Raw genomic sequence first — 113,837 nt, forward strand, 5'->3', positions numbered from 1 at the left:
TACCGGGTCTCCTTCGCGAAGGCCGACGTGATGCGCAGGTCGAGGAACGGGCTGCCGGACAGCAGCGTCAACGTCCGGGCCAAGGCGCCGGTGGTGGTGGTGTGGCCACTGAGGTAGTCGGGGTGCGAGGGGGTCTCCAGGAGCGGCTCCCACGCCGGGTCGGCCTGGGTGCGGGGGTTGTTGTCGCGGTCGGCCTCGCGGATCGCGGTGATGGGCCGCCAGGTGCCGTAGTGCAGCTTGGCGTCCCACGCGGCGATCGTCGCGTCGATCTGGACGGTGTTGACGGCGGCGAACAGGCGTGCCGTGTCGACCAGGTCGAGGCCGTTCCGCGCGGCGCGGTCGGCCAGGGCGCCCTGCAGGTCGAGGTCGACGAAGAACCGCGCGGTGTCGGTCTGCCACCGGCTCCGCACCGGGCTGTCCTTCGCGCCGTACGCCTTCACCTCGTTCAGGTCGGCGGCGTAGCGGGCGGACGGCAGCGCGGGCGGCGGCCCGGGACGGAACCGGTCGGGCCGGTCCATGAGCAGTGGGCGCAGCCGTGCCAGCCACGCGGTGGCGAAGGGGCGGTACGCCGTCGGTGTGGGGCGCCACACCCCGGGGGCGGGGGAGGCCGGGAAGGCGACCCGGGCGCCGTGGCCGTCGTTCTTCCGCAACGCGATGACGTGGGTGGCCGCGCGGTGGCCGAACGCCACCCCCGCCTTCTCCGCCCACCCGTCCGGCACCGCGGCGAGCGAGGCGGCGTGGGCGGCCCTCAGTCGGGCCGCCGCCTGCGGGAAGTAGTGCCGCAGCACGTCGTGGGCGGCGGTCGCGGCGGCGGCCACGGACGACGCCGTACGAGGCGCCCGTCCGTTCCAGCGGTACGGCTCGTACCGGCCCTCGATCCCGACCACCGCGTTGTACATGCCCGCCGAGACGAGGGCGTGCCACAGGGCCTTCTCCGGCGAGATCAGACGGTTCTCGGGGTCCACGACCTCCGCCGTCAGTCGCGCCCAGTCGGCGATGACGGAGCCGGGGGCGGAGGCGGAGGACGCGCCCTGCGGCGCCGGTGCCGCAGGCGCGGGGACCGGCGCCGCGACCGCCGTCAGACCCAACAGCACGGCCGCGGCCGCCAGGGTCCGACGCGGTGACGTCCTCATCGATCTCTTATGCACTTTTACCCCTTTTCAGTCGATATCTGCCACTCACACCTTCGGCGTTCGGATGGGAAGCGCAATCGCACTCGCCGTTCCAGGTGCTCCAAGCACCCGTACGGAGCCGATCCGGGGTACATGTCCGGCTTATTACCATTTGAGGGTATTAATTTAATATGGACTACTTACCTCCTTTTTGTGGTGGGGTGGTAGGGGGTGGGCGGGAGGCGAAAACCGTGATGTCGGTCACGGCGGGCGGACGGCGGAATTCCCCGGACGCCGCGCGGGGGCACGGAATTCACCGCCGAACGGGGCTGCAATGGATCATCGGCCGGAATTCCCGCCCTTGTTCCTCCCGGCGGATTTCGTTTACGGTCACCGTCATTCCGGAGGGAACGCCGAATCCTGCCGCCTTCCGGATTCCAGCACCCACACACGCGCGCTCGGCAGGAGCGGGGGAACCAGGTAAGTCGCCGGTCCGGTGTCCGGAGCGGCTAGGGGTGAAGTCGCGGGAGACTGCGGCCGGGCATCTCCCGCCCGAACCCGACAGCTCACCTCGCAGGCGTCGGAGAGGAAAATCCCCATGCCCGCACAGGGTAAGCACCGTCGCCCCAAGAACAGCCGCCTCAGCCGCGGGCTCGTCGTCGCGAGTACCGGCGGGGCCGCCCTCGCCCTGCCCCTGACCGGCGCCGCCACCGCCTCCGCCGCACCGGTCGCGGCGCCCGCCGTGGCCGTCGTCGCGCCGGCCGCCGCCGTCCAGGCCGCCAAGCCCGTGACGTACACCGTGACCGTCGGCGACACCCTTTCCGGTATCGCCGGCGAGCATTCCGTGAGCGGCGGCTGGAAGAAGCTGTACGAGGACAACAAGAAGGCCATCGGTGACGACCCGTCACACATCCGGCCCGGTCTGAAGCTCACCGTCGGCGCCGCGGCGGCGGCTTCGGCGGAGCGTTCCGAACCGGCCCGCGCCGACCGCTCCGAGGCCCGCGCCGTCGTCACCCCCGTCGCGGTGAAGACGTACGCCGACAACCTCGACGGCTGGATCAAGGAATCGCTGGACATCATGGCCCAGCACGGAATTCCGGGAACCTACGACGGAATTCACCGCAACGTCATGCGCGAGTCCTCCGGCAATCCGCTCGCCATCAACAACTGGGACTCCAACGCCGCCGCCGGGACGCCCTCCAAGGGGCTCCTCCAGGTCATCGACCCCACGTTCAGCGCCTACCACGTGCCCGGCACGTCCCTGGACCCGTTCGACCCGGTCGCCAACATCACCGCCGCGTGCAACTACGCCGCCGACCGGTACGGATCCATCGACAACGTCAACGGCCCGTACTGACCCGCCCTCCGGGCACCCGACGCGCCGGACCCCGGCCCGCCGGGTGCCCGGTCGCGCACGTCAGCGGTAGAGGGCCGGCCGCTCCACCAGGCCGACCTCCACCCGGCGGCCCTCGGCCCGCGCCCGGAGGGCCGCCTCGCAGACGGCCGCCGCCGCGTACCCGTCCCAGCAGCTCGGGCCGGTGGCCCCACCGCGCAGGGCGGCGTCCACCCAGGCCCGCACCTGCCGGTCGTACGCCTCCTCGAACCGCTCCACGAACCCCGGCGCGATCGAACCGCCCCACCGGCCGCCCGCGGCGACGAGCATCCCGTGCGCGTCGCCGATCCGCGCGGTGCCGTTCTCGCACACCGCCTCGGCCTGCACCTGGTACCCGAAGCGGCAGTTGACGTAGACCTCCACGTCGGCGAGCGCCCCGCCGTCCGTCTCGAAGACCGCGAACTGCGGGTCGTCGACGCCCTCGGGGGCGTTCCCCGACGGCCGCGGCCGCATCACCGTCACCGCCGTGATCTCCTGGCCCAGCAGCCACCGCGTGACGTCCACCTCGTGGACCGCCGAGTCGCCGAGGAGCATCTCGCCGGTGAACCAGGGCGGCGACGAGGCGTTGCGGTGCCGGTGGTGCAGCATCAGCGGCCGACCCAGCCCGCCGCCGTCCAGCAGCGCCTTCAGCCGCAGGTACTCGGCGTCGTACCGCCGCATGAAACCCACCTGGACCAGCCGCCTGCCCAGCCGCTCCTCCGCCCGCAGCACCCGCAGCGCGGACGCCGCGTCCGGGGTGAGCGGCTTCTCGCACAGCACCGGGAGCCCGCGCCGGAGCGCCGCCATCAGCGCCGCCTCGTGCGCCGGACCGGGGGAGGCGACGAGCACGGCGTCCACGCCGGGCGCGGCGATCGCGGCGGCCGGGTCGGTGTACGCCGCGCAGCCGTCGACACCGTCCGCGACGGCCTTCGCCCGCTCGGCGTCCACGTCCGCGACGGCGGCCACCCGCGCCCCGCTGATCACCCGGTCGATGCGGCGCACGTGGTCGGCGCCCATCCGGCCGGCGCCGACGACGGCCACGCCGAGCGTTCCGCGCTGGGTCATGGTCGAAGGTCTCCTTCCCCGAGGTCCGGGAGGTCGGAAGGTCCGGCAGGTCACAGGGACCGGGGGCCCTGGATCCGGAGGGACCGGGAGGCCCTGGGGGCTGGAGGGCCCGGAGGGACCGGGAGCCCCGGGGTCCGGCAGGTCCGGAGGGACCGGGAAGCCCCGGAGGCCCGCCGGTCAGGCACCGCAGGAGCGGAGGAACCGGCGCGTGCGCACCGCGATCGGCAGCGGCCGGTCCGGCGGGCACGGGTACATGTCCTGCTCCACGATGGCGAACAGGTCCACGCCGAGCCGCTGCGCCGCCGCGAGCACCGGTTCGAGCGCGGGGACGCCGGACGGCGGCTCGCACATCACCCCGCGCCGCACGGCCTGCCCGAACGGGACGCCGTTCTCGACGACCTCCGCCAGGACGGCCGGGTCGACCTGCTTGAGGTGCAGGTAGCCGACGCGCTCCCCGTACGTCTCGATCAGCTTGACGCTGTCGCCGCCGCAGTACGCGTAGTGCCCCGTGTCCAGGCACAGCGAGACCAGGTCGGGATCGGTCGCGTCGAGGAACCGCTCCACGTGCTCCTCCGTGTCGAGGTGCGTGTCGGCGTGCGGGTGGACGACGATGCCGAGGCCGTACCGCTCCCGCACCTCGCGGCCCAGCCGCTCCGTGCCGCGGGCGAGGTCCGCCCACTGCCCGGCGGTCAGCTCGGGCGGTTCGACGACCTCGGCGGTCCTGTCGTCCCGCCAGAACGAGGGGATGACCACCAGGTGCCGCGCGCCCATGGCGCGGGTCAGCTCCGCGACCCGGCTCACCCGCTCCCAGGTCGCGTCCCAGACGGCGGGGCCCCGGTGCAGGGAGGTGAAGACCGTGCCGGCGGAGACCTTCAGGCCGCGCCGGGCGGTCTCGTCGGAGAGCCGGGCCGGGTCGGTCGGGAGGTAGCCGTACGGGCCGAGCTCGATCCACTCGTACCCGGCCCCGGCCACCTCGTCCAGGAACCTCTCCCAGGGCACCTGCCGCGGGTCGTCGGGGAACCACACCCCCCACGAGTCCGGCGCGGAACCGATCCTGATGCGGTCGAGGGACGGGGTGCCGACGGTGTCCATACGCGGTCCTTTCACCCGGGCGCGGGCGGTGCTGGGCGGTCTGGTACGGGCGGGTTCGACGGTGGTCCGACCCTATCGGCACGATGCCGCGCCGCGGGCGGTGCCCGGTCCGCCCGTCCGGCGTACCGCCACCGCGCGCCGGGGGCGGAGCCACCATCTCCCTCGCCCGTACGGTGGCGTCGCGCACCGCCACCGCGCGCCGGGGGCCGGGGGCCCGCGGGAGGCCCGTCCTCGCGCGGACGGTCCCGCCGCGGCGTGTGAGATCGCTCTCCATGCGGGTCAATGGCGTCCCTGCGACTTTATCCCCCCGGAGGGGGAGGGCAGTAACGGCGTGAGTGAGCCGACGCCGACCACCGCCGCGCGGAAACCGTCCCGCCGTCACCAGGAGCGACACGCATGCCCGAACCCGCCGACACCGACCCCGAGCCCGCCGAGGCCGAGACCACCGAGACCACCGGGACCGCTGGGACCGCTGGGACCGCCGGGACCGACACCGGCGTCGAACCGGGCGCCGGCGCCGCGGGCCGGACCCGCGGCGAGCCCTTCGACCTGATCGCCATGGGGCGCGTCGGCGTCGACCTCTACCCCCTCCGGACCGGCGTGCCCCTGGCGCGGGTCGAGACGTTCGGCAGGTTCCTCGGCGGGTCCGCCGCCAACGTGGCCGTCGCCGCCGCCCGCCTCGGCCGGTCCGTCGCCCTCGTCACCCGCACCGGCGACGACCCCTTCGGCGCGTACGTGCGCCGGGCGCTCCGGGAGTTCGGCGTCGACGACCGCTGGGTCACCCCCGTCGACGCCCTCCCCACCCCCGTCACCTTCTGCGAGATCTTCCCGCCCGACCACTTCCCCCTCTACTTCTACCGCTACCCCAAGGCCCCCGACCTGGAGATCCACCCCGGCGAACTCGACCACGGCGCCCTGCGCGCCGCCCGCGTCCTGTGGACGACCGGCACGGGACTGAGCGCCGAACCCAGCCGCGCCGCCACCCTCGCCGCCCTGCGCGCCCGGGCGGGAACCGGCATCACCGTCCTCGACCTCGACTGGCGGCCCGCGCTCTGGGACGATCCCGCCGAAGCCCGCGCCCACTACGCCGAGGCCCTGCGACACGCCACGGTCGCCGTCGGCAACCTCGACGAGTGCGAGCTCGCCACCGGCGTCCGCGAACCCCGCGCCTGCGCCCGCGCCCTCCTCGGCACCGGCGTCGAACTCGCCGTCGTCAAACAGGGCCCCGCCGGCGTCCTCGCCGTCCACCGCGACGGCACCACCGCCGAAGTCCCGCCCGTCGAGGTCGAGGTGGTCAACGGACTCGGAGCGGGCGACGCGTTCGGCGGCGCCCTCTGCCACGGCCTGCTCGCCGGCTGGGACCTGGAGCGGACCACCCGGTACGCCAACGCCGCGGGCGCCCTCGTCGCCTCCCGGCTCGCCTGCTCCTCCGCCATGCCGACCGCCGCCGAGGTGGACGCCCTCCTGGACACCACCGGACCACTGTGAGGAGAACACCGTGACCAGCAGCCACCACCTGCCCGCCGGCACGGCCGCGAACGGCCCGTACACCGTCGACGTCGGCCCCGCCTCCGCCGGCTGGGACCACTCGGCGCTCCGCGTCCTGCGCCTGCCGCCCGGCGGCCGGCACGCGTACCACACCGGCGGCAGCGAGTGGATCGTCCTGCCGCTCTCCGGCGGCTGCGCCGTCACCGCCGACGGGCGGACCTTCCTCCTGACCGGCCGCCCCGACGTGTTCAGCGCCGTCACCGACTTCGCGTACGTCCCCCGCGACGCCCACGTCACGATCACCTCCCGCGACGGCGGCCGCTTCGCCCTCGCCGGAGCCCGCTGCGAGCGCCGCCTGCCGGCCCGCTACGGCCCCGCCCCCGCCGTCCCCGTCGAACTGCGCGGCACCGGCACCTGCTCACGCCAGGTCAACAACTTCGCCGCGGCCGACACGTTCGACTGCGACCGGCTCATCGCCGTCGAGGTCCTCACCCCCGGCGGCAACTGGTCCTCCTTCCCGCCGCACAAACACGACGAGCACCGCCCCGGCGAGGAGTCGCGGCTGGAGGAGATCTACTACTTCGAGATCGCCGCCCACGGCGGCACCCCCGGCCTCGGCTACCAGCGGGTCTCCCCGTCCGGCCGGGGACGGGGCACCGACCTCCTCGCCGAGGTCCGCGACGGCGACGCCGTCCTCGTCCCGGACGGCTGGCACGGCCCGTCCATCGCCGCGCCCGGACACGACATGTACTACCTCAACGTCATGGCCGGCCCCGACGGCGAACGCGCCTGGCTGGTCCGCGACCACCCCGACCACGCCTGGATCCGCGCCACCTGGCCCGGACAGCCCACCGACCCCCGCCTCCCCCTGTACACCGCCCCCTCGCAGTGAGGTGCCACCGATGAGACCGCCCACCCGCCGCCTCACCGTCGCCCAGGCGCTGGTGCGCTTCCTGACGACCCAGTACACCGAACGCGACGGCGTGCGCCGCCGGCTGGTCGCCGGCACCTGGGGCATCTTCGGCCACGGCAACGTCGCCGGCGTCGGCCAGGCGCTCCTGGAGGTCGGGGAGCGGGCCATGCCCTTCCACCAGGGCCGCAACGAACAGGCCATGGTGCACGCCGCGGTCGGCTACGCCCGGCAACTGAACCGGCTCTCCGCCCAGGCCGTCACCACCTCCATCGGCCCCGGCGCCACCAACCTCGTCACGGGCGCCGCCCTCGCCACCGTCAACCGGCTGCCCGTCCTCCTCCTCCCCGGCGACCACTTCGCCACCCGCACCGCCGACCCGCTGCTCCAGCAACTGGAGCACCCCGTCCACGCCGACGTGTCCGTCAACGACACGCTCCGCCCCGTCTCCCGCTACTTCGACCGGATCACCCGCCCCGAGGCGCTCGTCCCGTCCGCGCTCCACGCCATGCGGGTCCTCGCGGACCCCGCCGGGACCGGCGCCGTCACCCTCGCCCTGCCGCAGGACGTGCAGGCCGAGGCGTACGACTGGCCCGAGGAGTTCTTCGCCGAGCGGATCTGGACCGTGCGCCGCCCCGCCCCCGACCCCGGCGAACTCGCCGGGGCCGCCCGCGCGATCCGCGCCGCGAAACGCCCCCTCCTCGTCGCCGGCGGCGGCGTCCACCACAGCGAGGCCGAGGACGCCCTGAAGGCCCTCGTCGACGCCACCGGCATCCCCGTCGCCTCCACCCAGGCCGGCAAGGGCTCCCTGCGCCACGACCACCCCGCCGACCTCGGCGGCATCGGCCACACCGGCACCGCCGCCGCCGACGACATCGCCCGCACCGCCGACCTCGTGATCGGCGTCGGCACCCGCTGGACCGACTTCACCACCGCGTCGGGCACCCTCTTCGCCCGGCCCGACGTCCGGTTCGTCAACCTCGGCATCACCCCGTTCGACGCCCACAAGATGGCCGCCCGCCCCCTCGTCGCCGACGCCCGCGCCGGCCTCGCGGCACTCACCGAGGCCCTCGCCGGACACCGCGTCGCACCCGCGTACGAGGCCGAGTACCGCACCGGCAAAGAACGCTGGGAACGCGTCGTCTCCGCCGCCTTCCGGGCCGACGACGGCGCCGTACCGACCCAGACGCAGCTCCTCGGCGCCCTCGACGCCGTCGTCGGCGACCGGGACGTCGTCGTCAACGCCGCCGGCTCCCTCCCCGGCGACCTGCACAAGCTGTGGCGCGCCCGCTCCCCGCGCCAGTACCACGTGGAGTACGGCTACTCCTGCATGGGCTACGAGATCCCCGGCGCCATCGGCGTGCAGCTCGCCGCGCCCGACACGCCCGTCTGGGCCCTCGTCGGCGACGGCACGTACCTGATGATGCCCACCGAGATCGTCACCGCCGTGCAGGAACGGCTCCCGCTCAACCTGGTCCTCGTCCAGAACCACGGCTACGCCTCCATCGGCGGCCTCTCCGAGCGGACCGGCGGCGAACGGTTCGCCACCGCCTACCGCCACCGCGCCGCCGACGGCACCTTCACCGGCGACCCGCTCCCCGTCGACCTCGCCGCCAACGCCGCCAGCCTCGGCATGGACGTCCTGCGCCCCCGCACCGCGGGGGAGGTGCGGGCGGCGCTGGCCGAGGCCCGCGCCTCCGACCGGCCCACCTGCGTGTACGTCGAGACGGCCGCCCCCGGCCCGGCGGAGCCCGGCGCGTTCGCCTGGTGGGACGTGCCGGTCGCGGAGGTCGCCACCCGCGAGGCGGCCGTCGCGGCCCGCGAGGCGTACGCCCGCGAGGCGTCCGCCGTCCGCCGCCACCTGTGACCGGGGCCCCTCAGCCGCCGTACCGCCGTTCGAACACCGCGAACGCCGCCTCCAGGCGCCACTGCGCGGTCGCCTTCGGGTCGGCCGCCGGCAGCCGGCGGCAGGCGGCGCCGGGGGAGGCGTGGCCGGGGGGTACGGCGGCGCACTCGGGGACCGGGCGGTGGCCGTCCGCCGCCGGGGCGCCCCGCCACAGGCCGCGGCCGGGCAGGAACGCGTACTCCAGGGACGCGCGGGCCAGGTCTTTCACCTCCCGGTAGCCGAGGCCGTGGACGGTCGCGGCGCGCGCGTACTCGCGGCTGATGTCCGTCCTCGACACGTCGGGGTCGTCCGTGGCGAGCACCACCGGCACGCCGTGCGCCCGGTACACGGGGAGCGGATGGTCGCCGCCGGTGACGCCCAGGACCTGGGCGTTGCTGGTGAGCGGCGCCTCGACGGCCACCTCGCGACGGGCCATCGTACGGAGCGGCCCGCGCCACTCGTCCTCGTGGACCAGGCCCGCAGCAGCGCCGTGCGGAACACCGGGTCGGTACGGGCGTCGGCGGCGGGCCGCGCGCCCGGCCCGCACGGCGGGCGGACGGCGGTCAGGGTCCGCACCACGACGCACAGCCCGTCCTCGGCGGCGAACCGGATCAGGGACTCGGTCGGGACGGCACCGCCGAGGTGGTGGTGCGGGTCCCCGCCCTTGGGCAGGCGCAGGAAGAACTCCCGGAGCCGGTCCGGGTCGCGGCGGACCTGCTCCAGCCGGACGGCGGTCCGTGCCTCGGCGAGGGCGGCCCGCGCTCCGGGGTCCGCCCCGGCGTCCTCGGCGAGCGCGCGGGCGGGGCCCGGCCCCGACAGCGGGCCGAGCGCCCCGGCCAGGGCGAGGACGGACGGGAGGAGGGCGCGGCGGATGCGGTGGGCCCCCCGTGTGAGGGCGACGGCGGCCCGCCGGCGGGGCCTCACCACGCCGCGTCGTCGAAGAGCGCCGGCACCTCCAGCGGCGCGGCCCCGCCCGTCAGCGGCTGCTCCGTCCACATCACCTTGCCGTTCGGCGTGTACCGGGTGCCCCACCGGCCCGCCAGCTGCGACACGAGGAACAGGCCGCGTCCGCCCTCGTCCGTGGTGGCCGCCCGCCGCAGGTGCGGGGAGGTGCTGCTGCCGTCCGACACCTCGCAGATCAGGCTCCGGTCGCGCAGCATCCGCACGCGGATCGGCGCGGAGCCGTAGCGGATCGCGTTGGTGATCAGCTCGCTGAGCACCAGCTCCGTGGTGAACCCGATCTCGTCGAGCCCCCACTGCTCCAGTTGCCGCACGCACGCCGCCCGCACCGGCGCCACCGCCGCCGGGTCGGGCGGCACGTCCCAGTCCGCCACGCGGTCCCGCGGCAGCAGCCGGGTGCGGGCCACCAGCAGGGCGATGTCGTCGCCGCGGTGCGGCGGCAGCATGGCGTCGACCACGGCCCGGCAGGTCTCCTCCGGCGTCCGCCCCGGCCCCTCGGCGAGCGTGTCGCGCAGCAGCCGCAGACCCGTGTCGAGGTCCCGTTCCCGGTGCTCGACCAGCCCGTCCGTGTACAGCACCAGACGGCTGCCCTCCGGCAGCCGCACCTCGTACGTCTCGAACGGCCCCCCTCCCAGGCCCAGTGGCGGGAACACGGGCACGTCGGGGAAGTCCACCGTCCCGTCGGGGCGCACCACGGCCGGCGCGAAGTGGCCCGCCGACGCCATGCAGCAGTCGCCCGACACCGGGTCGTAGACGGCGTACAGGCAGGTCGCGCCGGAGATCCCGGCGCCGGTGTCCCCGGCCTCCTCCTCGTCGATCCGGGACACGAGGTCGTCGAGGTGGCCCAGCAGCTCGTCCGGCGGCAGGTCGAGCGCGGAGAAGTTGTGCACCGCCGTCCGGAGGCGGCCCATCGTCGCCGCCGCGTGCAGGCCGTGCCCGACCACGTCCCCGACGACGAGCGCGACCCGCGCGCCGGGCAGCGGGATCACGTCGAACCAGTCGCCGCCCACCCCGGCCTGCGCCGGCAGGTAGCGGTAGGCGGTCTCCAGCGCGTCCTGCTCGGGGAGCACCCGGGGCAGCAGGCTCCGCTGGAGCGTCACCGCCATGGCGTGCTCCCGCGTGTACCGGCGCGCGTTGTCGACGGCCACCGCCGCTCGCGCCGCCAGCTCCTCGGCGAAGGCCACGTCCTCGTCCCCGAACCGCCCGGACGGCGCCGAGCGCCAGAAGTTGGCCATGCCCAGGACGACCCCGCGCGCCTGGAGGGGGACGGTCACCAGTGAGCGGATGCCGTACGCGAGGGCCGCGTCGGCGCCCGCCGGGTCCTGCTCCCGCCAGCCGCGCGCCGCCGTCAGGTCCGCCTCCAGCACCGCCTCCCCCCGCTCCAGCGCCGCGGCCATCGGCGTCGTCGGCACGTCGAACCGGACGAGGTCCCCGGCCGGCTGGAGCGGGTGGTCGTCCCGCACGCCGCTGACGGCCGCGCGGCGCATCACGGTGCGGGACCGCGTCGGCTCCTCGCCCCGCAGCACCGGGTCCAGCAGCTCCACGGTCACGAAGTCCGCGAACCGGGGGACCGCGACCTCCGACAGCTCCTGCGCCGTCCGTACGACGTCCAGCGTCGTCCCGATCCGCACGCCCGCCTCGTACAGCAGCCTCAACCGCTCCCGCGCCACCGCCGCCACACCCGTCACGGCCCGCAGTTCGGTCGTGTCGCGGAGCGTCGCGACGGTGCCGGACGGGCCGCCGTGCGGGTCGGTCGGCCGGGTGTTGACCGCCAGCAGCCGGTCGCCGGCGAGGTGGACCTCGTCGGTGACCGGGCGGCCCGACACGAGCAGCTCGGCGGTGTCCCCGGCCAGACCCAGGTCGGTGACGTGACGGCCCTCGGCGTCGGCCGGCAGGTCCAGGAGGCGGCGGGCCTCGTCGTTGGCGAGGGTGAGCCGGCCGTCGTCCCCGACGATGAGCACCCCCTCCCGCACGGCGTGCAGCACCGCGTCGTGGTGCTCGTACATCCGGGTCATCTCGGCCGGGCCGAGGCCGTGCGTCTGGCGGCGCAACCGCCTGCTCACCAGGGCCGAACTGGCCGTCGCCAGGGCGAGCGCGACGGCGCCGGCGCCGAAGAACAGCGGAAGCTGCCGGTCGACGGCGTCACCGACGTTCTCGATGGACACCCCGGCGCTCACCAGGCCCACGACCGTGCCCCGGTCGTCCATCACGGGGACGACGGCCCGCGCGGCGTCGTGCGGGCTGCCTTCGAAGACGTCCGTGACCGTCCGGCCCCGGGCCGCCTCCTCCACGCCTTCCGCGCGCGTGCCCACGAGGTTCGGGTCGCTGTCCGCGATGCGGGTGCCGTCCGGGGAGATGACGGCGATGAAGTCCACGCCCGAGCCGTGCCAGGCGTCCACCGCGTGCGGCTGGAGCGTCTTCGCCGGGTCGGCCGACCGGAGCGCGGCGAGCGTGCCGGGGGCATCCGCGAAGGACTCGGCCGCCGCGCGCGAACGGTTGCGCGCGTCGCGCTCGCTGGCGTACCGCGCCTGGTACGACAGGGCCATCACCGCGGCGACGATCAGCACCAGGGCCACCGCGAATTGGAGGAGGAGCACCTGCCCTGCGGCGCTGCGCACGCCCAGGAGCCGCCCCCGGCGCCCGGTCCGCCCGAGACGTCCATTCTTGCCCCTCATGGACCCTTTCTAGCACCGGGCGTGTTCTCCCGGCGACCGCGCGCACACCGCCCGCGCACAGCGCCCGCGCACGCCCCCCTCGTCCACGCCCGCCCCCGTCCGCCCCCGTCCGTCGCGGGGCGGCCCCGCCGCGGACGCGCTCCCGCGGGCGGTTTCTGCGGGGAAGGTTGACAGCTCCTTTCGGGGCTGGCTTCATGAACGCTCGATGGGAGCGCTCCCATCGCGAGCCGCTTTGACATGTACTAGACAGTAGGGACGTGACGCAGTGGGACAGTCACCCACCACCCTGCCCTCCGGCCGCCACCGGCGGTTACGCGCTCTGGCCGCCGCCGTCCTCACCGGAGCGCTGCTGTGGGCCGCGGGACCGGCCGCCGACGCGGCCACCGCCCCCGAGCCCCGCCCGGCCGCGTCCGCCGGGGCGCGGACGGCCGCCGCCGCCCCGGGCGACGACTGGCTGCACACCCGCGGCAACCAGATCGTCGACGCCCAGGGCAACGAGGTCTGGCTCACCGGCGCCAACTGGTTCGGCTTCAACGCCACCGAGCGGGTCTTCCACGGCCTCTGGTCCGCCAACATCACCGAGATCACCCGCTCCATGGCGCAGCGCGGCATCAACATCGTCCGCGTGCCCATCTCCACCCAACTGCTCCTGGAGTGGAAGGAGGGCCGGGCCTCCGTACCGAGCGCCGTCAACGCGTACGCCAACCCGGAGATCGCCGGGAAGACCACCCTGGAGGTCTTCGACCACTGGCTGGCGCTGTGCAAGCAGTACGGCATCAAGGTCATGCTCGACGTGCACAGCGCCGAGGCCGACAACGCCGGCCACTTCTACCCCGTGTGGTGGAAGGGCACCATCACCACCGAGCAGTTCTACACGGCCTGGGAGTGGGTGACGGCCCGCTACCGCGGCGACGACACGCTCGTCGCGATGGACATCAAGAACGAGCCGCACGGCGGCGCCGGCGAGAGCCCGCGCGCCAAGTGGGACGGCTCCACCGACCAGGACAACTTCAAGCACGCCTGCGAGACGGCCGGCAAGCGCATCCTGGCGATCAACCCGCACCTGCTCATCCTCTGCGAGGGCATCCAGATCTACCCGAAGAACGGGAGCAACTGGTCCTCGACCAGCGCCGCCGACTACCACTCCACCTGGTGGGGCGGCAACCTCCGCGGCGTGCGCGACCACCCCGTCGACCTCGGCGCCGGCAACGACCAGGTCGTCTACTCGCCGCACGACTACGGCCCCCTCGTCGCGCCCCAGCCCTGGTTCACCGGCGACTGGAACCGCACCACCCTCGAACGGGACGTCTGGGACCCCAACTGGCTCTACCTGCACAAGGAGAACACCGCGCCCCTCCTGATCGGGGAGTGGGGCGGCTTCATGGACGGCGGCCCCAACCAGAAGTGGATGACCGCCCTGCGCGACCTCATCTCCGAGGAGCGCCTCCACCACACCTTCTGGTGCCTCAACCCCAACTCCGGCGACACGGGCGGCCTGCTCCTCAACGACTGGAAGACCTGGGACGAGGAGAAGTACGCCCTGCTCAAGCCGGCCCTCTGGCAGCACGGCGGCAAGTTCGTCAGCCTCGATCACCAGGTCCCGCTCGGCGGCACCGGCAGCACCACCGGCCTCAGCCTCGCCGACGTGTACGGGGGCGGGGGCGGCGACCCGGACGACACGACGCCGCCCGCCGCCCCCTCCGGCCTGACCGCCACCGCGACCGGCTCCGCCTCCGTCACGCTCCGCTGGGCGCCGTCCACCGACGACGTGGGCGTCACCGGCTACGACGTGTACCGGGACGGGGCTAAGGTCACCACCGCGCCGGTCACCGCCACCACGTACACCGACACGGGGCTGACCCCCTCCACCCGGTACACCTACGCCGTACGGGCGAGGGACGCCGCCGGCAACGTCTCCGTGCCCTCGGCCGCCCTCGCCGTCACCACCGCGCCCTCCGGCGGCGGCGACCCGGTGGGCGGGCTGAAGGTCCTGCACCGGACCACCGACGGCTCGCCGACCGACAACGCCATCCGCCCCGAGCTGCGCATCGCCAACACCGGTACCGCGCCCGTCGACCTGTCCACCGTGACCGCCCGCTACTACTTCACCCGCGACGGCGGCGCGCCCACCGTCAGCGCGTGGTGCGACTACGCGGCGGTCGGCTGCGCCCAGATGAGGCTGCGGGTCGTCCCGCTGTCCTCCCCGGTCGCGGGCGCCGACGCCTACCTGGAGGTCGGTTTCGCCGGCGGCACCCTGGCGGCGGGCCGCGACACCGGGGACATCCAGCTCCGGATGAGCAAGGCGGACTGGTCGGCGTTCGACGAGCGCGACGACCACAGCCGCGCCCCGTCCTCCGCCTACACCGAGGCCCGGTCCGTCCCCGCCTACACGGGCACGGCCCTCGCCTGGGGCGCCCCGCCCGCCTGACCCGCCCCGGCACCTCCGGCCCTTCCCCGGCCCGGCCCCGACCGCCCCGCGCGGCCGGGGCCGGGCCCTTCGTGCGTGACGGCCCGCCCGCCCGGCAGTTGATACGAGCGGAAGCGGATCTTCCGCTGTGGTACCGGAGGTGAGGGAGACGTCATGACGGATCGGGAACGGACCCTGACGGTGGGCGTGGTCGTGGCGCGCACGGGACGGCTGGCGAGTCTGGGCGACCCGCTCGCGTTCGCGCTGGACCTGCTGCGGCCGCGCCTGGACGCCGTACGCCGCGGGGGGCGCCGGTACCCGCTGCGGCTGGTGGCGCGCGACAGCCGCTCCACCGCCGAGGGGGCGCGGGAGGCGGTGCGGGAGCTGATCGCGGACGAGGACGCCCGGATCGTGCTGACGCTCGCCGGCACGCAGGTCCTGCCCGCCGTCGCCGACGCGTGCGAGGAGGCGGGGGTGCCGTGCCTGTCGTCGGCGTTCCCCTGGCAGGTGTACTACTTCGGGCGCGGCGCCGACGAGCGGCGCCCGTTCTCGTGGACGTACCACTTCTGCTGGGGGCTCGACGACATCGCCGAGACCTTCGCCGACCTGTGGGAGCACGCCGCCGGCCCGGGCCGGACGGTCGGCTGCCTGTGGAACGACGGCCCGCAGGGCACCTGGTCGCGCCACGCCGAGCGGGGCTTCGCCCCGGCGGCCCTGGCGCGCGGGCACCGGCTGGTGGACCCGGGCGGCTACCGGGAGCCGGCGGAGTCCCTCGACGACCACGTCACGGCGTTCGAAGCGGCCGGCGCCGACATCGTGACCAGCGCCGCGACCGCCCGCGACCTGGCGCTGTTCCGGGCGCGGGCGGCGGAGCGGGGGCACACGCCCCGGCTGATCACCTGCTCCCGGTGGCTCGCCTACCCGCCGACCACGACGGGCGGCGGCGACCGGCCGGCCCAGGACCGGGTGGCGACCCTCGTCTACTGGACGCCGTCGCACCCGTACCGCTCCTCGCTCGACGGCACGACCGCGGCGGACCTGGCGGAGGCGTACGAGCAGGCCACGGGCGGCCAGTGGCTCCAGCCGCTGGGCCTGGCGTACGCCCTGTTCGAGGTCGCCCACCACGCACTCGCCACGGCGGACGACCCCGCCGACCCGGCGTCCCTCGCGGCCGCCGTGTCCCGCACCCGCCTGGAGACGGTCGCGGGGCCCCTGGACTGGACGGCGGGCCCGGTGCCCAACATCGCCGCGATCCGCCTGGCGGGCGGCCAGTGGCAGCCGGGGGAGCGGCACCCCTACGAGCTGGCGGTCGTGACGGGGGGCCGGGTGGAGGGCCTGCGCCCGACGGCGGACCTGCTGCCCCCGACCCCCGCCTGACGGGCCGGCGGGAGGCCCCCACCGGAGTACCGGGCCGACGCGCCCCCGCCGGGCCGACGCGCCCGCGCGGTGCCGGGCCGCGGGGCGCGGCGGACGGGGGCGGCGGGCCACCCGGAACGCGCGGACCGGTGGCCCGCACGAGGCGGACCACCGGCCTGGGTGGGGGGACCTGATGATGATCAGATGATGCTGACGCCGTACGCGCTCAGCGCCTCGGTGACGGGCTGGAAGAACGTGGTGCCGCCCGAGGAGCAGTTGCCGCTGCCGCCGGAGGTCAGACCGAGGGCGGTGGAGCCGGAGAACAGGGGGCCGCCGCTGTCGCCGGGCTCGGCGCAGACGTTGGTCTGGATCAGGCCGGAGACGATGTCGCCGCCGCCGTAGTTGACCGTCGCGTTGAGGCCGGTGACGCTGCCGCTGCGCAGGCCGGTGGTGGAGCCGCTGCGCTGGACGCTCTGGCCGACGGTCGCGTTGCCGGCGGAGGTGATGTCGCGGTACGAGCCGTTGTACAGGTACACCCGGCCGTCCGCCGCCGACGCGTTGGAGTGGCGGATGAGGCCGTAGTCGTTGCCCGGGAAGCTCGTGCCGGCGCGGGTGCCGAGCAGGGTGGTCTGCCCCGAGTTGGTGTACCAGGTGCTGGTGATCTCGGTGCAGTGACCCGCCGTCAGGGCGTACGTCACGCCGCTGCTGTTGCGGACGTTGAAGCCGAGGGAGCAACGGCCGCCGCCGCCCGCGTAGATGGCCTGGCCGCCCGCGATGAGCTTGTTGAACTTGCCCGGCGTCCGCTTGATCTCCACGGCGCCGGCGCGGTCGCCCGCGGCCTTCTTCAGCTCGGCCAGCTCGGCCGCCGAGACGGTGGAGTCGGCGGTGACGACCAGCTTGCCGGACTTGGCGTCGGTGTACCAGGCGGTGCCCGGCACGTCGGCGTCGAGCACGGCCGCACTGACCTGGGACAGCTCGGCGGCGGTCGCCCGGGGGGCGGTGGTCTGCGCGCCGGCACTCGGGGCCGCAAGCGCGGTGGCGGTGACCAGAGCGGCGGCGACGGCGGTCAGCCGCGCGCCTCTCGCGAAACCGTCGCGGGGGGTGAAGCGCTTGAAGTTCACTGCGTCCTCCGGTGGGGGATCGTCGAAGGCCCGTTGGGTGCACGGGCCCGACAGGCCACTTCGACGGACCGGCGGTTTCCCGGCGTCGGCATGTGCCTGACAACTTGTGACGCTGGGAATCTTCGCGTCCGTTTCACCCCGGCGACAAGGCTGCCTTTCGGTCCCGCTACGCGCGTCCGGAGGGAGGAGGGTCGAATGGGCCGGTTTCTCCGGGACGCGCCGCGGGCCGCGGCGCTGCTGCAAAGTCGTGAAAGCGTTTGCTGACGGGAGGTTGGGCGCCCGCCGGCGCCTTCACCGGCGCGAGCCGGGCGGACGTGCGGACAGGGAAACGGACCGACCGTTCGGGCTGTTCAGCCTCGAACGGACGGTCCGTCGTCCCGCGGCGCCGCGGATCCCGCCCGTGGTCGCCGCCGGGGGCCGGGCCTCGCCCGGCGGAACGGTGGCGCTCGCAATCCGGGGTGACGGGCCTTCCGGAACGTTGCCGGCGGGCCCGTCGCCCCCTTATGCGTCAATCACTCCCCTTCGCCCCGCGCGGCACGTGTCCGGATTCCGCCCCTCCGTGTCCGGCGGGCGGAACCGGGCGGGCGGACACGCCGTCACCACGTGATGGGCAGTGCCTCCGGGCCCCGGATGAGCGCGCTGCGCCGCCAGGGGACATCCTCGGCGGGCACCGCGAGCCGCACCTCGGGCAGCCGGTCCAGGAACGTCTCGACCAGCAGCTCGATCTCCATCCGCGCGAGCAGCGCGCCCGTGCAGAAGTGCGGCCCGTGTCCGAACGACACATGGGGGTTGGGGGAGCGGTCGAAGTCGATCCGCTCCGGGTCGGGGAAGACCTCCGGGTCGCGGTTGGCCGCCAGGTACGACACGTACACGGCGTCGCCCGCCGCGATCCGCGCGCCCCCGATCTCCACGTCCTCCAGCGCGATCCGGGCCAGCCCCACCGACGAGCGGTGCGGGATGTACCGCAACAGCTCGTCCAGGGCGCGCGGCCGCGACTCCGGCTCCTCGCGCAGCCGCTCCCGCAGCCGCTCCCGGGTGAGCAGCAGGTACAGCATGTTGCCGCAGTTGTTGGTGACGGCCTCCCCGCCGATCTGCACCGGCCCCACGAGCCCGACGGCCTCCTCGGCGCTGATGTCGCCCGCCGCGACGGCCGCGCCCAGCAGCGACAGGATGTCCTCGCCGCCGCCGGGGTCCGCCGCGCGCGCGGCGATCTCCCGCGTGAACCACGCGTACATCGCGTCCTTGGCGCGGCCGGTCGCCGCCGCGCCGTTCGCCGGGAAGAGGATCTCGTGGACCCAACCGCTCATCCGCTCCCGGTCGGCGTCCGGAACACCCATCAGCTCGCAGATCACCGTGGTCGGGAACGGCCCCAGCACCCGTGCGACCAGGTCCGCCGGCGGCCCGTCCCGCAGCATCCCCGCCACCAGCCCGTCGAGCATCTCCCGCGCCCGCTCGCGCAGCCGCTCCACGCCGCGCGCCGAGAAGGCGGGCGCGATGGCGCGGCGCAACCGGTTGTGGTCCGGCGGTTCGGCGAACGCCAGCGACCCGGGCCTCGGCTTGAAGTGCGGGGCGAGGCGGGTGACGGCCAGACCGGGGACGGGGGCGCGGCTGAAGCGCGGGTCGTTGGTGACCGCCTTCACGTCCTCGTACCGGGTGACCAGCCACGCCCAGCCCTCCCCGTGCGGCAGTTGGATCCGGTTCACCGGCCCCTCCCGCATCAGCTCCTCCAGCACCGGGTCGAACTCGGTGGCCTTCAGGTCCAGCGCCGGCCAGAACCGTACGGGCGGCGGCCCCAGGGGCGGTCGTGCGACGGTGTCCTCGATCACGCGCGTGTCTCCGTTTCCTCGACGGGGTGCGGGGCTGCCCCCCTCCCTCACCATCCGTCCCGGGCGCGCGGTCCACCCGCTGGACTACTCCGGACGGTCCGCGCCCGCCACCGCGGGGAGCCCGCCCGGCGGACCCGGGCGGGAACCGCCGCGCGCCGGACGCCGTGAGAGCAGGGGAAGGCAGAACCAGCCACCCCGGGCCGGCCCGGGAGGAGAGGGGCGCGCGATGGCCGCGGCAGCCGTACGGCTCGACGGGAACACCCTGCTGCTCGGCGGAGGGGTGAGGGTCCGGTTCATCAGGACGCTGCGCCTCCCGGAGACCGGCACCTTCCCCCTGCCACCGGGGCTCGGGGAGTTCCCCGTCCGGCGCGTCGAGGACTTCGCGGCCACCGTGCCGCCCGAGTGGCGGGCGCGCGGTGGCGTCCTCGTCCCCCTGTACCTGCGCGAGGCGATGTGGCTGAGCTTCGCCGGCAGCCGGGAGCCCGCCGCCCTCCAGGTCGGCGTCGGCAAGGTGTGCGCCGTCTCCGGCCGTCCCTGGAGCGGCACCCTGGCCCGCACCCCGCAGAACTACGTCGTCCTGCCCCGCCAGCCCTGGCTCGACGGCATCAACTCCGGGCGCGGCACCGTCCGCCAGTTCGTCGCCGTGCCCCTCGGGCTGGGCGCCACGGTGGAGGGGCAGGTGACGGGCGAGGAGACCTGGGGCGGCGTACAGCTCCAGGCGTTCGGGTTGGACGGCCCGGCCCGCGACGCGTGGCGCGCCGAGCAGGAGGAGTCGGCCCGGCGGGCCGCGGCCGGGAGGGCCCGGGGCGGCCCCGCCCCGTACGCGCCCGGCGCGTCCGCCCCGTACGCGGCCGCCGCGCCGGGCGCCCCCGCCGCGCGCTCCGCCGCGCCGCGCCGCGCCGCCGCGATGGGGCTGGGCGCGGGCGGCACGATGCGCCAGGAGGTGTACCGGGACGACCGGCCGCTCTCCGACTGGGCGGCCGAGCCGTCGGGCCGCGTCTTCGTCCACCTCGTCACCCCGCCGGAGTGGCGCCGCGTCACCGGGGAGGAACCCCCGCCGTCCCCCGTCGACCGCGACGCCTACACCCGTGCCGGACTGCCCTGGTACGACTACGACGACGCGTCCGCCGCCGACCTGCCGCCCGCCGGGCCGCTGTCCGGCGTCCGGCCGGTCGGGGACTGGCTCGGCGACGACCACGCGCCCTGGACACCGCCGGGCCCGCACCAGGTTCGGCCGCTCGGCGACGCGGCGCCGCCCGGCGAACCCGTCGGAGACGGCGACTGGTGAGGCGCCGCCCCTCCCCGGCCCGGCCCGGAGGACCCCGGGCCCACCGCGTGCCGGTGCGCCCGCCCGCGCGGCGGGCCGGCCGGGCCCCCTCCGTCCGGTCCGCCGCCCCGGCGGGGGCGTGGGCGTCGCCCCCCGGAGGCCCGGAGGGGTGACGCGGCGACCGCGTCGGCGCACGAGCGAGGCCCGTCGCCCCCGGACATCCGGCGGGGTGCTCGGCCGGGCCTCCCCCCCGCGACCCTCCACCCGGGCCGGGAGCCCGACACCGCGTCCCCGCCCCGCCGAGGCGAACCGGACCGGGGACGTGACCGGTTCGGCCCCCTGCCGGCCGCTCCCTGGGCCGCCGTCGCGCACGTCCGCGCCGCCCACCCGTCCGGTGCGCCGTCGCCGCCTTCGCGAACGAGTACGGACCCCACGCACTCACCGAGCCCCGCGTCCACCGAGCCCCGCGCGCCCCGCGCCCACCGAGCCCCGCGCCCACCGAGCCCACCGAGCCCACCGCACCGCCCGGGAGGCGCGGGCCGCCGGGGCACCGCCCGCGCCCCGCTCACGGGACGGTCCGCCGCGCACGACCGGGCCCATGAGGGCGCACCCGCTCGGGGCGTGCCGCACCTCCTCGCCACCGCGGACGCCCGCGGTGACCGTCCCACCCCTGCCGGATCCGGAGGCCCGCGGCGACCGCCCCCGCCCGCCGGATCCGGAGGCCCGCGGCGATCCCCGTGAACAGGATCAAGTCCGCGCCACTGCCCCCGATCCACAGGAAGGGGAACCTTGCGCAAACATCGGGCCAAGGCGTGACCCTGCGTCAAACTCCCTTACCGGAAGGGACTATGCTCGGCGCTCGTCGTCATATGATCTTTCTCGTTCGATGGGTTTGAGGGTGCTGATGGTCCGTGAGGAATCGTCGCCCGGAAGTGGAAGCCCGCGGTCTGCGGCATCTTTCGTGTGGCTGCTGCCCGCCGCTCTGATCGCCGTCGCCACCGGGGTCGCCGTGGCCGTGGTGGAGGCTTCCGCACGGGGACCGGTCGCGGTCGCCGGAGGGGTGTCCGCTCTCGTCCTCGTCGCGCTGGGCGGCGAGGTCGCGCGCCGGGGCCGGGTGATCGACGAGCTGCGCCGTACCGTCGCCGCCCGTGACACGGCCCTGGCCCGCCGGTACGCGGAGACCGCCCACCTGGCGGGAACGCTGCTGCCGGACGCCGTCCAGCGGCTGCGGAGGGGGGAGTTCCCCGAGGACGTCCTCGGTTCGCTCACCGCACCCGAGGAGCACCAGGCCGTCGTCCGCGTGGTCGTCGACGCGGTCGTCGCCGAGGAGGACCTGCGCGAGTCCGCGCAGCGCGCCTTCGTGAACATCGCCCGCCGCGTACAGGCCATCGTCCACCAGCAGGCACAGGAACTGCGCGCGATGGAGGACCGGCACGGCCACCGCCCCGAGGTCTTCGGCGACCTGCTCCGCATCGACCACGGCACGGCCCTGATCGGCCGTCTCGCCGACTCCATCGCCGTCCTCGGCGGCGCCCGCCCGGGCCGCCAGTGGAGCAGGGCCGTCCCGCTGTACAGCGTGCTCCGCGGCGCCATGTCGCGGATCATCGACTACCAGCGCGTGGAACTGCACTCCGTCACCGAGGTCGCCGTCACCGGCCCCGCCGTCGAGCCGCTCATCCACGCCCTCGCCGAACTCCTCGACAACGCCACCCGCTACTCCCCGCCGCAGACGAAGGTCCACCTGACCGCCGTCGACGTGCAGTCCGGCATCGCCGTCGAGATCGAGGACGGCGGCGTGTCCATGAGCGAGGAGGCCCGCAAGCGGGCCGAGCGGGTGCTCCGTCAGGCCCAGCAGGGCATTGACCTCAACGACCTGGGGGAGACCCCGCGCCTGGGCCTCGCCGTCGTCGGCCGACTCGCGCAGGCGTACGGCTTCCAGGTCTCGCTGCGCTCCTCCGCGTACGGTGGCGTCCGCGCCGTCGTCGTCGTCCCGCAGGAGCTGATCACCACCGTCGCCACCGCCTCCGGCCTCGCCCACGGCATCGGCGCCTCCTCCGTGCCCCGCACCGCCGTCCCGGCCGCCCCGGCCTCGGTCCCGGCCCCCGTCCCGGCCCCCGCGGAGCGTCCCGCCAGGGGCCCGGTGGCGGCCGGCGGGGCCCCGACGGTGGTCGAGCGGACCGCGAACGGCCTGCCGCAACGACGCCGCAGGAAGCCGCTCGCCGAGCCGCCGCAGGCCGCAGCCGCCGCACCGGCCGCATCCTCGGGCCAGGCGTCGCCGGCGCCCGCGGCCCCGGCTCCCGGCCAGGAGCCGTCACCTCAGGTGCAGCCCGGAATGTGGCTGGCCGCCTTCCAGAGCGGCCTGTCCGGGGAGCCCAACGACGCAAGCAAGGGGAACTCTCAGCAATGATCAAGCAGCAGGCCAACATGGACTGGATGCTCAAGGACCTCGCGGAAGGCGTGCCGCAAACCCGACACGTGGTCGTGCTCTCCGCCGACGGCCTGCGCATGGCCCAGTACGGCACCGACCACGACACCGCCGACCGGCTCGCCGCGGCCTGCGCCGGACTCCAGTCGCTCGCCGGCGCCGTCGCCTCCGAACTCCCGCACGGCAACGGCCGGATGCGGCTCGTCGTGATCGAGATGGACGGCGGCTTCTTCTACCTGATGGCCGCGGGCACCGGCGCGTACCTGGCCGTGCTCGCCGACGAAGGCGTCGACGCCGGGCTGATGGGCCAGCGCATGCGGGACCTCGTCCTGCGCATCGGAGAACACCTGAGCAGCCCGCCGCGACAGGACGGGCAGGGCGTCAGGTGAGCGAAGCGGGCGGCGGTGACTGGGAGGACACCAGTCCCGAGCGGCTCTACGTGATCACGGGGGGACGCAGCGGCGGGTCGGCGCCCGCCGAACTCGACCTCGTCACGCTGATCGTGGCGAGGTCCGGTGCGAAGCCCGGGATGCAGCCGGAACACGCGGCGATCGTGCAGCTGTGCCAGTCACCGCTGTCCGTGGCCGAGATCTCCGCGTACCTGCGCTTCCCGGTCAGCGTCGTCACGGTGCTGCTCGGCGACCTCCTCGCCGACAACCGCATCGTCGCCCGCGCACCCGTCCCACCCGCACGACTCCCCGACCGCGCGTTGATTGAGGCAGTGATCGATGGACTTCAGAAGCTCTGAGCACAACGGCTCCGAGCAGTACGGCGGCGGCGCGGTTCGGGGACCGCGCAGCGAGGACGTGCTGCCGGAGACGGCCACGACGGCCGTCAAGGTGGTGATCGTGGGCGGGTTCGGCGTCGGCAAGACCACCTTCGTCGGCTCCGTCAGCGAGATCCGCCCGCTCACCACCGAGGAGACGATGACCCAGGCCGGGGTCGGCGTCGACGACACCTCCGGCGTGGACGGCAAGACGTCGACCACCGTCGCCATGGACTTCGGCCGGATCAGCATCAACCAGGAGCTGGTCCTGTACCTCTTCGGCACGCCCGGCCAGGAGCGCTTCTGGTTCCTGTGGCGCGGCCTGTTCGAGGGCGCCCTCGGCGCGGTCGTCCTCGTCGACACCCGCCGCCTGGAGGTGAGCTTCGACGTCCTCGGCCGGCTGGAGGAGCGCGGCGTGCCGTTCGTCGTCGCGGTCAACACCTTCCCGGACGCGCCCGCCTACCCGGTCGAGGAGCTCCGTGCCGCCCTCGACCTGCCGCTGTCCGTCCCGATCGTCCCCTGCGACGCCCGGGACCGCGGCTCCAGCCGGGACGTCCTGATGACGCTGATGCGCTACCTGCAGACCCTCGCCACGACCCAGGAGGCGTCATGACCGCCCCCCACACCGAGTCCGCCCCCGGCCTCACCCCGCCCCCGGGCTGCCCCGCCCACGGCATCGGCGCCGCCGCCGCCCTGCGCCGCATCTACGGCCCCGAGGCCGAACGCGACCCGAAGGCCCTCTACGAGGAGCTGCGCCGGCAGCACGGCCCGGTGGCGCCCGTCCTCCTCCACGGCGACCTGCCGGCGTGGATCGTCCTGGGCCACCGGGAGAACCTGGAGGTGATGCGGTCGCCGTCGCGGTTCTCCAACGACTCCCGCCTGTGGCGGATGTTCAAGGAGGGGCGCGTACCCGCCGACTCGCCGCTGCGCCCGATGGTCGAGTGGCAGCCCATGTGCATCTTCACCGACGGCGCCGAGCACGAGCGGCTCCGCGCGGCGGTGCGCGACGCCCTGGACCAGTTCGACCGGCGCGGCGTGCGCCGGTACGTCATCCGCTACACCGACCAGCTCGTGGACGCCTTCGCCGCCGAGGGCCGCGCCGACCTCATCGAGGACTTCGCCGAGAAGCTGCCGATGCTGGTGATGACCCAGCTCCTCGGGATGCCGGAGGAGTACGGCCCGCACCTCGTCGACGCCGCCCTGGACCTGATGAAGGGCACCGAGACGACCGTCTCCAGCAACGAGTTCGTCGTCCGCACGCTGCGTACGCTCACCGAGCGCAAGAAGGCCGAGCCGGGCCACGACCTGGCGAGCCGGCTCCTCGGGCACGAGGCGAACCTCAGCGACGACGAGGTGCTGGAGCACCTGCGGCTGGTGCTCGTCTCCGCCAACGAGACCACGGTCAACCTGATCGCCAACACGCTGCGCCTGGTCCTCACCGACCGCCGCTTCCGCGCCAACCTGGCCGGCGGCCACATGACGCTGCCGGACGCGCTGGAGCAGGTGCTGTGGGACGACCCGCCGCTGTCGGCGATCACCGGCCGCTGGGCGACCGGCGACACCGTCCTGGGCGGCCAGCAGATCAGGGCCGGCGACATGCTGCTGCTGGGGGTCGCCGCCGGCAACGTCGACCCGGAGATCCGCCCCGACCTGGACAAGCCGCTCCTGGGCAACCGGGCGCACCTGGCGTTCAGCAGCGGTCCGCACGAGTGCCCCGGCCAGGACATCGGCCGCGCCATCGCGGACACCGGCGTCGACACGCTGCTGGCCCGCCTCCCCGACTTGCGGCTCGCCGTTCCCGAGGGCGAACTGCGCTGGAACGCCGCGTGGCTGTCGAAGCGCCTGGAGGCCCTGCCCGTGGAGTTCACGCCGCCCGCCTCGGCGGCGCCGAGGGGTCCGGGCGCGCCGAAGGACTTCGCGTCGACCGTCCCGGGGCCGCTGCCCGAGCAGGTCCCGCCCCCCGCCCCGCGCCCGGAGCCCGCGGCGGGTTCCCCGGCGCCCGCCCGGAAGAGCTGGTGGAGCCTCTTCTTCCGTTCCGCCGGCTGAAATTCACGGAACTGCCCCTTCCGGGGGGCGTTCCGCCCATTGGATCAAGGTTATCGGGTGGCTACTATGCGCCGTAGTTGATCACTTCCATGGCGCACGTGGCGTCTACTGCCGCCTCTTCGCGCCATGCACACGCGACGCGACGCGACGAGAGGAGGCCGCAGTGGGGCCCGGTCTGATAGTGCCGCCGCTCTTCTCTCCCTTCCCGCCGGCGATCCACCCGTGCCACGCGGAGGCGGACGTCCAGACGGCGGCGTGGGCCGAGACGTTCCGCATCGGATCGGAGGAGTTGCGCGGGCGGCTCGTCTCCCAGGCCATCGGGACCTTCGCCGCGCGCATCCTCCCCGAGGGCCGCGAGGAGGTCGTCTCGCTCCTCGCGGACTTCGTCCTCTGGCTGTTCGGCGTCGACGACGGCCACTGCGAGGAGGGCGAGCTCGGCCGCCGCCCCGGCGACCTCGCCGCCGAGCTCCACCGCCTGCTGCGGGTCGCGCAGAACCCCGAGGTGCCGATCCTGCTGGACGACCCGCTCGCCGCGGGCCTGCGCGACCTGCGGCTGCGGGTGGACCGGTACGGCACGCCGGGCCAGGCGGCCCGCTGGGTGGACGCGCTGCGCGAGTACTTCTTCTCCGTCGTGTGGGAGGCGTCCCACCGCCGCGCCGGCACCGTGCCGGACCTCGCCGACTACACGCTGATGCGGCTCTACGACGGCGCCACGTCGGTCGTCCTGCCCCTGCTGGAGATCGGCCACGGCTACGAGCTCCAGCCCCACGAGCGGGACCGCACCGCCGTGCGCGCCGCGGCCGAGATGGCGTCCTTCGTCATCACCTGGGACAACGACATCTTCTCGTACCACAAGGAGAAGAAGGAGCGGACCGCCACCGGCTACTACCTCAACGTGCTGCGCGTCCTGGAGCAGCACGAAGGGCTGACGCCGGAGCAGGCGCTCGACGTGGCCGTCTCCCAGCGCGACCGCGTGATGCGCCTGTACGTGCGCCTCACCGAGGCCCTGGCCGGGCAGGGCAGCCCACAGCTGCGCCAGTACCTGCGGACGCTCGGCAGCTTCATCCGCGGCGCCCAGGACTGGGGCGTCAGTTCTGTCAGGTACACGACTCCCGATGACCCGGCGAGCATGCCCGCGCACTTCCGCGACACCCCCGTCGACGACAGCGACGAGCCGCTCGACATCCCCGCGGTCTCCTGGTGGTGGAACCTCCTCGCCCCCGGGGGCGACGCGTACACCGCCCCCGGACGCCCGGCGCACATGACCGCGCAGAACTAGAGCAGAGGACTCTTCCGTGTCAGTGGTGACAGTCGGCCTGGATTCCGTCCCCCGCGCCCCCGGGGCCGTGCCGCTCCTCGGGCACGCCTGGAGGTTGTGGCGGGACCCGCTCGGCTTCCTCAAGTCCCTGCGGCAGACCGGGGACATCGTGCAGGTCCGCCTGGGGACCATGCCCGTCTACGTGGTCACCTCCGCGGAGCTCATCCACGAGGTGACCGTCCGCCAGGCGCGCAGTTTCGAGAAGGGCCGGCTGTTCGACCGGCTGCGTCCCCTCGCGGGCAACGGCCTGGCGACCGCCAACGGCGAGGTGCACCGCCGGCACCGCCGGCTGATCCAGCCGATGTTCCACCCGCAGCGGATCCAGGCGTACGCGGCGGTGATGAGCGAGAACGCCCGCGAACTCGCCGACTCCTGGGAGCCCGGACAGGAGATCGAGCTGGAGCGGGAGATGGCGGGGTACGCCGTCGAGACCCTCGCCAAGAGCCTGTTCTCCACGGACATCGGCCTGCCGGCCGTCGAGGCGGTCCGCGAGAACCTCCCCGTGGTCCTGAAGAACATGCTGGTACGGGCGGCTTCCCCGAAGCTCCTCGACCGGCTGCCGATCCGCGCCAACCGCGACTTCGACGCCGCCGCGGCCCGGCTGCGGAAGGTCATCGACGAGGTCGTCGCCACCACGCGCCGCTCCGGGGAGACCGGCCGCGACGACCTGCTGTCGGTCCTGCTGGCCGCGCGCGACGAGGAGACCGGCGAGTCGCTCACCGACACCGAGGTCCGCGACGAGCTGAGCACCATCCTCTTCGCCGGCGCCGAGACCACCGCCTCCTCGCTGGCATGGGCCTTCCACGAGCTGGCCCGGCGCCCGGACGTGGAGGCCGAGCTGGTGGCCGAGATCGAGGAGGTCGTCGGCGACCGGCCCGTGGAGATCGGGGACGTGCCGAAGCTGACCGCCGTCCGCCGCGTGCTCGACGAGGTGATCCGCCTCCACGGCGTCACCCTGCTGATGCGCCGCGCCACCGCCCCCGTCGAACTGGGCGGCCACCGCATCCCGCAGGGCGCGGAGGTCGCCTTCAGCCTGTACGCCATGCACCGGGACCCCGACCTGTACCCCGACCCGGACCGGTTCGACCCGGACCGCTGGCTGCCAGAGCGCCGCGCCTCCGTCGAGCGGCACGCGTACGTCCCGTTCGGCGCCGGCAACCGCAAGTGCATCGGCGACGCGTTCGTCTGGACGGAGGCGACGATCGCCCTGGCGACCATCCTCGCCTCGTGGCGGCTGCGGCCCGTGCCCGGGCACACCCCCCGCGAGGTGCCCTCCGCGGTGGCCCACCCCGACCGCGTCCCGATGGTCGTCGAGCCGCGCCGCGGCTGAAGCGCCGCACGCGCCCCGCGCCCGGAGGCCCGGCCGCGTCCCCACGGGGAACGGCCGGGCCCCGCGGCGCCGATCGCGCCCGCCCCGCCGGACCGGACGGCCCGATCCCCCGCCGTCTCCGCCCCGCGGGCCGGTGACCCCGGCGGCGTTCCCGCGGGCGTGCGGGGCGGGCGCCACCACCGGCCGGGGGTGACCGGTCGTCAGGAACGCCCGTCCGCGGGCCGTTCGGCGGGCCGGGTGCCCAGGATCCACAGCCGGCCGCGTTCGACGGTGAACTCGACGGCGCCCACGTCGCCGCAGCGGTCGCCCAGCCGCCGCAGGTGCGCGCGCAGCTCCGCGTACGCGGCCGGGGCGAGCCGGCCCAGCTCCTCCAGCGGCAGCGGCTCCCGCACCCCCGCGGTGACGTCCTCGCCCTGCGCGTCCGGCAGGTAGGCGCCGTACGCGCCCGGCCCGCCGGTCGCCGGGTCGCGGGTGAAGACGACGCCGCTGCCGGAGTCGGCGCCCCGGTTGCCGAACACCATCGTCTGGACGGTCACGGCCGTGCCGAGGTCGTCGGGGACGCCCGCGCGGTGCCGCCGGGCCCGCGCCGGCCCGGAGTTCCACGAGGCGAACGCGGCCCGCACCGCCCGGTGCAACTGCTCCGCGGGGTCCTGCGGGAAGTCCTCACCGGTCCGCTCCTTGACGAGGTCCTTGTACGTCTCGACGACCCGGATCAGGTCGCAGGCGTCCAACCGCCCGTCCGCCACGTGGTGCTGGACCCCCACCCGCTGCCGGACCCCTTCGAACAGCTCCGGCTCCACGCCCATCACGGCCGTGCCGAACCGCTCGACGAGGCGGCGGTAGGAGTCCCACGCGAACCGCTCCCGCGCCGGAGTCCCGGCCAGCCCCAGGACCGCGTAGTCGTTCAGCCCCACGTCCAGGACGGTCTCCGGCGCCCCCGGCACCGGCGGTCGCACCCCGGGGCGGACCGACAGCAGCAGCGGGTCGTCCACCTGCCCCAGCCGCCGTCCCGCCGCGCGCTCCAGCCGCGCCAGGTGCTCCGACACCTCCCCCTCCAGCTCCGGCGGAGGGGCACCCGTCGCGGCGTGCACGCGGCACGCCTCGGCCGAGACCGTGAACCCCGCCGGCACGGGCAGGCCCATCCGCGCCAGCTCGGCCAGGGCGGCGCCCTTGGCGCCCAGCAGGCCGGCCCGGTCCCGGCCGCCCTCGGTGAAGTCGTACACGTAGCGGACCATGGCAGTGCGCCCTCCAGGATCGGCCGGACCGGTCGTGCCACCACGACCAGCGTGCCACCCCCGCCCCGGACCGGCCCGGGCGGAGCGGCTCACCCGTGCGGGACCACCGCCACCGGGGACGGCGCGTGGTGCAGCACCGCGTGCGCCACCGACCCGATCCGCGGCCCCACCGGCGCCTGTCGCACCCGGCGGCCGACCACCGTCAACCCCGCCCGCGACACGGCCGACAGCAGCACCTGTCCGCCGCTGCCCAGTTCGACGTGCTCGGTCACCGGCACGTCCGGATACCGCTCCCGCCACGGAGCCAGCGCGTCGGCCAGCGCCTTGCGCTCGAACGGCTCCAGGCCGCCCGCCTCGTCGGCCAGCGCCATCGAACCGGGGCTGTACGCGTACAGCGACGGCAGGCTCCACGCCCGCACCGCGCGCACGCCCACGCCCCGGGCCGCCGCCGCCGCGAACGCGAACCCGAGCACCGCCGCGCTCTCCTCGGGCCCGCCCTGCTGCCCGACGACGACCTCACCCCTCCCCGGACCCGCCGACGGCCCGGCCCCGTCGCCGCGCGGGGCGCGCACCGCCACCACCGGGCAGACCGACGCGGCGATCACCTGTTGCCCGTACGAACCGAGCAGGAACCCGAGGAGCGCCCCGCGCCCGCGCGAGCCGACCACCAGCATCTCCGCGGTCCCGCCGGCCTCCAGCAGCGCGGGCACCGGGGCGTCCGCCACCAGGTGGGAGGTCACCGGCACGTCCGGGTGGAGGCGGCGCACCTCCGCCTCCGCCTCGTCGAGGACCCCCTGCGCGCGCCGCGCCTCCGCCTCCCGGTCCTGATCCGGCGGTACGTCGAGGGGCTGCCACAGCCAGGCGTGCACGAGCCGCAGGGGCAGCCCGCGCAGCGCGGCCTCCCGCGCCGCCCAGGCGGCAGCGGCGAGGCTCTCGGGCGAGCCGTCCACCCCCGCCGTGATCGCTCGGGTCATCGGGGCCTGCGCCATGGGTCCTCCTCCGTACGTCGCGCCGCGGCGCCGGTCCTGCTCCCGCCCGGCGCGAACGGCTCCCGGGCCGCGGGCGTGACCGGGAGGCCCGACTTCCCCGCCGGACCGGCCCCAAACCGGCCCCCGCCCGGCCGGCCCCCGCCTCCCGGGTCGTCCCGGCGGCCGGGTCGGGTGGATCCTGGAGGCAGGACCGGCGCCCCACCGGTCCACGGCCGTCCGACGCGTCGAGGAGGCACATCATGACCCGGACGCTGGAGTGGAAGATCAACATGGATCTGCTGGAGGACGAGGGCACCACCGAGGCGCGTGCCGTCCTCGACACCGGCGAGTCGACGATCACCGGCCGCGGCTCCGCCCGGCGCAGCCCGGAGGACGAGGACGTCCCGCTGATCGGCGACGAGCTGGCCGCCAGCCGCGCGATGAGCGACCTCGCCCGGCAGTTGATGCGCCTGGCGTACAGGGACATCGGCGAGGCGGGCGCCGGGATGTCCGCCGAGGAGGACCGGGACGCCCCGTACGGCTGGACGACGCCGGCCCGCTGAGTCGCCGCGCCGCGCTGACCCACCGGTCCGGACGCGGCGCACGAGGGGCCGCCCGGCCGCTCCACGCGCCGCCGGGCGGCCCCTCACGCGCGTAGACGCCCGCCGGTGATGGAGGCCATCGCCGGGACCGGGTGCGGCGGCCCCACCACGCGCGTGGACGTCCGCGCGGAGGGGTGGCCCCGAGGGATGGGCGCTCGCGCGGAGGGGCGGCCCCGAGGGGACGGGCGCCCGAACGGACGGGCGGCCGCGTCCCGTCAGGTCGCCACGGCCTCCGTGTCGTCGGTCTCGTAGGCGAGCCGGTCGTCCACCGCCACGACCCCGTCGACCGTCTCGCACAGCCGCACCAGGATCGGGACGAGGCTCCTGCGTTCGAGGGTGCCGCTGAGCGTCACCGTCCCGTCGTTGACGTCGACCGTGACGGCGGACGGCGGCAGCCCCAGCGTGCGGGTGACCACGTCCTCCAGGATCTCCTCCTGGATCGCCCGGTCGCGCCGCAGGAACAGCTGGATCAGGTCGCTGCGGCTGAGCACCCCGATGAGCCGCCCCGGGGCGTCCACCACGGGCAGCCGCTTGATGTGGTGCCGCTCCATCACCCGGGCCGCCTCGACCGCGCTCCACTCCGGCCGCGCCACCACGGCCGGGCTGGTCATCAGTCCCTCGGCGGTGCTCGGCCCCTGCCCCCCGGAGGTGTGCCGGCGCAGCAGGTCCGCCTCCGACACGACACCGACCGGCCGCTCGTCCTCGTCGACCACGGGCACGGCCGTGATGCCGTATTCGTCGAGCAGCCGCGCGATCTCCTTGAAGGAGGTGCCGGGCTGCACGGCCACGGCCTCCGGTGTCATCAGATCGGCCACGCTGCGGTGCCTCATCGTTCGCCTTCCCCTTCCGTAGGCCCCCATCCGAGCATGCGGGACACCGGGCCCGGCGCCCGGCACGCCACGGCGCGCCCCGGGAAGGGGGAGGGCCGCGGACCGGCGCGCACCCTCCCCGCCCCTGGGGGCACGGCCCGCGCGGCGCCCGGAGGGGCCGCCGTCAGAGCACGCCGCTGCCGTGCGGCGCGTACATGTCGAGCAGCCGCACCCGCGTCGCCTGCAACCGGTGGGAGAGCACCTGCCCCACCCACTGCGTCAGGGCGTACCCGAACGCGGTCTCCGCCTCGCACAGGTCCCGCACCACCGCCGCGTCGAACTCGTGGGCGCGCACCAGGCTCATCGCCTCCGCGCCCAGCTCCCACTCGTACGGCGGGAACATCCACGACAGGCCGACCAGCTCACCGTGGCCGAGCATCTCGATCACGGCCGGGCGCGGACTGCCCGGCACCCGCGAGTCCAGGTTGACGGCGCCCGTCCGGACGATCCAGAACCGGTTCGCCGGCCGGTGCTCGTCGAAGAGCCGGTGCCCCGGCTCGAACGCCACCTCCCTGGAGAGGGCCATCAGCCGCTCGCGGTGCGGAGCCGGCAAGGTGTTGATCCTCGGCGCTCTGGTCATGTGAACCTCCTGGTGAACCCGCGCACCAAGCGTCGTCCGCCGAGCCGCCGGACGGCGGGGCCGACCGGGCGCCGGCGGAGGGCCGACGGGCCCCGTTCGAACCTCCGCCCGGTACGGCGGTGTCTTTCGAGCCTACTCACCACCGGCCCGCGGGGCTCCACCGTGCGGGTGCCGGACGCCGCGACTACCGTGATGCCATGCCCGGACCCGAGCGCCCCAGGGGCGGCATCGGCCTCCGCGTCGCCGCCCGCCGCGAACAGCTCGGGCTGTCCCGCGAGGAGGTCGCCCTGCGCACGGGGTCGGCACCCGGCTACGTCCAGTACCTGGAGGAGCAGCCCGCCGTCCCCGGCATGGGCTTCCTGCTGCGGCTCGCCGACGCCCTGGAGACCACCGTCGGCGCCCTCGTCGGGGGCGCCGACGGCCTGCCGCACGGCGCCGGCCACGCGGCCTACCGCCCCGAGCTGGTCGAGCTGGGCCCCGACGAGTGCTGGGAGCTGCTCGGCGCCCGCGGGGCGGGCCGCGTCGCCGTCACCACGCACGAGGGCCCGGCCATCCTGCCCGTCGACTACGTCGTCACCGGCGCCGAGGTCGCGTTCCGGACCTCCTCCGAACCGCTCCCGGGCCGGGCCGCGGGCGGCGAGGTCGCCTTCGAGGCGGACCGCGTCGACGAGGCGTTCGGCCAGGGCTGGAGCGTCCTCCTCGTCGGCGCGGCCCGCGCCGTCACCGAACCCGGCGCGGTCCGGGCGCTGGAGGAGCGGGCGCCCACCGCGCCGTGGGCCGGTGCCGGGCGGGACCTGTGGATCGCCCTCGCCCCGACCCGCGTCAGCGGCCGGCGCGTCCGCGTCCGCCGCGCCGGCCGGACGCCCGGCGCGCCCGGCACCTGACCGCCCCCGCGCGGACGGAGCCGGCCCCGACCGGAGGCCGGAGGGTTCCGGACCCGCGCGGACGAGGAACCCGCTCCCGCGGGACCGGTGCGCGGTCCGCGCGAGCCCCTCAGGAGGAGCCATGAACCACGACACGACCAGGGCGCCGGTCATCGCCGGTGTCGACGGTTCCCCCCGGGCCGGGGCCGCCGCCTTGTGGGCGGCCGCCGAGGCGTACCGGCGCCGGCAGCCGCTGCACCTCGTGCACGCCACCGGTACGGAGGGCCGCGCGGCCGGCGAGATTGCCGAGCGGGCCCGCGCGGTCGGCCACGAACTGCTCGCACGGGCGGCGGGCACGGTCGCGGGACGGTTCCCGGACGTGACCGTCGTGCGCCGCCTCGCCCCCGGCGACGCCGTCCGCGCGCTGCGCGACGAAGCCGGTGCGGAGGGCACCGTCGTCGTCGGCCACCGGGGCCGCGGCGGCTTCGGCGAGCTGCTGCTGGGCTCCGTCGGCCTCGGCGTCGCCTCGCACGCCGAGGTGCCCGTCGTCGTGGTGCGCGGCGAACGCGACCACGCCGCCACCGGGGTCGTCGTCGCCTGCGTACGCGACGAACGCGACCACGCGTGGGCGCGGCACGCCGCCCGCGAGGCCGAGCTGCGCCGCGCGGCCCTGCGCCTCGTCACCGTCTGGAACCCGCTCCTCCCCACGGAGCCCGCGCCGACCACGCTCGACGACATCGACGGCATCGCCCGGCAGCGGCTGCGCGCGGCGCAGGGCCTCGCCGACGCGATCCGCGGCGAGTTCGCCGGGCTGACCGTCACCGTCGAGGCGGAGGGGGGCCACTCCACCGCCGGTCTGCTCGTCCGGGCGTCGCGGGAGGCGGACCTGGTCGCCGTCGGCGCGCACCGCCCCCCGGCCGGCACCGGCGGGGGCACCGGACCCGTCGTCCACACGCTGCTGCACCACGCGCACTGCCCCGTCGAGATCGTTCCGCGCGAACCCCGTGCCGGGCGGGAGCACTGACGCGCCGGGCGGGTACACGGGGGAGGGCACCGGGTACCGGACGGCACGTCGCACCGGAGGTGGTCTCCATGGCATCCGGGAGGGACGAGGACCGCCTCCTCGCCGAGATCGAAAGGCTCCTCGCGCGGGAAGACCCCGGTCTGGACGCCCGCATGTCCGCGCTCACCCGACGGCTCGCCGGAGACCCGGCCGCCCCCGCCGCCGGTGCCGTGCGGCGGGAGGGGCCGGCCCGCGACGGTGAACGCGGCACCGGATGCGGCAGCGGACGCGACGGCGGGAAGCGCCGCGGGCGGCGGGACGGCCGCCGGGACCGGCGCAAGGTCCTGGCCCTGGTCGCCGTCGTGATCGCCGTCGTCGGGCTGGTCCTCACCGCGCTCCTCACCCAGCCGTCCGGCTCGGGCGGCGGCACCGCCCCGGTCTCCCCGGCCGGGCAGCCCGCCACGAGGGTTCCGAGGGCCTGACGGCACCGGCCCGGCCGGTCACCCGGCGGCCGGCTCCCCTCCGCGCGCACCGTCGCCCGGCCCGCCGCGGGCCCCGCCGGCCCCCGGGGCCTTCCCGGCCTCCGGTCCGTCCGGCAGTTCGGGCAGCAGCAGGAGCAGGTCCGGCAGCGCGCACACCCGTACGTGCGGCGACAACCCCGCCAGCAGCGCGACGACCTCCGGCCGGGCGTCCGCCGCGCGCGCGGCCGCGCACAGGTCGTCCCTCCCGACCCAGCCCGACCCGAACGCCCCCCGGGTGCAAGCGGTGATCTCCTGCCGCGTCACCGTCGACATGGCCGCCGTCCCTCCCGTCACCACCGTGCTCCGTCACTCACCGCGATCGTACCCTCACGCGCAGCGGGCGGCCGGGACTCTCGTCCGATGGACGGGTTAACGCCCGGCGGCCGGTGCCCGTCGGGTCCGGTAAGGGGCGCGGAATTCGGGCAACCACCCTGTGGTGGCACGGTTCTGACTTGCCTTCAGACTCCACGGCTGCGTTAGATTGGTGCCGCTCGCCGACCCCGCCGCGCACGGCCAAGGGGCGGCGCGGGAGCCGCCCCCGGCGGCCGCATCCGACCATCACGCACCACCACGCCGCCAACCTTCACGCGCGCTCACACTGGGGGAGCCATGGCTGACGACGTCACCCGCACCGAGATCGCCGACCACCTGGCCGCCGTCTTCGCCAACGGCGCGGTCAGCCGGAGCGACCTGCTGATCGCCGCCGCCGGAGCCCGCCCCGAGGTCCGCGAGGTCCTCGAACGGCTGCCCGACCGCCGTTACACCGAACTGCGGCAGGTGTGGGAGGACCTGCCGACCCTTCCCGTCGGAATCTGAGACCGGGCCGAGAGCCCCGAGAGTACGGAGCGACAACGAACATGGCCGTCTTCATGCTGCGGCTGGCCCACGGAGAGGACACCGTCGTCGAGGCGGACGCCGCGGGGCGCACCGCCACGGGCGAGATCGTGCTGGAGCGCACCGACCGGCACGGCAGGTCCGAGCGGGTGCGCACCTACCGGGCCGACACGGTCACCGCCGTCTACCGCCGGGGCCCCGCCGAAGGCGGCCCGTACCGCTGGATCCCGCAGCCCCCGGACGGCACCTGGTGGTGCTACTGATCCGCGCCCGCACCCGCGCCCGGTTCCGCGCCCGCTAGCCGCGGGCCCGGTGCGCGGCCTCCGCGACGTCCCGGGCCCGCGACGGGGTGAGCCGCAGCAGGTACGCGGTCCCGCCGAGCACCGCGCGGACGACCCCCCGCGGCACGTACCAGGGCTCCACCACCCGCACCTCCGACAGCGGCGCGCTGTCGATCTCGCTGCCCCTGCTGTTCAGCAGGGTCAGCCGGCCCTCCGCCACCCGGACCCCGCCGGCCGTCGTCAACTGGCGCCACCCCCGCCGGATGGGCACGCCCCGCTCCTCGAAATCCCGTCTGGCCACGCTGCGCCCCCAGTCACCCACACGCCGGCCTCTGGGGGACCATACCCGCGCCAGGACGGCGAGAAATGCACCCCGCGCACCCGTCCGTGCGGACCCCGCCCGCCCGCGGCGCGGGCATCCAACAGAGCGAACTGTTTGGCCGGTCCGCCGCATGCGCCCGCCGCGTCGGCGGCAGGCTGGGGCCACGGCCGGCGAACGGCGGCCACGGCGACAGGGAGGGCGCGACCGCATGGACGGCACGAAGGACACCGACGGCGCGAAGGACACCGACGGGCTCCACGGAGCGGGTGACCCCGCCGACCGCGTACCCGCCTACCGGCAGATCCGCGTGGCCACCCCCGAGCAGCCGGTGGCCGCGCTGGCCGACACCGAGGCGTGGCTCGCCCGCGACGCCTACCCCCGGCTGATGTCCGCGGGGGCGCCCCTCTTCGGCGTCGTGCGCGAACGGGCCGGCGGCGGCTGGGAGGTCCTCGGGTCCTTCCTCGACCAGGCGCCGCAGGAGGCCCGCGACGCGATGGGCTCCGAGTTCCGGCGGAGCGCCCAGGAGGCGCGGGAGGCGGGGGACGAGGACGCGTACGCCGCCTGCATGAGCGCTGCCGAGCGCATGGAGTGGGAGGCCCTCGACGAGCTGACCGTCGTCGGCGTCCGCCACCGGATCGCCCGCGCCGAGTGCTTCATCCGCTCCGGGCCCGACGGGCCCGAGCCGCCCCGCCCCTCCGACCCCGACCCGGCGCTCCCCGGACGGTCGCACGAGGGGCCCCGCCCCACCGAGGGGTACGTCCTCGACCCCATCCGGCCCACCGGCATGTCCGAGGGCGTCCTCAAGGTCGACCTGCTGGCCCTCGTCCGCAAGGCGGGCACCGTCCCCGAGGACGTCCGCGCGGACTCCCTGCGGGCCGCCGAGACCCACCCCGGCGGCGTCCTGCTGCCGCCCCTGTTCATGACGGCCGAGTACGAGCGGGGCCTCTGGCGGCCCGGTTCGGTCGGCGGCGACTCCCCGCAGCGGGCCCGCGACCACCTCGCCTTCAGGCTGCGCGTCATGATCCCCTGGGAGGAGCGCCTCACCCCCGAGGCCCGTGCCCCCTACCTGGCGGCCGCCGAGCGGTTCGAGGCACACCCGGCCGACGAACTGGAGGTCGAGGGCCGCCGCTTCCGGATCGTGCGCGTCGAACGGCTCGTGCGGTTCGGCCCCGACGGCCCGGAGGGCCCGCGCCCCTCCGACCCCGACCCGCAGCCGCCCGTCATGGTCCAGGAGCAGCGGCTGCGCGCCCAGGGGCTGCTCCCGGACGACGAGGACGAGGACGCGCCGATCGAGCTCGACGAGGACACCCAGCGCCTCGCCGACCTGTTCCACGAGGAGGAGGCCCGCATCCGGGCGTCCCGGGAGCGGTGACCGCACTGCGCGCCGGCGCCCGGCGCGGACGGGCCGGTCCTCGGCGAGCCGGTCCCGACGCGATCCGGTACGGCTCCGCCCCGACGCACGTCCGGCTCCTCACGACCGGGGCCCGACCCGCGAGGTGCCCGACCGCAGCGCCTCGCCGCACCTGCGGTACGCGACGGCCGCCGACGAGGGCGGCCGGGTGCCGTTCCTCGCCGCTCGGCTCGCCGGGCGGTGGGGGCGCCCGCCACATCGGGAAGGGCGAGGCCATCCGGGCCGAGCAGCCGCCCCGGAGCCGGCGCGTACGGTACCGGGCCCGGCGCCGGGCCGTTCCTCGACGGGCTCGGCGCGGACCCCCCCGTGGACGTCGCCGGGACGCACTAGGCTCGGCGGCCGTGTTCACTTCCGGCGGACCCACCCTCGGGGAGCTGGCCGTACAGGCGCTCTCGTCGCTCGAACGCGGCTACGACCTGCTCGCCCCCAAGTTCGACGCCACCCCCTTCCGCACCCCCGACGCCGTCCTGGACGCCGTGGCCGAAGCGCTGCGGCCCTTGGGGCCGTTCGGGTCCGGGCTCGACGTGTGCTGCGGCACCGGGGCGGGCACGGCCCTCCTGCGGGAGCTGTGCCGGGAGCGGGTGACCGGGGTGGACCTGAGCGCGGGGATGCTCGCCCGGGCCCGGGAGGCCCAGGAGGCGCGCCCGCCGGAGCCGGGCCTGCCGGAGCCGGAGTGGGTGCGCGCCGACGTACGGGCGCTGCCGTTCCGCGCGGAGTTCGACCTCGCCGTCAGCTTCGGGGCGTTCGGGCACTTCCTGCCCGCCGAGCGGCCGGGCCTCTTCGCGCGGGTGCACGCCGCCCTGCGGCCGGGCGGGCTGTTCGCGTTCCCCGTGGCGGCGCCGCCGCGGGTGGGCTCGCCGGCGTACTGGGCGCTGTGGGGCTTCGACGCGGCGATGCGGGTCCGCAACGCGTTGTGGCGGCCGCGCTTCGTCATGTACTACCGCACCTTCCGGCTCCCCGACGTGGTCACCGACCTGCGCCGGACGGGTTTCGCCGTGGAGTGGGCGGCGCTGCCCGCGCTGGGCGTGCGCGAGGACGGAGCGCCCCGCTGCCGCCTGCTCGTGGCACGCCGCCCCGGCTGACGCGGGGCGGCGTCGTGGAGGGGACGGTCCCTCGGGTCACGAACCCTTGCCGACCTCCTTGTTGATCGCCGCGGGGGAGTCGTACTCCTTGTCGGGCATGGACTTCAGCGCGTCCATGACCTTCTTGCCGGCGCCGTGCTCCTCCGCCTGCCTGACGATCTCGTCCTTGGAGGCGGGGTAGCTGACGCCGCCCAGGTTCTTCTGCATCTCGATGGGGTTCACAGCCATGGCCGGCGAGTACCGCACGCACGGATCGTCACACCGCTCGGCGCTCCGCAGGGCGAACCCATCACGGTTGCATCACAATGTCGTGTGAAGGTCGGTCAGTGCGGGCATATCCCGCGCGGGAGCGATGTCCCGGTCCGGGACGCCGTCGCGTCACCCGACCTCTTCGCACCACCTCCACGGGAGAAGCGCCTCGCCGCCCTCCCCTCTCACCTCATGGCGTCGGAAAGGCAGGTACGTCCATGCTGTTGGCGCATCCCGCTGTGCTTCGAGAGCTCGTTGCCCGGTACGAATCCCTCTGCGCCGCCGCGCAGGAACACGCGATCGCCCCGGATCTGCAACGCCGCCTGGACGACGTGACGTACACGCTCTGCGTGACGACCGGCACCCGGACACTGGAGCACGCGCTCACGGCCGCACGGGCCAGGCTGGCGACCGTGGCGGCCGGCTGAGGGCAGGCAGGGTTCGGCGGCCCCGGCCCAGGGGTAGACCGGGGCCGCCGGCGGGTGCCCACAGGGGAGAGCGGAACACCCGGCAGCGAACACGCGGGGCGGCACGAGGAGGGAGCGCCGCCCGGCCGTGTTCGGTCAGCGGGCACCGCATCGCACCTATCGGTGCTGCGGTGTCGTGCGAGCAGTACATATATATACCGTCGAGTAGGCAAGGGCATGAAAAATTTCATGCTCGCCGGTGGCCGAAAAAAATCGGTGCCGCCCGACCGTACCGGGCCCACCGAAACCCCCGCCGAAGCGCCGGACGCCACCGTCCGCGCCGGCTCGTCCTCAGTCGTCGATGAAGAAGTCGTGCTGCGCCGCGACCTGCTCGTACCCTTCCAGCCGCGCCTGCGTACGCTCCGGTTCGGCGTCCGCCATCGCCTGGAGCACCGCCGCCGACAGCACCCCCGGCGCCGCGTAGGAGTCGAACACGAGCCGCGAACCGGCCGGGGCGGTCAGCGTCACGTCCGCCTCCTCCACCAGCGGCCCCATGGTCAGGTCGGTGATCAGGGCCACGCGCAGCCCCGTGCTCCGCGCCGCCCGCACCGCCGCCAGCGTCTCGTTCGCGTGCCGCGGCATCGCGTACGCCAGCACCCACGAGCCGCCCGCCTCCCGCGCCTGGAGCAGCGTGTCGTACGCGACGCTCCCGCCGCGCGTCACCACCCGGACATCGGGGTGGATGCGCCGCGCCGCGTACGCGAAGTACTCCGCCAGCGACACCGAGATCCGCAGCCCCACCACCGTCAGGGGAACGGAACGAGCCAGTCGCCGCCCCACCTCCAGCACCCGTCCCGGATCGGCCAGAACGCGCCGCAGGCCCTCCAGGTTCTCGATCTCCGCGTCGACCGCCGCCTGGAGCTCGTTGCGCCGGTCCTCCTCCCGGGAGTCCGCCGCCCCCGCCACCGCGCTCAGCGCGATCGGCTGCAGTGCCTCCCGCAGCGCCGGGAAGCCGGCGTACCCCAGCGACGTCGCGAACCGCGTCACCGACGGCTGGCTCACCCCGGCGCGGTCCGCGAGCTCCGTGATCGACAGGAACGCGGCCTCCGTCAGGTGGTCCACCAGGTACTGCGCGATGCGCCGCTGCCCCGGGGACAGCCGGTGGCCGGTGAACAGGGCCCTCACCCGCTCCGCGGGGGTCGGCTCCGGCTCCGGGGCCTGCCGCCCCGGCGTGATCGCGGCCGCCTGCGCGCGTGCCTGCTGCCCGGATGGCACTGATGGCACGATCCGCCTCCTTCTCGTCCCAATTCCGCACAACATAGCTCACGCCGGACCCGGGCCGGACGGGGCGAACGGCACCCCCACCGGAGTGCGCGGCGCCCCCCACCGGGCGCATCCTGACTGTGTGACCTGGTACGGCGCTCCCCGGCACGTCCCGCCCCGGCCGCCGGGGACGGACGAGGAGGGGAGCAGGACGGACGACGGCCGCGTCCGCGACGCGCCCGCGGCCACCGACACGTCCGCGACGGCCCCCGCCCCCGTGGCCGCCGACACGGTCCGGCCCGCCGGCCCCCGCCCCGGCGGCGCCCCCTCCCGCCCCCGCCCCGGCGGGGCCTCCCCGCGCTCCCGCGCCGGGGGACCGCCGTGCCCCGCCGCCCGCGCAGGGCACCCGCCGCCGCTGCCGCGTCACCCGGTCGGCCGTACCGGGTCCTCCGGCCCGCCCGGCGGGGCCGGTACGGCCGACACGGACGCCGCGCGCCCCGCCGCCGGGCCGCGCCCGCCCCGCCGCGGGACCGCCCGGGACGGCGACCGGCCCGGCCGCACCCCTCCGCCCCCCACCGCCCGCCGGCCGGGACCCGGCCCGTCCGAAGGGGGTGACCGGCCGTGAGGACCGGCGAGACGCACCCCGCGGGCCCGGTGGACGCGGCCGGGGGCACCGACTTCCGCGGGCCCCTCGACGCCACCCGGGCCGCCACCGCCGTACTCGACGGCGACGGCACCGTCATCGGCTGGGGGCCGGCGGCGCAGCGGCTCCTCGGCTACCCGCCCGGCGAGGTCCTGGGCCGGCCCGTCGACGGCCTCGTCGCCGACCGCGCCGGCGCCCACCGGGCCGCCGGGGACCCGCCCGGTGCCGACCGCGCCCGCCGCCAGGTCCTCCGCATGCGCCACCGCGACGGCCGCGTCGTCCGCGTCGTCGCCGCCACCCTGCCGCTCTCCCACGCCGGCACCGGCCCGTCCCGCCTCCTCGCCGTCGCCGACGCCGACGAGACCGAACGCTGGGAGGCCCTCCAGGCGATGCTCCGCGGCCTCGCCACCCAGTCCCCGGTCGGCCTCGCCATCTACGACACCGACCTGCGCGTCGTGTGGACCAACAGCGCCCTCTACCGGGAGATGGGCACCTCCCAGTACGTCGGGCTCGGCCCCGACGACATGGTCGCCGCGGGCGAGGTCCTGTCCCCCGGCCACCCGCCCACCCTGGAGGAGACGATGCGCCGGGTCCTCACCACCGGCGACGCCGTCATCGAGCTCCACTACCGTGGCCGGCCGCCCGTCGACCCCGACCACGACCACGTCTGGTCCTGCTCGTACTACCGGCTCCAGGACGCCGACGGCACCCGTCTCGGCGTCTGCGAGGAGACCGTCGACATCACCGACCGCTACCTCGCCCAGCAGCGCCTCGACCTGCTCGTCAGGGCCGGGGGGCTCGTCGGCACCACCCTCGACATGGGCCGCACCGCCCGCGAGCTGTCCTCCGTCGCCGTCCCCCGGTTCGCCGACGGCGTCACCGTCGACCTCGTCGACGCCGTCCTGCGGGGCGACCCGCCCACCCCCGGCACCACGCGCGCCGGACGCCTCGTCCGCGTCTGGGCCGCGCCTCCCGACGGCCCGGACACCGGCCCCGACGCCGCCCGCCCCGGGCCCGAGCCGGTCCCGTACCCGCCCGACGCGCCCCAGTTGCGCTGCCTCGCCTCCGGGCGCCCGGTCCTCACCGGCGGCGAGGCCGCCTCCCTCGTCGTACCGCTGCGCACCGACGGCGCGCCCCTGGGGGTGGTCACCTTCCGCCGCGAGGGCCGTCCCGCCCCGTTCGACGCCGACGACCTGCCCGTCGCCGACGAGCTCGTCGCCCGCACCGCCGTCTGCATCGACAACGCCCGCCGCTTCACCCGCGAGCACACCGCCGCCCTGACCCTCCAGCACAGCCTGCTGCCCCGCAACCTGCCCCGGATCACGGCCGTCGACTTCGCCCACCGCTACCTGCCCGCCGACGGCAAGTCCGGCGTCGGCGGCGACTGGTTCGACGTCATCACCCTCTCCGGCGCCCGCGTCGGCCTCGTCGTCGGCGACGTGGTCGGCCACGGCCTCGGCGCCGCCGCCACCATGGGACGGCTGCGCACCAGCGTCCGCGTCCTGGCCCGCCAGGACCTCGCCCCCGAGGAGCTCCTCACCCGCCTCGACGACCTCATCACGCAGGCCGCCGACGAGGAGGCCGCCGCACCCGGCTCCGTCACCGGCACCGTCCCGCCCGGCCCCGCCCGCGGCCCCGACGACATCCCCGACGACCAGGCGGTCGGCGCCACCTGCCTGTACGCCGTGTACGACCCGGTCACCGGCGTCTGCCGCATGGCCCGCGCCGGACACCCCGCCCCGGCCGTCCTCGACGCCGCGCGCGGCACCGCCACCGTCCCCGACGTCCCCGCCGGGCCGCCCCTCGGCCTCGGCGGCCTGCCCTTCGAGAGCGCCGAACTCCGCCTCCCGGAGGGCAGCCTCGTCGCCCTGTTCACCGACGGCCTCGTCCGCGACCGCGCCCGCGACCCCGAGACCGGGGTGGACCGGCTGACCGCCCTCCTCGCCGACCACCGCGACCGCCCCCTGCCCGAACTCTGCGACCGGGCCGTCACCGCCCTCCTCCCCGGCCCCTTCGAGGACGACGCCGCGCTCCTCCTCGTCCGCACCCGCACGCTCGACGGCGACCGCGTCGCCACCTGGGACCTCGCCACCGGCCCCGAGGAGGTCGGCCGGGCCCGCGCCCTCGCCGCCCGCCAGATCACCGCCTGGGGCCTCGACGAGCTGGCCTTCACCACCGAGATCGTCGTCAGCGAACTCGTCACCAACGCCCTGCGCTACGCCTCCGGCCCCGTCCAGTTGCGGCTCATCCACGACCGCACGCTGATCTGCGAGGTCTCCGACACCGGCCACACCGCACCCCACCTGCGCCGCGCCACCACGGACGACGAGGGCGGCCGCGGGCTGTTCCTCGTCGCCCAGATGACCCAGCACTGGGGCACCCGCTACACCGCCACCGGCAAGACGATCTGGGCCGAGCAGGCACTGCCGCCGCCGTGACCCGGGTTTGCCGTCCCGGCCGTCGGCAACCCGGGGGGATGACCCGAGGGCACGCCGCCCGAGGGCACGGCACCCGAGGAAGCCGCCGGAAACGCCGGGAGGTACGTCATGGCAGCGTCCGACCAGATCAGCGCCGAGCTGTGGGACGAGTTCCACACCGTCGTCAACATGACCTCGCGCGAACTCCAGGAGTGGCTGAGCACCCAGGCCGCCGACGAGGAGACCGAAGAGCTCCCCGACCGCGCCGGGCCGCGCACCGGCCGCCGAGTCCTGGAGATCCTCGGCAAGCGGCGCACCGACCTCACCGGGGACGACGTCGCCGTCATGCGCCGCGTCTGCGAGATCGTCCGTTCCCAGCGCGACCCGGACCTGGAACCGGAGGCGGGCGGCACCGACTGGCGGCACGGCCTGATGAACATCGGCCACGACCCGCTCAAGCCGGTGTAGAGGGGCGCCGCCCGTGCGCCTCGCCCACGTCCGGCCCTCCGATCCCGGATACACCCGCGTCCGCCACGGGCGCGGCTTCCGCTACCTGGACACCCGCGGCCGACCGCTGCGCGACCCGGACGAACGGGAGCGGATCAAGGGCCTCGCCATCCCGCCCGCCTGGCGGGACGTCTGGATCTGCGCCCGGTCGAACGGGCACCTCCAGGCCGTCGGCACCGACGCCGCCGGGCGGCGCCAGTACCTGTACCACCCGGTGTTCCGCGCCCGGCAGGAGCGGGCCAAACACGACCACGTCCTCGACGTCGCCGAGGCCCTGCCGCGGGTCCGCGAGGCGGCCCTGGCGGCCCTCGACACCCGCGGCCTGACCCGCGAACGGGTCCTCGCCACCGCCGTCCGCCTCCTCGACCTGGGGTTCTTCCGCGTCGGCAGCGAGCGCTACGCCGACCGCCACCAGACGTACGGGCTGACCACGCTGCTGCGGGACCACTCCACGTGCGGCCGCCGCGAGGTCGTGCTCAGCTACCCCGGCAAGCACGGCCGGCAGCGCGTCCACGCCGTCGCCGACCCCCCGACCCTGCGCGCCCTCACCGCGCTCGCCCGCCGACGCGGCGGCGGCGACCGGCTCCTCGCCTACCGGGAGGGCCGCGCCTGGCGCGACGTGACCGGCGCCGAGGTCAACGCCCACCTGCGCGACCTGGCCGGTGTCGAGGTCACCGCGAAGGACTTCCGCACCTGGCACGCCACCGTCATGGCGGCCGTCGCCCTCGCCGTCTCCCGGTCCGTCGCCCACAGCGAGACCACGCGCCGCCGCGCCGTCGGCCGCGCCGTGCGGGAGGTCGCCGACTACCTCGGCAACACCCCCGCCGTGTGCCGCGCCTCCTACATCAACCCGCGCGTCGTCGAGCTGTACGAGGAGGGCGTCACCGTCGCCGACGCCCTGCCCGCACTCGGCGCCGCCGCCTCGTACGGCGTGCCCGCCACCCACGGCCCCGTCGAGCGGGCCGTGCTGCGCATGCTGCGCGGCGGGCACGGGTCCGGCGGCTGACCCCGAGGGGCCCGGCTACGGCCAGGACGGCTCCCGGCGCGGCACGACCACGATCTCGCCCGCCACGCTGCCCTCCGGCACCGACAGGGCGTACAGCACGGCGTCGGCGACGACGTCGGGGCTCTGCAGCATCGACACGTCCGTGTCCGGGAAGCGGTCCATGATGAACGGTGTCTCCATGCCGCCCGCCACGACGCCCGTGACGCCGATGCCCGGGCAGTCCCGCTGCGCCTCCTTGAACAGCGTGTGCGTGAACGCCCGCAGCCCCGTCTTGCCCGCCGCGTACGGGCCGGCCTCCGTCCAGGTGCGGTTGGCGGCCGTCGACAGGATGTTCACGATGTGGCCGCCGCCGCGCGCCACCATCCGGCGGTAGCCCTCCAGGCACAGGTACACCGGGCCCAGCAGGTTCGTCTGGATCACGCGCGTGACCTCGTCGGCCGTCAGGTGCTCGATCGGCTTCGACACGTCCACGGCCGCGTTGTTGACCAGGACGTCCACCGCCCGGCCCGCGCCGTCCAGCTCCCGGAACACCCCGGCCACCGCCTCCGGGTCGCGCACGTCCAGCTCCACGAAGCGGGCCTCGCCGCCGTCCCCGTTCAGCTCGTCGCACAGCTCCCGCGCCAGCTCCTTGCGCACGTCCGCCACCAGGACCGACGCGCCCGCCCCGGCCAGCCGCCGGACGATCGACGCGCCCAGGCCCCGCGCTCCGCCGGTCACCAGGGCCTGCCTGCCGTGCAGGTCGACCCGCACTCCACCGCTGCCCATGCCGTAGCCTCCGCCTTCCTCGGGTGTGGTGCGCTGACTCTTCACTGTGACCCGCGCGACACCGTCCGGCACCCCGGGCGGTCACTGTGAGCAAGCCCACGGGGCGGGCCGGATCCCCGGTGCCGCAAGGGCCCCGCCGCCCCCGGCGGGGCCTGGCCGCGGCGGGGGAGGCGCAGGTCACGGTGGACGCGGCGGCGGGCTGCCACGATGGTCGGCGCACATGCCCCGGTGGAGCGACCGCGCAGCGAAGCCCGCGTCGACTCCCCGCCGCGATCCGCCATTCGAGCCCCCCCTCTTCACCGTGCCTCCTTCCTCCCCGGCCACCGCGCCCGCCCCGTCCGCCTCCCCCTGGCGTTCGCTGAAGTACCGCAGCATGCGCTGGTGGTCCGTCGCGAACTTCGTCTCCAACGCCGGTACGTGGATGCAGCTGACCGTGCAGAACCTGCTGGTCCTGCAGATCACCGGCTCCGCCGCCGCGACCGGCCTGTCCCTGTCCGTGCAGGCCGCGCCCGGCCTGCTGATGGGCGTGGCCGGCGGCGCCGTCGTCGACCGCTGGCCCCGCAAGCTGACCGCCGCCGTGAGCCAGGCGCTGCTCGGCCTGGTCGCCTTCACCACGGCGTTCCTCGTGGCGACCGACCGGCTGAACCTCGGCGCGCTGATGGCGCTCGCCGCCGTCACCGGTCTCATCGCCACCGTCGACGGGCCCGCCTGCGCGCTGCTCGGCAACGACCTGGTGCGCACCGAGGACGTGCCGTCGGCCATCGGGGTCGGCTCCCTCGTCCACAACGCGGGCCGCCTCGCGGGCGCCGGACTGGCGGGCCTCACGGTCGCCTTCCTGGGCACGGCCTCCGCGTACGCGGCCAACGGGCTGTCCTTCCTGTTCGTGACGGCGGTGATCCCGTTCCTGCGGCCCGTGCGCGAGCAGACCCGGCCGGAACCCGCCGGCAAGCCCACCGGCGAGCCCGCGGGCCGGGCCGGCGACAGCCGGATGACCGTCCGGGAGGGGCTGGCGTTCTTCGCCCGCCGCCCCCGCCTCGTGGGCCTGGCCGTCATCTCCGGCGTCAGCGCCGTGTTCGGCCGCAACTACGGGCTCACGCTCGCCGTGCTCGTCACCGGGCCGCTCGCCGGCGGCGCCGGGGCGTTCGGCACCGTGTCCACCGTCCTCGCGGTCGGCGGCATCGTCGGCGCCGTCCTGGGCGCCCGGCTGCGCAGGCCGTCCGTACGGCTCGTCGGCGTCCTCGCGGCGGCCGGCGGCCTCCTCCAGGTGGCGGCCGGGCTGTCGCCGTCGCTGGCGGTGCTGCTGGTGCTCGTCCTGCCGATGGCCGTGGTCGAGTCGGTCTCCGACACGGCCGGGACGACCGTCCTGCAGACCGACCCGCCGCCGCACCTGCGGGGACGGGTGCTGGGCGTGTGGGGCAGCATCCGCACGGTCTGGAGCCTCGCCGGGCCGCCGGCGCTGGGCCTGCTCATGGAGGTGGCCGGCGCGCGCGGCGCGCTCGTGCTGGGTGGCCTGCTGATCGCGGCGGTCGTCGCGGCGGGCCACTTCGCCCACCGCCGCCGCACCCCCGCCCCGGTGCCGGTCCCCACCGCTCCGGCGGCGCTCGCCGCCCGCCCGGCCCTGGGCACGGCGGCCTGAGCACGGCGGTCCCGGTCAGGTCACTCCGCGGCCGGCCGGGCCGCCGCGCGGGCCGCGCGGCGCGCCAGCAGGGTGGTGGAGCGGCCGTCCAGGTACGGCAGGACCACCGCCTGACCGCCCCAGCCGCGCAGCACCTCCGCCTCGGGCAGCTCCTCCGCCGAGTAGTCGCCGCCCTTCACCCACACGTCCGGCCGCAGCCGCGTCAGCAGCTCCGCCGGCGTGTCGCCGTCGAACACCGCGATCGCGTCGACGCTGCCCAGCCCGGCCAGCACCCGCGTCCGGTCCGCGATCGGGTTCAGGGGCCGGCCCGGCCCCTTGAGCCGCGTCACCGACGCGTCGGAGTTGACGCAGACGATCAGGCAGTCGCCGATCCGCCGCGCGCTCTCCAGCAGGCCCACGTGCCCGGCGTGCAGCAGGTCGAAGCAGCCGCCCGTCGCCACCACCGTCCCGCCCCGCGCCCGTACCCGCTCGGCGAGCGCGAAGGGGTCGGTCACCGGCGGCTCGTGCCGCCCCGGCGCCGGCGGCGGCGTCCGCCACAGCGCCGGGTTGCCCGCGCCGCCCGCCGCGACGAACGCCGCAGCCTCCGCGACCCCCCGCTCCACCGCCTCCTCCGGCAGCGCCCCGTCCGCCAGCGCGGCGGCGGTCGCCGCGGCGAAGCAGTCGCCCGCGCCGCACGGGTCGCCGGTCGCCCGGTAGGGGACGGGCACCAACATCGGCGTGCCGGCGCCGGGCCCCGGCCGGGTCAGCAGCACCCCGCGCTCGCCGAGGGTCACCGCCACGGCGGCCGCCCGCCACCGCTCCGCCAGGTCCGAGCCCCGCTGCGCGTACGCCCGCAGCGACTCGCCGCCCGTGCCGGGGCCGAGCGCCCGGGTCTCGGCGGCGTTCGGCGTGGCGATCCGGACGCCGGGCACCGGCGCGCCGCCCCGGGGGTGCGGGTCCCACACGACCGGCACGCGCGGCGCGACGGCCGCCAGCACGTCCCGTACGGCGTCCGCGGTGCGCCGCCCGTAGTCCGCGACGAGCACCGCGTGCGCGCCGGACAGCGCGTCGCGGACCGCGCCGCCGGGCTTCCCGGGGTCGCCGCCGCCCCGGTCGATCCGCACCAGCGGCCGGCCCGACGCCAGGACGCGGGTCTTCACCGGCAGGGTGCCCCGCAGCGGCAGCTCGACCAGCCGGACCCGGCCCTCCAGGGAGCGGCGCACCGCGTCGCTCGCCGGGTCGTCGCCCAGCGCCGTCACCAGCACCACCTCGCGCCCGCCCCGCGTGGCCAGCGCGGCGGCCAGCCCGGCGCCGCCGGGCCGCCGGTGGCCGCCCGTCACGTCGACGACCGGCGCGGGCGCGTCGGGCGCGAGCCGCGTCGACACGCCCTCCACGTCCTCGTCGAGCAGCACGTCCCCGACGACCACCAGCGGCTGCCGGGCGCTCACGACATCCTCCGCCGCGCCGCCGCCGGCTCGAACGCGCCGGCCGCCCCGCCGGTCCGCCACGGCGGGCCCGCTTCGACCACCGCGTCGAAGCACTCGCACAGCACGTGCACCGCCACCAGGTGCGCCTCCTGCACCGTGGCCGTCGACGCGGCGTCCACGCACAGCGCCTCGTGCGCCGCCTCGGCCAGCGGGTTCGGCGCGGGGCCGGTCAGCGCCCACACCCGCATCCCCGTGGAGCGCGCCGTCGCCGCCGCCGCGATCAGGTTCCCGCTCCGCCCCGACGTGGACAGCAGCAGCAGGACGTCACCGGGGCGGCCGTGCGCGGCGACCTGCCGCGCGTACACCTGGTCGAAGCCGTAGTCGTTGCCGATCGCGGTCAGGCTGGAGGTCTCGGCGTGCAGGGAGATCGCCGAGTACGCGGGCCGCTCGCGCCGGTAGCGGCCCACCAGTTCGGCCGTCAGGTGCTGCGCCTGCGCGGCGCTCCCGCCGTTCCCGGCGGCCAGCAGCCGGCCCCCGCCCGGCAGGACGACCGCGAGCCGGGCGCCCCACCGGGCGATCCGGTCCAGGTGGTCCCGGCGAAGCCGGCCCACGGCGTCCTCGAGCGACGCGCAGTGCCGCCGCGCCGCCTCGCGCGCGGCGAGGGGGAACCCATCAGAGGGGGAGAAATCGCTCATGTGTGTTCGGGCGCCTGTTCCGGCGGGACGGCCGCGGCGGACCCGCACCTCCTTCTCGTTCCGTTCGGCTGCTGGTCGGCGGCTCAGGCCGCGTCGGTCACGGCGGGCCGGGCGGCGCGCACCTGCGCGTACACGGCCTCGGTGGCCGCCCCGACGCGCTTCCAGTCGTACCGGCCGAGGACCCGCCGCCGGCCCGCCGCGCCGCACGCGGCGCGCAGCCCCGGGTCGGCCAGGAACTCCGCCACCGCCCGCGCCAGGGCGGCCGGGTCGCGCGGCGGCACCAGACGGCCGCACTCCGGGTCCGCGACCGTGTCGAGCTGCCCGCCCACGGCGGTGGCGACCACCGGCCGCCCGCAGGCCATGGCCTCCAGCGGCACGATGCCGAACGGCTCGTAGTCCGCCGGGCACACCACCACGTCCGCGCTGCGCAGCAGCGGCGCCACCGCGTCGCGGGAGACCGCGCCGGTGAACCGCACCCGGTCGGCGACCCCGGCGAGCCGGGCCACCTCGCGCAGCCGCCGCACCTCCGGGTCCGCGTCGAGCCCGGCCGGAGGCGGCCCGCCGACGACGACCAGCTCGGTGTCGGGCAGCCGGGACAGCGCCACGACGGTCACGGCCGCCCCCTTGCGGGGCACGAGGCGGCCCAGTTGGAGCAGCCGGTGCCGGGCGGGGCCGCGCGGGGCGGCCGGGCCGGCGGGGGAGAACTGCCCGGGGTCGACGCCGCACGGCACGACGCTCACCCGCTCCGGCGGGATCCCCATCCGCCGCAGCTCCCGCACCTCGTCCCGGCAGGTGGCGATGACCCGGTCGCAGGCGAGTCCCACCTCGCGCTCGGCGCCGATCCGCTCCGGCGGGCTCGTGTCGGCCGCCTTCTGGTGGCGCCGCTTCACCGTGCCCAGCGCGTGGTACGTGTGGAGCAGCGGCACCCGCAGCGCGCGCGCCGCCCGCACCCCGGCGATCCCCGACATCCAGAAGTGCGAGTGGACCACGTCCGGCGGCCGGCCCTCCAGCACCCGCGCCACGTACCGGCCGAACGCGTCCATGTAGGGGAGCAGCTCGTCCTTCGGGACGGGCTCGGGCGGTCCCGCCGGCACGTGGTGCACGACGACGCCGGGGCGCACCACGACCTCGTCGGGCAGGCGGCGGTCGTCCCGGCGGGTGAACACCACCACGTCGTGGCCGCGGTCGGCGAGCGCCCCGGCGAGGCGCGCGACGTGGACGTTCTGTCCGCCCGCGTCGACGCCCCCCAGCGCCGCGAGGGGGCTCGCGTGCTCCGAGACGAGCACCACCGACAGGGGTTCCACGGGATTGTGGGCGGTCATGAGCGCACCTCCGTCAACACGCGCTCCCAGTCGTCCAGGAAGCGCTTGAGCCCGTACCGTTCGAGGGCGGCCTGCCGGGCCCGGGCGCCGTCCTCGGCGGCCGCCTCGGGCTCCGCCAGATAGCGCCGGGCGGCCGCCGCCAGCACCTCCGGCCGGGTCGACAGGGTCCCGGCACCCGCCGGGACCGCCTCCACCGCCTCCGTGGTGGCCAGCGCCACCACGGGCATGCCCAGGTGCATCGCCTCCAGCAGGGACAGGCCGAGCGACGTCCACCGCACCGGGTGCAGGTACAGCCGCCGCCGCGCCATCGCCGCGTGCAGCTCCCGCTGCGGCAGGTCCCGGGTCCGGCACCGCTCCTCGGGGAGGCCCAGGTGCGCGGCCAGCCCCTCGGTGCGCATCCCGAACACGTCGAGGGGCGCGGCCTCGGCGAGCGCGGGCAACAGGTCCGTACCGGTGTGGCGGCCTCGCCGCACCGGCTCGTTGACGACGACCGCGGCGCGCGGCAGCCGCCCCGTGTACAGGTGTCCGGGGTCGACGACGCCGTGCTCGATCACCTCGGCGCGGGCCCGGCCGCTGTCCCAGAACAGCCGGTTGAAGTGGGTGACGTGGACGAGCGTCAGCCCGTCGCGGTCGGCGCACGGGTGCCGGGTGCCGGGGACGTCGCCGTCGGGGGCGTTGTGCTCCAGGTACACGGCGGGCACGTCGCGGCCGGGGCGGCGCCCGCCCAGCCAGCGCTCGGCGAGCTCGAACTCCTCGGGCCGCTGGAGCAGCACCACGTCGACCGGCTCGTCCCGCAGCCGCTCGGGCGCCACCTCCCGTACGGTGTCGGGCCAGTTGAAGGTCCGGGCCCGGCCCCGCCCGTCGGGCCCGCGGTCGGGCAGCACGGGGACCAGGTAGGTGTGCGGGCCCTGGACGAACGCCGTCGTCCAGGAGCCGTGGACGTGCCAGAGCAGGATGTTCACCGCGCCGACCTCCTCACGGACTGGGAGTCCTGCGAGTCCGCCGTGAAGAAGCCGCCGCGGCGCACCGCGTAGGGGCCGATCGCCAGCAGGTCCACGGGGGTGGAGCCGAAGCACTCCAGGGCGTCGCGCGGGTCGTCCACCATCGGTCGGCCGGCCGTGTTGAGGCTGGTGTTGACCACCACCGGCAGGCCCGTGCGCCGCTCGAACTCCTCCAGCATCCGCGCGACCAGCGGCTCCGCGGCGCGGTCGACGGTCTGGATGCGGGCCGTGCCGTCGACGTGGACGACGGCCGGGATGCGGTCGCGCCACTCGGGCGCCACCTCGTGCACGAACAGCATGTACGGGCTGGGGAGCCGCCCGGTGAAGATCTCCGCCGCCCGGTCGGCCAGCACCATCGGCGCCACCGGCCGGAACTGCTCGCGGCCCTTCACGTCGTTGAGCCGTTCCAGGTTCCCGGCGTGGCCGGGGTGGGCCAGCAGGGACCGGTGGCCGAGCGCCCTCGGGCCGTACTCCGAACGCCCCTGGAACCAGGCGACGATCGCGTTGCCGGCGAGCGCCTCCGCGACGGCCGCCGCGATGTCCGGCGGCCGTTCGAACGGCACCGCCGCCGTCTTCAGCCAGGCCCCCAGCTCCGCGTCGGACCAGTCGCGGCCCAGGTCGGCGCCGCCCATGGGCGCCACCTCGTCGCCGCCGCCCGCGGCGAGCAGCATGGCCCCGCCCAGTGCCGTACCGGCGTCCCCGGCGGCCGGCTGCACCCACACGCGCGAGAAGGGGCCTTCGCGCGCGATGCGGGCGTTGGCCACGCAGTTGAGGGCCACTCCACCGGCGAGCGTCAGCAGCGCGTCGTGGGTCTGGCCGTGCAGCCAGCGCACCAGGTCCAGCAGGGTCTCCTCCAGCACCGCCTGGGCGCTGGCCGCGACGTCCGCGTGGTCCTGCGTCCACGCCTCCTGCGGACCGCGCGGCGGGCACAGCTCGCGCCACGGCACGCCCGCCGCGTGGAAGCCGCCGTCGCCGGTCGGGTAGACGTACCGGCGCAGCTCCTCCCGCATCCGCGGCCGGCCGTACGAGGCGAGCGCCATGACCTTGAACTCGTCGGAGGAGCGCAGGAAGCCGAGGTGCTCGGTCAGCTCCTCGTACACCAGGCCCAGGGAGTGCGGCAGGTCCTGCGCGGCCAGCGGCTCCAGCCGGTGGTGGACGCGGCGGGCGGCGAGGTGCGAGGCCCGCTCGCCGCGTCCGTCGAGGACGAGGACGGACGAGGTGTCGGCGCCGGCGTCGTCGGTCGCGAACGCGCCGGACGCGGCGTGCGCCATGTGGTGCGGCACGAACCTGACCGCCTCCGGGTCGAGGCCCGGCAGCGCCGTCCGCAGGAAACCGGGAGCTTCGCGCGCGTAGGTCAGCCGGAGGTGGTCCCAGGGGTCGTCGAGCCCCATCTGGTCGGCGGGCCGGGCGAGCGCCGGGTCGAACGAGTACGCGACGGCGTCCAGGTCCTGCGGGCGCAGCCCGGCCCGTTCGAGGCACCAGGCGGCGGCCTTCTCCGGGAGTTCCCAGGCGGAGAACGGCACCGGACGTTTGCCGTGCTTGCGTCTGGAGAAACGTTCCTCCTCGGCGGCGGCGACCACACGTCCGTCGATGACCAGCGCGGCGGCGGGATCGTGGAAGAGGGCGTTGATTCCGAGAATGCGCATGGGGTCCCTGTCTTTCGGCACGTCGGGGGAGAGCGACGGCGGGGAGGGCGAAGGGAAGGGGGGATCGGGTGGACGGAGGGGACGACCGTCAGCCGTCAGCCGGTGCTCGTCGGTCGTCGGTTGCCGGGCCGGGGGCCGCGTCCGCCGCGGCGCCGGTGCGGAACCAGTCGATGGTGCGCCGCAGCCCGTCCTCCGCCGGGACCCGCGGCTCCCACTGGAGCTTGTCCCGGGCGAGCGTGATGTCCGGGCAGCGCACGGCCGGGTCGTCGGTGGGCCGCTCGACGTACCGGATCTCGGAGCGCGAGCCGGTCAGCGCGATGATCAGCCGGGCCAGTTCCCCCATGCTGACCTCGGCCGGGTTGCCGATGTTCACCGGACCGCGCAGCCCGTGCGCGGCGGCGGCGAGGACGCCCCGCACGGTGTCGTCGACGTAGCACAGCGACCGCGTCTGCCGCCCGTCGCCGGTGACCGTCAGCGGCTCGCCGGCCAGCGCCTGCCGGATGAACGTGGGCACGGCGCGCCCGTCGTGACCGCGCATCCGCGGCCCGTACGTGTTGAACAGCCGGACGATCCCCACATCGGTGCCGTACGTCTCGGCCTGGGCGGTCGCCAGCGCCTCGGCGAACCGCTTCGCCTCGTCGTACACGCTGCGCGGGCCGACCGGGTTGACGTTGCCCCAGTACCGCTCGTTCTGCGGGTGCTGCTGCGGGTCGCCGTACACCTCCGACGTGGAGGCCAGCAGGAACCGCGCCCCCGCCCGGTGGGCCAGGGCCAGCGCGTGCCGGGTGCCGAGGCTGCCGGCCTCCAGCGTGTGCAGGGGCAGCCGCAGGTAGTCGGCGGGCGACGCGGGCGAGGCGAAGTGCAGCACCAGGTCCGGCGGGCGGTCCACCTCGAACGGCTCCGAGACGTTCGCCTCCACCAGGGTGAAGCCCGGGTGGTCCAGCAGCGGGGACACGTTCTCCCGCCGTCCGGTGCTGAAGTCGTCCACGCACGTCACGGCCGTACCGGCGGCCAGCAGCGCGGAGCACAGGTGGGATCCGACGAAGCCCGCGCCGCCCGTCACGACGGCGTGCTGCCAATTCGGGTCGAAAGTGCTCATACGGTCTCCTCGGTCGTCGCTCATGGCGCCACGGTCTCCGTGATCAGCAGGTCCGCCAGCGCGGGCATCCCGCCCTCGGCGAGCGCCCGGCGCTGGAAGTCCGCCGGGGTGCCCTGCTGGAGCAGCCGGTGCACCAGCGAGGTCACCTCGCGGGCGTCCCCGGCCTCCTCCAGCGCGGGCGCCACGGAGTCGAGCAGCCGGCACAGCACGTCACCGGCCCGGCGGCTCCTGCCGTCCGGGTCCACCAGCAGATCGCTCAGCCCGTGCCGTGCCGCGTACCAGTTCGCGGCCTGGAGCCGCTCCGGAGGGCAGTAGGGGAGCGGCTCCCCGGCCTCCTCCGCCCGCAGGGCCGTGGCCACCATGGCCCGGATCAGCCCCGCGAACATCACCGCGGCGTCGGCCCTCAGCTGCACGTCCGTGCAGCGCACCTCCAGGGTCGGGTAGTGCTCCGACAGCCGTGCCTGCCAGTAGATCTGGCCGGTGTCGGAGATCACCCCGGACTCCAGCAGGGACCGCACCCGCCGGTCGTGGTCGGCGGCGTCGGCGAAGGACGGCGGGGGGCCGCTCACCGCCCACCTGCCGAAGATCACCGTCCGCCAACTGGCGAAGCCGGTGTCGTGCCCGTCCCACAGCGGCGAGTTCGACGACATCGCCACCAGGGCCGGCAGCCAGGGCCTGATCCGGTTGAGCACGGCGACCGCCGCGGCCCGGCCGGGCACCGCGACGTGCACGTGCATGCCGTTGACCAGTTGCTCGTCGACCAACTGGGGCGCCTGTGAGCGCATCGCCAGGTAGCGGGCGCTCTCGGTGACCGGCACGGGGCCCGGTTCCCGGTACGGGGCGGTGCCCGTCGCCACGATCCGGCAGCCGTTCTTCTCCGCGGCCGTCCCCAGCGCGTGCCGCAGGCGCAGGAGGTGGCCCCCGACCTCGTCGAGGTCGGAGCAGACGGGGGTGGCCACCTCGATCTGGGACTGCAGGAGCTCGGACTGGACCTCCTCGTGCTCCGCGATCGGCCCCAACCCCGCCGCCCTGCGGACCTCGTCGGCGAGGGGCACCGGCAGGCAGGTGACCGGGTCGACGAGGAAGAACTCTTCCTCGACCCCAACAGTGATCATGTGGCGCCGAGTACCCGTAAAAAAATGGGCAAATCGGTATGTACTGGGCGAAGCGCTTCAGTCACTCGATCGGCCGACAGGGCGTGCGGAGCGCCCCCGGCGGGGCCTCACCGCGCCACGGCCGGCGGGGCCTCACCGCGCCACGGCCTCCCGGCGCGCCGCCCTCCGCAGGCTTCCGCGGACCCGGTCGCCCTCCACGCGCCGCGCGGCGGCCTCCACCCGCGGCGGCAGCCGCCGCCGGGCCCGCAGCGCCGCCGGCAGCCGCTCCAGCACCCCGCGCAGCGCCTCCCGCGCCTCCGGGTCCCGCCGGGCCTGGGCGGCCAGCGCCCCGGTCCGCCGCGCCGCCACGGAAAGCGGGCGCCGCAGCCACGCCGTCAGCGCGGCGTTCCGCCGCATCACCGCGCGCCGCCCGCCCCGTACGCCGCCGGACGGGCTGTGCACGGCGACCACCTCCGGGCAGTGGCACACCGCCCAGCCGCACGCCTCCATGTCGTACGCCAGCAACTGCTCCTCCCCGGCGAAGAACACCACCGGGTGGTAGCCGCCCGCCTCCAGGAACGCCTGCCGCCGCGCGACGGCCGCGCAGGCCAGGAAGCCCAGCACCCGCGTCCCCGGCAGTCCGTGCTCCCGGCCCAGCGGCGACGCGGCCAGCTCCGCGTTGAGCGGGTCGTCCCGCCCCCCGTCCCCGACCCGCACGGCGGCCGCGACCAGCCCCAGCCGGGGGTGCGCGTCCAGCAGCCGCTCGGCCGCCGCCAGCGCCCCCGGCTCCCACCACGAGTCGTCGTCGCTGAACGCCACGTAGGGCGTGCGGGCGTGCCGGGCGCCCAGGGTACGGCCGACCGCCCCGAGGTTCCGGCCGGGGCACAGCAGCGTCACCTCCGGGTGGCGGGCGGCGACCGCCTCGGCGGTGCCGTCCGACGAGGCGTTGTCGACGACCACGACGGGCGGCCGCTCGGGGAGCCGGGCGAGCCGGTCCAGGGTGCGCAGCAGTTGGTCGCGCCGGTCGCGGGTGATGACGACGACGGTCGTGCGGGTCTCGTGGGCGGTCACGTCCGGGACACCTCCAGGTGCGGCGGCAGGGCGGCCAGGACCTCGTCCGGCCCGATGCGCAGCAGCCGCGGGTCCGGCTCCCCGCCGTGCGGGTCGCCCGGCGGGCCGGGGTGCCACAGCGCCACGTGTCGGGTACCCGGCGGCGGTCCCCACAAGCGCGGCGGTACGGGCCCGAACAGCGTCACCGACGGCGCCCCGTACGCCACGGCGACGTGCGCGATCCCGGTGTCCCCGCTGATCACGGCCGCCGCCCCGGCGCACAGGGCGGCCAGCTGCCCGTACGGCAGCCCGCCCGCCAGCACGTCCCGCGCGCCGAGCCCGGCCGGCCCGGCCACGCGCGCGAGGAGCCCGTCCTCGCCGGGCCCTCCGGTCAGCACCACCCGGTGGCCGCGCCGCCGCAGCTCCCGTACGACCTCCGCGTACCGCTCGGGCGGCCAGCGCCGGGCCGCGGCGTTCGCGCCCGGGTGGACCACCACCGCGCCGGGCGCCGGGGACGGCTCGCGGGGCGGGGGGAGCCGCAGGTCGCCGGGGTCGGCCGGGACGCCGTACCACTCCAGCAGCCGGCACCAGCGCTCCCGCTCGTGCTCGTCCGCCCGCCATGCCGGGCCCGCGATGTGCGGGGTCCCCGGGTGGGCGAACGCCAGGAGCCGGCCGGGTCGCGTCCGCTCCAGCAGCAGGTGGCTGGAGGGGCCCTTCCCGTGCAGGTCGACGGCGGCCTCCGGCGGCGGCCCCGGCCACGCCAGGCGCACCGGCACGGCCCGGCCGGGTGCCGAGGCGGGCAGCAGCGCGTCGACCGCGTCGACGGCGGCCACCGCGTCCGCCAGCGACCGCGGGGCCGCGAGCACCACCTCGTACCCGGGGAAGCCGCGCCGCACCGCCCGCAGCGCGGGCACCCCGGCCAGCAGGTCGCCCAGTCCGAGCGCCCTCAGCACCAGGACCCGCGGCCTCACGTCCCGGCCTCCAGCAGTTTGCCGACGGCCGCCACCACGTCCTCGGCCGTCACCCCGTCCAGGCACGGGTGGCCCGGCACCGGGCACTGCCGGGCGCGCGATCCGGCGCACGGGGCGCCCTGGTCGCCGAGGAGGACGTGCGGGACGCCGTAGGGGCCCCACCGTTCGGCGGGCACGACCGGAGAGAACAGCGACACGACCGGGGTGCCGACCGCCGCCGCCAGGTGGGCCGGGCCGGTGTTGCCGGTCACCACCGCGCCCGCCGCCGCGAGCACCGCCGCCAGCTCCGGCGGGCGGGTCCGTCCGCCGAGGTCCACGCCGTGCGCGCCCGCCACGTACGCGGTGAGCTCCCGCTCGCCGGGGCCTCCCGTGACGACGACGCGGTGGCCCGCCCCGGCGAGCAGCCGCACCGCCTGGGCGCACCGGTCGGGGCTCCACCGGCGGGCCGGTACGCTCGCGCCGGGGTGGACGGCGACGTACGGGCCGGGGCCGGTCAGCTCCGGCGCGCCCGCCGCGTGCCGCGCCCGCAGCCGCCCGTCGTCGCCCGGCGGGCGGGGGAAGCCGGCCGCCTCGGCCAGCGCGAGGGCCGCCTCCGCCTCGTGGGCGCGCGGGGGCCGCTGGTGGCGTACGTCGAGCAGGGAGCCGGGGGCGTCCACGCTGTCCGCCGCGATGCGCGCGACACCGGCCATGCGCAGCAGCAGCGCCGCCGGCAGCGGGCTCTGGTGGAACGAGGTCAGGACCAGGGCCGCGTCGAACCGGCCCGCGGCCACCCGGTCGACGATCCGCCCGACGTCCGTCCGGTCCACCGCCGGCGGGGAGAACCCCACCCACGGCGCCTCCCACACGAGCACCTCGTCCACGCCCGGGAGCAGCCGCGCCGCCGGCGCCCCCTGCGGCCCGCACAGCATCGCCACCCGGTCCGCGCGGTGCGCCACCGCCCGTACGGCGGGGCCGGCGAGCAGCACGTCGCCGAAGCTGTCGAGGCGTACGACGAGGGCCCTCACACCGGCCTCCGCACGGCCGACGGGCGCCCCAGCACGTGCCGCACGGCACCGAGCAGGTCCCGGCACACGGCCGGCGCGGACGCCACCTCGGCGGGCAGCGTCCTCGTCGTCGGCACCAGCACCCCCCGGGCGCCCGCGGCGCGCGCCGCGCCCATGTCCGCACCGATGTCGCCGACGACCACGCACCGGTCGGCCGGCACGCCGAGCCGCCGCGCGGCCTCCAGCACGAGCCCCGGCGCGGGCTTGCGGCAGGCGCAGCCGTCCTCGGGGACGTGCGGGCAGTGCACCCACACGTCCAGGGGCCCGCCCAGCAGGGCGTCGACGCGGGCGTTCACCTCCCGCACCTCCGCCTCGGTGAGCAGGCCGCGCCCGATGCCCGACTGGTTGGAGACGACCCCCACCGGTATCCCGCGCGCCCGCAGCAGCCGCACCGCCGCCCGCGCGCCCGGCATCAGCCGCACCCGCTCGGGATCGCCGTTGTACGGCACGTCGACGATCAGCGTGTCGTCGCGGTCGAACAGCACCGCGGCGGGCGGCGCGCCCTCCGCCGCGGCCCGCCCGCCGAGTCCGCCGAATCCGCCGGGTCCGTCGGCCGTGGCGCCGGCCCGGTGCCCCGGCGACTCCCGGGGCGCTCCCGGCTCCCGCGCCGGCCCGCCCGCGCCGCCCGCCCGGCTCACGCGGCACCGCCGTTCCAGGCCCCGGCGGAGCGGTGCCTGAGCTCCCCGGCGACGCGGTGCCAGGTGGCGAGCGCCGGGATGGCCGCGCTCGTCACCGCCATGGTGACCACCTCGTCGCGGGTACGGGGCCCCGGCGCGATCCGCGCCCGGGCGAACTCCGCCGTCCCCAGCAGCCAGCCGCCCGCCGCGAGCGCCGCCGCCCGGCGCCGCCCGGCCGCCGCGAGGGCCAGGGCCAGTGCGCCGGCCGCCGTGACGGCCGCGTGCCGCCGGATCCGGCCGCGCGGCGCGGCGGCGCGCGCCCACCAGTCGGGGCCGTGCAGCCGGACCATCAGCGCGTCGTCGGCGTTGCCCCGCTGCGCCCGCAGCGACACCCACCGGTCCGCCGGCCGCACCGGGTGCTCCGTGCGCCGGGTGCCGCGCCGGATCAGCCAGCCCGCGTCGATCACCCGCAGCGCCAGGTCCGCGTCCTCGCGGAACGCCCGCCGGAACCGCTCGTCGAAGCCGCCCACGGCGCGCAGCGCCTCCGTGCGGTACGCCATGTCGGCGGTCGCCCACAGGGCCCGCTCCAGCCCGGCCGTGTTCCGCTCCCAGTCCGTGGGGCGCCGGTCGGCGGGCAGGGGGACGCGCAGCACGCCCTGGACGCCGCCGGTGTCGGGGGAGGCGGCGGCGAGGTCGCGGGCGAGTTCGGCCCGCCAGGAGGGGCCGACGCGGACGTCGTCGTCGAGGAGGGCGGTCCACGGCTCCGCCACCTCGCGCAGCCCGGTGTTGCGGGCGGCGGCCGGCCCGCGACCGCCGCTGCGGACCACGACGGCCCGGTCGGCGAGCGGGCCCAGCGCGTCCAGCGGCAGGTCGCCGGGGGCCTCGCCGGGCGGCGGCTCGCCCGGCCGGTCGTCGACGACGACGATCCGGCGCGGTTCGGGGCCCTCGGCGGCGGCGAGGGCCCGGAGGCAGTCGGCGAGGCAGGGCCGTCCGACGGTGGGGACGACCACGGCGTACGGGGCGGGCGGATGGCTCATGCGGCGGCGCCTCCCGATCCGGAACCGGTCACAAGGGCATGTGGAGTGCCCATACTTGATCACCTTATGCACGGATCGTTCCGTTCCGCAGGGCGATCCGCCCGACGGGCGGGGCGGGCGGGGCGTCCGGCCCCGGCGGTGGGCCCCGCGGCCCGGTTGGCTCCAACGGCCACGAGTGGTTTATCGTTCATCTATGCGGCGGTGCAGGAGACGCCGGCCGCGTGAGCTGCCCCGGCTGGTTCCCCCGTCCAGCCGGGGCTTTCCCTTTTTCCCGTTCCGTGGCCTTCCGGTTCCAAGGCTCTCCGGTTCCGCCGCCCTCCCGTTCCGTGGCCTTCCGGTTCCGCCGAGCCGGGCATGACCTCGCGCTGCCGAGGAACTGTGGAGGGATGACCGAATACGAACGCTCCCTGACGATGCCCGCCCCGCCCGAGCAGGTCTTCGACCAGGCCGCCGACGTCGGCCGCCTGGACGAGTGGCTGCCGGGCGACCTCCACGTCCACGCGGGCGAACTGCCCGCCGTGACCGTCCACGAGGACCGCACCGACGAGGACACCCCGGCGCTGCTGAGCCGCCGCAAGGAGCAGATGCGCCTGGAGTGGGGGACCCGCGAGGAGGGCTCCTACGCCGGCTGGCTCCAGGTCGCCGGCATCGACGGCGGTGCCAGCGAGGTCACCGTCCACCTGTCCTTCTTCGACGAGACCCACGACCCCGGTGAGCAGCGCGTCGCCGAGGCCCTGGACCGCAGCCTGCACCGGCTGGAGGAGCAGGTGCGCCTCCGCGTCGACGCCCCGGGCGGCTGAGCGGGGCGCACCCGCCCGCCGCTCAGGTCTCCACCCCCGGCCGCGGCGGCTCGGCGCCCGACCCGCGCAGGCGGGCGGCGAGGGCCGCCAGCCGGGGGTAGCGCTCGTTGACTTCCGCCGCGCGCCGGTCCAACTCCTGCGTCAGCCGCTCGGTGCGCTTGTCCACGTCCAGCTCGTCGAGGATCCGGTCGACCTCGCTGAGCAGCGCCCCGTGCAGCTGCCACTGCCGGGGGTGCTCCTGCACGTCCTCCAGCAGCAGGTCGGCCACCCGGTCGCGGACGGCGCGCCCGTCCGCGAGGGCCTCGGTGAGCCGCGTCTCCGCCTCCTCGGCGTTCGCCGACACCTGCGTGGTGATCAGCCGGGCGAAGCTCTCCACGGCGCGCGCCATGTGCCCGAACAGCTCCCGCAGCAGCACCGCCACGTCCGCCGGGACCAGGCGCTCGTCCGTGCGGTGCTTCGCCAGGTCCGTCAGCGTCCGCGACAGGACGCGCAGCACCACGGCGCAGATCTCCAGGGTGTCCAGACCGGTCCGCAGCACGATCCGCGCCAGCAGGCCGTCCCGCACGCGCGGGTTGAGCCGCAGGCTCTCCTCCGCCTGCCGCAGCGACGCGTCGACCTCCACGATCGCGTGGTCGAGCCGCCGCGCCTCGTGCAGCCGGGCCGCCGCGTGCGACACCGGCACGTGACCCAGGTCCGCGACGTCCTCGCCCATGGCGCGCAGCATGCGCCCTATCCCGGAGGCCAGGCCCTCGATGGACGCCCCGGCGGGCTGCACCCACACCGGCGGTGCGAGCAGCAGGTTGAACAGCAGCCCGACCCCGGCGCCGATCAGCGTCTCCAGGATCCGGTGCCAGGCGGCCGAGCCCACCTGGGTCACGCCGAGCACCAGCATCGCGCTGATCGCGACCTCGGGGACGAACTCGCTGACCCGCACCAGGTGGCCCACGATCAGCGCCGCGAAGATCGTCAGTCCGAGGCTCCACCAGGTGAGGCCGACCAGGGCGCTGAACCCGATCGCCACCACCACCCCGGCGACCACCGAGTTGACCCGGCGGATCCCGGTCGTGAGCGTCGCGTACAGGGTCACCTGCACCACCAGCAGCGCCGTCAGGGGCGCCGTCAGCGGCGCGGGCTGCGCGGGCAGCACCATCAGGGCGACCACGTACGCGATGACGGCGGCCACCGTCGACCGCAGCGTCTGCGCGGCGACGGGTTCCCTCGTCCGCCGCACCAGTTTGAACACGGGGGCTGTCGTTACATCCGGCATCCCGTTCCCCTGCCCTCTCGTGTCGTGCTCACAACCAGCCAGGTGGCCGGAGTTTGCCGTCCGCCGGGCGTGGTACCGGCGGATCCATGAATCAAGGAACCCCTGTAGCCGTCGTCACCGGATCCGACTCCGGCATCGGCCGCGCCGTGGCCGTCCGCCTCGCCCAACAGGGCATGGACGTGGGCATCACCTGGCACGACGACCACGACGGCGCGCTGCGCACCGCCGAGGAGGTGCGGTCCCACGGACGCCGCGCGGCCGTCGCCCGGATGGACCTGACCGACCTGCCGGGCGCCGCCCGCGTCGTCGACGACCTGGCCGGCGAGCTCGGCAGGATCGACGTCCTGGTCAACAACGCCGGCACCGGAACCGCCACGCCCTTCCTCGACCTGTCGTACGAGACCGTGCGCGGCGTCGTCGACGTGGACCTGATCGGGCCGTTCCTGTGCTCCCAGTTCGCCGCCCGCCGCATGATCGAGCAGGGCGGCGGAGGACGCATCGTCAACGTCACCTCGGTGCACGAGCACCAACCCCGGGTCGGCGCCGCCCCCTACTGCGCCGCCAAGGGCGGGCTGGGGCTGCTGACGCAGGTGATGGCGCTGGAGCTCGCCGAGCACGGCATCACCGTCAACGCGGTCGCGCCCGGCGAGATCGCCACGCCCATGACCGGACAGGAGGACCGGGACGTGCGCGAGGAGCGTCGCCCGGGCATCCCGCTCGGCCGCCCGGGTGACGCCCGCGAGGTCGCGGCCGTCATCGCCTTCCTGGCGGGCGAGGACGCCTCGTACGTCACCGGGGCGTCCTGGACCGTCGACGGCGGGATGCTGCGGATGGGTCCCCAGGCCGGCTCCCACCTGGAGAGCGACGACTGGCGCCGCCCCTGACCCGGCCGCACCGCGCGAACGGCCCGCGGCGGCCCCGGCACGGAGGACCGGGGCCACCGCGGGCCCGCTTCACGCGAGGCGGCGCGGGGCGGCGGCGTCAGCGCGAGACGACGAAGCGCTCGTTCGGCACGCAGTGCGTCATCGTCAGGCCGGTCACGTCCCGCGGCGGGTTCTCGCCCAGGTTGGCCAGCCGCTTGCGGTCGTCGTCGGTGAGCGTCTGGTTCGGCAGCGGCTCCAGGCCCGCCACGTCCTTGGGGGCGATGCCGACCCCCTCGCCGACCCGCAGGCCCAGGTCGTTGTCGACCAGCAGGAAGTGCCAGACCATCCGCTCCTGCACGGGCCGGTCGCACTGCTTGAGCGCGTTGCTGAGGTTCAGCACGAGGTCGTCGCGCTCCCACTGCTCCATCAGCTGGTAGCGCTGACCGGCCTGGAGGTAGTCGTTGGTGCGGGGGATGCGCTTGCGGGTGAGGCGCCCGCGGATCTCCGGCCCCTGCTCGTCGTGGGCCGGGTCCGGGGCCTCCCGCAGCCCGCCCATGAGGGACGGCTCGTAGTTGGTGCTCGGGTCCTCCCCGGCGCCGTCCACGTGGTACGTCATCAGGCCGTCGCGCTGGTTGGTGCGCACGTCCGCGTTCTTGGCCTGGTTGACCGGGAGCTGGAGGTAGTTGGGGCCGACCCGGTACCGCTGGGTGTCGCTGTACGAGAACGTCCGGCCCACCAGCATCTTGTCGTCGGAGAAGTCCAGGCCGTCCACGAGCACGCCCGTGCCGAAGGAGATCTGCTCGTTCTCCGCGAAGAAGTTCTCCGGCATCCGGTCGAGCACCATCCGCCCGACCGGCTTCGGGGGGAAGTCCTGCTCCGGCCAGGTCTTCGTGTCGTCCAGCGGGTCGAAGTCGAGCTCCGCGTGCTCGTCGTCCGACATCATCTGGACGAGCAGCTCCCACTCCGGGTGGTCACCGCGCGCGACCGCCTCGTACAGGTCCTTGGTGGCGTGTCCGAGGCCCTGCGCCTGCATGTTCGCGGCGTCCTCCTCGGTCATGCTCCGCACGCCCTGCTTCGGCATCCAGTGGTACTTGACCAGCACCGTCTCGCCCTCGGCGTTCACCCATTTGTACGTGTTGACGCCGAAGCCCTGCATGTGGCGGTAGTCCGACGGGATGCCGCGCGGGCTGAACAGGTTGACGAGCATGTGCATGCTCTCGGGGGTCTGCGCCATGAAGTCGAAGATCCGCCGCGGCTGCTGCTCGAAGGTGACCGGGTCCGGCTTCAGCGCGTGGATCACGTCCGGGAACTTGATCGCGTCCCGGATGAAGAACACGCCCAGGTTGTTGCCGACCAGGTCCCAGTTGCCGTCCTCCGTGTAGAACTTCACGGCGAAGCCGCGCGGGTCGCGCGCCGACTCCGAGGAGTCCCGGCCGCCGATCACCGTCGAGAACCGCACGGCCAGGTCGGTGCGATTGCCGCGCTCCTGGAACAGCTTCGCCCGGGTGAACCGGCTGATCGGCTCGTCGCCCCAGGAGCCGTACGCCTCGAAGTACCCGTAGGCGGTGACGCCGCGGGCGTGGACGACGCGCTCGGGGATGCGCTCCCGGTCGAAGTGGCTGATCTTCTCCAGGAACTGGTAGTTCTCCAGCGTCGCCGGACCGCGGGCGCCGACCGTGCGCTGGTTCTGGTTGTCGTGTACCGGGTGCCCCTGGCGGTTGGTGAGCACCTTCCGGCTGTCGTCCGTCACGATCTCCGGCTCCTCTCAGGATGCGGGACTGCGACTGTCAGATTTATCCGATATGTCGCAATACCCCCGTTACCCATCCGAGGGGTGCCCCTAACCGGACGGACTCAACGGACCCCCGCGCTCGCCGCGCCTCCGGCCAGCGACGTGGGCCGCGTGTGCACCGGCAGGTGGTACACCGCGAAGGCCTGCCCCAGCACCGGCTGCGCCACGTTGCGCACCCGCACCCCGCCGCCGGTCATCCCGTGCTCGCTGCCCATGTGCGCGTGACCGTGCACGGCCAGGTCGGCCCCCGCCCCGTCCACCGCCTCGGCCAGCAGGTAGCTGCCGAGGAACGGGTAGATCTCCAGCGGCTCCCCGGCCAGCGTGTCCGGTACCGGCGAGTAGTGCGTCAGCGCGATCCGCACGGCGCAGTCCTCCTCCCGGAGCGTTCGCAGCGACGCGGCCAGCTCCTCCGCGCACCGCCGGGTGTACCGGATGAACGCCTTCATCTCCGGCTCGCCGAACTCGCCCCCGCTGCGCCCGGCGAACCCGCCGCCGAACCCCTTCGTCCCGGCGACGCCCACCTTCGTCCCGCCGATCCGCAGCACCGTGCCCCGGCCCTCCAGGACGGTGACCCCGACCTCCTCCAGCACGGCCGTCACCTCGTCCTGCTGGTCGCTCTGGTAGTCGTGGTTGCCGAGCACGGCCACCACCGGGACGGGCAGCCCGGCCACCTCGCGGGCCACCACGCGGGCCTCCTCGACCGTGCCGTGCCGGGTCAGGTCCCCGGCGAGCAGCAACAGGTCGGCGCAGTCGCCCAGCGTGTCGAACGCCGGCCGCAACGCGCCGGCGCTCTCGGGGGACAGGTGGATGTCGCCGACGGCGGCTACCCGGATCATGACAGTTCCTCCCGGTGCGTCGGGGCGTCGGAGCAGGCCACCACCAGGTCCTCGTGGAGCGGGAGGCCGGCCAGCTCCTCACGGGCGATGCGCAGGACCTCGCTGCGGCAGGCGTCGCTGGACACCGTCCCGTACAGCATCACGCTCCCGCCGCGCTCCTCGATCCGTACGCCCATCTCGGCGATGTCCTCGCTCGCCAGCCGGTCGCGCAGGTGCGCGATCCGGTACTCGGACGTGTCGGCGCCGCTCATGGGGTCGCCTCCTTCGGCTCGATCACGTTCAGGCGCTCCAGGAGGAACAGGAACGCCTCGGGCATGGGGGAGCCCTCGTTCTCCCGGCGCAGCAGGTCCCAGTCGATCCTCTCCCGCAGCACCCGGGCGATCGGCAGCACGGAACCGAAGTCGCAGTGGTGCTCCGAGAACGCCGCGAGCTGGCTGCCCATGAGGTCCGTCGGCGCCAGGACGGGCATGTGCACCGAGTCGACCGGCAGGACCTGCGCCCGCGCCAGCAGCTCCTGCGTGACCGGGCGGCGGGCCAGCTCGAAGATCAGGTCGATCTCCTCGCCCCGGCACGTGGCCTTGATCAGCCAGTCCTCAGGGGGCTTGCGGACCCGGATGCCCGCGTTCTGCAGTTCGCGCGTGACGGCTTCCTCGTCCTCGCGCAGGATGGCGAAGTCGGTGTCGTGCTGGAGGCTGGCCGGCACGCCGTGGGCGTACGCGGCCACGCTGCCGGCCAGCGCGAACCGGTGCCCGCCCGCCTTCAGGATGCCGGCCACCTGCTTGGTGGCCTCCAGGATCGCCTGCGTGCGGTCCGGCGGCAGCGGCGCCCCACCCGCCACCTCGCCGGGCTCCGGAGCCACGGCGAGGTGGGCGGCCTCGTCAACCTGGTTGTTCACGGTCTCGGCCCCCTTACATCGGACTGGAGGCAACCGGGTACCCCGGGCCCCGGCGCTTTATCCCGCCCGCGGACGATCACGTACGGGCGCGGGCGACCGCCCCGTCAGGGCGCCCGGTCCGCCCGGTCCGCCGCCGACTCGGGGCCGGGCGGGGCGGCGGCGGCCGGGTCCAGGACGCGGGTGAGGAAGTCCCGCGTACGGGCCTCCCGGGGCGCGCCCACCACCTGCGCCGCCGGGCCCTCCTCCACGATCCGGCCGCCGTCCATGAACACCACCCGGTCGGCGACCTCGCGGGCGAAGCTCATCTCGTGCGTGACCACCATCATCGTCATGCCGTCCCGCGCCAGCCCCCGCATCACCGCCAGCACGTCGCCCACCAGCTCGGGGTCGAGCGCCGACGTCGGCTCGTCGAACAGCATCACCTGTGGGTCCATCGCCAGCGCCCGGGCGATCGCCACCCGCTGCTGCTGGCCGCCCGACAGCGTCGCCGGGTACGCGGCGGCCTTCTCCAGGAGGCCGACCCGCTCCAGGTTCCCCCGGGCGACCCGCGCCGCCGCCGTCCCGTCGCGGCCCAGCACCCTGCGCTGCGGCAGCGTCAGGTTCTCCTCCACGGTCAGGTGCGGGAAGAGGTTGAACTGTTGGAAGACCATGCCGATCCGGCGGCGCACCGCGTCGATGTCGACGTCGGGGTCCGTGACCTCCGTACCGCCGACGAGGACCCGCCCCGCCGACGGCTCCTCCAGCAGGTTCACGCAGCGCAGCAGCGTCGACTTGCCCGACCCGGACGGCCCGATGACGCACACGACCTCACCCCGCGCCACCTCCAGGTCGATCCCGCGCAGCACCTCGTGGTCCCCGAACGCCTTGCGCAGCCCCCGGACCTCGATCTCCGCGCTCCCACCCGCGTCCATGCTCACCCGGCCTTCCCGGTACGGGCCTCGAGGCGGCGCACCACGAAGCCCAGCGGAACCGTCACCAGCAGGTAGCACAACCCGGCGACGAGGATCGGCGTCGAGTTGGCCGTCTGGCTGGCCAGGTCCCGGCCGAACTTGGTCAGCTCCCGCTCCTCCAGGGTGACCCCGAGGAACAGCACCAGCGACGAGTCCTTGAACAGCAGCACCAGCTCGTTCGTCAACGGCGGGATCACGATCCGGAACGCCTGCGGGACGACCACCGACGCCATCGCCCGCGCGTGCGAGAACCCCAGCGACCGCGCCGCCTCCATCTGCCCCCTCGGCACCGCCTGGATGCCCGCGCGGATCGTCTCGGCCATGTACGCGGCGGCGACCAGCCCCAGGCCCAGCGCGACCTTCCCGTACGTGCCGCCGGGGATCTCCGCCCCGGGGAACGCCAGCGGCACCGCGACCCCCACGAAGATGAAGATCAGCAGCGCGGGCAAGCCCCGGAAGAACTCGATGTACACCCCGGCGACCCACCGGTACGGCGCGACCGACGACAGCCGCATCAGTGCGATCACCAGGCCCAGCACCAGCCCGAAGACGAAACCCGACGCGGTGTAGACGACCGTGTTGCGCAGCGCCGTGGTGATGATCTGCGGGAACAGCTCGCCGGCGAGGCCCCGCTGCGCGAACTGGTTGCGCAGCCGCTCCCAGTCGGCCACGGCGACGACGGCGGCGACCGCGGCGACGAACACCGCGTACTGGATCCCCCGGGAGACCCGGCGCCGCTGGCGCCTCGTCAGCCGCGAGGTCACGACCCGGCCCCGGGCAGCGGGCCGATCCACTCCTCGTACAGCTTCCGGTACGTGCCGTCGGCCCGGGCGTCCCGGATCGCCCTGTCGATCGCGGCGCGGAGCCTGTCGTTGCCCTTCTTCACCGAGAAGCCGTACTGCTCGCCGGTCTCGATGCTCTCGCCGAGCACGAACGCGGCGGCGTTCGCCCCGTCCTTGAGCCAGCCCCGCACGACGGGGTAGTCGATGACGACCGCGTCGACCTGCCCGGTCCGCAGCCCGTTGAGCACGGCGTCCGAGCTCTCGAACGCGACCGGGTCGAAGCCCCGGCCCTTGGCGTGGCTCTCACCGGTCGTCTCGGCCTGCGCCCCCAGCCGCAGCCCGCGGGCCTTCACCTCCGCCAGGGTCCTCACCCCGCTCTTCTTCGACGCGAGCACCGCCTGCGTGGCGTCGAAGTACGGCACGGAGAAGTCGACGTTCTTCTTGCGCTCCTCGGTGATCGTCATCCCGGCCGCGGCCAGGTCGCACTCGCCGGAGTTGAGGAACGCGCCGGTCTTGAAATTTTCGAACGGCGTGTCGAGGATCTTCTGCTGGACGCCCAGGTCCTCCGCCACCAGGTCGATCAGCGCCACGTCGAACCCGACCACCTTCCCGCCCCGCTCGAACTGGAACGGCGGGTACGGCAGGTGGGTGCAGGTCGTCAGCTTGCCCTTCTCGACCACGGGCACCCCGCCCCTGGCCTCCCCCGGCCCCTCCCCGCCGGACGAGCACCCCGCCGCCGACAACAGCGCCGCCGAGACGGCGGCGACGGCGGGGCGGACACGGGCGCGCTTGCGGCCGGCAGTCGTCGACACGGTGGACCTCCCAGGGGGCGGGGCGGCGGGACGGGGGAGCCGCCGGGCGCGATCGTATGCCACGAAGCTCACCATAAGGCGGATAACGGTACATATCTCCATCCCGGTTCGCGCGCGGCGGCCGGCGCGGTCCTCCGCGGACCCCGCCCCGGCGGACGCGGCCCGGCGGGGCGGCGGCATGCTGGGGACGTGCTTCCGATACCCCAACAGCCCTCGCAGGGGCCCGCGATGGGCCACATGGTCGTCTGCGGCGACGACGCGCTGGCCGACCGCCTCGCGCACGAGCTGAACGACGTGTACCGGGAGCGGGTGACCCTCCTCGTCCCCGGCCGCCCCGCCGCCCCGCGGGACCCGGGCCGCCGCCCCGGCGGCGCCCTCGCCCTGTTCGGCCGCGTCTCCGCCGCCATGGCCCGCCCCGCCGCCGGGGACGGGCGCACGGCGCGGGGAGGGCGCCCCGGCGGGGGGACCGTGCGGGACCGCGTCACCCCGTACGACGCCTCCCCGTACGACACGCTCGGCGGCCGGGGCCCCCGGCGGACCGTCCACGTCGTCGAGGCGGCGGAGGCGGACGAGACGGCGCTCGTCGAGGCCGGCGTCGAACACGCCACCGCGCTCGCCCTGGTCCACGGGGACGACGAGACCAACATCCGCACCGCGCTGCTGGCCCGCCGCCTCAACCCCCGGCTGCGCCTGGTCATCCGCATGTACAACCGCAAGCTCGGCCAGCACCTGGAGCAGCTCCTCGACCAGGCCGCCGCCGTCGCCACGCCCGGCATCGACCCGGAGGTCCTGGACGCCTCCACCACCGTCCTGTCCGACGCCGACACGGCCGCTCCCGCCCTCGCCGCCACCGCCGTCGCCGGTACCAGCAAGATCGTCCACGCGGACGGGCTGCTGCTGCGCGCCGTCGAACGCACCCCTCCCGGCCCCGGGGAGATCGCCGACCCGGGCCTGTGCACCCTCGCCCTGCTGTCGTCCACCGCCACCGACCCGGCCGGCAGCGACGGCACCGACGGCAGCGGCGACCAGGGCCCCCGGCTGCTCCCCGACGACCGGGCCGTCGCCGCCGCCACCGGACGCGGCACCGTCGCCCTGGAAGCCGTCACCTACGCCGGCCCGACGCTTCCCGCGAGCCGGCTGCCCACCCCGTCCGTGCCGTTCGCGTCGCTGTTCTCGCGGCGGCTGCGCTGGTCGATCGCCGGCCTCGCCGGAGCCGTCGCCGCCCTCGCCGTGGCGTCCTGGCTCACCACGGACGATCACCCGCTGCACGCCGCGTACCTCACGCTGCTGGACCTCTTCGCGATCGGCGACCCCGCCCTGGACGCCCCCGTCGAGCGGCAGGTCCTCCAGATGCTCTCCGGGTTCGTCGGGCTGCTCCTGCTGCCGATGCTCGTCGCCGCGCTCCTGGAGGCACTCGGCACCTTCCGCACCGCCACCTCCCTGCGCCGCCCGCCGCGCGGCCTGTCCGGCCACGTCGTCCTGCTCGGCCTCGGCAAGGTCGGCACCCGCGTCCTGACCCGGCTGCGGGAACTGGGCATCCCCGTCGTCTGCGTCGAGGCCGACCCCGACGCGCGGGGCGTCGCCACCGCGCGCCGCCTGCGCGTGCCCGTCGTCCTCGGCGACGTCACCGAGGAGGGCGTCCTGGAGGCCGCGCGCGTCCACAAGGCGCGCTCCCTGCTCGCCCTGACGAGCCTCGACATCACCAACCTGGAGGCCGTCCTGTACGCCCGCTCCGTCCGCCCGGACCTGCGCGTGGTGCTGCGGCTGTACGACGACGACATCGCGACCGCCGTGTACCGGACCCTGCGTGCCGCGCACCCCGGGGCGCTCACCCGCAGCCGCAGCGTCTCCCACCTGGCCGCCCCCGCCTTCGCCGGTGCCATGATGGGCCGCCAGGTCCTGGGCGCCATCCCCGTGGAGCGGCGCGTCCTGCTGTTCGCCGCGGTCGTCGTCGCCGGCCACCCCGAGCTGGAGGGCCGTACCGTCGCCGAGGCGTTCCGGCCCGGCGCCTGGCGGGTGATCGCCCTGGACCCGAGCGCGCCCGGCGAGCGGCGCGTCGACCTGGCCGCCGTGCACCACGCCGCCGAGGACGGGCGCACCGGCCTGGTGTGGGACCTCCACCCCGGCTACGTGCTGCGCCCCGAGGACCGCGTCGTGCTCGCCGCGACCCGTCGGGGCCTGGCCCAGCTGCTCGGCCGGGGCGGAGCGGCCACCCCCTGACGGCGGCCGCGCGGCGGGTCACTAGGGTGGCCCCGGCCCCCGGCCCGGCCGCGACGGCGGTGGCCGGCGGGAAGCGGCGAGGTGTGGAGGAACGGCTGTGCTGATGATGGGGAAGATCCTGCGGTTCGACGAGGTGCGGGGCTACGGCTTCATCGTGCCCCGCGAGGGCGGCGAGGACGTCTTCATGCACGCGAACGACCTGGTGGACGAGAAGTACCTCTACCAGGCGGGACGTGAGGTGGAGTTCTACCTGGAGATGGGCGACAAGGGCCCCAAGGCGTCGGAGATCCGCCTCGTGGACCGCTCCGCCCGCCGCGCGCCCGCCGTGCGCCCGGACCGGGACGCCGACCCGGACGGCCTCGACGACCTCGACGACGACACCCTGGACGTCCTCACCACCGCCGAGTTCCGGACCGAGCTGACCGAGGCCCTCATCGAGGCGGACGGGACCTTGACCGCCGCCCAGCTCAAGCGGGTCCGCACCCGCGTCCTGGAGCTCGCCCGCGACCACGGCTGGGTCGAGGCGTAGCCGGCCTCCCCGCGCGGCGGCAGGCCGCCGGCCCGCGGCCCGGACCACCGGGTCCGGCCCGCGGCCCGGACCACCGCCCCGGCCACCGTCCTGGCCCGCGGGTGTTGCGGTCGCCCGGTTTCGTGGAACACATGCCGCCGGAGGCGCGAGGCATCGGTGCGCCGGCATGCGGGAGGACGAGGCGATGCGCGGCAGGCGGAAGGACGGGACCGGGGTCCGGTGGCGGGCGGCGGTGGCGGGCGCCGCGCTGGCGACGGCGGTCACGGCGGCGGTGGTGCCGCCGGCGCCCGGCCGCCCCGGGGACGGCACCGGCACCGCCCCCGGGGACGGGACGGCGCGCACCGAGTCGGGCCAGGTGCGGGGCGTCCGCTCGCGGGACCACACGGTCTTCTACGGGATCCCCTACGCGGGACCGCCCACGGGGGCGCACCGCTGGGCCCCGCCCCGGCCGCCCGTCCGCTGGTCCGGGGTGCGGGACGCCACGCGGCCGGGGCCGCTGTGCCCGCAGGTGCCGTCCTCGTACGCGCCGATCTCCAGCGAGGAGGAGGACTGCCTCGTCCTCAACGTGACCACGCCGCCCCGGGCCGCCCGCCGTCCGGCGCCCGTGCTCGTGTGGATCCACGGCGACGGGGCGGTGGGCGGCGGCGCGTTCTTCGACGGGCGCCGCCTCGCCGACCGGGGCCTGGTCGTGGTGACCGTCAACTACCGGATGGGCGTCTTCGGCGGACTGGCGCTGCCGGGCCTGGAGAGCGCCGGGACGTTCGGCCTGCAGGACCAGCGGGCGGCGCTGGCGTGGGTCCGGCGCAACGCCGCGGCGTTCGGCGGCGACCCGGCGAACGTGACGGTGGCGGGCGTCTCGTTCGGTGCCGCCGCCATCGCCGGGCACCTCGTGTCGCCCGCTTCCCGGGGCCTGTTCGACCGGGCCGTGATGGCGAGCGGCGAGGGCATGATGGACATGCCGGCCGGGACCATGGGTCCGGGCGTGCCGGGATATCCGTGGTACGTGTGGCGCTCCGGCCGCGAGATGGAGGACATCACCGCCGCGATGACCGCCCCGCTCGGCTGCGGCGGCCGGGACCCCGACCGCACCCTGCGGTGCCTGAGGGCCCTGCCGGTGAGGCGGATCCTCCAGGTGCCGCACATCATGAACGCCTTCCAGGCGTTCGGGTACGGCAACGCCACCCTGCCGGAACCGCCCCCCGAGGCGCTGCGCGCCGGCCGGTTCCACCGGGTGCCCGTGCTGTCCGGCGCGACGCGCGACGAGCACCGCACCTTCGTCGGGATGCTCTACGACGCGGTGGGGAAGCCGTTCACCGAGGCGGACTACCACCGGTCGCTGCGCACCGCGTTCGGCTCGCACGCGCGGCGCGTCCTGGCCGCGTACCCGGCCGACCGCTTCCCCTCGCCGGCCCTCGCCTGGGCGACGGTGGTCACCGACCGCATGTGGGCGCGCGGCACCGAGGCGCAGCACCGCGCGCTCGGCCGCCACGTGCCCACGTACGCCTACGAGTTCGCCGACCGGGAGGCCCCGATGTTCCTGCCGCTGCCCGGGCGGTTCGACTTCGGCGCGTACCACGCGGGGGACCTGCCCTACCTGTTCGAGGACGACGAGGTGGAAGCGCGGTTCACCCCGGCGCAGCGGCGGCTGTCCGCGACGATGACCGCGTACTGGGCGGCGTTCGCCCGGAACGGCGACCCCAACGCGCCCGGCCTGCCCGGATGGCGTCCGTACCGGCCGGGCGACCGTCCGGCGTACACCCAGTCGCTGGCGCCGGACCGGATCGGCCCGGTCGACTACCGCCGCGAGCACCGCCTGGACTTCTGGTCCCGCCTGCCCTGACCGGCCCGCTCCGGGCCGCCCGGGGCGGCGCCCTACGGCGGCTCGGACGCCGCGTCGTCGCGCAGCCCGGCCGCCAGCCGCAGCAGCCGCGCCTCGTTCCCCGCCAGGCCCGCCCGGCGCAGCGCCTCGTCGGCCTCTGCCATGGGCGAGGCCAGGTACGCCCCCGCCATGGGCGCGAGGCCCGGGTCGGACAGGACGGCCCGGGCGGTCTCCACCAGGCGGAGGTAGGCCTGTGCCGCCGCGCGTTCGGACACCGTGGGGGTGGTGGTCATCTCTCGCTCCCTGTCGACGGGTCGGTGCCCCCACTCTCGCGCACGGCACTGACACTCACGGCGCGCCCCGGCCGCGCAGGTGCTCCACCAGCCGCTCCACGAACACGCGCTGGCCGGCCACCAACCGCCCGGCCGCCTCCTCCGGCGTGCACCAGGCGACCCGGTCCACCTCCGGGAACGTCCGCGTCACGCCCGACCCGCGCGGCCACTCCATGGCGAACGTCCCCGGCACCACCAGCGCCGGATCCAGGTCGCCCTCCACGGCCCACACCGTGACCACCTTGCCGCCCGCCTGCCGCGCCTCCCCGAGCGGCACGGGCTCGCCGTCCGGCACGGGCAGGCCCAGCTCCTCGGTGAACTCGCGACGGGCGGCCGCCAGCGCCGTCTCGTCGTCCGCGTACTCGCCCTTCGGGACCGTCCACGCCCCCGCGTCCCGCGCCGCCCAGTAGGGGCCGCCCATGTGCGCGAGGAGCACCTCCGGCCGGCCGCCGGACGTACGGAACACCAGCAGCCCCGCGCTGCGCCTGACCACCATGCCCGCCAGTCTGCCCGCCGCGCCCGGCCGTGCCGCGCTACCGTCGGCCGGTATGGGACAGGACCACCCCGACAGCCCCGCCCCGCCCGGCCGCCCCGACAGCCCCGGCGCACCTGGCCGCCCCGACAGCCCCGGCGCACCCGGCGGCCCGGACGACCCCGCCTTCCCCGCCCGTACGGCGCCGGAGGCCCCGTCGCTCGACCGCCTCGACGCGGCCGTGGTCCGCTGCCGGGCCTGCCCGCGCCTGGTCGAGTGGCGCGAGCGGATCGGCCGCGAGGGGCGCCGCGCGTACACCGGCTGGGACTACTGGGCCCGCCCCGTCCCCGGCTTCGGCCCGAACGACGCGGCGCTGCTCGTCGTCGGCCTGGCCCCCGCGGCGCACGGCGGCAACCGCACGGGCCGCATGTTCACCGGCGACCGCTCCGGCGACGTGCTGTACGCCGCGCTGCACCGCCTCGGCCTCGCCAGCCGGGCCGAGGCGACCTCCCGCGACGACGGGCTGCGCCTGTACGGGGTGCGGGTCACCGCCCCCGTGCACTGCGCACCGCCCGACAACCGGCCCACCCCGGGGGAGCGCGACACCTGCCGTCCCTGGCTGGCCGGGGAGCTGGACCTGCTGCGGCCCACCGTCCGCGCCCTGGTCGTCCTGGGCGCGTTCGGCTGGCAGGCGGTCCTCCCGGCGCTCGCCGCGGCGGGCTGGTCGGTGCCGCGCCCGAGGCCCCGGTTCGCGCACGGCGCCCGCGTGCGGCTCCCCGCCGCCGGCGGCGGGCCGGACCTGGAGGTGTTCGGCTGCTACCACGTCAGCCAGCGCAACACGTTCACCGGCCTGCTCACCCCGGACATGCTGACGGACGTCCTGGGCGCCGCCGCCCGCGCCGCAGGACTGCCGGCGGCTACGCCGTGAACTCGTAGGTGAGCGGCGCCGACCGCGGGGCGAAGCGGATGTCCGTCACCTCCAGCACGTGGCCGTGCTGGTCCTGCACCTCCCGGTGCACCGTCAGGTACGCGGCGGCCCCGGGCAGGCCCACCCCGATCGACTCGCGGCGCGTCAGCCGCAGCCCCGCCCGGTGCATCCACCGGTACGCCGGCCGCAGGTCCGGGCGGTGCCCCGGCCGGGCCTCCGCCCGCCGGTAGCGCCCCAGTTCGGGCACCTCGGCCAGCGCGTACCGGGAGAAGCGGGAGACCGCCCCGTGCTCCAGCGCGCCGTCCGGGCCCAGCACCCGGTGCCGGTGGACGAGCGTCGGCTCGCCGGGCAGCAGCCCCAGCAGCTCCGCCGTCGCGCCGGGCGCCGGCTCCCAGCCGAGTGCCGCCTCCACCACCCGGTCCGGCCCGCTCCCCGCGACGGGGAACTCCAGCAGCCCGGGCGCCAGCACGGGCCCCGGTCCGGCCGCCGCCGGTTCCGCCGGGGCGGCGTACGTGCCGCGCCGCTCCGTGACCACCAGCCCTTCGTCGCGCAGCAGCCGCAGCGCGTTGCGCACGGTCTGCCGGTTCACCCCGAAGCGGTGCACCAGGGACCGCTCGGACGGGAGCCGGGCGCCCGGCGCGAACCGTCCCCCGGCGAGGTCGTCGCGGAGCGCGGCCGCGACCTGGAGGTAGAGCGGGAGTGCCGTGGAGGCGTGGGGCTCAGCCATGTTCAACCCTCAAATTTCGCTCAGCGTAGCCGTGTGAGCCGTGTCGGTGAGCGCATCCTTATCATTGGTCTAAACCTCTTGGGAAGTCGGGCCCCGGCATTCCCGCCCACTCCCGGCGAACTCTGGCCGAAACGGATTCGCCCCGGTGCCCCTCGGGTACCCGGCCACGGCCATGCACCGAGGGAAGGAGAAGGCCGCCATGAAGGCCGTCACCTGGCACGGAAAGCGCGACGTCCGCGTGGACGAGGTCCCGGACCCGCGCATCGAGCAGCCCACGGACGCGGTCGTGCGCGTCACCTCCACCGGGCTGTGCGGGTCCGACCTCCACCTCTACGAGGTCTTCGGCCCCTTCATGACGCCCGGCGACGTCCTGGGCCACGAACCCATCGGCATCGTCGAGGAGGTCGGCCCCGAGGTGACCGGCCTCCGCCCCGGCGACCGCGTCGTGGTCCCCTTCCAGATCGCCTGCGGCCACTGCTGGATGTGCGCCCGCGGCCTGCCCACCCAGTGCGAGACCACCCAGGTCTCCGAGGAGGGCATGGGCGCCGCGCTGTTCGGGTACTCCCGGCTCTACGGCTCCGTGCCCGGCGCCCAGGCCGAGTACCTGCGCGTCCCGCAGGCGCAGTACGGGCCGATCAAGGTCCCCGAGGGCCCGCCCGACGACCGGTTCCTCTACCTCTCCGACGTGCTGCCGACCGCCTGGCAGGCCGTCCGGTACGCCGACGTGCCGCCCGGGGGCTCCCTCGTGGTCCTCGGCCTCGGCCCGATCGGCGAGATGTGCTGCCGCGTCGCCCTCCACCAGGGCGTGGAACGGGTCATCGGCATCGACCTCGTGCCGGAGCGCCTCGACCGCGCCCGCCTGCGCGGCGTGGAGGTCTTCGACCTCACCGCCCACGACGGGCAGGACGAGCTGGTCGCCGCCGTCCGGGAGGCCACCGGCGGACGCGGCCCGGACTCCGTCGTCGACGCCGTGGGCACCGAGGCGCACGGCAGCCCGGTCGCCAAGGCGCAGCAGCAGGTCGCCGGGCTCCTCCCGCGCCCCTGGGCGGCCCGGCTCCACCAGAAGGCCGGCGCCGACCGGCTCGCCGCGCTGTACCTGGCGATCGACCTCGTACGGCGCGGCGGCACCATCTCCCTCAGCGGCGTCTACGGCGGCGCCGCCGACCCGCTGCCCATGCTCACCCTCTTCGACAAGCAGGTCCAGTTGCGCATGGGCCAGGCCAACGTCCGCCGCTGGACCGACGAGATCCTGCCGCTCCTCACCGACGACGACCCCCTCGGGGTGGACACCTTCGCCACCCACCACCTGCCGCTCTCCGACGCGCCGCACGCCTACCAGATGTTCCAGCGCAAGGAGGACGGCGTGAGCAAGGTCGTCATGCGGCCCTGAGCCGGCGCCCCGTCAGCCCTCGGCGGGGTCCCGCCACAGGGGCGGCGCTTCCAGGGGCTCCGGCTCCGGCCGGAACAGCACGGCCCGCGCCACCCGGGGCGCGAACAGCGCGGTCAGCGGCTTCGTCAGGGACAGCACCGGGCGGAACACCGCGTCGACCTCGGGGACGCCGCCCGCCCGCCGCTGCACACGGGCCACGTACCACCCGACGGGCCGGTCCAGGAGGGTGGGGCGGGCCGCGTCGCCGACCGCGCCCGGCATCTGCTTGTCCGCGCCCGCCGAGATGTCCCACGCCTGCCGCGACGCCCGGAACAGCGCGCGCTGCACCCGCAGCGTCGTCGGTGTGCGCCGCCGGTCCGCGAGGGCGTCGCGCAGGGCGACCGCCGCCAGCGCCGCGACCGCCATGCCCTGCCCGTAGATCGGGTTGAAGGTGCACAGGGCGTCGCCCGTGACGAGGAAGCCCGCCGGGCGGCGGCCGGGGCGGTCGTAGCGGTGCCGTACGTTCGCGGTGGCGCGGAAGCCGTACACCGGCGAGACCGGTTCGGCCTTGGCCAGCCACTCGCGCAGCACCGGGTGCGGCAGCCGCCCCGCGAACTCCTCGAACGCCGCCCCGTCGCCGGGCGGTTCCTGGCCGCGCAGCCCGGACAGGGTGACGAGGAACCGGCCGTCCTCGACGGGCAGCGCCACCCCGCCGTACGTGTGGCGGGGGTTCGGGACGACGAAGTAGCCGGCCGCGTCGGTGTCGTCGCCGTGCCGGTCGTGCCGGTAGAGCCGCGTCGCGTAGGCGAGGCCCGTGTCGATGGTCTCCGTGCGCGGCGGCTCCGCGCCGAGCGCGGCCAGCCACCGCGACGCCCGCGAGCCCCGCCCCGAGGCGTCCACCACCAGGTCGGCGCCGATCGGGCGCGGTTCCCCGCCCCGGCCGGCGCCGCGCTCGCGCACCAGGACGCCCCGTACGCGCGCGGCGTCCCCGGTCAGACCCACGACCTCCGTCCCCTGCACGGCCGTGACGCGCGGGTCGGCCAGCACCCGGCGCCGGATCGCCTGCTCGACCAGCGGCCGGGACGCGGTGAGGATGCGCACCACGGCGGCCCTGCGCCGGTACCAGCCCCCGGCCTGCCACTGCACCACGTCCTCGGGCATCCCCAGGTGCGGGGCGCCGTCGGCCAGCAACTCGTCCACGACGCCCGGCAGCAGCCGGTCCAGCGCCTGCCGGCCGCCCTCCAGCAGCACGTGCAGGTGCCGCCCCTGCGGCACGCCCGCGCGCGGCTCGGCCTCCTCGGGGAAGCGGTCCCGTTCGACGACGGTGACCCGCTCGGCGTGGTCCGCGAGCGCCCTGGCCGCGAGGAGCCCGGCGATGCTGCCGCCGATCACCACCGCGTGGCGCGTCCCGCTCCCCGCCTCACGGCCGCTGCCCAACCCGTCGGTCATGTCCGCCCCTTCGCGTCGACGTCCTGTGGCGGACCAGTATCCACGCCGGGCCGGGGCGGAGGTGCCCGGTGCGGGGGACACGGCTCCGTCGAGGGGTCCGGGCCACGCGCCGCCGTGGAGGCCGCGCTCGATCCGCCGGCCCGGGCCCACCCCGCAGCCCGGCCCCGCGGCGCGGCCGGTGGGAGAGGGCGGGTCCGTTCCGGGGCGGCGGACCCGCCGGCTCCGTCACTCCCGCCCGGGCCTTCACTCGAACGGGTGAGGGTCGTCGGCCGGAACGGCGCGCGGCCGGGGCCTGCGGCGCGACGGCCCGCAGGGGTGGCTCCGGCGTCCGCCCCGGCCTCCGCTCCACGGCCGACGCGTCGTCGTTCGGGACGAACCGCCCACCGCCCCGGCGGTCGCGGTCCCCTCCCGGCGCGCCCGCCGGACCGTCGCCCGGAACCTCGTGGTCACCGGCGCCCCCATCAACGCCCCGGCCGGGGCGCCGATGCGGGCGCCGGGCGCGGCCGGCACGCGGGCTCCACGGACCTGGCCGCCCCCACGGGCCGCGCCCGCCGCGCGGGTCCGCCCCGCGGGGGCCGCGGCGCCCGACCCGCACGGGCCGGCCCCTCCGGGCGGGTCAGGCCGGACCCGTACGCCCCGGCCGGGCACCGCAGGTCCCGGTGGACCGCCCGCGGTGGTCGCGCCGCGGGAGAGCGGTGCTCACCGGCGGTCGAGGGCGTCCAGGCCCTCCAGCGCCTCCGTCAGCCACGCCACCCAGAACCGCTCCAGCTCGACCCCGCCCCGCAGCACCAGGTGCCGCAGCCGGTCCGCCTCCGTGTCCCGCTCCGGCGGGAACTGCCGCCGCTCCATCTCCAGGTACTCGTCCAACTGCGCCTGGTGGAGGTCCCGATGGCGGCGCAGCTCGTCCGCCATGCCCTCCGTGCCCACCACGGCCGCGGCGCGCAGGCGCAGCAGCAGCGCGCTGCGGATCGGCTTCGGGTCCTCGGTCCGTCGCGTCCAGTCGGCCAGCTCCGCCCGGCCGGCGGGCAGCACCTCGTACTCCTTCTTCTGCCCGCGGACGGGCGTCGCCGGGGCGGGCAGGGCGCGGATCAGCCCCGCCTGCTCCAGCTTCCCCAACTCCCGGTAGATCTGCTGGTGGGTCGCCGACCAGAAGTAGCCGATCGACCGGTCGAAGCGCCGGGTCAGTTCGAGACCCGAGGACGGCTTCTCGAGCAGAGCGGTGAGGATCGCGTGCGGGAGTGACATGCCCGCATCCTAGGGACCGGCGGACCGCGTCACCCCGGCGGGCGGCCCCGGCCCGGGCGGCCCCGGGCGGGGTGGGGCGGCCCGCGCCTACAGCGTCGCCGCCAGGCGCGTGCCCTGGTCGATCGCCCGCTTCGCGTCCAGCTCCGCCGCCACGTCCGCGCCGCCGATCAGATGGGCCCGGACGCCGGCCGCCGCCAGCTCGTCGTACAGGTTGCGGCACGGCTCCTGGCCGGTGCACAGGACCACCGTGTCGACCGGCAGCGTACGGGCCTCGCCGTCGACCGTGATGTGCAGGCCCTCGTCGTCGATGCGTTCGTACGCCGCCCCGGCGACCATCGCCACGCCGCGGTGCTTCAGCTCCGTCCGGTGGATCCACCCGGTCGTCTTGCCCAGGCCGGCGCCCACCTTGGTCGTCTTGCGCTGGAGCAGCGTCACCCGGCGCGGCGGCCTCGGCCGCTGTGGGGCGCGCAGCCCGCCCCGCTCGCCGTACGACGTGTCGACGCCCCACTGGCGGAAGTACGTCTCCGGGTCGAGGCTCGCGCCCTCGCCGCCGTCCGTGAGGTACGCGGCGACGTCGAAGCCGATGCCGCCCGCGCCCAGGATCGCCACCCGCTCACCGACCGGCGCGCCGCCGCGCAGCACGTCCAGGTAGCCGACGACGCTCGGGTGGTCGACGCCGTCGACGGCCGGGGTGCGCGGGGTGACGCCGGTGGCGACGACCACCTCGTCGTAGCCGTCCAGCATGCCGGCCGAGACGCGCGTGCCGAGCCGCACGTCCACGCCGCGCAGCTCCAGTTGCGTGCGGAAGTAGCGGAGCGTCTCGCCGAACTCCTCCTTGCCCGGCACCCGCTTCGCCACGTTCAGTTGGCCGCCGACCTCCTCGGCGGCGTCGTAGAGCGTGACCTCGTGGCCCCGCTCGGCCGCCGTCACCGCGCAGGCGAGGCCGGCCGGCCCGGCGCCGACCACGGCGATCCGCTTGCGCAGCCGCGTGGGGGAGAGGACCAGCTCCGTCTCGTGGCAGGCCCGCGGGTTGACCAGGCAGGACGTGATCCTGCCGCTGAAGGTGTGGTCCAGGCACGCCTGGTTGCAGCCGATGCAGGTGTTGATGGTCTCCGGACGGCCCCCGCGCGCCTTCGCCACGAAGTCCGGGTCGGCGAGGAACGGCCGGGCCAGCGACACCATGTCGGCGCGGCCGTCCGCCAGGACCTCCTCGGCGACCTCGGGGGTGTTGACGCGGTTGCCGGTGACCAGCGGCACCGACACGGCGCCCATCAGCCGCTTCGTGACCCAGGTGTACGCGGCGCGGGGCACGGAGGTGGCGATGGTCGGGATCCGGGCCTCGTGCCAGCCGATGCCGGTGTTGATGATCGTCGCGCCGGCCGCCTCGATCTCCTTCGCCAGCGCGACCACCTCCTCCAGCGACGAGCCGCCGGGCACCAGGTCCAGCATGGAGAGCCGGTAGATCAGGATGAAGTCCTCCCCGACCCGCTCGCGGGTGCGGCGGACGATCTCCAGCGGGAAGCGCGTCCGGTTCTCGTACGAGCCGCCCCACCGGTCGTCGCGGTGGTTGGTCGCGGCGGCGATGAACTCGTTGATCAGGTAGCCCTCGGAGCCCATGATCTCGACGCCGTCGTACCCGGCGGACTTCGCCAGCTCCGCCGTCCGCACGTAGTCCTCGACCGTCTGCTCGACCTCGGCGTCCGTCAGGGCGTGCGGGACGAACGGGCTGATCGGCGCCTGGACGGCACTCGGCGCGACCAGCCGGGGATGGTAGGCGTAGCGGCCGAAGTGGAGGATCTGCAGGGCGATCCGCCCGCCCGCCGCGTGCACCGCGTCCGTCACGACGCGGTGCTGCCCCGCCTCCTTCGCGGTGGTGAGCTTGGCGCCGCCGTCGTACGGCCGCCCCGCCTCGTTCGGGGCGATGCCGCCCGTCACGATGAGGGCCGCCCCGCCCCGGGCGCGGGCCGCGTAGAAGGCGGCCATCCGCTCGAAGCCGTTCTCCGCCTCCTCCAGGCCGACGTGCATGGAGCCCATCAGCACCCGGTTGGGCAGGGTGGTGAAGCCCAGGTCGAGCGGGCTCAGCAGGTGCGGGTACGGGGACGGGCTCGGGGTCGGGGTCATGAGGGGCGCCTCCTCGCGCGCGGTGTCATCGCCCCTGTTCTAGACGACCGCGCCCTCCTTGTGCAACAAGTTGCATAACCAGGGGGGCGTGAGCTGCGGCACCCCCGCCCCGCGGCCGGTCACCCCCGCCGGACGGACCGCGCCCCCCACGCGTCCAGCTCCTCCGGCGTGCACGGCACCGGCTCGTCGGCGCCCATCAGCCCCCGCGCCCGCAGCAGCCGCGCCACCGCCATCGCCCACGGCCGCCGCAGCCGCGCCGCGTCCAGCAGCTCCGCGTCCCCCAGCAGCTCCTCCACCGGCCCCGCGCGCAGCCCGCCCGGCGTGAGCACCGCCGCGTCGTCCGCCCACCGCAGCGCCAGGTCCACGTCGTGCGTGGCCATCACCACCGTCGTCCCCGCCCCCCGCAACCCGTCCAGCACCGCCAGCAGCCGCTCCTGCCCGTGCGGGTCGAGCCCCGCCGTCGGCTCGTCCAGGATCAGCACCCGGGGCCGCATCGCCACGGCGCCCGCGATGGCCGCCCGCTTCCGCTGCCCGTACGACAGCAGGTGCGTCGGCCGGTCCTCCAGGGCCGTGATGTCCAGCGCCTCCAGCGCCGCCCGCACCCGGGCCCGCACCTCGTCCTCCGGCAGCCCCAGGTTCATCGGCCCGAACGACACGTCCTGCCCCACCGACGCCGCGAACAACTGGTCGTCCGGGTCCTGCACCACCAGTTGCACCGTCGTGCGCAGCCTGGTGAGGCCCTTCCGGTCGTACGCCACGTCCTCACCGGCGACCCGCAGGCGCCCGCTTCGGCACCGCAGCCCGCCGCTGAGCAGCCGCAGCAGCGTCGTCTTGCCGCTTCCGTTGCGGCCCAGCACGGCCAGCGACCGCCCCTCCGGCACGGCGAAGTCGACCCCGGACAGCACGGCGGGACCGTCCTCGTAGGCGAACCCCGCCCCGACCAGCTCGACCACGGCGGATCCCGGCATCACAGCCACCTCTCCAGTACCAGGGTGAGGGCGACCACCGCCGCCAGCAGCGCCGCCGTCGCGGCGAGGAAACGCCGGTCCACCCGCGCGTCGGGCACCAGCACCCGCAGCGTGCCGTCGTAACCGCGCCCCGCGAGCCCCGTCTGCAACCGCGCCGCCCGGTCGAAGGCCCGCACGAACGCCGTCGCGGCCAGTCCCGCCACCGACCGCCACGCCGCCGCGCGGCCCGCCAGCCCGAGCCGCGCCGCCTGCGCCTGCCGGATCCGCGCCACCGCGTCCAGCAGCAGGAAGCCGATCCGGTACATCACCAGCGCGACGTCCACCACCGGCGCAGGCACCCCGGCCCGCACGAGCCGGGGCAGCACGTCCGACACGGGCGTGGTGAACGCGAACAGCAGCAGCCCCAGCGACGCCGCCGACGTGCGCAGCAACAACTGGCCGGCGTGCGCCGGGCCTCCCGGCGCCAGCGCCACGAACCCGGCCGGACCGCCGACCTGGAACAGCAGCGGCACGGCGCCCGTCACGCAGAACCCGAGCGGCAGCCGCCACGCCCGCCACAGCCGGCGCGGCGCCACCCCGGCCGGGCCCAGCAGCACCGCCACCGCCACCACCATGACCAAGGCCGCGCCCGGCCACGGCGGCAGGGACACCGCGCACCCCGTCAACCCGAAGCCCAGCACGGCCTTCTCGGCCGGATGGCGGCGGCGCCAGCGACTGCCGTGCGCCGCCACGTCGATGGGCAGCACCCGCGCTACTCCCCGGACGCCGCGGGCCCGTCGGCCCGGGCGCCGGACGCGGCACCGCCCCCGGCACCGGCGGAGGCACCGGCCCGGGCCCGCTCCGAGCCCTGCCGCCGGCCGCGCCGCAGCCCGAAGTAGTACGCCAGCACCCCCGCACCGAGCGCCGCCTGCAGGGAGAACAGCGCCGACTCGACCTCCCCGGACGGCGGTTCGTACAGCGGGGTGAACCACGGCTCGTAGTCCGGGGCGTTCTCCGTGATCGCCGTCTCCGCCTGCGCGTCGGCGCCCGCGAACGGCTCCTCCTCGCCCTCGCCGAGGCCCAGCGCCAGCGGCAGCACCGCCAGCGCCGCGACCACCAGCAGGATCAGGGCGTTGATCCTCGCGTCACGGCTCATCGGACCGTCGCCCCCTTCGCCGCGCCCGCCGCCGGGAGCACCCCGAGCCGCGCCAACTCGCCCTTGCTGGACTGCCGCAGCAGCCGCATCACCAGGACCGTCAACAGGCCCTCGCTGACCGCGAGCGGCACCTGTGTCACCGCGAAGATCCCCCCGAACTTCGCGAGCGCCCCCGCGAAGCCGCTGCCCGGGTCGGGGAACGCCAGCGCCAGCTGCACGCTCGTCACGCAGTACGTGGACAGGTCCGCGACGAACGCGCCGGAGAACACGGCCCCCATCAGCGGCACACCGGACCGGCGCAGCAGCCGGTACGTCCCGTACCCGGCCCACGGGCCGACGACCGCCATGGAGAAGGCGTTCGCGCCGAGCGTCGTGAGCCCGCCGTGCGCCAGCAGCAGCGCCTGGAACAGCAGGGTGATCGTGCCGAGCACCGCCATGACCGGCGGCCGGAACAGGATGGCGCCCAGCCCCGTACCGGTGGGGTGGGAGCAGCTGCCCGTCACGGACGGGATCTTCAACGCGGACAGGACGAACGTGAACGCCCCCGCCGCGCCGAGCAGCAGCGTCGAATCGGGGTTGGCCCTGACCTCCCGGGTCAGGGCCCGGACACCGTGGACGACGAACGGGGCGGCCGCCACCGTCCAGGCGACCGCGTGCTCCCGGGGCAGGAACCCCTCGGCTATGTGCATGTGGGAAGACCCTCTCCAGCACCTCGTGGATGGACAACGCGCCTTGGCCGGTCTCCTGGCTGACGGGTCGTACCGCCTCGGCTCCGCCTTCCCGGACGCCGCGGTCTCCCGCGGCGGTCCAGTGGCTTCCCCGCCTTCGCGGGGGGTGGAGCCGGACTTCCCGATCACAGTGGCGAGGGCCGCACCGGTTTCACACCGGTTTCCCGTACACCAAGGCCCTGCGACAGTAGTGCGTTGTCCTGCCCCCTCACAACCGCGTCCCGGTCACGCCTTGCGGTACTGGTACGCCTCCGAGGCCGCGGCCTCCACCGCTTCGAGTCCGCCGCCCGCCGCCGCGGTGACCACGGCCGCGACCGCGCCCTCCACGAGCGGCGCGTCCACCAGCCGCGTCCCCTCCGGCAGCTCGTCGCCCTCGGCGAGCAGCGCCTTCACCGTCAGGACGGCGCTGCCCAGGTCCACGAGCACCGCCACGCCGGCGCCCCGGTCCACCTCGTGCGCCGCCCGGGCGATCAGCTCCGCGTCGGTGCCGAGCCCGCCGTCCGGACCGCCGCCCGCCGCCGCCACCGGCACCCCGGCCGCCCCACCGGCCAGGCCGCGCGCCAACTCCACGACGGCCGCGGCGACCTGGGCGCTGTGCGAGACGAGGACGATCCCGACCGGCCCGCCCGCTTTCACCGTGCCCGCCCCGGTCACGCGGCCACCTCCTCGAGCGCCGCGAACAGCAGTGCCGCCGAGGTGGCACCCGGGTCCTGGTGACCGACCGACCGCTCCCCGAGGTAGCTGGCCCGCCCCTTGCGGGCGAGCATCGGCACGGTCGCCGCCGCGCCCTCGGCGGCGGCCCGCGCGGCCACCGCGAAGTCGCCGCCCCGCCCGAGCGCGTCGACACCGGGCTCCAGCGCGTCCAGCATCGTCTTGTCCCCGGCCGCCGCCCCGCCGAGCTGAGCCACCGCCGCGACGCCCGCGCCGAGCGCCTCGGCGAGGGCCTGCGGCGTCACCTCGGCGGCGTCGCCCAGCGCCTTGCCCGCGCGGCGCAGCAGCGTCCCGTACAGCGGGCCGGACGCCCCGCCGACCGTCGAGACCAGCCGCCGCCCCGCGACCAGCAGCACCGCGCCCGGCGTGGGCTGCGGCTCCGCCTCCAGCGCCGCCGTCACCGCCGCGAAGCCGCGCCGCATGTTCGCCCCGTGATCGGCGTCGCCGATCGTGGAGTCCAGGTCGGTGAGGCGGTCGGCCTCCCGGTCCACGGCCGCCGCGGCGGCGGCCATCCACCGCTGGAAGAACCCGGCGTCCAGCACGGCGCTCACCGCCCCCACCGCAGCGCCGGAGTCTGCACGGGCGCGTCCCACAGCCGCAGCAGCTCCTCGTCGGCCTGACACACCGTCACCGATGCGCCCGCCATGTCCAACGACGTCACGTAGTTCCCGATGAGCGTCCGCGCCACGGGCACCCCGCGCTCCCCGAGGACCCGGTGCACCTCGGCCCCGAAGCCGTACAGCTCCAGCAGCGGGGTTCCGCCCATCCCGTTGACCAGCAGTATCACCGGACCGGACGGGTCCAGGTCGTCGAGTACGGCGTCCACGGCGGCGTCGGCGATCTCCCGCGCCGTCATCATCGGCCGCCGCTCCCGCCCCGGCTCGCCGTGGATGCCGACGCCCCACTCCAGTTCGCCGGGCGGCAGGTCGAACGTGGGGCCGCCCTTCGCGGGCGTACCGCACGCGCTCAGCGCCACCGCGAAGCTCCGCGACGCGGCGTTCACCCGCCGGGCGACCGCCTCGACCCGCTCCAGCGGCGCGCCCTCGTCGGCCGCCGCCCCCGCGATCTTCTCCACGAACAGCGTCGCCCCGGTCCCGCGCCGCCCGGCCGTGTGCAGGCCGTCCGGCACGGCCACGTCGTCGTCGACGAGGACCTTGGCGACCTGGACGCCCTCGTCCTCGGCGAGTTCCGCCGCCATGTCGAAGTTCAGCACGTCACCGGTGTAGTTCTTCACGACGAACAGCACCCCCGCGCCGCTGTCCACCGCGGCCGCGGCCCGCACCATCTGGTCCGGGACGGGCGAGGTGAAGACCTCTCCCGGACAGGCCGCGGAGAGCATCCCGGGCCCCACGAACCCGGCGTGCAACGGCTCGTGCCCCGACCCGCCCCCCGAGACGAGCGCCACCTTCCCGGCCACGGGCGCGTCCCGCCGCACCACGATCCGGTTCTCGACGTCCACGGTGAGCTCCGGATGCGCGGCCGCGAACCCCCGCAGGGCGTCGGCGACCACGGTCTCGGGCACATTGATCAGCATTTTCAACGGTGCCTCCCGGCAAGGTTGTCTCGTAGGGGAGCGGGCGTGTCCTCACAGCCCGGGGGGTGCTCCGCGAGAGGCGGGTCCTGGCGGTCCACGGCCCTCGGGGGCGGGTCCCCGGCGGGGCTGGTCCGACTCTATGCCGAGTCGCCTGACATGGCATCAAGTAAAGGGGCGGGAGCGCCGGTCCGTTCGAAGCACCGCGTCGAGCGGGGGCGCACCGTACGAAGGGTCCTTCCGGTCACGGACCCGCCGGGCGGCCGCAAGGCGGCCGTCCGTCCCGCACGCCCTCCTCGGGGCGCGTGGAGGCGGGCACGCCTACGGGAGGTGAGCCCCCGGCGGCGCGACGGACCGGCCGCCGGAGCGGGGAGGCCCGGCAACGGCCGGGGGCGGCCGGGCGGTTCGGGCGCGGCGGGACGGACGCGGTGGCACCGGAGGACCGCCGCTCGGGGACGACCCGCGCGAAGGGCCGCGGTTCCGAGAGGACCGGGGCGCGGCGGGCCCCGGGGGGTTCCGGAGGGGCGCCGGGCGCCCCGGCCGACGGTTCCCCCGCGGGCGCGTCCGCGTGAAGGACGGCGGCACGGCCTCCGTGTGGACGGCCCGGTGTGCTCTCACGGTCACCCGCCACCGGCCGGGCCGGACAACCGACTCCCCGGAGCGCGCACGCGGGACTTCAGAGCGCGCACGCGGTGCCCCCGGAGCGCGTCGCGCGCCGCGGGGACACCGCCGCGCCGGGGTGAGGACGCAGAGCGCAGCGCGCACCGCCCCGTGCGGCCGGTCCCGGGCCCCGCGCGACCGGTCGCGGTCGGTCCCGGCGCGGGAGCGGAGGCCCACGCCGTCGGCGGGGGGAGCCAGGACCCCGGCCGCCGGATCCGGCCGGGCGGACCGCGCCCTCGACGCCGGTCGTACGCCTCCCGCCCCCGCCCTCCCCGCCGCTACCGGCGACCCGGCCGCCCCGCGCACCCTCCCCTCCTCCGGACCGGCCGTGCCCGCCCTCCGGGGGCTCCCGGCGCCCGCGCCGCGTCCTCGCCCCGCGCGGCCTTCCGGTGGCGTCGCGGTGGTGACACGGCGCCCCGCCCCCGGTGTCCCGCCACGTCCGGCGCCCCACCCCCGGCGTCCCGGCGCGCCCGCCACCACGGCGGCGGTGCCCGGCGGGCCCGGGGGCGGACGGCGGGGAGAGCCGAGGCCGGGCCTCCCCCCGCCGGGCACGGACCGCGCCCCCGCCGGGCCCGCGGGCCCGGGAGCCGTACGCCGGCCGGGTGGTGGCGCAGGGGGCGCGCCCGGGAGGCGAGCCGGGGGCCGCCGACGCACAGTGAGGGTATGACGGACCACGACAAGCCGGCAGCGGCGGCGGCGGTGCGGGGTCTCGATCCCGTGATCTCACTCGCCATGTGCGTGCAGGCGGGGCCCGGCGTGTACGCCCTGCTGCTGGGCGCGGGCATGTCGCGGGACGCCGGCGTGCCCACGGGATGGGAGATCGTCACGGACCTGGTGCGCCGGGCCGCCATCGCCCGGGGCGCGGACGTGCGGCTCGCCGTCACCGACCCCGAAGCCTGGTGGGCCCGCCACGGGGACGGCGGACCGCTCGGCTACTCCGCCCTGCTGGAGGCGCTCGGCGGCACCCCGGCCGCCCGGCACAAACTGCTGCGCGGCTACTTCGAGCCGGACGACGAGGACCGGCAGGAGGGGCTCAAACGGCCCGGGGTGGCGCACCACGCGGTGGCCCAACTGGTGGCGCGGGGCTGGGTGCGCGTGGTGCTGACCACCAACTTCGACCGGCTCACCGAGCAGGCGCTGGAAGCCGCGGGGGTGCAGCCGCAGGTCATCCACAGCCCCAACAGCCTCCCCGGGATGACACCGCTGGCGCACGCCCGGGCCACGGTCGTCAAACTGCACGGCGACCTGACCGACCTGGAGGCCCGCAACACCGAGCGCGAGCTGGAGGAGTACCCGGCCGCCTGGGCCGGCCTGGTGGACCAGGTGCTCGACGAGTACGGACTGATCGTCTGCGGCTGGTCGGCCCAGTGGGACCGCGCGCTGGTCGCCTGCCTCGAACGTCGCGCCACGCGCCGCTACCCCGTGTTCTGGGCCGTCCCGCACGGCCCCCGGGGCAAGGCCGCGGAGCTCGTCGCCCGCAACGAGGCCGTGGTGATCCAGGGCCTGACGGCCAGGGAGTTCTTCCCCGGCCTCCTGACCCGGGTCGAGGCCCTGGAACACCTGGCGGCGCCCGCGCCGACCCGGGAACTGTCCGTGGCGCGCCTCAAACGGGCCCTGCCCGACCCGGTCCGCCGCATCGAGCTGCACGAGCTGGTGGACGCCGAGGCGATGCGCGTCGTGGAACGCCTCGCGGACGGCCGCCGCTACCCGCCCGTCGAGCGGGCCGCGGGCCCGGAGGCGTACCGGGAGAGGCTGGAGCGGTACCAGAGCGACTGCGACACGCTGCTGCACCTGATGGCCGTCGGCACGTTCCACGACGAGGCCGGGACGCACGCGCGGGTGTGGGTGCGCGCGCTCCAGCGACTGCTGAACGTGCGCGGGGACGGCGGCGGCGAGCAGGGCGCCGCACTGCACCTGTACCCGGCCCTGCTCGCCCTGTCCGCCGCCGGCAGCGCCGCCGTCCTGGCGGGCCGCGACGACCTGCTCGGCCGGTTGCTGCTCGAACCGGTCCTCGCCCACCCCTCCGCGACCCACCCCGGTTCCCGCCGGACCTCCACCGACCCCAAGCCCGCCGTGCTGGCCCTGCGCACGGGGGACGTCCTCGGCGCCGGCGAACTCCTCAACGCCCTCCTGGACGAGCCGTACCCGCCGCCGCTCGCCCAGACGTCACACAGCACGTGGCTGCGCGAACGGCTGCGGGAGGTGCTCGCCGAACCGGCCGCCGGCAGCGACCGCGCGCTCTCCGACGCGTTCGACCACTACGAGTACCTCACCGCGCTCCTCCAGGTGGACCTCTCGGAACCCCCGATGACGCTGGGCGAGTTCACCCTTCCGGACCGCTGGGACGGCGAAGGGCGGCTCCGTGTCGCCGCGCGCGTGCAGGCCCGTTTCTCCGAGTCCTGGCCCATGCTCCGCAGCGGCGCGTTCGACGGCGAGATCCAGCGGGCCCACACGGCCGCGGCCGTCGTGGACGTCCTGTGCGTCCAGAGCTACATGGAGGTGGTGGGACGGGAGCCGTTCCGCTGACACGGCGGGCGCCCCCGCGGTCGGCTCCGGCGGCGGGGCGCGGGAGCCGACCGCGAAGGCACCCGCCGAGGCGGGGTGGTGTCGGGCGGCTACGATCGGGCGGCGGCCTCCTCGATGGCGTTGTGGAACAGGCAGAGCTTGGCGTCCTCGGCGAGGAAGTACTTGTCGACCTTGTAGGCGATGGTGGCGAAGTCGAGCCGGCCGTCGCCGTTGAAGTCGGCGATGGCGATCCTCGCGGCGCTGTCCGAGGACACCCGCCACTTGGTGAACACACCGGCGGCGATGTCCAGCGCCTTGTAGTAGAAGACGCCCTGCCAGGGGTACGGCCCGCGCAGCGCGACCAGGAACTCGTCGTCGCCGTCGTTGTCGAAGTCCGCACAGACGATCTGGTGGCTCGGGCCCTCGCCGAGTTCGTTGGGGTCGCCGAAGACGTCCAGGACGATCCGGCGCCAGGTCGCCTCGGCCACCGGTGTGCCGGGCCGTTCCTTGACGTACGCCGCCACGGTGTTGCCGTGGAAGGGCTCGGTGGCCACGACGTACGCGTGCGGGTCGTTCCCGATCCGTCCGGCGCCGACGTCGCCGCTGCCCTTGAACCCGGTCTGCTCGAACCGCTCCTGTTCGCCGGAGCCGACGCGCGTGGTGGTGAACCGGTGCTCGCGCTCGTCGTAGTGGAGCCAGGTCACGCCCTCCTCGGTGGCGAGCAGGATCGAGTCGAGGTGCCCGTGGCCGGGCAGCGGGTTCTTCTGGATCTCCACCCCGTGGATCATGCGGAAGTGGGTGCCGTCGATGACGTGCTTGTCCCAGGGCTGGCGGACGTCGCCGCCGGGGCTGAACAGCACGACCGGGACGAGGGCGTGGACGTGCCGGGCCCCCACGGTCGGCAGGGCCATCAGTTCGAGCTTGCGGGTCTGGGTGAAGTGGCCGAGGCGCAACCGGTGCATGGCGGTCTCACGGCCGATGAAGTGGCGCTTCCAGCGCGCTTCGTAGTCGGGTCCGCCGGTGTTCTCGATCCAGTCGATCTTCCCGCCCCGGGGGTCGGGGTCGTCGATGCGTCCGCCCGGGCCGTACAGCTCGTAGCAGACCACGACGTCGGGGTGGCCGTTGCCGGAGACGTCCCCCCAGTGGGCGCCGATCGGCATGTGGAAGCCGTCGGCGACCAGCCGCCGCTGCCAGTCGGGATTCCGGTACCAGTAGAGCTCGCCGAGGTACAGCCCGTGCCCGACCAGGTCGGGCCGGCCGTCGCCGTCGATGTCGGGGGCCTCCAGCCAGTAGCCCTCGTTGAGGTTGTCCTCCAGGACCTCGCGGGTGAACCGGGGGAGGCGGATGTTCAGGGAGGTGCTCGCGCCCATGGGAGGTGCCTTCCGGTGAGGGGTGCGGTCGGGTCGGGTCAGCCGAGGGCCCGGGCCAGGTAGGCGCGGGCGGTCCGGGCGTGGTGCAGCGGCGGGTGTCCGGCGTGCGGGTCCTGTTCGGCCTCCACCACCAGCCAGCCCCGGTAGGACTCGCCCGGGCGGAGGGCCTTGAGGACGGCGTCGAAGTCGACGCCGCCGTCGCTGTCGCCGGGCACGGTGAAGATGCCCGCCTCGATGTACTCGCGGAAGCTGCCGTCGGCCAGTGTGCGGTCCGCGTGGACGTCGCTGCGGACGTTCTTCAGGTGGACGTGCACGATGCGGTCGCGGTGGCGTTCGATGAGTCCCGTCAGGTCGGCCCCCGCCCAGGTGAGGTGGCCGGTGTCCAGCAGGAGGCCGACGTGGCGCGGGTCGGTGTGCCGCATGAGCCGGTCGACGTCCTGCTCGGTCTGGACGCCGGTGCCCATGTGGGGGTGGTAGGCCAGGGTGAAGCCCTGGCTCGCGGTGATCTCGCCGAGCTTGTCCAGCCCTTCGCACAGGTCGGCCCACTGCTTGTCGGTGAACTCCGGTTTGTTGCAGCGCAGGCTGAGCGCCTGGAGGTGGGCGGACCCGCCGAACTCGGCGACGCCGATGACGCTGGTCCGCACCGGGGGGTCCCCCTCGTTGAACCGCTTCAGGAACTCCAGCACCTTCAGCAGCTCGCGGGCGGTGCGCCCGGAGCCGTCGGGCACGGTGAAGTACGTGCTCACCCACGGTTCGCTCACGCTGAGGCCGCGCAGGTGCATCGCGGCGATCAACGCGTCGACGTCGGTGGTGAAGGTGTGGCCGATGCTGCACCCCTCGAAGCCGGCGAGCGCGATCTCGCTGAGGCACTGCTCCATGGGGATGTCGTTGCCGATGAGCGGGAAGTCGTCGTTGGTCCAGCAGGTGGGGGTGATGCCCAGGTGGATGCCCTCCGGGCGCGCAGTGGTCTGTACCGGCATGGTGGGCTCCAGGGGTCGGGGTCAGTGTCCGGGGTGGCCCTTGACGATGGCGTCGACCGCGTGCAGCGCCATGGCGACGCTGGTGAGGGTGGGGTTGGACGCGTTGCCGAAGGGGTGCAGGCCGTTGCCGCCGAGGTAGAGGTTGTCGACGTGCCACACCTTGGAGTACTCGTCGACGACGCTGTCCAGCGGGCTCCTGCCCATGCGGGTGGTGCCCGCGATGTGCAGGGGCAGGCCCGGGGTGAGGAAGACGGGCTCCGAGCCGGGCATGAAGCCGCCCAGCACGGCGGCGGTGCGCAGCATGTGCTCGTTCATGCGGTCCGTCTCCTTCCGTTCGGCCTCGTCGAGGCAGAAGCGGAAGGTGGGCTGCGGCATGTCGAAGGTGTCGCGGAGCCGGCGCGAGAAGGTGACCCTGTTCTCCGGGTGGGGCCGGGAGATGCCGAACCAGCGCAGGTCGACGATGAGCCGGGGGTCGACGTTGGGCGGTACGGCGCCGTAGGTGAAGGCGTCCCGGTGGATCTGGCAGTGCCAGGGGCGCCCGTCGGTCACCAGCAGGGCCAGGTTCGGGTCCCGTTCGGTGGGGGGGAAGGGCACCGGGTCGGCGGTCTTGTCGCCGGAGCGCAGCCGCTTCAACTGGGCGGCGCGGTACTGGGCGACCCGGTCGGCGGCGGCCCCGGCCGGACCGCCACCGCCACCGTCACCGTCGCCGGAGGCGGAGCGCAGGATCTCCTCGACGTGGTCCATGTGCTCCTGCTGCAGCACCACCTGGCAGAACGACATGGGCTGTTCGGTCAGGTAGCGGCCGAGCGCGGGCAGGGTGACGCCCGAGTTGAACAGCAGTTGCGGCGTCGGGACGGCGCCGCAGGCCACCACGTAGGTGTCGGCCCGCAGCCGCACCTCCTCGCGCACGTCGCGCAGGTTGCGCACCACGGCGTACCGGACCTGCTGCTCCTTGCCCGAACCGGTGATCTCCAGCCGGACGCACTGGTGCTCGGGCAGCAGCGTGAACGAGCCCCGCGGCGGTGTGTGGGCGGGGTCGGCCAGGTCGCCGAGGACGGTGTCGGCGGCCGACCACGTCACCGCCGAGGTCCGGGCGGAGTCGGCGCGGTCGCTGACCGCGAGGGGCAGTTCGGTGATGTCGGCGAACTCCTCCCCGGCCCGCTCCAGCACCTGCTTGACCAGCAGGTGTCGGGCGGAGGAGGCGAAGACGGAGGTGCTCCGGGCGAGCAGGGACTCCGCCGCGTCGTAGAGCCGGTCCATCTGCTTCTCGTCGATGGGGTAGTCCTGGCCGCCGTACCGCCGTTCCACCTCGGGGTGGAAGCGGGGCACCGCGCAGGTCCAGTGGGTGGCCATGCCGCCCACCGCGTACGTGGCCGCCGCCGCGGGCAGGTTGAGGTGCTTGCGCTGCTCCGGGTTCTGGTTGCGCATCGAGAAACCGGCGTACTTCTCCGGGTCGTAGGAGAACGCCGACGGGTCGAGCGTGAGCACCGGTTCCCTGTTGGTGGCGGTCGACAGGGGGAGCAGGTTGCCCTTGATGACGGAGACGAACAGGTCGATGTTCTTCTGGAACAGGTAGCTGTTCTTGAGGTGCTCGCCGTAGCGGCGGGACAGTTGGGCCCCGGCGTCGATCATCAGGACGCTCCTGCCCGCGTCCACCAGCCTGCGGGCGAAGGTGCATCCGACGGGGCCGCTGCCGATGACCAGTACGTCGGCCTCGCGGGGGGCGGGCGCGTCGATGTCGTTCATGGACGTCCTTTCGGCCTGGCCGCGTCAGCGACGCGGGCGGCTGCCGTGTGCGGCCGGTGCGGTGGCCCCGGATTCGGCGTGCGGGCCGTCGACGGCGGTGATGTCCGTCGTGCCGCTGAGCCACAGGGCGCTGTTGACGAGGCCGACCATGCTGAACGCCTGCGGCGTGTTGCCGAGGTGCCGGCCGGTGGCCGGGTCGTACTCCTCCGCGAGGAGCCCCACGTCGTTGCGCAGGCCGAGGAGCCGGTCGAACAGTTCCAGGGCCTCCTGCCGGCGGCCGGTGCCGTGCAGCGCGTCGACGAGCCAGAACGTGCAGACCAGGAAGGTGGCCTCGGAACCCGGCAGGCCGTCCACGCCGCCGTCCGCCTCCGGCCGGTAGCGCCGCAGGAAACCGTTCTCGCTCAGCTCCCGGCACACCGTGTCGACGGTGCCGCGGATCCGCGGGTCCCCCCAGGGCAGGAAGCCGACGCGCGGCAGGAGCAGGAGGGCGGCGTCCACCCCCTTCGACCCGTAGAACTGGGTGAAGGTGTTCCGCTCGGCGTCGAAGCCCCGCTCGCAGACCTCCTCGTGGACGCGGTCGCGCAGCGCCGCCCAGCGGTCCGCCGAGCCCCGGCACCCGTGGTGCAGCACCGAGCGCACCGCCCGGTCCAGGCCGGCCCACGCCATCACCTTCGAGTGCACGAAGTGGCGCGGTTCGCCGCGGACCTCCCACAGGCTGAGGTCGGGCTCCCGCCAGTTGCCCTCCAGGAAGTCCAGCAGGGCCCGCTGCATGTTCCAGGCCGTGTCGCTGGCGGCCATTCCGGCCTCGCGACCGACGTAGAGGGATTCGAGGACCTCTCCCCACACGTCCAGTTGGAACTGGCGGGTGGCGGCGTTGCCGACCCGGACGGGGAGCGAGCCCTCGTACCCGGAGAGCCAGTCCAGCTCGTACTCGGGCAGTCGCCAGGTACCGTCGAGGCCGTACATGATCTGCAGGTCGGCGGGGTTGCCGGCGACCGCGCGCAGCAGCCAGTCCCGCCACTGGGTCGCCTCCTCCAGGTAACCGGTGGCGATGAGCGCCTGGAGCGTGAACGTGGCGTCGCGCAGCCAGCAGTAGCGGTAGTCCCAGTTCCGCGGGCCGCCGAGCTGCTCGGGCAGCGAGGTGGTGGCGGCGGCGAGGATGCCCCCGGTGGGCTGGTACGTCAGCGCCTTGAGGGTGATCAGGGAGCGCCGTACCGCGTCGTCCCACCGGCCGCGGTAGCCGCACCGGCTCGTCCAACCCCGCCAGAACCGCTCGGTGGCCTCGATGGCCGGCAGCGCCTCGACCGGCGTGAGGGGGCTGACGAGGTGGGACGGCTTGTAGGTCAGGACGAAGGGCACCTGCTGGCCGGCCTCGACGGTGAACTCCGCCCGGGTGGTCATGTTCTCGCCGTACACCTCCACCGGGGTGTGCAGCCAGAACGCGTCCGGCCCGGCCACGGCCCGCAGTCCGTTGCCCGCGCGGTACACCCACGGGACGATCCGGCCGTAGTCGGGACGCAGCCGCAGGTCCATCCGCATGGCCACGCGCCCGCTGAGGCCCTCGACCAGGCGCACCACGTCGGCGGCTTCGCCGCGCAGCGGCATGCAGTCCACGACGCGCACGCCGCCGTCGGCGGTGTGCCACTCGGTCTCCAGGACCAGGGTGTCGTCCCGGTACCGGCGCCGTGTCGCGGGGCCGCCCCCCGCCGGGGCCAGCAGCCACCGGCCGGCGCCGTCGTCGTGCAGCAGCGCGGCGAAACACGCCGGGGAGTCGAACCTGGGCAGGCACAACCAGTCGATCGACCCGTCGCGTCCCACCAGCGCACCCGAGTGCAGGTCGCCGACGAAGGCGTAGTCCTCGATGGCACTGACCATTCCGACGCTCCCTCGCACCGGCCGGCGGCCCGCGCCTTCGACCACCGTGCGCGCTGCGCGCGGCGTCGGCGCGGCGGGTCACCACCGGGGCCCACGTGCCGCCGGTTCCCGACGTGTCCCGGCCCGGGGCCGGAACGGGCGCACGGAGGGCGAAACGGCACGTGAGCGGATGGTTGATGGATGTGTCGCCCAGGGACGCGTGCCGGGCGTACGCCGCGTACTCGCGGACGGGTGACGGCCCGGGCGCGTGCGTGGGCACCTCGTCCAGCGTGGCACAGAGCGGGCGCGGGCGCGATTCGTCACCGTCGCCACCGGCGGGTCGACCGGCCTCCGCCGCCGGTGGGCCCGCCGGGCCTTCGGCCGGGGGCCCGCGTGGGGGTCTCGCCGACGGGGGGGGGGACGGTCCCGGCCACCACGCCGCCGTGCCGGCCGCGTACCTCGCCGGGCGGCCGTGCGCACGGCCCCCGGGACGGCACGCCTAGCGGACCCCGCCGCTCCCCGCCGCCGGTACCGGCCGCCGGAGCAGGTAGACGCCCGCGGCCGACACCAGGAGGGCCATGCACGCGATGAAGACCAGCCCGGCGCCCTCCAGGCCGATCGGCCCGGCCAGCAGCCCCACACCGATGACCGGTACCGAGATGCCCACGTAGGCCACCACGAACAGCGCCGAGATCACGGCCGCCCGCCGGTCCGCCCCGGTCACCTCGACGATCGCGGACACCGCCCCGCGGAACGCCAGCCCCTGCCCGCCCCCGCCGACGACCGCGCTCAGCACCACCAGCGGCAACAGATCCCACCACAACGCGCCCGCCAGCAGCACCAGCCCGGCGAGGAGCGCGGCGCAGCCCAGGGGCAGCGACCGGCCCACGCCGACCCGGCCGACGGCCAGTTGCCCGGCGGTCGAGGCGAAGAAGGCCAGCGCGACGACCAGTCCGCTCACCGCGCGGTTGTGCACGCCCAGGGACTGGGCGAGGAAGGACGGGCTGACCGACGTGAACACCCCGAACAGGGCGAACCCCACGAAGGAGGCGGCCGCCGCGGGCCCGAAGACCGCCCGCACCCGCGGGGGCAGGCCGGGCCGCTGCGGCCGTACGGTGCTCAGCGGCCGCCGCTCCCGCACGGTCTCCGGGAGCCACAGCAGGACGGCGGCCGAGCAGGCCACCAGGGCGAGGTGAACGGCGAACGGCAGGTACAGCGGCCAGTCGGCGTACTGCGCGAGCACCCCGGCGAGCAGCGGACCGCAGCCCAGCCCGCCCATGTTCGCGGCGGTCGCCACGAACGTGGCCCGCGCGGCGCCGCCGCGCGGTGCCGTCTCCATCACGTACGCCGTGGCGGCCCCGGTGAACAGGCCGGCGGACAGCCCCGACAGCAGCCGCCCCGCGTACAGCCAGCCCAGCGCGGTGGCGAAGAGGAAGCAGAGGGCGCTCGCGGTCGCGAACCCCAGGCCCCACGCGAGCACCGGACGCCTGCCCACGGCGTCCGAGGCGTTGCCCGCCAGCAGCAGCACTCCGATGACTCCGACGGCGTAGACGGCGTACACGACGGTGATCGTGAGGTCGGAGAAGTCGAACTTCTGCTGGTAGAGGCCGTAGAGGGGGGTCGGCAGCGTCGTGCCGGCCATGCAGACGGCGAACACCGCCCCGCTGAGCAGGCACCGCCGCCAGCTCCAAAGACCACCGTCCATACCGCCGACGGTAATCGCGCCCCGCGCCCCCCGCAGCCCGGCGCGTGGCCGCATCCGGGCCCGGGCCCGGGGCGGCGCGTCAGGCGGCGAGCCCGCCGGAGGCGGCCTTGATCAGACCGTTCAGCCAGGCCTGGTGGCCGTTGAGCATGGGGTCGGGGACCTGCCGGGCCAGTTCGGCGGCGGGCCGGCCGCTCTGCGTCTCCTGGGTGAGGACGCGGACCCGGCCGCCGGGCAGGTCCTCGACCAGCCAGGCGTGCAGCACGTCGAGCCGCTCCTCGGGCGCGCCCTCCTGGTGGGCCGTCCAGGACAGGCGGCCCGGGACCCCCTCGGCCGGGGCCTGGAACTCGACGACGCGGGCGTGCTGGGTGCGCACGGACGGGAAGCCGACGGGCTCGAAGGTGAAGGCGACGCCGTCCTCCAGCACGGGGCCTCCGCCCTCCGGGAAGGCGATGCCGGCGATGTTGCCGTAGTACGACTCCCAGGTGGAGGTGTCGGTCAGGTAGTGCCAGACCCGGGCGGCGCTGACGCCCCGGACGATCACTTCGTTGGAGACGAAGTGGTCACCGGTGCCGGGCAGGCGGTCCTCGGGCCAGTTGATCGCGTTCTGCGTGGTCATGGGGGTGGGGTGTCCTTCCGTGAGCTGCCCCGGGCGGGGCGGTGTCTCGACGGCAGGCGCGGTTGCCATCGGAACATCCGTACCCGTACCGGGAGTGTCGTATCGGGCGTTGCCCCCCGAAGGTCGTCCTTCGGGGCTCCCCGCTGCCGCCGGCCGCCCCTCCCCGGCACGGTCACCCGCGCCGGGAAGATTTCGGAATTTCTTCTGAAACGATCTTCAGAGCGGTTCGTCCGGCGCGTCATGAGGGGTGTACGGCCCCGCGCACGAGCGGCGCGGGGTGCATAGGGATCGAAGGAGTACGGATGGCCATCAGGGCTGAACGGCCCCTCGACGACGAGGGCGACAGCCGGGGGCAGGACAACGAGCGGGAACGGCACCGAACGACGGAGCCCCCCGCGTGCGGCCACGGGGAGGCGCTGGGGTTAGAAGCCGCCGCCGCATGGGAGGAGGCGCTGGAGTACCACCCGCTCCTGGTCAACCGCCTCACCGCGTGGGAGGCGCGCCCCCACGCCGAGGACATCGCCCAACAGACCATGATCAAGGTGTGGTTGCACCTCACCGACGGGAACGCGCGGCCCCTCGCCTCCGTGCGCGCCTGGATGACCACGGTCGCGCTGAACCTCCGCCGGGACCACCGGCGCAGGCTGGCGCGACTGACCGAGGTGCTGGTCGAGGACCACGAGTCGACCGCGTACGAGGACGGGGCCGAAGCGCCCGACGGCATGCGGGAACTGCACCGGAGGGCGGCGGAGATGGCACGGGACCTACACGGCCTGGTGACGCCCTGGGAAGCCCGGGTCGTCATCCTGCACAAGGCGTACGCCCTGCCGGCCAAGGACGTGGCGGAGCTGCTGGGCACGACCACGGCATCGGTCCGAACGGCGACCCACGCGGCGCTGCGGAAGCTCCGCGCACCGGACAAGCGCCGTCAGGTGCTCTACCGGTTCGGACTGACCGACTGACGCCCGGTCGGCCTGCTTCGCGGGCCCGTGGGCCGTGTGCGTCGTCCGCACGGTTCACGGGTCCGAGTGGGAAGCCGATCGGGCGCCCAGTGCAAAACCAGAGAAGAAAACGCCGAACCAGAGAAGAAAACACCGAGAAAAGTCCGCCATTCATCGCGAAAAACTCAATGAAGAACCCTGGAAGAGGAATCTTTCGGTGGTTCCCCGCAGCCTCGGACGGAGTGCGGGGAGCTGTAGCGGACAAGGAGAGAGGGAATCCGTTGTTCGACACCAACGACAAGATCCGGGCTTTCGTAGCCCTCATCCACGCGTGGAGGGGCGTCACCTACCGGGCGTGCGACCAGTTACTGACCAGGATCCTGCCTTTGCTGCCCTTTTACGGGAACAGCGGGCGGAAGGACCGGGAGACGGGTGTGCGGCGCGTCGAAGCCATTCCCATTCGCGGTGTCGACGCGCCTGGCGCGCGAAAGGCGGTGGCCCGCCCGGGAACTGCTCGACTCCGCCGCGTCGCAGGCGGACACAGGGTCCGCGGGCTAGTGGCGCGTCGTAACGCGGCGCGCTCGTTAGGGGCGTTCCGCAGCTGAGGCTGCGTGACGTAGGTCACCGAGCCGGGTCCCGACATTTCGGGGCCCGGCTCAGTCATATCCCGTGAGGCCTCACCACGGGCTCCTCCGTACCGCTCGGAAGGGAAAAGGCGAGCGGGAAGGAGGGGCGGCGCCGACGAGAGAGGGATCGTTCCATGACCAGCTTGCCGCAACCGACCGGAGACGACCGGAGCAAGGGGCCCGACGCCCGTCTCGCCGCCGCCCGGAGGGAACTGGGCCGCCGCAAGGCGGAAGTCCGCGCGGCCCGGCGCCGCGTTCGCCGTCTGCGCCGCGCCCGGCTGCGGCGCCGGCCCGCCGCCCTGGCGGTCGCCGCCGGCCGCGCCGGCCTGGCCGCGCTCGGCACGGCCGCGTTCGTCGCCGGCCTCGTGATGCTCGTCCGGGGCGACTCGCAGGCCGCCGACATGCTGAGCGCCGCAGCCGCGTTCTGGGCGCTGGCGGTGATGCTCCGCCGCACCGGCCGGTAGGCGCCCCGGCCCCTCCCCGGCGGCCGGTGCCGCGGCGGCGGGACGGCGGGGCCCGGGCGGCCCCCGCGGTCCGGTACCGCCGCGACGGCCCCGGCGGCGGTCGAGCGGGCGGCGAACCAACCGGTCACCCGCGGGGCGTTCAAGCCCTTCGGCGAGGTGCGCGGCCCCCGGCCGGCCCGGGTCGATCCCCCGCGACCCGGCCGGGCCCCCGGGGGCCGGGGCTAGTAGTTCCGCCACTCGTGGCGGGTGTACTCCAGGACCGCCGGGTCCATGAGGGTGCTGGCGCGGACGTCCTGGGGGCGGCGGTCCACGGGGAAGACCGTGGCGGCCTTCAGGACCGCGTCGTCGAGGAAGCGGAGGCGCGGCGCGTCGGCGGCGAGGCGCGGGACCGGGGGCGGGCCGCCGGCGCCGGGGGAGGCGAGGACGAAGCCCCAGTTGCCGAAGCTCGGGACGTCCACCTGGTAGGCCGTCGTCGCGTACCCGGCCTCCCGCACCGTCTCGGCGATCGACCAGTACGACTTGGGCGCGAAGAACGGGGACCCGGCCTGCACCACGACCCGGCTGTCGGGCTTCAGGACGTGGGCGAGGAGGTGGTAGAACTCGACGCTGTACAGCTTGGCCAGCGCGGCCGTGTCCGGGTCGGGGAAGTCGACGACGACCGCGTCGTAGCGGTGCCGCGCGTCCCGCAGCCAGGTGAACGCGTCCGCGTGGACGACCGTCACGCGCGGGTCGGCCAGGGCGCCCCCGTTGAGGTCGACGAGCGGGCCGAACGTCCGGGCCAGCCGGGTCATCGCCGGGTCCAGGTCGACGAGCGTGACCTCCTCGACGTCGTCGTAGCGCAGCGCCTCCCGCAGCGCCAGCGCGTCACCGCCGCCCAGGACCAGCACCGACGCCCGCTTCCCCGCCAGGGCGGGGTGGACCAGCGACTCGTGGTACCGGTACTCGTCGACCGAGGAGAACTGCAGGTCCCCGTTGAGGAACAGCCGCGTGTCGGGCGCCCCGGTGAACGCGGTGGAACGGGTGACGACGATGTCCTGGTACGGGGTGGTCTCGGCGTGGACGATCGGGTCCCGGTACAGCTGCTGCCGCGCCGTCACCTCGATCTCGTCGGCCAGGACGTAGACCGTGCCCAGCACCGCCAGGACGGCGGCCACGCCCCCCAGCAGGCACGTGCGGACGACCCTCCGGGTCTCGCGGCGGAAGATCCACAGGACGACGCCGCCCCCGGCGACGGCGTTGACCGCACCCACCACCAGCGCGCCCTTCAACTGCCCGAAGGCGGGCAGGAGCAGCAGCGGGAAGCACAGGCCGCCGATGAGCGCGCCGACGTAGTCCGCGGCGAACATGTCCGCGACGGCGCTGCCCGCCTCCTGCCGCCTGATCCGCTGGAGCATCGTCATCAGCAGGGGGATCTCGGCGCCGATCAGCAGCCCCACGACGAACGAGGCGACCACCATGGCGGGCGTGTAGATCCGCAGCCAGGAGAACGCCACGTACAGCAGGAGCACCGACAACCCGCCGACGAGCCCCAGCACCAGCTCCACCAGGGCGAACGCGCCGACCGCCCGCCGCTGGAGCGGTTTGGCGGCGAGGGAGCCGACGCCCATCGCGAAGACCATGACGGAGATGACCACGGAGGTCTGCATCACGGAGTTGCCGATGAGGTAGCTGCCCAGCGCGGTCAGCGCGAGTTCGTAGACCAGGCCGCAGGCGGCACAGACGAACACCGCGAGGAGGAGCAGCACCCGGGTCCCCCGCGGGTGGCGCGGGCGTGCCGGAGCGGTGGCGGGCGGGGCGGTGTCCGGGGTGGTGGTGGTGCTCATGGCGGGGAGCTCAGGAGACCGCGGCGCCGACCATGAAGGCCGTGCCGACGTACATGGCCGCCTGGACCCAGGCGGCGGGATGGGCCTGGGTGCCGTTGTCGTCGAGTACCGCGGCGCCGAGCCTGCCGGGCGTGAGCAGTCCGACGACGAGCGAGATCAGCGTCATCACGACGACGCCGGCGAGCCCGTACAGCAGGGTGCTGAACAGTCCGTAGCCGAGGCCGAGCTCCGACTCGCTGGCGCGGATGGACGCCTCGATGACCAGCCCGACGGCGACCGTCTGGCCGGCGAGGAGCACCGCGGCGCCCCGGTTGCGCTCGGTCCACACGACGTGGAACAGCTTTCCGGGGGTCACCAGGTCGAGCGCGACGAAGCCGACCACCATCACGACGAAACCGACCAGGCCGTAGAGGACGGCGGTGCCGGCCGACTCGAAGATCTCTGCCACGGGGATGCCTTTCGGGGACGTCGTCGGGGAATCGCGGGTGCGGTGGGCGCGGGGCGCCCGGTCACTTGCCGGAGCCGGGGCCGCCGCCGCGGAAGCCCGCGCTGTCCGGGTCCGGCCACTTCGTCCGGAGGTGCGGCTTCCATCGACGGTACCCCGTACGGTAGTCCGCGATCTCGATGCGGCTGCCCGTCCGGTGCGGGCTGATGGCGACGATGTCGTCGCGGTAGCGCAGGAAGACCCTGCCGTCGGAGTCGAGCCGGTCCGTGGCCGTGGAGTGGCCGTGGATCTCGTCGGCGACCTTCGACGGCGCGTCCCGGTCGTCGACGTGGCCGCCGGCGCCGGTCGTGTACTGCCTGCTGATCCAGGCGGACGGCACGGGGTTGCCGTCGTCGTCCGGTTCGTCGGCGCAGCCGGCGAGGACGACCGCGGCGAGCAGCAGCGCGGTGGTGCGTCGGGCGGTCTTCATCGGGCCTCCAGCCGGGTGTGGGTCGCCACGATCCGGCGGCTTCTCGGGTACGTGTGCCAGGTGCGCCAGGTCAGCCCCGTGCCGTCCCGCTCGACGGTCAGCGCGGTGACGGCGTCGACGGAGCCGGGGAAGATGCCGTAGAGGGACCTCGGGTGGGCGTCCGCCAGGTCGCGTATCCGCGCCACCTCGGCGCCGAACCCGGAGGCGGGGTGTTCGTCCACGCGGGCGCCGAAGGAGTAGCGCCAGCCGTCGAAGTCGTGCGCCGCGGTGTCCGGCAGGCCGCCCCGGGCGCCGGGCAGGCAGGCGACGGTCTCGCGGACCGGTCCCGCGCACACCTGGTGGGAGGCGCCGAGCAGCCGGAGCTGCACGGCGAGTCCACCGACCGTCAGGTCGCGCACGGCCAGGGCGTCGCGGACGGGGTGGCCCAGGGCGAAGGACAACTGGTCGGCATCGGTGTCCAGATACGGTGCCTCCAGGGTTATGCCGTTCACTGATCCCCCGGGGGCCGTACCTGCGTGTGAGCGCCGCCGAGTATGGCACAGGACGCGACCCGTGCCGCAGCGGGGAACGGGGTGCGGCGCCCCCGGAGGTCGCGGCGCGCCCGGCTCCCCCGGCGCCCCGGCACCGTCCCGCTCCGCCCCTCCGCCCCCGCCGCATGCGTTCCACCGGGACCGGCCGGTTCCGGTCGCCGGCCGTCCTTTGCGAGCGGTCACCGCCGCCGCCGTGGCCGTCGGCCCGGCCGCTTCGCCGACCCCCGGGACCACGGGTCTGGTCTGGACCTTAAGGTGGGTCCGGCGGTGTCCGCCCGTACGCGCCGGGCCGGGGCCCGCGGGCCGGACGCCGGGCCGGCGGCGCCGCGCCGCTCCCGCGAGGGGACCCCCCGCCCCCGCCGGGGGTGACAAGGGTTTTCCCCGTATCGGCTTCACGGCGCGTTTCCCTACTGTCTCCCGCACCGGCGGTTCCCCCTTTCTGACCCGTAACTGTCAGGTGCATGTAACCCCATGCATGCGACCCCAGGGGGATCCCCGGGGACGGCCCCGACGTCGGGGCCGTCGCGCCGGCGGCGGCGCGGGGGCACACCCGGCCCCGAGGGGCTGTGGAGGTACCCCACAAACAGCCACAGTCCCGCGCCGCCGCCCGCGCACCGCACCGTCAGCAGCTCCGGGAGTCGCCGGAGCCGCCCCTGAAAGGGAACAACTTGAACGGTTCCAGGCGGAGACTGATATCCGTCGTGGCGGCGAGCGCCACGCTCCTCGGTGTCGCGTCCACCTCGTCGGTGGCGCTCGCCGCGCAGGCCACCCCCTCCCCGAAGCCGACCGCGCCGGCCTCGCAGGCCATGAACCCGGCCGCCACCATCCCGTCCGCGCCCGTCGAGAAGGTCATCGTGACCTACAAGGCGCGCACGGCGGAGGCCACCTCGAACACCGCCGCCAAGAGCGACACCGCCGAGAAGGCCGCCGAGACCGGCGAGGAGCTCTCCTTCGAGCGCCGCCTCGCCGGCGGCTCCGCGCTCGTCGACCTCGGCACCGCGACCACCCGGCAGGACCTCGCGGAGGTCATGGACGCCTTCCGCGCCGACCCGGCCGTCGCCTCCGTCGAGGCCGACATCCGCGCCTACCCGATGGCCGTGACCCCCAACGACACGGACTACGCCAAGCAGTGGGACCTCTTCGAGCCCACCGGCGGCATGAACGTGCCCGGCGCCTGGGACAAGACGACCGGCAGCGGCGTCACCGTCGCCGTCATCGACACCGGCTACGCGGCCCACTCGGACCTCGCCGCCAACACCGTCACCGGCTACGACTTCATCTCGACCTCCTCCGACGCCCGCGACGGCAACGGCCGCGACGGCGACCCGAAGGACGAGGGCGACTGGAACGCCACCGACGGCGAGTGCGGCACCGGCTCCCGCGCGAGCAGCTCCTCCTGGCACGGCACCCACGTCGCCGGCACCATCGGCGCCGTGACCCACAACGCCAAGGGCATCGCCGGCATCGCCTACGGCGCCAAGGTCCAGCACGTCCGCGTCCTCGGCAAGTGCGGCGGCTCCTCCTCGGACATCGCCGACGCCATCACCTGGGCGTCCGGCGGCAGCGTCCCCGGCGTGCCGGCCAACCCCAACCCCGCCAAGATCATCAACATGAGCCTCGGCGGCGCCAGCAGCACCTGCCCGACCGTCTACCGCAACGCCATCAACGGCGCCGTCTCCCGCGGCACCACCGTCGTCGTCGCGGCCGGCAACAGCAACGCCAACGCCTCCGGCTTCACCCCGGCCAACTGCGACAACGTCATCACCGTCGCGTCCACCAGCCGCGAGGGCAACCGCTCGTACTACTCGAACTTCGGCACCATCGTCGACGTCGCCGCCCCCGGTGGCGAGACCCGCCGCGCCACGGACACCCCGGGCACCATCACCACGCCCGAGAACGGCATCCACTCCACGCTGAACTCCGGCGGCACGGTCCAGTCCACCGAGACGTACAAGCCGTACCAGGGCACCTCCATGGCCGCCCCGCACATCGCCGGTCTCGCCGCGCTCCTCAAGTCGGCCAGGTCCACGCTGACCCCCGCCGACATCGAGTCCGCGATCAAGACCAACGCCCGCCCGCTGCCCGGCACCTGCTCCGGCGGCTGCGGCACCGGCATCGCCGACGCCGCCAAGACGGTCAACGCCGTCACCGGCGGCGGCACCACCCCCGGCGGCACCGCCTTCGGCAACACCGCGAACGTGACGATCGCGGACAACGCCACCGTCACCTCCGCCATCGCCGTCACCGGCGTCACCGGCAACGCCCCCGCCGCCCTCAAGGTGGACGTGGACATCAAGCACACCTGGCGCGGCGACCTGGTCGTCGACCTGGTCGCCCCGGACGGCACCGCCTACCGGCTGAAGAACTCCAGCGGCAACGACTCGGCGGACAACGTCCTCGCCACCTACACCGTCGACGCCTCCTCCGAGGTCGCGAACGGCACGTGGAAGCTCCAGGTCCGCGACGTCGCCTCGGGTGACACCGGCTACATCGACTCCTGGGGTCTCACCTTCTGAGACGCCAGTAGGGGTAACAAATTCGCAGGTCAGGGGCGTGTTCTCGGCTTTCCGCCGGGGGCGCGCCCCGTCGCGCGGCCCGGGAGCGCCGTCCACATGCCGGACAGAAGACCTGGACTACCCGCCCCTGATTCGTATCCTCACAGGGCGCGGGCAGGGGGCCCGCCGCGTGCGGGCGGGGCCCACGCGCCGGAGGGTGGTGGCACATGAGGACGACGCCGTACCCCTCCGCGCCGGTCGGCCGGGCCCACCTCGTCGACCGCCTCGACCGCACCCTGCGCGCCCGGGGCCGCGCCGTGCTCACCGGGCCGGCCGGGGTCGGCAAGACCGAGGTCGCCCAGGCCGCCGCCGCCGAGGCCGCCGCCCGCGGGGAAACGGTTCTGTGGCTCGCCCCGCAGCCCGCCGACCGCGACATGCCCGGCGCCGCCGCGGCCGCCCTCGTCGCCTCCGTACCCCCCTCCGCCCTCGACGGCCTCCCCGGACCGCAGCGCACCGCCGTCGCCGTCCTGTGCCGCGAGGCCACCGCGCCCGACACCGGCCGGGACCCCATCGCCCTGCGCCTCGCCCTGGCCCGGATGCTGCGCGCCCTCGCCGAGAAGGGCCCCGTCCTCCTCGTCGTCGACGACACCCGCCACGTCGACCCCGACAGCGCGGACCTCCTCCGCTTCGCCCTGCACCTCGCCCCGCCCGAGCTGCGCGTCCTCGCCGTCGAGACCCCCGCCCCCTGCGGCCCCGACGCCCCGTACGGAGGCGCCGGCACCGGCCCGTGGAAGGAGCCGTCCGGCGCCGTCCCCGACCCCGACGCGGCCACCGGCGGCGCGCCCGCCGCCCTCTGGGTGCCCTCCGAGGCCGACGTGCTCCTCGTCCCCCCGCTCCAGGCCGACGAGATCGCCGAACTCCTCGTCCACCACCGGCTCGCCTCCCGCATGGCCGGCCGCATCCACCAGGCGAGCGGCGGCAACCCCCGCCTCGCCCTGGCCGTCGGCCGCTCCCTGGCCGACTCCCGCACCCCCGTGCACCACGCCGAGGCGCTGCCCCTCTCCGGCCGCGCCCGCGACCTCGCCCGCCGGATGCTCGCCCCCGCGCCGCCGCCCGTGCGCGCCGCGCTCCTCCTCGCCGCGCTCGCCCTGCGCCCCACGGCCGCCCTGGTCCGCCGCGCGGGCCGGCCCACCGCCGAGGCCGAACTCGCCGCCGCCGAACGGGCCGGGCTCGTCTCGCTCACCGAGGACGGCGCCGTCGCCTTCACCGCCGGGCTGCTCCCCACGACCCTCGTCCACGACACCTCCTGGACCGAGCGGAGCGAGGCCCACACCGCGCTCGCCCGCGTCGTCGACGACCCCGTCGAGGCCGTACGGCACCGGGCGCTCGCCACCGACGTCCCCGACGAGCGCCTCGCCGCCGAGGTCGCCGCGGCCGTGGAGACCGTACGCCGCCGGGGCAACAGCGCGCTCGCCGCCGAGCTGGCCCTGCTCGCCGCCGAGTCGACCCCCGTCCACCTCGGCCGCCGCCGCATCGCCCGGCTCGCCGACGCCGCCGAGGAGGCCGCCCGCGCCGCCCGCGCCGACCTCGCCCTGCGCGCCGCCGCCGACCTCCTCGCCCGCGACGCCGACCCCGAGGACCGGGTGCGGGCCCGGCTCGCCGTCCTCGACACCGCGGGCCAGGGCCTCACCGACTTCGACGAGCTGTACGTCCACGCCCTGGAGGACTCCGAGGGGAAACCCGCACTGCGGGCCGCCGTCCAACTGCGCCTCGCCGTCAAGCACGTCCTCGCCGACGGCGACCCGGTCCGCTCACGCGCCGCCGCGGTCGAGTCCGCCGCCCTCGCCGCCTCGGTCGGGGACCGGCACACCGCCGCGCAGGCGCTCACCCAGCAGGCCCGCATGGACCGCGTCCTCGGCTCGCCCGACGCGGAGGAGACCCTCGCCGAGGCCCGCGCCCTGGAGCGGGCCGACCGGCCGCTCGGCGTCCGCAACGCCGCGCAGATCCTGACGATCCGCCACGCCCTCTTCGACGACCGGCTCGCCGAGGCCCGCGACGAGATCAACGCCCTGCTCCCGCTGGTCGAGCGGCGCGGTCCCGTCGAGGACACCATCGAACTCCTCCACACGCTCGCCGCCGTCGAGGCCCGCCGCGGCCAGTGCGCCGCCGCCCTCCAGCACGCCCACCGCTCCCTCGCCCTCACCCTGGAGGCCGGCCTGTCGCCCGGCCCGGCCTGGTACACGCTGGCCCTCGCCGAGACGGCGGGCGGCTCCTTCGCCCGCGCCATGAGCTACGCCCGGCGCAGCGCCCAGGCGTCGGAGGAGGAGGGCGACCAGGTCTTCCTCTCCCGCGCCCTGTACGCCCTGGGCAGGGTCCAGCTCGTCACCGGGGACGTGGCCGCCGCGCTGGACACGCTGCGCCGGGTCCAGGAGGGCGAGCGCGCCCTGCGGACCGTCGACCCGTCGATGCTGCGCTGGCACGAGGAGCTGGCGGAGGCCCTCCTCGCCCACGACGCGCGGGAGGAGGCCGAGACCCTGCTCGCCGACGTCGGCCCGGTCGCCGAGCGCCTGGGCCGTACGACGGTGCTGCTCGGCTGCGACCGCGCCTACGCGCAGTGCCTGGCGGCGGGCGGCAAGCAGGAGGAGGCGGCCGCGCTGCTGGCGGGGACGGCCGAGCGGTTCGCCGGGCACGGCCTCGTACTGGAGCAGGGGCGGTGCCTGATCGCCCTGGCGCGGGTGGAGCGGCGGCGGCGCAGGCGCTCGGCGGCCCAGCAGGCGCTGAACGCGGCGGCCGCCGTCTTCGAACGGGCCGGGGCCGTGCCCTGGCTGGACCTGGTGGCCGAGGGGCCGGCCCGCGCCGAGGCGGCCCCGTCGGGGGCCGGGGCGCTGGCGCGGCTCACCGAGGCGGAGGCGCGCCTCGCCCGGATGGTGGGGCAGGGGGCGAGCAACCAGGAGGCGGCGGCCCGGCTCTACCTGAGCGTCAAGACCGTCGAGGCGCGGCTGACGCGCATCTACCAGAAGCTCGACGTGCGGTCGCGCGCCCAACTGGCCGCGGTCATCACCACGGGGCCGGCGGTCCGGCCCGGTCCGGCGGCGGGCGACGACCACGGCTGACCGGGGGCGTCCGCCGGTCGGGTGACGGCCCGCGCGGGCACCGCCGCGCGGCACGGGGCGCGCACGACACCGCCGCGCGGCGGGGGCGCCACGCGGCGGTGTCGTCGTGTGCGGCGGTCAGTGCTGTGCGGTCTTGCCGCCCACGTGGGAAACGGCGTCCTGCGCGGCGCCCCCGGCGACGTCGTCCATCAGCGTCGCGACGTCGTCCGCGCCGAGCATGGAGCTCGGTTGGGGCAGGTTGTCGCTGACGGCGGCGTGCGAGGACGGGGTGAGCAGGGAGGTGACGACTCCGGCGGCGAGGGACGCCACGGCGAGCATGCTGCGCTTCTTCATGCCCGGTCCAACTGCCGAGGCGCCCCGGGGTCACGGCCCGGCCGTGACGAATTTCCGCCGGACCCCGATCAGCGGTGGCCGAGCCAGGCCATCGCGGGCAGCGGCCGGTCGTCGTAGCCGAAGAGCGCCTGGTTCTCCCAGCCGTTGCCGGACGACGGGTCGGCCGGGTCCCAGCCGTTGCCCTGGACGGCCGTCCACGTCGGCTCCCAGTAGACGACGCCCAGGCCGCGCCCGTTCGGGACGGCCTCCACGACGTTCATCACGTCGCGCAGCCAGGCCGCCTGGCCGGCCGGGCTCGCCGGGTAGCCGGCGACCAGCTCACCGGTCGTGTCGATGATGTTCTCGTGGGCGTCCTCGCTGTCCAGGCGGAAGGCGTACGCGGTCTCGACCACGAGCACCGGCTTGCCGTAGCGGGCCGAGATGTCGTCGAGGTTGGCCTGCAGCGAGGAGAGCGGGCCGTGCCAGTAGCCGTAGAACGACAGGGCGATGACGTCGAACGTCACCCCGCGCGCGGTGGCGTTGTCGAACCACTGCCGGTACAGGGCGTTGTCACCGCCGTGCGCCAGGTGCAGCGCGACCCGCGTCGAGGAGGACACCGCCTTCGCGGCCGAGGCGCCCGAGTTCAGCAGCCCGGCCAGCCGCGACCAGTCGGCGGTGGACCCGTCGGGCCAGAGCATGCCGGTGTTGATCTCGTTGCCGATCTGCACCATGTCGGCCGTGGTGCCCTGCGCCTTGAGCGCGTTCAGCACGTCGTACGTGTGGTTGTACACGTCGGAGCGCAACTGCTCGTACGAGTGGGAGGACCAGGCGGCGGGCTTCGACTGGGCGCCCGGGTCGGCCCAGGTGTCCGAGTAGTGGAAGTCGACCAGGAGCCGCATGCCCTGCGCCTTGATCCGGCGGGCCGTCTCCAGGACGCGGGTCTTGTTGTTGTAGCCGTCCGCCGGGTTCACCCACACCTTGAGCCGCCCGTAGTCGGCGCCCGCCGAGCGCAGCACGCCCAGTGCGTCGGCGGCGGCGCCGGAGCTGTTGCGGTAGACGGCGCCGAGGTCCTCGCTCTTCTTCAGGGACGACACGTCGACGCCCCGCACGGACAGGCCCGTGGAGCCCGGGGTGAAGGACACGTCGTCGACGTTGAGCCAGTTGCCGGCCTTGGCGTCGGAGTTGATGCTGACGGTGCACTGGCCGGTCGTCACCTTCACGGAGGTGACGAGCCGTATCCACTTGCCGTCCGGGGTGGGCGGCAGGTCCGTGCGCTGTTCGGCGGAGCCGCAGTTGCGCAGGGCGATGTACGCGGCGTTCTGCCCGCCGCTGGACCGCACCCAGGCGGTCAGCGTGTACGAACCGTTCGCCAGTCCGGACAGGTACTGGTACGTCTCCACCTTGTAGGCGGACGACGCCCAGTGCGACAGCCGGGAGGCGCCGCTGCGCCCTCCGGCCTCGACGAAGGAGGCGGAGCTCTGGCCGGTCGACGAGTAGGTCGACCAGCCGGTCGCACCGGACTCGAAGCCGGTGTTGGTGAGCGTGGAGGCGGCGTGCGCCGCCGGGGCGGGCAGGGCCGTCAGGGCCAGGCCCGCGGCCAGCGGGAGGAACAGGGCCCGCACGTGGCGGGTCAGGCGGCTCGCTTGGAACATCGTCGTCCCTTCGACGGAGGGGTGGGGGTGAGGACCGGCCGGACGCCCCTCGACACATCCGGCCGGGATCAAGGGGGGCGGGCGCCGCCGGGGAGCGGGCCCGCCCTGCGCGTCAGCCGTCGAGCCGTACGACCCGGACGGTCCCGGCGGGCACGGTCAGCGGGCCGTCGACCCGGCCGCCGCCGAGCAGCTCGGTCCCGGGCCCCTCCAGGGGGACCTCGGCGTCCGCCGCCGTGTGGTTGATGGCGAAGACGTAGCGGCCGGACTCGCCGGTGCGGCGGACGACCTCGACGTCGCGCGGGAGGCCGGTGCGCCCGGCCATCCCGGCGTCCGTGCACGCCAGGTCCAGGACCGTGCCGAGGCCGGCCGCGTCGAGGCGGGTCGACACGTACCAGGCGGTGCCCCGGCCCAGCCGGTGGCGGGTCACGGCGGGCCGGCCGGCGGCGAGCCCGTCGGCGTACTCCCACACCGCCTCGGCGCCGCGCGGCACGACGAACTCGGTCCACACGTCCCCGCCGAGCTCCGCCGGGGCCGCGACCGCCGCCCCGGGCACCGGGGAGAGCCGGACGGCCTGGCCGGGCAGCAGCGGCGAGAACTCCTCGACCGTCAGCCCCAGCACGTCGCGCAGCGCGCCCGGATGGGGGCCCTCGTGGACGGCGTCGTGCTCGTCGACGACCCCGGAGAAGTAGGACACGACGAGCGTGCCGCCGTTCTCCACGTACGCGCGCAGGTTGTCGCCCGCCTTCCGGGTGGTCAGGTACAGCGCGGGCACGACGACCAGCGGATACGCCGACAGGTCGGCCTCCGGCTCGGCGAAGTCCACGGTCAGGTGCCGGTCGTACAGCGCCTCGTACGCGGTGTCGGCGCGCTCGCGCGCGTCGTGGTCCTCGCTGGGCCGCCACTCCAGCTTCTGCGCCCACCAGGACTGCCAGTCCCACACGACGGCGACGTCCGCCTCGGTGCGCGTCCCCCGGACGCCGGCCAGCGCGGCGACGTCCGCGCCGAGCCCGACGACCTCCCGCCACACCCGCGAGTCGGTGCCGGCGTGCGGGACCATCGCGGAGTGGAACTTCTCGGCGCCGCGCCGGGACTGGCGCCACTGGAAGAACATGGCGCCCTCGGAGCCGCGGGCGACGTGGGCGAGGGAGTTGCGGGCCATCTGGCCGGGGGCCTTGGCCGGGTTGTGCGGCTGCCAGTTCACCCCGCTGGTGGAGTGCTCCAGCAGCAGCCAGGGCTCGCCGCCCGCCACCGAGCGGGTCAGGTCGGCGGCCATGGCGAGGTTCACGTGGGTGCGGCGGCCGTCGGTGATCAGGTAGTGGTCGTTGGTGACCAGGTCGACCTCGCGGCCCCAGGCCCAGTAGTCGACGGAGTCGCACTGGCTGAG

100 protein-coding genes, 1 pseudogene and 2 riboswitches (2 of these 103 cut by a window edge) are annotated in these 113,837 nt (G+C 75.6%); of the genes and pseudogenes, 39 read left to right on the top strand and 62 right to left on the bottom strand.

Annotation, left to right across the window (positions count from 1 at the left end):
- Positions 1-1,133, bottom strand: partial view of a vanadium-dependent haloperoxidase gene (locus AC07D6_RS03770; RefSeq protein WP_479041722.1) — the 5' portion only. The gene continues 190 nt to the left of window position 1, outside the view; the window shows 1,133 of its 1,323 coding nt (coding positions 1-1,133); the start codon lies at positions 1,131-1,133; the stop codon falls past the left edge of the window.
- Between the two features lie 410 nt (positions 1,134-1,543).
- A riboswitch (cyclic di-AMP (ydaO/yuaA leader) is annotated at positions 1,544-1,707 on the top strand.
- A gap of 3 nt (positions 1,708-1,710) precedes the next feature.
- Here AC07D6_RS03770 and AC07D6_RS03775 point away from each other — a divergent pair.
- Entirely contained in the window at positions 1,711-2,469 is a 759-nt protein-coding gene (locus AC07D6_RS03775) for a LysM peptidoglycan-binding domain-containing protein (protein WP_479041724.1), read from the top strand.
- 60 nt (positions 2,470-2,529) lie between these two features.
- On the opposite strand, the gene AC07D6_RS03780 is transcribed toward AC07D6_RS03775, so the two are convergent.
- Both AC07D6_RS03780 and AC07D6_RS03785 read right to left on the bottom strand, forming a co-directional pair.
- The gene (locus tag AC07D6_RS03780; RefSeq protein ID WP_479041726.1) at positions 2,530-3,549 is read right to left on the bottom strand and encodes a Gfo/Idh/MocA family protein; all 1,020 of its coding nucleotides are present in this window, start codon (positions 3,547-3,549) and stop codon (positions 2,530-2,532) included.
- A gap of 177 nt (positions 3,550-3,726) precedes the next feature.
- Complete coding sequence (locus AC07D6_RS03785; RefSeq protein ID WP_315878994.1) at positions 3,727-4,641, bottom strand: sugar phosphate isomerase/epimerase family protein; 915 nt, start codon at positions 4,639-4,641, stop codon at positions 3,727-3,729.
- Positions 4,642-5,199: 558 nt separating this feature from the next.
- On the opposite strand from AC07D6_RS03785, the gene iolC reads away from it, so the two are divergent.
- From iolC to iolD, 3 genes are read left to right on the top strand one after another with little or no spacing between them, the layout of a single operon-like run.
- Positions 5,200-6,129 carry a 5-dehydro-2-deoxygluconokinase gene (gene iolC / locus AC07D6_RS03790; RefSeq protein ID WP_479042315.1) on the top strand — a complete coding sequence of 310 codons (930 nt, stop codon included), beginning with the start codon at positions 5,200-5,202 and terminating at the stop codon, positions 6,127-6,129.
- 10 nt (positions 6,130-6,139) lie between these two features.
- Complete coding sequence (gene iolB / locus AC07D6_RS03795) at positions 6,140-7,021, top strand: 5-deoxy-glucuronate isomerase (RefSeq protein ID WP_315878996.1); 882 nt, start codon at positions 6,140-6,142, stop codon at positions 7,019-7,021.
- 10 nt (positions 7,022-7,031) lie between these two features.
- Positions 7,032-8,906, top strand: a complete 1,875-nt coding sequence (gene iolD / locus AC07D6_RS03800; RefSeq protein WP_479041729.1) for a 3D-(3,5/4)-trihydroxycyclohexane-1,2-dione acylhydrolase (decyclizing) — start codon at positions 7,032-7,034, stop codon at positions 8,904-8,906.
- Positions 8,907-8,916: 10 nt separating this feature from the next.
- Here the strand turns inward: iolD and AC07D6_RS03805 are convergent, their stop codons facing one another.
- The gene (locus tag AC07D6_RS03805) at positions 8,917-9,360 is read right to left on the bottom strand and encodes a hypothetical protein (RefSeq protein WP_479041731.1); all 444 of its coding nucleotides are present in this window, start codon (positions 9,358-9,360) and stop codon (positions 8,917-8,919) included.
- A 484-nt stretch (positions 9,361-9,844) separates the two neighbouring features.
- Complete coding sequence (locus AC07D6_RS03810) at positions 9,845-12,559, bottom strand: SpoIIE family protein phosphatase (RefSeq protein ID WP_315878998.1); 2,715 nt, start codon at positions 12,557-12,559, stop codon at positions 9,845-9,847.
- A gap of 265 nt (positions 12,560-12,824) precedes the next feature.
- On the opposite strand from AC07D6_RS03810, the gene AC07D6_RS03815 reads away from it, so the two are divergent.
- Both AC07D6_RS03815 and AC07D6_RS03820 read left to right on the top strand, forming a co-directional pair.
- Positions 12,825-14,987, top strand: coding sequence for a cellulase family glycosylhydrolase (locus AC07D6_RS03815; protein ID WP_315878999.1), 2,163 nt, complete (start codon positions 12,825-12,827; stop codon positions 14,985-14,987).
- Positions 14,988-15,140: 153 nt separating this feature from the next.
- Positions 15,141-16,343 carry an ABC transporter substrate-binding protein gene (locus AC07D6_RS03820; protein WP_479041734.1) on the top strand — a complete coding sequence of 401 codons (1,203 nt, stop codon included), beginning with the start codon at positions 15,141-15,143 and terminating at the stop codon, positions 16,341-16,343.
- 179 nt (positions 16,344-16,522) lie between these two features.
- Here AC07D6_RS03820 and AC07D6_RS03825 read toward each other — a convergent pair whose 3' ends face one another.
- Both AC07D6_RS03825 and AC07D6_RS03830 read right to left on the bottom strand, forming a co-directional pair.
- On the bottom strand, positions 16,523-17,443 hold the full coding sequence (locus AC07D6_RS03825; protein ID WP_315879001.1) for a S1 family peptidase: 921 nt from the start codon (positions 17,441-17,443) through the stop codon (positions 16,523-16,525).
- Between the two features lie 596 nt (positions 17,444-18,039).
- Positions 18,040-19,269: a cytochrome P450 gene (locus AC07D6_RS03830; RefSeq protein ID WP_479041736.1), complete on the bottom strand. Its 1,230-nt coding sequence runs from the start codon at positions 19,267-19,269 to the stop codon at positions 18,040-18,042.
- A gap of 226 nt (positions 19,270-19,495) precedes the next feature.
- On the opposite strand from AC07D6_RS03830, the gene AC07D6_RS03835 reads away from it, so the two are divergent.
- From AC07D6_RS03835 to AC07D6_RS03870, 8 genes are all read left to right on the top strand, one after another.
- Positions 19,496-20,557 carry a hypothetical protein gene (locus tag AC07D6_RS03835; protein ID WP_479041738.1) on the top strand — a complete coding sequence of 354 codons (1,062 nt, stop codon included), beginning with the start codon at positions 19,496-19,498 and terminating at the stop codon, positions 20,555-20,557.
- Between the two features lie 883 nt (positions 20,558-21,440).
- Positions 21,441-22,943, top strand: a complete 1,503-nt coding sequence (locus AC07D6_RS03840) for a sensor histidine kinase (RefSeq protein WP_479042318.1) — start codon at positions 21,441-21,443, stop codon at positions 22,941-22,943.
- Positions 22,940-23,350: a roadblock/LC7 domain-containing protein gene (locus tag AC07D6_RS03845; protein ID WP_315879005.1), complete on the top strand. Its 411-nt coding sequence runs from the start codon at positions 22,940-22,942 to the stop codon at positions 23,348-23,350. Before AC07D6_RS03840 ends, AC07D6_RS03845 begins: the two co-directional genes overlap by 4 nt.
- A complete protein-coding gene (locus tag AC07D6_RS03850; protein WP_315879006.1) occupies positions 23,347-23,709 on the top strand; it encodes a DUF742 domain-containing protein in 363 nt (120 codons plus the stop codon). Before AC07D6_RS03845 ends, AC07D6_RS03850 begins: the two co-directional genes overlap by 4 nt.
- Positions 23,690-24,340 (top strand): GTP-binding protein, encoded by a 651-nt coding sequence (locus AC07D6_RS03855; RefSeq protein ID WP_479041741.1) that lies wholly within the window; start codon positions 23,690-23,692, stop codon positions 24,338-24,340. Before AC07D6_RS03850 ends, AC07D6_RS03855 begins: the two co-directional genes overlap by 20 nt.
- Entirely contained in the window at positions 24,337-25,773 is a 1,437-nt protein-coding gene (locus tag AC07D6_RS03860; RefSeq protein WP_479041742.1) for a cytochrome P450, read from the top strand. The genes AC07D6_RS03855 and AC07D6_RS03860 overlap by 4 nt, the downstream gene beginning before the upstream one ends.
- A 163-nt stretch (positions 25,774-25,936) precedes the next feature.
- Positions 25,937-27,052: a selina-4(15),7(11)-diene synthase gene (locus tag AC07D6_RS03865; protein ID WP_479041744.1), complete on the top strand. Its 1,116-nt coding sequence runs from the start codon at positions 25,937-25,939 to the stop codon at positions 27,050-27,052.
- A gap of 22 nt (positions 27,053-27,074) precedes the next feature.
- Positions 27,075-28,421: a cytochrome P450 gene (locus tag AC07D6_RS03870; protein WP_479042321.1), complete on the top strand. Its 1,347-nt coding sequence runs from the start codon at positions 27,075-27,077 to the stop codon at positions 28,419-28,421.
- Positions 28,422-28,633: 212 nt separating this feature from the next.
- Here the strand turns inward: AC07D6_RS03870 and AC07D6_RS03875 are convergent.
- Both AC07D6_RS03875 and AC07D6_RS03880 read right to left on the bottom strand, forming a co-directional pair.
- Positions 28,634-29,656 (bottom strand): annotated as a pseudogene (locus AC07D6_RS03875) (PEP/pyruvate-binding domain-containing protein); the annotation flags it as partial.
- Between the two features lie 89 nt (positions 29,657-29,745).
- Positions 29,746-30,630 carry a universal stress protein gene (locus tag AC07D6_RS03880; protein ID WP_315879060.1) on the bottom strand — a complete coding sequence of 295 codons (885 nt, stop codon included), beginning with the start codon at positions 30,628-30,630 and terminating at the stop codon, positions 29,746-29,748.
- A gap of 254 nt (positions 30,631-30,884) precedes the next feature.
- Here AC07D6_RS03880 and AC07D6_RS03885 point away from each other — a divergent pair, with 254 nt between their 5' ends.
- Complete coding sequence (locus AC07D6_RS03885; protein ID WP_315879010.1) at positions 30,885-31,187, top strand: DUF1876 domain-containing protein; 303 nt, start codon at positions 30,885-30,887, stop codon at positions 31,185-31,187.
- Positions 31,188-31,441: 254 nt separating this feature from the next.
- Here AC07D6_RS03885 and AC07D6_RS03890 read toward each other — a convergent pair whose 3' ends face one another.
- Positions 31,442-32,056 carry a CBS domain-containing protein gene (locus AC07D6_RS03890; RefSeq protein ID WP_479041746.1) on the bottom strand — a complete coding sequence of 205 codons (615 nt, stop codon included), beginning with the start codon at positions 32,054-32,056 and terminating at the stop codon, positions 31,442-31,444.
- A gap of 163 nt (positions 32,057-32,219) precedes the next feature.
- Positions 32,220-32,675, bottom strand: a complete 456-nt coding sequence (locus AC07D6_RS03895; protein WP_315879012.1) for a Crp/Fnr family transcriptional regulator — start codon at positions 32,673-32,675, stop codon at positions 32,220-32,222.
- 197 nt (positions 32,676-32,872) lie between these two features.
- Between AC07D6_RS03895 and AC07D6_RS03900 the strand changes: the two genes are divergently transcribed.
- The 3 genes from AC07D6_RS03900 (at position 32,873) to AC07D6_RS03910 (ending at position 35,023) form a co-directional block, all read left to right on the top strand.
- Entirely contained in the window at positions 32,873-33,559 is a 687-nt protein-coding gene (locus AC07D6_RS03900) for a helix-turn-helix domain-containing protein (protein WP_479041748.1), read from the top strand.
- A 121-nt stretch (positions 33,560-33,680) separates the two neighbouring features.
- The gene (locus AC07D6_RS03905; RefSeq protein WP_479041750.1) at positions 33,681-34,562 is read left to right on the top strand and encodes a universal stress protein; all 882 of its coding nucleotides are present in this window, start codon (positions 33,681-33,683) and stop codon (positions 34,560-34,562) included.
- Between the two features lie 68 nt (positions 34,563-34,630).
- On the top strand, positions 34,631-35,023 hold the full coding sequence (locus tag AC07D6_RS03910; protein ID WP_479041752.1) for a DUF3040 domain-containing protein: 393 nt from the start codon (positions 34,631-34,633) through the stop codon (positions 35,021-35,023).
- 18 nt (positions 35,024-35,041) lie between these two features.
- Here AC07D6_RS03910 and AC07D6_RS03915 read toward each other — a convergent pair whose 3' ends face one another.
- Positions 35,042-35,335, bottom strand: coding sequence for a hypothetical protein (locus AC07D6_RS03915; RefSeq protein WP_315879016.1), 294 nt, complete (start codon positions 35,333-35,335; stop codon positions 35,042-35,044).
- 336 nt (positions 35,336-35,671) lie between these two features.
- Between AC07D6_RS03915 and AC07D6_RS03920 the strand changes: the two genes are divergently transcribed.
- Both AC07D6_RS03920 and AC07D6_RS03925 read left to right on the top strand, forming a co-directional pair.
- Positions 35,672-35,878, top strand: coding sequence for a hypothetical protein (locus AC07D6_RS03920; RefSeq protein WP_315879017.1), 207 nt, complete (start codon positions 35,672-35,674; stop codon positions 35,876-35,878).
- A gap of 41 nt (positions 35,879-35,919) precedes the next feature.
- The gene (locus tag AC07D6_RS03925) at positions 35,920-36,159 is read left to right on the top strand and encodes a hypothetical protein (RefSeq protein ID WP_315879018.1); all 240 of its coding nucleotides are present in this window, start codon (positions 35,920-35,922) and stop codon (positions 36,157-36,159) included.
- Positions 36,160-36,193: 34 nt separating this feature from the next.
- Here AC07D6_RS03925 and AC07D6_RS03930 read toward each other — a convergent pair whose 3' ends face one another.
- Positions 36,194-36,448 carry a hypothetical protein gene (locus AC07D6_RS03930; protein WP_315879019.1) on the bottom strand — a complete coding sequence of 85 codons (255 nt, stop codon included), beginning with the start codon at positions 36,446-36,448 and terminating at the stop codon, positions 36,194-36,196.
- A gap of 259 nt (positions 36,449-36,707) precedes the next feature.
- Between AC07D6_RS03930 and AC07D6_RS03935 the strand changes: the two genes are divergently transcribed.
- A complete protein-coding gene (locus tag AC07D6_RS03935; protein ID WP_479041754.1) occupies positions 36,708-37,871 on the top strand; it encodes a DUF5954 family protein in 1,164 nt (387 codons plus the stop codon).
- 380 nt (positions 37,872-38,251) lie between these two features.
- The gene (locus AC07D6_RS03940; protein WP_479041755.1) at positions 38,252-38,992 is read left to right on the top strand and encodes a class I SAM-dependent methyltransferase; all 741 of its coding nucleotides are present in this window, start codon (positions 38,252-38,254) and stop codon (positions 38,990-38,992) included.
- A gap of 36 nt (positions 38,993-39,028) precedes the next feature.
- Here AC07D6_RS03940 and AC07D6_RS03945 read toward each other — a convergent pair whose 3' ends face one another.
- The gene (locus tag AC07D6_RS03945) at positions 39,029-39,220 is read right to left on the bottom strand and encodes a DUF2795 domain-containing protein (RefSeq protein WP_315879022.1); all 192 of its coding nucleotides are present in this window, start codon (positions 39,218-39,220) and stop codon (positions 39,029-39,031) included.
- A 239-nt stretch (positions 39,221-39,459) separates the two neighbouring features.
- Here AC07D6_RS03945 and AC07D6_RS03950 point away from each other — a divergent pair, with 239 nt between their 5' ends.
- Positions 39,460-39,669, top strand: coding sequence for a DUF5133 domain-containing protein (locus AC07D6_RS03950; protein ID WP_315879023.1), 210 nt, complete (start codon positions 39,460-39,462; stop codon positions 39,667-39,669).
- Positions 39,670-39,999: 330 nt separating this feature from the next.
- Here AC07D6_RS03950 and AC07D6_RS03955 read toward each other — a convergent pair whose 3' ends face one another.
- Complete coding sequence (locus tag AC07D6_RS03955) at positions 40,000-40,923, bottom strand: MurR/RpiR family transcriptional regulator (RefSeq protein ID WP_479042324.1); 924 nt, start codon at positions 40,921-40,923, stop codon at positions 40,000-40,002.
- Positions 40,924-41,532: 609 nt separating this feature from the next.
- Here AC07D6_RS03955 and AC07D6_RS03960 point away from each other — a divergent pair.
- From AC07D6_RS03960 to AC07D6_RS03970, 3 genes are all read left to right on the top strand, one after another.
- Positions 41,533-43,992, top strand: coding sequence for a SpoIIE family protein phosphatase (locus AC07D6_RS03960; protein WP_479041758.1), 2,460 nt, complete (start codon positions 41,533-41,535; stop codon positions 43,990-43,992).
- A gap of 108 nt (positions 43,993-44,100) precedes the next feature.
- Positions 44,101-44,439: a DUF3140 domain-containing protein gene (locus AC07D6_RS03965; RefSeq protein ID WP_315879026.1), complete on the top strand. Its 339-nt coding sequence runs from the start codon at positions 44,101-44,103 to the stop codon at positions 44,437-44,439.
- Positions 44,440-44,452: 13 nt separating this feature from the next.
- On the top strand, positions 44,453-45,484 hold the full coding sequence (locus AC07D6_RS03970) for a DNA topoisomerase IB (RefSeq protein ID WP_479041760.1): 1,032 nt from the start codon (positions 44,453-44,455) through the stop codon (positions 45,482-45,484).
- Positions 45,485-45,499: 15 nt separating this feature from the next.
- Here AC07D6_RS03970 and AC07D6_RS03975 read toward each other — a convergent pair whose 3' ends face one another.
- Positions 45,500-46,249 carry an SDR family oxidoreductase gene (locus AC07D6_RS03975; protein WP_315879028.1) on the bottom strand — a complete coding sequence of 250 codons (750 nt, stop codon included), beginning with the start codon at positions 46,247-46,249 and terminating at the stop codon, positions 45,500-45,502.
- Positions 46,250-46,622: 373 nt separating this feature from the next.
- On the opposite strand from AC07D6_RS03975, the gene AC07D6_RS03980 reads away from it, so the two are divergent.
- Positions 46,623-47,885, top strand: a complete 1,263-nt coding sequence (locus AC07D6_RS03980; protein WP_479042326.1) for an MFS transporter — start codon at positions 46,623-46,625, stop codon at positions 47,883-47,885.
- A 20-nt stretch (positions 47,886-47,905) separates the two neighbouring features.
- Here AC07D6_RS03980 and rfaE2 read toward each other — a convergent pair whose 3' ends face one another.
- The 12 genes from rfaE2 to AC07D6_RS04040 form a co-directional block, all read right to left on the bottom strand.
- Positions 47,906-49,312 (bottom strand): D-glycero-beta-D-manno-heptose 1-phosphate adenylyltransferase, encoded by a 1,407-nt coding sequence (gene rfaE2 / locus AC07D6_RS03985; RefSeq protein WP_479041762.1) that lies wholly within the window; start codon positions 49,310-49,312, stop codon positions 47,906-47,908.
- Entirely contained in the window at positions 49,309-49,986 is a 678-nt protein-coding gene (locus tag AC07D6_RS03990) for a D-sedoheptulose-7-phosphate isomerase (RefSeq protein WP_315879030.1), read from the bottom strand. The genes rfaE2 and AC07D6_RS03990 overlap by 4 nt, the downstream gene beginning before the upstream one ends.
- An 83-nt stretch (positions 49,987-50,069) precedes the next feature.
- Positions 50,070-51,308 carry a glycosyltransferase gene (locus tag AC07D6_RS03995; RefSeq protein WP_479041765.1) on the bottom strand — a complete coding sequence of 413 codons (1,239 nt, stop codon included), beginning with the start codon at positions 51,306-51,308 and terminating at the stop codon, positions 50,070-50,072.
- Complete coding sequence (locus AC07D6_RS04000; RefSeq protein WP_479041767.1) at positions 51,305-52,270, bottom strand: glycosyltransferase; 966 nt, start codon at positions 52,268-52,270, stop codon at positions 51,305-51,307. The genes AC07D6_RS03995 and AC07D6_RS04000 overlap by 4 nt, the downstream gene beginning before the upstream one ends.
- Entirely contained in the window at positions 52,267-53,955 is a 1,689-nt protein-coding gene (locus AC07D6_RS04005) for a carbamoyltransferase family protein (protein WP_315879033.1), read from the bottom strand. Before AC07D6_RS04005 ends, AC07D6_RS04000 begins: the two co-directional genes overlap by 4 nt.
- Before the next feature lie 88 nt (positions 53,956-54,043).
- Positions 54,044-55,054, bottom strand: coding sequence for a UDP-glucuronic acid decarboxylase family protein (locus tag AC07D6_RS04010; RefSeq protein ID WP_479041769.1), 1,011 nt, complete (start codon positions 55,052-55,054; stop codon positions 54,044-54,046).
- A 20-nt stretch (positions 55,055-55,074) separates the two neighbouring features.
- The gene (locus AC07D6_RS04015; protein WP_479041771.1) at positions 55,075-56,169 is read right to left on the bottom strand and encodes a carboxylate-amine ligase; all 1,095 of its coding nucleotides are present in this window, start codon (positions 56,167-56,169) and stop codon (positions 55,075-55,077) included.
- Positions 56,170-56,301: 132 nt separating this feature from the next.
- Positions 56,302-57,219, bottom strand: coding sequence for a glycosyltransferase family 2 protein (locus tag AC07D6_RS04020; RefSeq protein ID WP_479041773.1), 918 nt, complete (start codon positions 57,217-57,219; stop codon positions 56,302-56,304).
- On the bottom strand, positions 57,216-58,169 hold the full coding sequence (locus AC07D6_RS04025) for a glycosyltransferase family 9 protein (protein ID WP_479041775.1): 954 nt from the start codon (positions 58,167-58,169) through the stop codon (positions 57,216-57,218). Before AC07D6_RS04025 ends, AC07D6_RS04020 begins: the two co-directional genes overlap by 4 nt.
- A complete protein-coding gene (locus AC07D6_RS04030; protein ID WP_479041777.1) occupies positions 58,166-59,173 on the bottom strand; it encodes a glycosyltransferase family 9 protein in 1,008 nt (335 codons plus the stop codon). The genes AC07D6_RS04025 and AC07D6_RS04030 overlap by 4 nt, the downstream gene beginning before the upstream one ends.
- Positions 59,170-59,850, bottom strand: coding sequence for a D-glycero-alpha-D-manno-heptose-1,7-bisphosphate 7-phosphatase (locus AC07D6_RS04035; protein ID WP_479041779.1), 681 nt, complete (start codon positions 59,848-59,850; stop codon positions 59,170-59,172). Before AC07D6_RS04035 ends, AC07D6_RS04030 begins: the two co-directional genes overlap by 4 nt.
- Complete coding sequence (locus AC07D6_RS04040; RefSeq protein ID WP_479041781.1) at positions 59,847-60,866, bottom strand: glycosyltransferase family 2 protein; 1,020 nt, start codon at positions 60,864-60,866, stop codon at positions 59,847-59,849. The genes AC07D6_RS04035 and AC07D6_RS04040 overlap by 4 nt, the downstream gene beginning before the upstream one ends.
- Before the next feature lie 386 nt (positions 60,867-61,252).
- Between AC07D6_RS04040 and AC07D6_RS04045 the strand changes: the two genes are divergently transcribed.
- Positions 61,253-61,666, top strand: a complete 414-nt coding sequence (locus tag AC07D6_RS04045) for an SRPBCC family protein (protein ID WP_315879041.1) — start codon at positions 61,253-61,255, stop codon at positions 61,664-61,666.
- A gap of 22 nt (positions 61,667-61,688) precedes the next feature.
- Here the strand turns inward: AC07D6_RS04045 and AC07D6_RS04050 are convergent, their stop codons facing one another.
- Positions 61,689-62,933, bottom strand: coding sequence for an FUSC family protein (locus AC07D6_RS04050; protein ID WP_479041783.1), 1,245 nt, complete (start codon positions 62,931-62,933; stop codon positions 61,689-61,691).
- Between the two features lie 86 nt (positions 62,934-63,019).
- Here AC07D6_RS04050 and AC07D6_RS04055 point away from each other — a divergent pair, with 86 nt between their 5' ends.
- A complete protein-coding gene (locus AC07D6_RS04055; protein ID WP_315879043.1) occupies positions 63,020-63,817 on the top strand; it encodes an SDR family oxidoreductase in 798 nt (265 codons plus the stop codon).
- 97 nt (positions 63,818-63,914) lie between these two features.
- Here AC07D6_RS04055 and AC07D6_RS04060 read toward each other — a convergent pair whose 3' ends face one another.
- The 7 genes from AC07D6_RS04060 to AC07D6_RS04090 all read right to left on the bottom strand — a co-directional run bounded on the left by AC07D6_RS04060 (position 63,915) and on the right by AC07D6_RS04090 (position 69,863).
- Positions 63,915-65,546 (bottom strand): catalase, encoded by a 1,632-nt coding sequence (locus tag AC07D6_RS04060; protein ID WP_479041785.1) that lies wholly within the window; start codon positions 65,544-65,546, stop codon positions 63,915-63,917.
- A gap of 104 nt (positions 65,547-65,650) precedes the next feature.
- Positions 65,651-66,424 carry a metallophosphoesterase family protein gene (locus AC07D6_RS04065; RefSeq protein ID WP_315879045.1) on the bottom strand — a complete coding sequence of 258 codons (774 nt, stop codon included), beginning with the start codon at positions 66,422-66,424 and terminating at the stop codon, positions 65,651-65,653.
- Positions 66,421-66,675 carry a hypothetical protein gene (locus tag AC07D6_RS04070; RefSeq protein ID WP_315879046.1) on the bottom strand — a complete coding sequence of 85 codons (255 nt, stop codon included), beginning with the start codon at positions 66,673-66,675 and terminating at the stop codon, positions 66,421-66,423. Before AC07D6_RS04070 ends, AC07D6_RS04065 begins: the two co-directional genes overlap by 4 nt.
- Positions 66,672-67,319, bottom strand: coding sequence for a nucleotidyltransferase family protein (locus AC07D6_RS04075; protein ID WP_315879047.1), 648 nt, complete (start codon positions 67,317-67,319; stop codon positions 66,672-66,674). Before AC07D6_RS04075 ends, AC07D6_RS04070 begins: the two co-directional genes overlap by 4 nt.
- A 104-nt stretch (positions 67,320-67,423) precedes the next feature.
- Positions 67,424-68,230: an amino acid ABC transporter ATP-binding protein gene (locus AC07D6_RS04080; RefSeq protein WP_479042328.1), complete on the bottom strand. Its 807-nt coding sequence runs from the start codon at positions 68,228-68,230 to the stop codon at positions 67,424-67,426.
- 2 nt (positions 68,231-68,232) lie between these two features.
- Complete coding sequence (locus AC07D6_RS04085) at positions 68,233-69,063, bottom strand: amino acid ABC transporter permease (RefSeq protein ID WP_479041788.1); 831 nt, start codon at positions 69,061-69,063, stop codon at positions 68,233-68,235.
- The gene (locus AC07D6_RS04090; protein WP_315879049.1) at positions 69,030-69,863 is read right to left on the bottom strand and encodes an ABC transporter substrate-binding protein; all 834 of its coding nucleotides are present in this window, start codon (positions 69,861-69,863) and stop codon (positions 69,030-69,032) included. Before AC07D6_RS04090 ends, AC07D6_RS04085 begins: the two co-directional genes overlap by 34 nt.
- 237 nt (positions 69,864-70,100) lie before the next feature.
- On the opposite strand from AC07D6_RS04090, the gene AC07D6_RS04095 reads away from it, so the two are divergent.
- The 3 genes from AC07D6_RS04095 (at position 70,101) to AC07D6_RS04105 (ending at position 74,452) form a co-directional block, all read left to right on the top strand.
- On the top strand, positions 70,101-72,083 hold the full coding sequence (locus tag AC07D6_RS04095) for an NAD-binding protein (protein WP_315879063.1): 1,983 nt from the start codon (positions 70,101-70,103) through the stop codon (positions 72,081-72,083).
- Positions 72,084-72,180: 97 nt separating this feature from the next.
- Entirely contained in the window at positions 72,181-72,612 is a 432-nt protein-coding gene (locus AC07D6_RS04100) for a cold shock domain-containing protein (RefSeq protein WP_479041790.1), read from the top strand.
- 166 nt (positions 72,613-72,778) lie between these two features.
- Positions 72,779-74,452 (top strand): carboxylesterase/lipase family protein, encoded by a 1,674-nt coding sequence (locus AC07D6_RS04105; protein ID WP_479041792.1) that lies wholly within the window; start codon positions 72,779-72,781, stop codon positions 74,450-74,452.
- Between the two features lie 32 nt (positions 74,453-74,484).
- On the opposite strand, the gene AC07D6_RS04110 is transcribed toward AC07D6_RS04105, so the two are convergent.
- A complete protein-coding gene (locus tag AC07D6_RS04110) occupies positions 74,485-74,724 on the bottom strand; it encodes a hypothetical protein (protein WP_315879052.1) in 240 nt (79 codons plus the stop codon).
- 55 nt (positions 74,725-74,779) lie between these two features.
- Positions 74,780-75,259 carry an NUDIX hydrolase gene (locus AC07D6_RS04115; protein WP_479041794.1) on the bottom strand — a complete coding sequence of 160 codons (480 nt, stop codon included), beginning with the start codon at positions 75,257-75,259 and terminating at the stop codon, positions 74,780-74,782.
- Between the two features lie 52 nt (positions 75,260-75,311).
- Between AC07D6_RS04115 and AC07D6_RS04120 the strand changes: the two genes are divergently transcribed.
- Positions 75,312-76,163, top strand: coding sequence for a uracil-DNA glycosylase (locus AC07D6_RS04120; RefSeq protein WP_479041796.1), 852 nt, complete (start codon positions 75,312-75,314; stop codon positions 76,161-76,163).
- On the opposite strand, the gene AC07D6_RS04125 is transcribed toward AC07D6_RS04120, so the two are convergent.
- Positions 76,153-76,890 carry a GntR family transcriptional regulator gene (locus AC07D6_RS04125; RefSeq protein ID WP_479041798.1) on the bottom strand — a complete coding sequence of 246 codons (738 nt, stop codon included), beginning with the start codon at positions 76,888-76,890 and terminating at the stop codon, positions 76,153-76,155. The two genes, AC07D6_RS04120 and AC07D6_RS04125, sit on opposite strands and share 11 nt — an antisense overlap.
- Positions 76,891-77,089: 199 nt before the next feature.
- On the opposite strand from AC07D6_RS04125, the gene AC07D6_RS04130 reads away from it, so the two are divergent.
- On the top strand, positions 77,090-78,280 hold the full coding sequence (locus AC07D6_RS04130) for a zinc-dependent alcohol dehydrogenase (RefSeq protein WP_315879056.1): 1,191 nt from the start codon (positions 77,090-77,092) through the stop codon (positions 78,278-78,280).
- Positions 78,281-78,292: 12 nt separating this feature from the next.
- On the opposite strand, the gene AC07D6_RS04135 is transcribed toward AC07D6_RS04130, so the two are convergent.
- The 10 genes from AC07D6_RS04135 to dhaK all read right to left on the bottom strand — a co-directional run bounded on the left by AC07D6_RS04135 (position 78,293) and on the right by dhaK (position 88,156).
- Positions 78,293-79,708 (bottom strand): FAD-dependent oxidoreductase, encoded by a 1,416-nt coding sequence (locus tag AC07D6_RS04135; RefSeq protein ID WP_479041800.1) that lies wholly within the window; start codon positions 79,706-79,708, stop codon positions 78,293-78,295.
- A gap of 699 nt (positions 79,709-80,407) precedes the next feature.
- Positions 80,408-80,953, bottom strand: coding sequence for a PadR family transcriptional regulator (locus AC07D6_RS04140; RefSeq protein ID WP_315878550.1), 546 nt, complete (start codon positions 80,951-80,953; stop codon positions 80,408-80,410).
- A gap of 87 nt (positions 80,954-81,040) precedes the next feature.
- The gene (locus tag AC07D6_RS04145) at positions 81,041-83,074 is read right to left on the bottom strand and encodes an oxidoreductase (RefSeq protein WP_479041802.1); all 2,034 of its coding nucleotides are present in this window, start codon (positions 83,072-83,074) and stop codon (positions 81,041-81,043) included.
- A gap of 119 nt (positions 83,075-83,193) precedes the next feature.
- On the bottom strand, positions 83,194-84,042 hold the full coding sequence (locus AC07D6_RS04150) for an energy-coupling factor ABC transporter ATP-binding protein (RefSeq protein ID WP_479041804.1): 849 nt from the start codon (positions 84,040-84,042) through the stop codon (positions 83,194-83,196).
- Positions 84,042-84,788 carry a cobalt ECF transporter T component CbiQ gene (gene cbiQ / locus AC07D6_RS04155; RefSeq protein ID WP_479041806.1) on the bottom strand — a complete coding sequence of 249 codons (747 nt, stop codon included), beginning with the start codon at positions 84,786-84,788 and terminating at the stop codon, positions 84,042-84,044. The genes AC07D6_RS04150 and cbiQ overlap by 1 nt, the downstream gene beginning before the upstream one ends.
- A 5-nt stretch (positions 84,789-84,793) precedes the next feature.
- Positions 84,794-85,177, bottom strand: coding sequence for an energy-coupling factor ABC transporter substrate-binding protein (locus AC07D6_RS04160; protein WP_479041807.1), 384 nt, complete (start codon positions 85,175-85,177; stop codon positions 84,794-84,796).
- The gene (locus AC07D6_RS04165; RefSeq protein ID WP_479041808.1) at positions 85,174-85,866 is read right to left on the bottom strand and encodes an energy-coupling factor ABC transporter permease; all 693 of its coding nucleotides are present in this window, start codon (positions 85,864-85,866) and stop codon (positions 85,174-85,176) included. The genes AC07D6_RS04160 and AC07D6_RS04165 overlap by 4 nt, the downstream gene beginning before the upstream one ends.
- A gap of 28 nt (positions 85,867-85,894) precedes the next feature.
- A riboswitch (cobalamin riboswitch) is annotated at positions 85,895-86,096 on the bottom strand.
- Between the two features lie 34 nt (positions 86,097-86,130).
- Positions 86,131-86,559, bottom strand: coding sequence for a PTS sugar transporter subunit IIA domain-containing protein (locus tag AC07D6_RS04170; RefSeq protein WP_479041810.1), 429 nt, complete (start codon positions 86,557-86,559; stop codon positions 86,131-86,133).
- Positions 86,556-87,158 (bottom strand): dihydroxyacetone kinase subunit DhaL, encoded by a 603-nt coding sequence (gene dhaL, locus AC07D6_RS04175; protein ID WP_479042331.1) that lies wholly within the window; start codon positions 87,156-87,158, stop codon positions 86,556-86,558. The genes AC07D6_RS04170 and dhaL overlap by 4 nt, the downstream gene beginning before the upstream one ends.
- Before the next feature lie 5 nt (positions 87,159-87,163).
- Positions 87,164-88,156 (bottom strand): dihydroxyacetone kinase subunit DhaK, encoded by a 993-nt coding sequence (gene dhaK, locus AC07D6_RS04180; protein WP_479041812.1) that lies wholly within the window; start codon positions 88,154-88,156, stop codon positions 87,164-87,166.
- Between the two features lie 1,314 nt (positions 88,157-89,470).
- Between dhaK and AC07D6_RS04185 the strand changes: the two genes are divergently transcribed.
- The gene (locus tag AC07D6_RS04185) at positions 89,471-91,333 is read left to right on the top strand and encodes an SIR2 family protein (protein WP_479041814.1); all 1,863 of its coding nucleotides are present in this window, start codon (positions 89,471-89,473) and stop codon (positions 91,331-91,333) included.
- 89 nt (positions 91,334-91,422) lie between these two features.
- On the opposite strand, the gene AC07D6_RS04190 is transcribed toward AC07D6_RS04185, so the two are convergent.
- The 6 genes from AC07D6_RS04190 to AC07D6_RS04215 all read right to left on the bottom strand — a co-directional run bounded on the left by AC07D6_RS04190 (position 91,423) and on the right by AC07D6_RS04215 (position 99,583).
- Positions 91,423-92,682, bottom strand: a complete 1,260-nt coding sequence (locus tag AC07D6_RS04190) for an FG-GAP repeat domain-containing protein (protein ID WP_479041816.1) — start codon at positions 92,680-92,682, stop codon at positions 91,423-91,425.
- 38 nt (positions 92,683-92,720) lie between these two features.
- Positions 92,721-93,662 (bottom strand): myo-inosose-2 dehydratase, encoded by a 942-nt coding sequence (gene iolE / locus AC07D6_RS04195; protein WP_479041818.1) that lies wholly within the window; start codon positions 93,660-93,662, stop codon positions 92,721-92,723.
- Between the two features lie 21 nt (positions 93,663-93,683).
- Positions 93,684-95,408, bottom strand: a complete 1,725-nt coding sequence (locus AC07D6_RS04200; RefSeq protein WP_479041820.1) for a GMC oxidoreductase — start codon at positions 95,406-95,408, stop codon at positions 93,684-93,686.
- Between the two features lie 24 nt (positions 95,409-95,432).
- Positions 95,433-97,283 (bottom strand): glycoside hydrolase family 15 protein, encoded by a 1,851-nt coding sequence (locus tag AC07D6_RS04205; protein ID WP_479041822.1) that lies wholly within the window; start codon positions 97,281-97,283, stop codon positions 95,433-95,435.
- 478 nt (positions 97,284-97,761) lie between these two features.
- Complete coding sequence (locus tag AC07D6_RS04210; RefSeq protein WP_479041824.1) at positions 97,762-98,967, bottom strand: MFS transporter; 1,206 nt, start codon at positions 98,965-98,967, stop codon at positions 97,762-97,764.
- Between the two features lie 79 nt (positions 98,968-99,046).
- Positions 99,047-99,583, bottom strand: a complete 537-nt coding sequence (locus tag AC07D6_RS04215; protein WP_479041826.1) for an SRPBCC family protein — start codon at positions 99,581-99,583, stop codon at positions 99,047-99,049.
- 302 nt (positions 99,584-99,885) lie between these two features.
- Between AC07D6_RS04215 and AC07D6_RS04220 the strand changes: the two genes are divergently transcribed.
- Both AC07D6_RS04220 and AC07D6_RS04225 read left to right on the top strand, forming a co-directional pair.
- Positions 99,886-100,545: an RNA polymerase sigma factor gene (locus AC07D6_RS04220; RefSeq protein ID WP_315878565.1), complete on the top strand. Its 660-nt coding sequence runs from the start codon at positions 99,886-99,888 to the stop codon at positions 100,543-100,545.
- A 739-nt stretch (positions 100,546-101,284) separates the two neighbouring features.
- Positions 101,285-101,614 carry a hypothetical protein gene (locus tag AC07D6_RS04225; RefSeq protein ID WP_479041829.1) on the top strand — a complete coding sequence of 110 codons (330 nt, stop codon included), beginning with the start codon at positions 101,285-101,287 and terminating at the stop codon, positions 101,612-101,614.
- Positions 101,615-101,835: 221 nt separating this feature from the next.
- Here the strand turns inward: AC07D6_RS04225 and AC07D6_RS04230 are convergent, their stop codons facing one another.
- The 4 genes from AC07D6_RS04230 to AC07D6_RS04245 form a co-directional block, all read right to left on the bottom strand.
- On the bottom strand, positions 101,836-103,437 hold the full coding sequence (locus AC07D6_RS04230) for a polyamine aminopropyltransferase (RefSeq protein ID WP_479041831.1): 1,602 nt from the start codon (positions 103,435-103,437) through the stop codon (positions 101,836-101,838).
- A 10-nt stretch (positions 103,438-103,447) separates the two neighbouring features.
- The gene (locus AC07D6_RS04235) at positions 103,448-103,885 is read right to left on the bottom strand and encodes a DUF350 domain-containing protein (RefSeq protein ID WP_315878571.1); all 438 of its coding nucleotides are present in this window, start codon (positions 103,883-103,885) and stop codon (positions 103,448-103,450) included.
- 61 nt (positions 103,886-103,946) lie between these two features.
- Entirely contained in the window at positions 103,947-104,351 is a 405-nt protein-coding gene (locus tag AC07D6_RS04240; RefSeq protein ID WP_315878572.1) for a DUF4247 domain-containing protein, read from the bottom strand.
- A complete protein-coding gene (locus tag AC07D6_RS04245) occupies positions 104,348-104,842 on the bottom strand; it encodes a DUF2617 family protein (protein WP_479041833.1) in 495 nt (164 codons plus the stop codon). The genes AC07D6_RS04240 and AC07D6_RS04245 overlap by 4 nt, the downstream gene beginning before the upstream one ends.
- A gap of 740 nt (positions 104,843-105,582) precedes the next feature.
- Between AC07D6_RS04245 and AC07D6_RS04250 the strand changes: the two genes are divergently transcribed.
- Together AC07D6_RS04250 and AC07D6_RS04255 are read left to right on the top strand one after the other, a co-directional pair.
- The gene (locus AC07D6_RS04250; RefSeq protein WP_315878574.1) at positions 105,583-107,397 is read left to right on the top strand and encodes a S8 family serine peptidase; all 1,815 of its coding nucleotides are present in this window, start codon (positions 105,583-105,585) and stop codon (positions 107,395-107,397) included.
- A 206-nt stretch (positions 107,398-107,603) separates the two neighbouring features.
- On the top strand, positions 107,604-110,489 hold the full coding sequence (locus tag AC07D6_RS04255; RefSeq protein WP_479041835.1) for a helix-turn-helix transcriptional regulator: 2,886 nt from the start codon (positions 107,604-107,606) through the stop codon (positions 110,487-110,489).
- A 117-nt stretch (positions 110,490-110,606) separates the two neighbouring features.
- On the opposite strand, the gene AC07D6_RS04260 is transcribed toward AC07D6_RS04255, so the two are convergent.
- The 3 genes from AC07D6_RS04260 to AC07D6_RS04270 all read right to left on the bottom strand — a co-directional run.
- A complete protein-coding gene (locus AC07D6_RS04260; protein WP_315878576.1) occupies positions 110,607-110,822 on the bottom strand; it encodes a hypothetical protein in 216 nt (71 codons plus the stop codon).
- 68 nt (positions 110,823-110,890) lie between these two features.
- Entirely contained in the window at positions 110,891-112,453 is a 1,563-nt protein-coding gene (locus AC07D6_RS04265; protein ID WP_479041838.1) for a glycoside hydrolase family 53 protein, read from the bottom strand.
- A gap of 112 nt (positions 112,454-112,565) precedes the next feature.
- On the bottom strand, positions 112,566-113,837 hold the 3' portion of the coding sequence (locus AC07D6_RS04270; protein WP_479041840.1) for a beta-galactosidase. It continues 765 nt past the right edge of the window; 1,272 of the gene's 2,037 nt are visible here — the last part of the coding sequence; the start codon falls outside the window, past its right edge — the gene reads right to left on this strand; its stop codon occupies positions 112,566-112,568.

The sequence above is a fragment of the Streptomyces sp. NPDC045287 genome (assembly GCF_056432325.1).

Coding starts and splice junctions, on each gene's coding strand:
- AC07D6_RS03775 (WP_479041724.1), top strand. CDS start 1,711: ATGCCCGCACAGGGTAAGCACCGTCGCCCCAAGAACAGCCGCCTCAGC.
- AC07D6_RS03780 (WP_479041726.1), bottom strand. CDS start 3,549: ATGACCCAGCGCGGAACGCTCGGCGTGGCCGTCGTCGGCGCCGGCCGG.
- AC07D6_RS03785 (WP_315878994.1), bottom strand. CDS start 4,641: ATGGACACCGTCGGCACCCCGTCCCTCGACCGCATCAGGATCGGTTCC.
- iolC (WP_479042315.1), top strand. CDS start 5,200: ATGGGGCGCGTCGGCGTCGACCTCTACCCCCTCCGGACCGGCGTGCCC.
- iolD (WP_479041729.1), top strand. CDS start 7,032: ATGAGACCGCCCACCCGCCGCCTCACCGTCGCCCAGGCGCTGGTGCGC.
- AC07D6_RS03805 (WP_479041731.1), bottom strand. CDS start 9,360: ATGGCCCGTCGCGAGGTGGCCGTCGAGGCGCCGCTCACCAGCAACGCC.
- AC07D6_RS03810 (WP_315878998.1), bottom strand. CDS start 12,559: ATGAGGGGCAAGAATGGACGTCTCGGGCGGACCGGGCGCCGGGGGCGG.
- AC07D6_RS03820 (WP_479041734.1), top strand. CDS start 15,141: ATGACGGATCGGGAACGGACCCTGACGGTGGGCGTGGTCGTGGCGCGC.
- AC07D6_RS03835 (WP_479041738.1), top strand. CDS start 19,496: ATGGCCGCGGCAGCCGTACGGCTCGACGGGAACACCCTGCTGCTCGGC.
- AC07D6_RS03840 (WP_479042318.1), top strand. CDS start 21,441: ATGGTCCGTGAGGAATCGTCGCCCGGAAGTGGAAGCCCGCGGTCTGCG.
- AC07D6_RS03845 (WP_315879005.1), top strand. CDS start 22,940: ATGATCAAGCAGCAGGCCAACATGGACTGGATGCTCAAGGACCTCGCG.
- AC07D6_RS03855 (WP_479041741.1), top strand. CDS start 23,690: ATGGACTTCAGAAGCTCTGAGCACAACGGCTCCGAGCAGTACGGCGGC.
- AC07D6_RS03860 (WP_479041742.1), top strand. CDS start 24,337: ATGACCGCCCCCCACACCGAGTCCGCCCCCGGCCTCACCCCGCCCCCG.
- AC07D6_RS03880 (WP_315879060.1), bottom strand. CDS start 30,630: ATGACCCGAGCGATCACGGCGGGGGTGGACGGCTCGCCCGAGAGCCTC.
- AC07D6_RS03885 (WP_315879010.1), top strand. CDS start 30,885: ATGACCCGGACGCTGGAGTGGAAGATCAACATGGATCTGCTGGAGGAC.
- AC07D6_RS03890 (WP_479041746.1), bottom strand. CDS start 32,056: ATGAGGCACCGCAGCGTGGCCGATCTGATGACACCGGAGGCCGTGGCC.
- AC07D6_RS03895 (WP_315879012.1), bottom strand. CDS start 32,675: ATGACCAGAGCGCCGAGGATCAACACCTTGCCGGCTCCGCACCGCGAG.
- AC07D6_RS03900 (WP_479041748.1), top strand. CDS start 32,873: ATGCCCGGACCCGAGCGCCCCAGGGGCGGCATCGGCCTCCGCGTCGCC.
- AC07D6_RS03905 (WP_479041750.1), top strand. CDS start 33,681: ATGAACCACGACACGACCAGGGCGCCGGTCATCGCCGGTGTCGACGGT.
- AC07D6_RS03910 (WP_479041752.1), top strand. CDS start 34,631: ATGGCATCCGGGAGGGACGAGGACCGCCTCCTCGCCGAGATCGAAAGG.
- AC07D6_RS03915 (WP_315879016.1), bottom strand. CDS start 35,335: ATGTCGACGGTGACGCGGCAGGAGATCACCGCTTGCACCCGGGGGGCG.
- AC07D6_RS03920 (WP_315879017.1), top strand. CDS start 35,672: ATGGCTGACGACGTCACCCGCACCGAGATCGCCGACCACCTGGCCGCC.
- AC07D6_RS03925 (WP_315879018.1), top strand. CDS start 35,920: ATGGCCGTCTTCATGCTGCGGCTGGCCCACGGAGAGGACACCGTCGTC.
- AC07D6_RS03935 (WP_479041754.1), top strand. CDS start 36,708: ATGGACGGCACGAAGGACACCGACGGCGCGAAGGACACCGACGGGCTC.
- AC07D6_RS03945 (WP_315879022.1), bottom strand. CDS start 39,220: ATGGCTGTGAACCCCATCGAGATGCAGAAGAACCTGGGCGGCGTCAGC.
- AC07D6_RS03950 (WP_315879023.1), top strand. CDS start 39,460: ATGCTGTTGGCGCATCCCGCTGTGCTTCGAGAGCTCGTTGCCCGGTAC.
- AC07D6_RS03965 (WP_315879026.1), top strand. CDS start 44,101: ATGGCAGCGTCCGACCAGATCAGCGCCGAGCTGTGGGACGAGTTCCAC.
- AC07D6_RS03975 (WP_315879028.1), bottom strand. CDS start 46,249: ATGGGCAGCGGTGGAGTGCGGGTCGACCTGCACGGCAGGCAGGCCCTG.
- AC07D6_RS03980 (WP_479042326.1), top strand. CDS start 46,623: ATGCGCTGGTGGTCCGTCGCGAACTTCGTCTCCAACGCCGGTACGTGG.
- AC07D6_RS03990 (WP_315879030.1), bottom strand. CDS start 49,986: ATGAGCGATTTCTCCCCCTCTGATGGGTTCCCCCTCGCCGCGCGCGAG.
- AC07D6_RS03995 (WP_479041765.1), bottom strand. CDS start 51,308: ATGACCGCCCACAATCCCGTGGAACCCCTGTCGGTGGTGCTCGTCTCG.
- AC07D6_RS04005 (WP_315879033.1), bottom strand. CDS start 53,955: ATGCGCATTCTCGGAATCAACGCCCTCTTCCACGATCCCGCCGCCGCG.
- AC07D6_RS04010 (WP_479041769.1), bottom strand. CDS start 55,054: ATGAGCACTTTCGACCCGAATTGGCAGCACGCCGTCGTGACGGGCGGC.
- AC07D6_RS04015 (WP_479041771.1), bottom strand. CDS start 56,169: ATGATCACTGTTGGGGTCGAGGAAGAGTTCTTCCTCGTCGACCCGGTC.
- AC07D6_RS04040 (WP_479041781.1), bottom strand. CDS start 60,866: ATGAGCCATCCGCCCGCCCCGTACGCCGTGGTCGTCCCCACCGTCGGA.
- AC07D6_RS04045 (WP_315879041.1), top strand. CDS start 61,253: ATGACCGAATACGAACGCTCCCTGACGATGCCCGCCCCGCCCGAGCAG.
- AC07D6_RS04050 (WP_479041783.1), bottom strand. CDS start 62,933: ATGCCGGATGTAACGACAGCCCCCGTGTTCAAACTGGTGCGGCGGACG.
- AC07D6_RS04055 (WP_315879043.1), top strand. CDS start 63,020: ATGAATCAAGGAACCCCTGTAGCCGTCGTCACCGGATCCGACTCCGGC.
- AC07D6_RS04065 (WP_315879045.1), bottom strand. CDS start 66,424: ATGATCCGGGTAGCCGCCGTCGGCGACATCCACCTGTCCCCCGAGAGC.
- AC07D6_RS04070 (WP_315879046.1), bottom strand. CDS start 66,675: ATGAGCGGCGCCGACACGTCCGAGTACCGGATCGCGCACCTGCGCGAC.
- AC07D6_RS04080 (WP_479042328.1), bottom strand. CDS start 68,230: ATGGACGCGGGTGGGAGCGCGGAGATCGAGGTCCGGGGGCTGCGCAAG.
- AC07D6_RS04095 (WP_315879063.1), top strand. CDS start 70,101: ATGGTCGTCTGCGGCGACGACGCGCTGGCCGACCGCCTCGCGCACGAG.
- AC07D6_RS04105 (WP_479041792.1), top strand. CDS start 72,779: ATGCGGGAGGACGAGGCGATGCGCGGCAGGCGGAAGGACGGGACCGGG.
- AC07D6_RS04110 (WP_315879052.1), bottom strand. CDS start 74,724: ATGACCACCACCCCCACGGTGTCCGAACGCGCGGCGGCACAGGCCTAC.
- AC07D6_RS04115 (WP_479041794.1), bottom strand. CDS start 75,259: ATGGTGGTCAGGCGCAGCGCGGGGCTGCTGGTGTTCCGTACGTCCGGC.
- AC07D6_RS04120 (WP_479041796.1), top strand. CDS start 75,312: ATGGGACAGGACCACCCCGACAGCCCCGCCCCGCCCGGCCGCCCCGAC.
- AC07D6_RS04125 (WP_479041798.1), bottom strand. CDS start 76,890: ATGGCTGAGCCCCACGCCTCCACGGCACTCCCGCTCTACCTCCAGGTC.
- AC07D6_RS04130 (WP_315879056.1), top strand. CDS start 77,090: ATGAAGGCCGTCACCTGGCACGGAAAGCGCGACGTCCGCGTGGACGAG.
- AC07D6_RS04135 (WP_479041800.1), bottom strand. CDS start 79,708: ATGACCGACGGGTTGGGCAGCGGCCGTGAGGCGGGGAGCGGGACGCGC.
- AC07D6_RS04140 (WP_315878550.1), bottom strand. CDS start 80,953: ATGTCACTCCCGCACGCGATCCTCACCGCTCTGCTCGAGAAGCCGTCC.
- AC07D6_RS04145 (WP_479041802.1), bottom strand. CDS start 83,074: ATGACCCCGACCCCGAGCCCGTCCCCGTACCCGCACCTGCTGAGCCCG.
- AC07D6_RS04150 (WP_479041804.1), bottom strand. CDS start 84,042: ATGCCGGGATCCGCCGTGGTCGAGCTGGTCGGGGCGGGGTTCGCCTAC.
- AC07D6_RS04160 (WP_479041807.1), bottom strand. CDS start 85,177: ATGAGCCGTGACGCGAGGATCAACGCCCTGATCCTGCTGGTGGTCGCG.
- AC07D6_RS04165 (WP_479041808.1), bottom strand. CDS start 85,866: ATGCACATAGCCGAGGGGTTCCTGCCCCGGGAGCACGCGGTCGCCTGG.
- AC07D6_RS04185 (WP_479041814.1), top strand. CDS start 89,471: ATGACGGACCACGACAAGCCGGCAGCGGCGGCGGCGGTGCGGGGTCTC.
- AC07D6_RS04190 (WP_479041816.1), bottom strand. CDS start 92,682: ATGGGCGCGAGCACCTCCCTGAACATCCGCCTCCCCCGGTTCACCCGC.
- iolE (WP_479041818.1), bottom strand. CDS start 93,662: ATGCCGGTACAGACCACTGCGCGCCCGGAGGGCATCCACCTGGGCATC.
- AC07D6_RS04200 (WP_479041820.1), bottom strand. CDS start 95,408: ATGAACGACATCGACGCGCCCGCCCCCCGCGAGGCCGACGTACTGGTC.
- AC07D6_RS04205 (WP_479041822.1), bottom strand. CDS start 97,283: ATGGTCAGTGCCATCGAGGACTACGCCTTCGTCGGCGACCTGCACTCG.
- AC07D6_RS04210 (WP_479041824.1), bottom strand. CDS start 98,967: ATGGACGGTGGTCTTTGGAGCTGGCGGCGGTGCCTGCTCAGCGGGGCG.
- AC07D6_RS04215 (WP_479041826.1), bottom strand. CDS start 99,583: ATGACCACGCAGAACGCGATCAACTGGCCCGAGGACCGCCTGCCCGGC.
- AC07D6_RS04220 (WP_315878565.1), top strand. CDS start 99,886: ATGGCCATCAGGGCTGAACGGCCCCTCGACGACGAGGGCGACAGCCGG.
- AC07D6_RS04225 (WP_479041829.1), top strand. CDS start 101,285: ATGACCAGCTTGCCGCAACCGACCGGAGACGACCGGAGCAAGGGGCCC.
- AC07D6_RS04230 (WP_479041831.1), bottom strand. CDS start 103,437: ATGAGCACCACCACCACCCCGGACACCGCCCCGCCCGCCACCGCTCCG.
- AC07D6_RS04240 (WP_315878572.1), bottom strand. CDS start 104,351: ATGAAGACCGCCCGACGCACCACCGCGCTGCTGCTCGCCGCGGTCGTC.
- AC07D6_RS04255 (WP_479041835.1), top strand. CDS start 107,604: ATGAGGACGACGCCGTACCCCTCCGCGCCGGTCGGCCGGGCCCACCTC.
- AC07D6_RS04260 (WP_315878576.1), bottom strand. CDS start 110,822: ATGAAGAAGCGCAGCATGCTCGCCGTGGCGTCCCTCGCCGCCGGAGTC.
- AC07D6_RS04265 (WP_479041838.1), bottom strand. CDS start 112,453: ATGTTCCAAGCGAGCCGCCTGACCCGCCACGTGCGGGCCCTGTTCCTC.